Annotated in this window: 97 protein-coding genes and 2 tRNA genes (2 of these 99 only partly in view); 43 read left to right on the top strand and 56 right to left on the bottom strand. The window is 41.9% G+C overall.

What is annotated here, in order from left to right; all coding sequences use genetic code 11:
• Window positions 1–759: the 5' portion of an OmpP1/FadL family transporter gene (locus tag BUC20_RS16445; RefSeq protein WP_073232703.1), read on the bottom strand. Its footprint begins 456 nt before the window's first position; the window shows 759 of its 1,215 coding nt (coding positions 1–759); the start codon lies at window positions 757–759; its stop codon lies off the left edge, out of view.
• A 327-nt stretch (window positions 760–1,086) separates the two neighbouring features.
• On the opposite strand from BUC20_RS16445, the gene BUC20_RS16440 reads away from it, so the two are divergent.
• The 3 genes from BUC20_RS16440 (at window position 1,087) to BUC20_RS16430 (ending at window position 5,893) form a co-directional block, all read left to right on the top strand.
• Window positions 1,087–1,719, top strand: a complete 633-nt coding sequence (locus BUC20_RS16440) for an NAD(P)H-dependent oxidoreductase (protein WP_073232176.1) — start codon at window positions 1,087–1,089, stop codon at window positions 1,717–1,719.
• Window positions 1,720–1,904: 185 nt separating this feature from the next.
• A complete protein-coding gene (locus BUC20_RS16435; protein WP_073232175.1) occupies window positions 1,905–3,080 on the top strand; it encodes a lipoprotein N-acyltransferase Lnb domain-containing protein in 1,176 nt (391 codons plus the stop codon).
• A gap of 95 nt (window positions 3,081–3,175) precedes the next feature.
• Window positions 3,176–5,893, top strand: coding sequence for a carboxypeptidase-like regulatory domain-containing protein (locus BUC20_RS16430; RefSeq protein WP_073232174.1), 2,718 nt, complete (start codon window positions 3,176–3,178; stop codon window positions 5,891–5,893).
• On the opposite strand, the gene BUC20_RS16425 is transcribed toward BUC20_RS16430, so the two are convergent.
• Window positions 5,894–7,444: a PspC domain-containing protein gene (locus BUC20_RS16425; RefSeq protein ID WP_073232173.1), complete on the bottom strand. Its 1,551-nt coding sequence runs from the start codon at window positions 7,442–7,444 to the stop codon at window positions 5,894–5,896.
• A complete protein-coding gene (locus BUC20_RS16420) occupies window positions 7,444–7,809 on the bottom strand; it encodes a PadR family transcriptional regulator (RefSeq protein WP_073232172.1) in 366 nt (121 codons plus the stop codon). Before BUC20_RS16420 ends, BUC20_RS16425 begins: the two co-directional genes overlap by 1 nt.
• A 372-nt stretch (window positions 7,810–8,181) precedes the next feature.
• Here BUC20_RS16420 and BUC20_RS34090 point away from each other — a divergent pair, with 372 nt between their 5' ends.
• Window positions 8,182–8,340 (top strand): hypothetical protein, encoded by a 159-nt coding sequence (locus BUC20_RS34090; protein ID WP_200800968.1) that lies wholly within the window; start codon window positions 8,182–8,184, stop codon window positions 8,338–8,340.
• 108 nt (window positions 8,341–8,448) lie between these two features.
• On the opposite strand, the gene BUC20_RS16415 is transcribed toward BUC20_RS34090, so the two are convergent.
• Together BUC20_RS16415 and BUC20_RS16410 are read right to left on the bottom strand one after the other, a co-directional pair.
• A complete protein-coding gene (locus BUC20_RS16415) occupies window positions 8,449–9,591 on the bottom strand; it encodes a putative sensor domain DACNV-containing protein (RefSeq protein WP_073232171.1) in 1,143 nt (380 codons plus the stop codon).
• A gap of 24 nt (window positions 9,592–9,615) precedes the next feature.
• Window positions 9,616–11,862: a TonB-dependent receptor gene (locus BUC20_RS16410; RefSeq protein WP_073232170.1), complete on the bottom strand. Its 2,247-nt coding sequence runs from the start codon at window positions 11,860–11,862 to the stop codon at window positions 9,616–9,618.
• 148 nt (window positions 11,863–12,010) lie between these two features.
• Between BUC20_RS16410 and BUC20_RS16405 the strand changes: the two genes are divergently transcribed.
• From BUC20_RS16405 to BUC20_RS16395, 3 genes are read left to right on the top strand one after another with little or no spacing between them, the layout of a single operon-like run.
• The gene (locus BUC20_RS16405) at window positions 12,011–12,673 is read left to right on the top strand and encodes a metal-dependent transcriptional regulator (RefSeq protein WP_073232169.1); all 663 of its coding nucleotides are present in this window, start codon (window positions 12,011–12,013) and stop codon (window positions 12,671–12,673) included.
• 49 nt (window positions 12,674–12,722) lie between these two features.
• Entirely contained in the window at window positions 12,723–14,015 is a 1,293-nt protein-coding gene (locus BUC20_RS16400; RefSeq protein ID WP_073232168.1) for a DUF2130 domain-containing protein, read from the top strand.
• 12 nt (window positions 14,016–14,027) lie between these two features.
• The gene (locus BUC20_RS16395; RefSeq protein ID WP_073232167.1) at window positions 14,028–14,345 is read left to right on the top strand and encodes a hypothetical protein; all 318 of its coding nucleotides are present in this window, start codon (window positions 14,028–14,030) and stop codon (window positions 14,343–14,345) included.
• Between the two features lie 6 nt (window positions 14,346–14,351).
• Here the strand turns inward: BUC20_RS16395 and rlmF are convergent, their stop codons facing one another.
• The 7 genes from rlmF to BUC20_RS16360 all read right to left on the bottom strand — a co-directional run bounded on the left by rlmF (window position 14,352) and on the right by BUC20_RS16360 (window position 24,851).
• Complete coding sequence (rlmF, locus tag BUC20_RS16390) at window positions 14,352–15,293, bottom strand: 23S rRNA (adenine(1618)-N(6))-methyltransferase RlmF (RefSeq protein ID WP_073232166.1); 942 nt, start codon at window positions 15,291–15,293, stop codon at window positions 14,352–14,354.
• 43 nt (window positions 15,294–15,336) lie between these two features.
• On the bottom strand, window positions 15,337–16,740 hold the full coding sequence (locus BUC20_RS16385; RefSeq protein WP_073232165.1) for an alkaline phosphatase: 1,404 nt from the start codon (window positions 16,738–16,740) through the stop codon (window positions 15,337–15,339).
• Between the two features lie 85 nt (window positions 16,741–16,825).
• Window positions 16,826–17,866, bottom strand: coding sequence for an endonuclease/exonuclease/phosphatase family protein (locus BUC20_RS16380; protein ID WP_073232164.1), 1,041 nt, complete (start codon window positions 17,864–17,866; stop codon window positions 16,826–16,828).
• Window positions 17,867–17,955: 89 nt separating this feature from the next.
• A complete protein-coding gene (locus BUC20_RS16375; RefSeq protein WP_073232163.1) occupies window positions 17,956–19,485 on the bottom strand; it encodes a SusD/RagB family nutrient-binding outer membrane lipoprotein in 1,530 nt (509 codons plus the stop codon).
• An 11-nt stretch (window positions 19,486–19,496) separates the two neighbouring features.
• Window positions 19,497–22,826, bottom strand: a complete 3,330-nt coding sequence (locus BUC20_RS16370; protein ID WP_073232162.1) for a SusC/RagA family TonB-linked outer membrane protein — start codon at window positions 22,824–22,826, stop codon at window positions 19,497–19,499.
• Between the two features lie 236 nt (window positions 22,827–23,062).
• Window positions 23,063–24,196: a FecR family protein gene (locus BUC20_RS16365; protein WP_073232161.1), complete on the bottom strand. Its 1,134-nt coding sequence runs from the start codon at window positions 24,194–24,196 to the stop codon at window positions 23,063–23,065.
• Window positions 24,197–24,281: 85 nt separating this feature from the next.
• On the bottom strand, window positions 24,282–24,851 hold the full coding sequence (locus BUC20_RS16360) for an RNA polymerase sigma factor (protein ID WP_073232160.1): 570 nt from the start codon (window positions 24,849–24,851) through the stop codon (window positions 24,282–24,284).
• A gap of 251 nt (window positions 24,852–25,102) precedes the next feature.
• Between BUC20_RS16360 and BUC20_RS16355 the strand changes: the two genes are divergently transcribed.
• The 6 genes from BUC20_RS16355 (at window position 25,103) to BUC20_RS16330 (ending at window position 28,063) form a co-directional block, all read left to right on the top strand.
• The gene (locus tag BUC20_RS16355; protein ID WP_073232159.1) at window positions 25,103–25,459 is read left to right on the top strand and encodes a diacylglycerol kinase family protein; all 357 of its coding nucleotides are present in this window, start codon (window positions 25,103–25,105) and stop codon (window positions 25,457–25,459) included.
• Window positions 25,449–26,174 (top strand): DNA repair protein RecO, encoded by a 726-nt coding sequence (recO, locus tag BUC20_RS16350; RefSeq protein WP_073232158.1) that lies wholly within the window; start codon window positions 25,449–25,451, stop codon window positions 26,172–26,174. The genes BUC20_RS16355 and recO overlap by 11 nt, the downstream gene beginning before the upstream one ends.
• Before the next feature lie 126 nt (window positions 26,175–26,300).
• Window positions 26,301–26,375: transfer RNA gene (locus tag BUC20_RS16345), tRNA-Val, on the top strand.
• Window positions 26,376–26,451: 76 nt separating this feature from the next.
• Window positions 26,452–26,526, top strand: a tRNA-Val gene (locus BUC20_RS16340).
• Between the two features lie 222 nt (window positions 26,527–26,748).
• Entirely contained in the window at window positions 26,749–27,246 is a 498-nt protein-coding gene (locus tag BUC20_RS16335; RefSeq protein WP_073232157.1) for a hypothetical protein, read from the top strand.
• A 256-nt stretch (window positions 27,247–27,502) separates the two neighbouring features.
• The gene (locus tag BUC20_RS16330) at window positions 27,503–28,063 is read left to right on the top strand and encodes a hypothetical protein (RefSeq protein WP_073232156.1); all 561 of its coding nucleotides are present in this window, start codon (window positions 27,503–27,505) and stop codon (window positions 28,061–28,063) included.
• A gap of 121 nt (window positions 28,064–28,184) precedes the next feature.
• On the opposite strand, the gene BUC20_RS16325 is transcribed toward BUC20_RS16330, so the two are convergent.
• The gene (locus BUC20_RS16325) at window positions 28,185–28,658 is read right to left on the bottom strand and encodes a hypothetical protein (protein WP_073232155.1); all 474 of its coding nucleotides are present in this window, start codon (window positions 28,656–28,658) and stop codon (window positions 28,185–28,187) included.
• 148 nt (window positions 28,659–28,806) lie between these two features.
• On the opposite strand from BUC20_RS16325, the gene BUC20_RS33720 reads away from it, so the two are divergent.
• The 5 genes from BUC20_RS33720 to BUC20_RS16300 all read left to right on the top strand — a co-directional run bounded on the left by BUC20_RS33720 (window position 28,807) and on the right by BUC20_RS16300 (window position 35,408).
• Window positions 28,807–29,217 (top strand): HYC_CC_PP family protein, encoded by a 411-nt coding sequence (locus BUC20_RS33720; RefSeq protein ID WP_143166827.1) that lies wholly within the window; start codon window positions 28,807–28,809, stop codon window positions 29,215–29,217.
• A gap of 75 nt (window positions 29,218–29,292) precedes the next feature.
• On the top strand, window positions 29,293–30,678 hold the full coding sequence (locus tag BUC20_RS16315; protein WP_073232153.1) for a TolC family protein: 1,386 nt from the start codon (window positions 29,293–29,295) through the stop codon (window positions 30,676–30,678).
• Window positions 30,679–30,690: 12 nt separating this feature from the next.
• On the top strand, window positions 30,691–33,840 hold the full coding sequence (locus tag BUC20_RS16310; protein WP_073232152.1) for an efflux RND transporter permease subunit: 3,150 nt from the start codon (window positions 30,691–30,693) through the stop codon (window positions 33,838–33,840).
• Between the two features lie 5 nt (window positions 33,841–33,845).
• Complete coding sequence (locus tag BUC20_RS16305; RefSeq protein ID WP_073232151.1) at window positions 33,846–34,937, top strand: efflux RND transporter periplasmic adaptor subunit; 1,092 nt, start codon at window positions 33,846–33,848, stop codon at window positions 34,935–34,937.
• 6 nt (window positions 34,938–34,943) lie between these two features.
• Window positions 34,944–35,408, top strand: a complete 465-nt coding sequence (locus BUC20_RS16300) for a hypothetical protein (RefSeq protein WP_073232150.1) — start codon at window positions 34,944–34,946, stop codon at window positions 35,406–35,408.
• Between the two features lie 90 nt (window positions 35,409–35,498).
• Here the strand turns inward: BUC20_RS16300 and BUC20_RS16295 are convergent, their stop codons facing one another.
• Together BUC20_RS16295 and BUC20_RS16290 are read right to left on the bottom strand one after the other, a co-directional pair.
• Window positions 35,499–36,464, bottom strand: a complete 966-nt coding sequence (locus BUC20_RS16295; protein ID WP_073232149.1) for a helix-turn-helix domain-containing protein — start codon at window positions 36,462–36,464, stop codon at window positions 35,499–35,501.
• A 233-nt stretch (window positions 36,465–36,697) separates the two neighbouring features.
• Window positions 36,698–37,045, bottom strand: coding sequence for a nuclear transport factor 2 family protein (locus BUC20_RS16290; protein ID WP_073232148.1), 348 nt, complete (start codon window positions 37,043–37,045; stop codon window positions 36,698–36,700).
• Between the two features lie 164 nt (window positions 37,046–37,209).
• On the opposite strand from BUC20_RS16290, the gene BUC20_RS16285 reads away from it, so the two are divergent.
• Entirely contained in the window at window positions 37,210–43,530 is a 6,321-nt protein-coding gene (locus BUC20_RS16285; protein WP_159441117.1) for an alpha-2-macroglobulin family protein, read from the top strand.
• Window positions 43,531–43,642: 112 nt separating this feature from the next.
• On the opposite strand, the gene BUC20_RS16280 is transcribed toward BUC20_RS16285, so the two are convergent.
• Together BUC20_RS16280 and BUC20_RS16275 are read right to left on the bottom strand one after the other, a co-directional pair.
• A complete protein-coding gene (locus BUC20_RS16280; protein ID WP_073232146.1) occupies window positions 43,643–44,746 on the bottom strand; it encodes a DNA alkylation repair protein in 1,104 nt (367 codons plus the stop codon).
• 18 nt (window positions 44,747–44,764) lie between these two features.
• Complete coding sequence (locus tag BUC20_RS16275) at window positions 44,765–45,613, bottom strand: AraC family transcriptional regulator (protein ID WP_073232145.1); 849 nt, start codon at window positions 45,611–45,613, stop codon at window positions 44,765–44,767.
• 139 nt (window positions 45,614–45,752) lie between these two features.
• On the opposite strand from BUC20_RS16275, the gene BUC20_RS16270 reads away from it, so the two are divergent.
• Both BUC20_RS16270 and BUC20_RS16265 read left to right on the top strand, forming a co-directional pair.
• Window positions 45,753–46,754, top strand: a complete 1,002-nt coding sequence (locus BUC20_RS16270) for a zinc-binding dehydrogenase (protein WP_073232144.1) — start codon at window positions 45,753–45,755, stop codon at window positions 46,752–46,754.
• A gap of 85 nt (window positions 46,755–46,839) precedes the next feature.
• A complete protein-coding gene (locus tag BUC20_RS16265) occupies window positions 46,840–47,328 on the top strand; it encodes a cupin domain-containing protein (protein WP_234994532.1) in 489 nt (162 codons plus the stop codon).
• Window positions 47,329–47,393: 65 nt separating this feature from the next.
• Here the strand turns inward: BUC20_RS16265 and BUC20_RS16260 are convergent, their stop codons facing one another.
• The gene (locus tag BUC20_RS16260) at window positions 47,394–48,215 is read right to left on the bottom strand and encodes an SMP-30/gluconolactonase/LRE family protein (RefSeq protein WP_073232700.1); all 822 of its coding nucleotides are present in this window, start codon (window positions 48,213–48,215) and stop codon (window positions 47,394–47,396) included.
• A 247-nt stretch (window positions 48,216–48,462) separates the two neighbouring features.
• Here BUC20_RS16260 and BUC20_RS16255 point away from each other — a divergent pair, with 247 nt between their 5' ends.
• Genes BUC20_RS16255 through BUC20_RS16245 form a run of 3 tightly spaced genes read left to right on the top strand, consistent with a single transcriptional unit; the run spans window position 48,463 to window position 51,389 of the window.
• Window positions 48,463–49,608 (top strand): glycoside hydrolase family 88/105 protein, encoded by a 1,146-nt coding sequence (locus tag BUC20_RS16255; RefSeq protein WP_073232143.1) that lies wholly within the window; start codon window positions 48,463–48,465, stop codon window positions 49,606–49,608.
• A gap of 35 nt (window positions 49,609–49,643) precedes the next feature.
• Window positions 49,644–50,936, top strand: a complete 1,293-nt coding sequence (locus BUC20_RS16250) for a PQQ-dependent sugar dehydrogenase (protein WP_073232142.1) — start codon at window positions 49,644–49,646, stop codon at window positions 50,934–50,936.
• A 3-nt stretch (window positions 50,937–50,939) separates the two neighbouring features.
• Complete coding sequence (locus BUC20_RS16245) at window positions 50,940–51,389, top strand: c-type cytochrome (RefSeq protein ID WP_234994531.1); 450 nt, start codon at window positions 50,940–50,942, stop codon at window positions 51,387–51,389.
• A gap of 9 nt (window positions 51,390–51,398) precedes the next feature.
• Here BUC20_RS16245 and BUC20_RS16240 read toward each other — a convergent pair whose 3' ends face one another.
• The 3 genes from BUC20_RS16240 to BUC20_RS16230 form a co-directional block, all read right to left on the bottom strand.
• On the bottom strand, window positions 51,399–52,094 hold the full coding sequence (locus BUC20_RS16240; protein WP_073232141.1) for a type 1 glutamine amidotransferase: 696 nt from the start codon (window positions 52,092–52,094) through the stop codon (window positions 51,399–51,401).
• A 35-nt stretch (window positions 52,095–52,129) separates the two neighbouring features.
• Window positions 52,130–52,861 carry a YggS family pyridoxal phosphate-dependent enzyme gene (locus tag BUC20_RS16235; protein ID WP_073232140.1) on the bottom strand — a complete coding sequence of 244 codons (732 nt, stop codon included), beginning with the start codon at window positions 52,859–52,861 and terminating at the stop codon, window positions 52,130–52,132.
• Between the two features lie 95 nt (window positions 52,862–52,956).
• The gene (locus BUC20_RS16230; RefSeq protein ID WP_073232698.1) at window positions 52,957–53,190 is read right to left on the bottom strand and encodes a thioredoxin family protein; all 234 of its coding nucleotides are present in this window, start codon (window positions 53,188–53,190) and stop codon (window positions 52,957–52,959) included.
• A gap of 424 nt (window positions 53,191–53,614) precedes the next feature.
• Between BUC20_RS16230 and eboC the strand changes: the two genes are divergently transcribed.
• On the top strand, window positions 53,615–54,508 hold the full coding sequence (eboC, locus tag BUC20_RS16225) for a UbiA-like protein EboC (protein WP_234994530.1): 894 nt from the start codon (window positions 53,615–53,617) through the stop codon (window positions 54,506–54,508).
• Window positions 54,509–54,528: 20 nt separating this feature from the next.
• Here eboC and BUC20_RS16220 read toward each other — a convergent pair whose 3' ends face one another.
• Window positions 54,529–55,974 (bottom strand): PQQ-dependent sugar dehydrogenase, encoded by a 1,446-nt coding sequence (locus tag BUC20_RS16220; RefSeq protein ID WP_073232138.1) that lies wholly within the window; start codon window positions 55,972–55,974, stop codon window positions 54,529–54,531.
• A 224-nt stretch (window positions 55,975–56,198) separates the two neighbouring features.
• On the opposite strand from BUC20_RS16220, the gene BUC20_RS16215 reads away from it, so the two are divergent.
• Window positions 56,199–58,583: a phosphocholine-specific phospholipase C gene (locus tag BUC20_RS16215; RefSeq protein WP_073232137.1), complete on the top strand. Its 2,385-nt coding sequence runs from the start codon at window positions 56,199–56,201 to the stop codon at window positions 58,581–58,583.
• A gap of 77 nt (window positions 58,584–58,660) precedes the next feature.
• Here BUC20_RS16215 and BUC20_RS16210 read toward each other — a convergent pair whose 3' ends face one another.
• Window positions 58,661–58,909 carry an isoleucyl-tRNA synthetase gene (locus tag BUC20_RS16210; RefSeq protein ID WP_073232136.1) on the bottom strand — a complete coding sequence of 83 codons (249 nt, stop codon included), beginning with the start codon at window positions 58,907–58,909 and terminating at the stop codon, window positions 58,661–58,663.
• Between the two features lie 241 nt (window positions 58,910–59,150).
• Between BUC20_RS16210 and ileS the strand changes: the two genes are divergently transcribed.
• The 5 genes from ileS to BUC20_RS16185 all read left to right on the top strand — a co-directional run bounded on the left by ileS (window position 59,151) and on the right by BUC20_RS16185 (window position 64,967).
• On the top strand, window positions 59,151–62,546 hold the full coding sequence (gene ileS, locus BUC20_RS16205) for an isoleucine--tRNA ligase (protein WP_073232135.1): 3,396 nt from the start codon (window positions 59,151–59,153) through the stop codon (window positions 62,544–62,546).
• Between the two features lie 4 nt (window positions 62,547–62,550).
• A complete protein-coding gene (locus BUC20_RS16200) occupies window positions 62,551–62,934 on the top strand; it encodes a TraR/DksA family transcriptional regulator (protein WP_069379507.1) in 384 nt (127 codons plus the stop codon).
• Window positions 62,934–63,536 carry a lipoprotein signal peptidase gene (locus BUC20_RS16195; RefSeq protein ID WP_073232134.1) on the top strand — a complete coding sequence of 201 codons (603 nt, stop codon included), beginning with the start codon at window positions 62,934–62,936 and terminating at the stop codon, window positions 63,534–63,536. The genes BUC20_RS16200 and BUC20_RS16195 overlap by 1 nt, the downstream gene beginning before the upstream one ends.
• 206 nt (window positions 63,537–63,742) lie before the next feature.
• Window positions 63,743–64,444, top strand: coding sequence for an SIMPL domain-containing protein (locus BUC20_RS16190; RefSeq protein ID WP_073232133.1), 702 nt, complete (start codon window positions 63,743–63,745; stop codon window positions 64,442–64,444).
• 208 nt (window positions 64,445–64,652) lie between these two features.
• Complete coding sequence (locus tag BUC20_RS16185; RefSeq protein WP_073232697.1) at window positions 64,653–64,967, top strand: hypothetical protein; 315 nt, start codon at window positions 64,653–64,655, stop codon at window positions 64,965–64,967.
• A 113-nt stretch (window positions 64,968–65,080) separates the two neighbouring features.
• Here the strand turns inward: BUC20_RS16185 and serS are convergent, their stop codons facing one another.
• Window positions 65,081–66,352, bottom strand: coding sequence for a serine--tRNA ligase (gene serS / locus BUC20_RS16180; RefSeq protein WP_073232132.1), 1,272 nt, complete (start codon window positions 66,350–66,352; stop codon window positions 65,081–65,083).
• Window positions 66,353–66,432: 80 nt separating this feature from the next.
• On the opposite strand from serS, the gene rsmI reads away from it, so the two are divergent.
• From rsmI to BUC20_RS16155, 5 genes are all read left to right on the top strand, one after another.
• Entirely contained in the window at window positions 66,433–67,140 is a 708-nt protein-coding gene (gene rsmI, locus BUC20_RS16175; protein ID WP_073232131.1) for a 16S rRNA (cytidine(1402)-2'-O)-methyltransferase, read from the top strand.
• Between the two features lie 37 nt (window positions 67,141–67,177).
• Complete coding sequence (locus tag BUC20_RS16170) at window positions 67,178–67,828, top strand: PH domain-containing protein (protein ID WP_073232130.1); 651 nt, start codon at window positions 67,178–67,180, stop codon at window positions 67,826–67,828.
• A 28-nt stretch (window positions 67,829–67,856) separates the two neighbouring features.
• A complete protein-coding gene (gene lnt / locus BUC20_RS16165; protein ID WP_073232129.1) occupies window positions 67,857–69,479 on the top strand; it encodes an apolipoprotein N-acyltransferase in 1,623 nt (540 codons plus the stop codon).
• 33 nt (window positions 69,480–69,512) lie between these two features.
• The gene (locus BUC20_RS16160) at window positions 69,513–70,325 is read left to right on the top strand and encodes an AraC family transcriptional regulator (RefSeq protein WP_073232128.1); all 813 of its coding nucleotides are present in this window, start codon (window positions 69,513–69,515) and stop codon (window positions 70,323–70,325) included.
• 71 nt (window positions 70,326–70,396) lie between these two features.
• Window positions 70,397–70,777 carry a VOC family protein gene (locus BUC20_RS16155; RefSeq protein ID WP_073232127.1) on the top strand — a complete coding sequence of 127 codons (381 nt, stop codon included), beginning with the start codon at window positions 70,397–70,399 and terminating at the stop codon, window positions 70,775–70,777.
• On the opposite strand, the gene BUC20_RS16150 is transcribed toward BUC20_RS16155, so the two are convergent.
• Together BUC20_RS16150 and BUC20_RS16145 are read right to left on the bottom strand one after the other, a co-directional pair.
• Window positions 70,774–72,414, bottom strand: a complete 1,641-nt coding sequence (locus tag BUC20_RS16150) for an NAD+ synthase (protein ID WP_073232126.1) — start codon at window positions 72,412–72,414, stop codon at window positions 70,774–70,776. The two genes, BUC20_RS16155 and BUC20_RS16150, sit on opposite strands and share 4 nt — an antisense overlap.
• A gap of 29 nt (window positions 72,415–72,443) precedes the next feature.
• Window positions 72,444–73,109: a porin family protein gene (locus BUC20_RS16145; RefSeq protein WP_073232125.1), complete on the bottom strand. Its 666-nt coding sequence runs from the start codon at window positions 73,107–73,109 to the stop codon at window positions 72,444–72,446.
• A gap of 56 nt (window positions 73,110–73,165) precedes the next feature.
• Between BUC20_RS16145 and gldB the strand changes: the two genes are divergently transcribed.
• Together gldB and BUC20_RS16135 are read left to right on the top strand one after the other, a co-directional pair.
• Window positions 73,166–74,278, top strand: coding sequence for a gliding motility lipoprotein GldB (gene gldB, locus BUC20_RS16140; RefSeq protein ID WP_084528960.1), 1,113 nt, complete (start codon window positions 73,166–73,168; stop codon window positions 74,276–74,278).
• A 17-nt stretch (window positions 74,279–74,295) separates the two neighbouring features.
• Entirely contained in the window at window positions 74,296–75,087 is a 792-nt protein-coding gene (locus BUC20_RS16135; protein ID WP_073232123.1) for a patatin-like phospholipase family protein, read from the top strand.
• On the opposite strand, the gene BUC20_RS16130 is transcribed toward BUC20_RS16135, so the two are convergent.
• The 7 genes from BUC20_RS16130 to BUC20_RS16100 form a co-directional block, all read right to left on the bottom strand.
• Window positions 75,077–75,793, bottom strand: coding sequence for a 2-phosphosulfolactate phosphatase (locus BUC20_RS16130; protein WP_073232122.1), 717 nt, complete (start codon window positions 75,791–75,793; stop codon window positions 75,077–75,079). The genes BUC20_RS16135 and BUC20_RS16130 overlap by 11 nt on opposite strands.
• Before the next feature lie 35 nt (window positions 75,794–75,828).
• Complete coding sequence (gcvT, locus tag BUC20_RS16125) at window positions 75,829–76,908, bottom strand: glycine cleavage system aminomethyltransferase GcvT (protein WP_073232121.1); 1,080 nt, start codon at window positions 76,906–76,908, stop codon at window positions 75,829–75,831.
• A 123-nt stretch (window positions 76,909–77,031) separates the two neighbouring features.
• Complete coding sequence (locus BUC20_RS16120) at window positions 77,032–78,234, bottom strand: glycosyltransferase (RefSeq protein WP_073232120.1); 1,203 nt, start codon at window positions 78,232–78,234, stop codon at window positions 77,032–77,034.
• 18 nt (window positions 78,235–78,252) lie between these two features.
• Entirely contained in the window at window positions 78,253–78,864 is a 612-nt protein-coding gene (locus tag BUC20_RS16115) for a ribonuclease HII (protein ID WP_073232119.1), read from the bottom strand.
• Between the two features lie 24 nt (window positions 78,865–78,888).
• On the bottom strand, window positions 78,889–79,977 hold the full coding sequence (locus BUC20_RS16110) for an ABC transporter permease (protein ID WP_073232118.1): 1,089 nt from the start codon (window positions 79,975–79,977) through the stop codon (window positions 78,889–78,891).
• Entirely contained in the window at window positions 79,977–81,113 is a 1,137-nt protein-coding gene (locus tag BUC20_RS16105) for a glycosyltransferase family 2 protein (RefSeq protein ID WP_084528958.1), read from the bottom strand. Before BUC20_RS16105 ends, BUC20_RS16110 begins: the two co-directional genes overlap by 1 nt.
• Window positions 81,091–82,068 (bottom strand): hypothetical protein, encoded by a 978-nt coding sequence (locus BUC20_RS16100; RefSeq protein ID WP_073232696.1) that lies wholly within the window; start codon window positions 82,066–82,068, stop codon window positions 81,091–81,093. Before BUC20_RS16100 ends, BUC20_RS16105 begins: the two co-directional genes overlap by 23 nt.
• A gap of 43 nt (window positions 82,069–82,111) precedes the next feature.
• Here BUC20_RS16100 and ruvC point away from each other — a divergent pair, with 43 nt between their 5' ends.
• Window positions 82,112–82,675, top strand: a complete 564-nt coding sequence (ruvC, locus tag BUC20_RS16095) for a crossover junction endodeoxyribonuclease RuvC (protein WP_073232117.1) — start codon at window positions 82,112–82,114, stop codon at window positions 82,673–82,675.
• 110 nt (window positions 82,676–82,785) lie between these two features.
• On the opposite strand, the gene BUC20_RS16090 is transcribed toward ruvC, so the two are convergent.
• Both BUC20_RS16090 and BUC20_RS16085 read right to left on the bottom strand, forming a co-directional pair.
• Window positions 82,786–83,640: a DUF4349 domain-containing protein gene (locus BUC20_RS16090; protein ID WP_073232116.1), complete on the bottom strand. Its 855-nt coding sequence runs from the start codon at window positions 83,638–83,640 to the stop codon at window positions 82,786–82,788.
• A 145-nt stretch (window positions 83,641–83,785) separates the two neighbouring features.
• Window positions 83,786–84,001: a hypothetical protein gene (locus BUC20_RS16085; RefSeq protein ID WP_073232115.1), complete on the bottom strand. Its 216-nt coding sequence runs from the start codon at window positions 83,999–84,001 to the stop codon at window positions 83,786–83,788.
• A 131-nt stretch (window positions 84,002–84,132) separates the two neighbouring features.
• Between BUC20_RS16085 and BUC20_RS16080 the strand changes: the two genes are divergently transcribed.
• Window positions 84,133–85,767 (top strand): DUF4139 domain-containing protein, encoded by a 1,635-nt coding sequence (locus tag BUC20_RS16080; RefSeq protein WP_073232114.1) that lies wholly within the window; start codon window positions 84,133–84,135, stop codon window positions 85,765–85,767.
• A gap of 62 nt (window positions 85,768–85,829) precedes the next feature.
• On the opposite strand, the gene BUC20_RS16075 is transcribed toward BUC20_RS16080, so the two are convergent.
• The 9 genes from BUC20_RS16075 to BUC20_RS16035 all read right to left on the bottom strand — a co-directional run bounded on the left by BUC20_RS16075 (window position 85,830) and on the right by BUC20_RS16035 (window position 92,721).
• Window positions 85,830–86,789 carry a glycosyl transferase family 90 gene (locus tag BUC20_RS16075; RefSeq protein WP_073232113.1) on the bottom strand — a complete coding sequence of 320 codons (960 nt, stop codon included), beginning with the start codon at window positions 86,787–86,789 and terminating at the stop codon, window positions 85,830–85,832.
• Window positions 86,790–86,968: 179 nt separating this feature from the next.
• Window positions 86,969–87,853: an ATP synthase F1 subunit gamma gene (gene atpG, locus BUC20_RS16070; protein ID WP_073232112.1), complete on the bottom strand. Its 885-nt coding sequence runs from the start codon at window positions 87,851–87,853 to the stop codon at window positions 86,969–86,971.
• Between the two features lie 27 nt (window positions 87,854–87,880).
• On the bottom strand, window positions 87,881–89,455 hold the full coding sequence (atpA, locus tag BUC20_RS16065) for a F0F1 ATP synthase subunit alpha (RefSeq protein ID WP_073232111.1): 1,575 nt from the start codon (window positions 89,453–89,455) through the stop codon (window positions 87,881–87,883).
• A gap of 61 nt (window positions 89,456–89,516) precedes the next feature.
• Window positions 89,517–90,065: an ATP synthase F1 subunit delta gene (atpH, locus tag BUC20_RS16060; RefSeq protein ID WP_073232110.1), complete on the bottom strand. Its 549-nt coding sequence runs from the start codon at window positions 90,063–90,065 to the stop codon at window positions 89,517–89,519.
• A 31-nt stretch (window positions 90,066–90,096) separates the two neighbouring features.
• Window positions 90,097–90,591: a F0F1 ATP synthase subunit B gene (locus BUC20_RS16055; RefSeq protein ID WP_073232109.1), complete on the bottom strand. Its 495-nt coding sequence runs from the start codon at window positions 90,589–90,591 to the stop codon at window positions 90,097–90,099.
• Between the two features lie 75 nt (window positions 90,592–90,666).
• Window positions 90,667–90,876 carry an ATP synthase F0 subunit C gene (gene atpE, locus BUC20_RS16050; RefSeq protein WP_062551197.1) on the bottom strand — a complete coding sequence of 70 codons (210 nt, stop codon included), beginning with the start codon at window positions 90,874–90,876 and terminating at the stop codon, window positions 90,667–90,669.
• A gap of 41 nt (window positions 90,877–90,917) precedes the next feature.
• Entirely contained in the window at window positions 90,918–92,048 is a 1,131-nt protein-coding gene (gene atpB, locus BUC20_RS16045) for a F0F1 ATP synthase subunit A (RefSeq protein WP_073232108.1), read from the bottom strand.
• Between the two features lie 14 nt (window positions 92,049–92,062).
• Window positions 92,063–92,452, bottom strand: coding sequence for a hypothetical protein (locus BUC20_RS16040; protein ID WP_073232107.1), 390 nt, complete (start codon window positions 92,450–92,452; stop codon window positions 92,063–92,065).
• 47 nt (window positions 92,453–92,499) lie between these two features.
• The gene (locus tag BUC20_RS16035; RefSeq protein WP_073232106.1) at window positions 92,500–92,721 is read right to left on the bottom strand and encodes an AtpZ/AtpI family protein; all 222 of its coding nucleotides are present in this window, start codon (window positions 92,719–92,721) and stop codon (window positions 92,500–92,502) included.
• 111 nt (window positions 92,722–92,832) lie between these two features.
• On the opposite strand from BUC20_RS16035, the gene porW reads away from it, so the two are divergent.
• Genes porW through uvrC form a run of 3 tightly spaced genes read left to right on the top strand, consistent with a single transcriptional unit; the run spans window position 92,833 to window position 99,665 of the window.
• A complete protein-coding gene (porW, locus tag BUC20_RS16030; RefSeq protein WP_073232105.1) occupies window positions 92,833–95,622 on the top strand; it encodes a type IX secretion system periplasmic lipoprotein PorW/SprE in 2,790 nt (929 codons plus the stop codon).
• 2 nt (window positions 95,623–95,624) lie between these two features.
• Window positions 95,625–97,847: a transglycosylase domain-containing protein gene (locus BUC20_RS16025; RefSeq protein ID WP_073232104.1), complete on the top strand. Its 2,223-nt coding sequence runs from the start codon at window positions 95,625–95,627 to the stop codon at window positions 97,845–97,847.
• A gap of 18 nt (window positions 97,848–97,865) precedes the next feature.
• Complete coding sequence (gene uvrC, locus BUC20_RS16020) at window positions 97,866–99,665, top strand: excinuclease ABC subunit UvrC (protein ID WP_073232103.1); 1,800 nt, start codon at window positions 97,866–97,868, stop codon at window positions 99,663–99,665.
• Window positions 99,666–99,728: 63 nt separating this feature from the next.
• Here the strand turns inward: uvrC and porN are convergent, their stop codons facing one another.
• The 12 genes from porN to BUC20_RS15960 all read right to left on the bottom strand — a co-directional run.
• Window positions 99,729–100,607 (bottom strand): type IX secretion system ring subunit PorN/GldN, encoded by an 879-nt coding sequence (porN, locus tag BUC20_RS16015; protein WP_073232102.1) that lies wholly within the window; start codon window positions 100,605–100,607, stop codon window positions 99,729–99,731.
• A gap of 8 nt (window positions 100,608–100,615) precedes the next feature.
• A complete protein-coding gene (porM, locus tag BUC20_RS16010; protein ID WP_073232101.1) occupies window positions 100,616–102,154 on the bottom strand; it encodes a type IX secretion system motor protein PorM/GldM in 1,539 nt (512 codons plus the stop codon).
• A 44-nt stretch (window positions 102,155–102,198) separates the two neighbouring features.
• Window positions 102,199–103,011: a type IX secretion system motor protein PorL/GldL gene (gene porL / locus BUC20_RS16005; protein ID WP_073232100.1), complete on the bottom strand. Its 813-nt coding sequence runs from the start codon at window positions 103,009–103,011 to the stop codon at window positions 102,199–102,201.
• A 37-nt stretch (window positions 103,012–103,048) separates the two neighbouring features.
• Entirely contained in the window at window positions 103,049–104,404 is a 1,356-nt protein-coding gene (porK, locus tag BUC20_RS16000; RefSeq protein ID WP_084528956.1) for a T9SS ring complex lipoprotein PorK/GldK, read from the bottom strand.
• 223 nt (window positions 104,405–104,627) lie between these two features.
• Window positions 104,628–105,398 (bottom strand): uroporphyrinogen-III synthase, encoded by a 771-nt coding sequence (locus tag BUC20_RS15995; protein ID WP_073232098.1) that lies wholly within the window; start codon window positions 105,396–105,398, stop codon window positions 104,628–104,630.
• A 17-nt stretch (window positions 105,399–105,415) separates the two neighbouring features.
• Window positions 105,416–106,399 carry a DUF4271 domain-containing protein gene (locus BUC20_RS15990; RefSeq protein WP_073232097.1) on the bottom strand — a complete coding sequence of 328 codons (984 nt, stop codon included), beginning with the start codon at window positions 106,397–106,399 and terminating at the stop codon, window positions 105,416–105,418.
• A gap of 304 nt (window positions 106,400–106,703) precedes the next feature.
• Window positions 106,704–107,858: a thioredoxin family protein gene (locus BUC20_RS15985; protein WP_159441116.1), complete on the bottom strand. Its 1,155-nt coding sequence runs from the start codon at window positions 107,856–107,858 to the stop codon at window positions 106,704–106,706.
• A gap of 176 nt (window positions 107,859–108,034) precedes the next feature.
• A complete protein-coding gene (locus BUC20_RS15980; RefSeq protein ID WP_084529058.1) occupies window positions 108,035–109,417 on the bottom strand; it encodes a TlpA family protein disulfide reductase in 1,383 nt (460 codons plus the stop codon).
• A 38-nt stretch (window positions 109,418–109,455) separates the two neighbouring features.
• Complete coding sequence (locus BUC20_RS15975; RefSeq protein ID WP_073232095.1) at window positions 109,456–110,994, bottom strand: PKD-like family lipoprotein; 1,539 nt, start codon at window positions 110,992–110,994, stop codon at window positions 109,456–109,458.
• Window positions 110,995–111,013: 19 nt separating this feature from the next.
• On the bottom strand, window positions 111,014–111,805 hold the full coding sequence (locus BUC20_RS15970) for a DUF4843 domain-containing protein (protein WP_084528954.1): 792 nt from the start codon (window positions 111,803–111,805) through the stop codon (window positions 111,014–111,016).
• 24 nt (window positions 111,806–111,829) lie between these two features.
• Complete coding sequence (locus tag BUC20_RS15965; protein WP_073232093.1) at window positions 111,830–113,266, bottom strand: RagB/SusD family nutrient uptake outer membrane protein; 1,437 nt, start codon at window positions 113,264–113,266, stop codon at window positions 111,830–111,832.
• A gap of 8 nt (window positions 113,267–113,274) precedes the next feature.
• Window positions 113,275–115,343, bottom strand: partial view of a SusC/RagA family TonB-linked outer membrane protein gene (locus BUC20_RS15960; protein ID WP_159441115.1) — the 3' portion only. 1,234 nt of this gene lie beyond the right edge of the window; the window shows 2,069 of its 3,303 coding nt (coding positions 1,235–3,303); the start codon falls outside the window, past its right edge — the gene reads right to left on this strand; it ends in the stop codon at window positions 113,275–113,277.

Here is a 115,343-nt window from a genome sequence, read left to right as displayed (position 1 = left end):
TGTTGCCGGCAAAGGAAGCTCTGCATCAAATTTCGTTGGCATAGTTGCCCTCAACGCATCGGGTACATCAAAGATGGCATCACCACCTTTAACTTTTGCCGTGATTTGCGAACGGTGGGTAACTCCGATAGACACACCGGAAACCGTCTGCACATAAATACCTGCATTCCATCCGAAATCTTTTGCATCACCTTTTAGTTTTGCTGTTGAAATTTCTCCGTTAGGTTTAGTAATTGGAATGGCTCTTCGTAAATCAACTTTTCCCAAGGAATAAACCAGACCTCCACCGATACCGATATTATCTGTTATTTTTAAACTTAAGGTAGGCTGGATATAAATGGCCTGCAGGTCCAGGGAGGTCACCGTGAACTTACCTGTCCAGTCTTCTTTCCAGTGCATGGCACCACCAAATGGCGTATAGATACCAATACCAAACCTCAAACGGTTGGCTGGTGATCCGAATACCGCATAACCCATTACAGGTGTCGCGATTTTATCTTTGTTGTATTCCGTAATGTTGGAACCATTTTCACGGAAAGCGGTTTTTAGGTACAGCGGACTGATACCCGCCTGAACACCATTTTTCTTCAGGAAGGATACTGCTCCCGGATTAAAAAACACAGCGGCTTCATCCAGCGCAAGGCCTGTTCCGGCTCCACCCATGGCGGTTTGCTTTTGGCCCTGGAGGTTTACCTGGAAGGATTGGGAGTAGCCTAAAATAGGCAGACCCAGTAAGAAACTAAGGACGATTTTTTTCATATTTGGATAGTTATTAATTGATATTCGGTTAATCTTGGGGAAATAACTGATGTTGATCTTGCTCTTGATTAACAAATTTTATTTCATAGAGTTTTAGCAAAACAATTATGCTTGCATAACAATAAACGATTTTACGGAATAAAAAAAACTAATCCAAATGTTATTGCATACTTTTTGTCACAATCTAAATATCATCGAAAAGTAAAAAGCAAAAAACAATATGCAAGATATCAGTAACATACCTACATTTGCTAACAGTGTTATTTATTTAGTCGCTATATAACTTTCACGTAAAAAAAGAAAATCATTCGATAAAAAAATAAGAATATGAGCTTAATTGAAGCATTAAAATGGCGCTATGCCACAAAAAAAATGAACGGAGAGAAAGTTGCACAGGATAAGGTCGACCAGATCCTTGCAGCGGCACACCTTGCCCCTACCTCTTCAGGTTTACAACCTTTCAAAATCATCGTCGTTACCAACGCTGAATTAAAAGAAAAAATCAAAGCAGTTGCTTATGGACAGACTCAGATCACTGATTCTTCACATTTGTTGATTTTTGCAGCATGGGACAATTACACAGAAGAAAACATCAGAAATGTATTTGCGCATGGTAACAGAGAACGTGGTATGCCTGAGGATTCTCATTCGGACTATGTGAACAATCTGGTAGCCACTTATACGGCAAGAACTCCTGAAGAAAACTTCAATCATGCTGCTAAACAAGCCTATATCGGTTTTGGTGTTGCCCTGGCAGAAGCCGCTTTATTGAAAGTTGATGCGACACCAATGGAAGGTTTTGATCCTGCAAAACTGGATGAATTGCTTGGCTTAAAAGAAAAAGGCCTTCGCACCACGACTTTATTGCCTCTTGGATACAGAGACGAAAGCGGCGACTGGTTGGTGAACCTGAAAAAGGTCCGCACACCATTAGCAGATTTCATCATCGAATATAAATAAGCGATACAAGTGTTCCTCCTCTGTCAGGAGGGACTTGTCATATCCTTTAAAACAGCCGGCACCATTAATGGTGCCGGCTGTTTTTATTTTCCTTGCGATTCTCCAAAAATAACCCCTATTTTATATTCAATTAACAGGACAGAGGTATTTTTACGAAAGTTTTTTTCCGCTCCATAGCCCCCGCAATGAATCCATTACAAAAATTGCTAATCCTTACGACTATTTTTTTGTTCTGTCAAAAAACAAGTACAGCCGCTATCCCCACAGGCAGGGACAATTTATCTGTAAGTTTATTGACCTGCGAAAAATCTGAACATTACCTGTATGCTTTGTTTGGCCATAGTGCCATCAGGATCAGGGATGAGGCCAGACAGTTTGATATGGTTTATAATTATGGCACATTCGATACCAGCGATCCCGCATTTTATTTCAACTTTCTTCATGGCAGGATGACTTATTTTCTTTCTATGTCAGACTACAACACTTTCATCCAGTCCTACATCAGCGACGAACAATCTGTAATGGAACAAAAGCTGCAGCTCAGTGAGGCCGAGAAAGACAAACTGTTTTCTATCCTGCAAAGGCAGATCAAACCCGAGAACAAGTTTTACAATTATGATTTTGTAGCCCGCAACTGCGCCACAAAAATCATCGACCTCCTGTCTGAGTCTATAGGCCCGGATTTTGACCAGGCATTACTGGAAGTCAGCAGCGGAAAAGGAATTTCTATCCGGGAATTATTAAACCCATACCTGCAGCATAACGAGTTTGAAATGATCGGCATGAACCTCTTTCTTGGCCATGCATCAGATACCCTCAGCAACAAAACAACAGCCTTGTTTTTACCAGATACGCTACAGGGAAGGATTAAGGAAATGCAGCTCAGACAAGGCAAATTTGCCAGGCCCATCACTTACCTGCACAAAGTCGCCCGTAAAACCGTTAAGTCTCCATCCATACTGAGTGCGCTCTTCTACGGCTTAAACTTATTGATGTTGTTCCCCATCTTAGGAGGATTACTGATCGATATCCGTAAGTACCCTGTATTGAAACTGTCTGCTTCTTTACTGAGCATTTCGTTTTTTATGGTGCTGAGTCTGGCTGGCCTGCTCCTGCTTTACCTGTCTTTCTATTCGGAACTCAGGCTGATGCACCACAATTTCAATATACTCTGGTGTCATCCTTTTTATCCGGTGCTATTGTTCAGGAAAGCCTCGAAAACTGCAGCCATCATCTTTCTGGCCTCGATCCTGGCATTTATGAGTCTATACTTCAACTCTATGCCCTTTCCAGCTTTATTTCCCATCTTACTCCTGCTGATCCTTTGGCTGAGCTTCCATATTTTACCGGATAAGGGATAAAACGAATGTCAAAAAGTGTTAAACATGCGGGGAGATAAAGTTATTCAGCTCATAAATGAATATATTAGCCATATTAACCGTATTGAACTATTTTGATGAGATTTATAAACTTTTTTATTGCCCTTATACTGCTATCCACCACTGTGCAACTTTCTGCACATGCACAGCAAGACAGTATCGTTTTAGACAACATCATTGGTAAAGCCAAGAAACTTTCCGATGAGCATCCTGTAGAAAAGGTATATGTACATTTTGATAAACCCTACTATAGCGTTGGGGATACCATTTGGTTTAAGGCTTACCTGACAATGGAACAAAACCTTCCTTCGCAACTCAGTAAAGTGGTTTATGTGGATGTGGTGAATGCAAAAGACTCCCTGGTACAAACGGTAAAACTGCCGACAGTGAACAGTGTGGCTGCAGGAAATATTCCACTTACCCTGGGCACCTACCGCCAGGGAAGTTATTACATCAGGGCGTATACCGTCTGGATGCTCAACTCGAGTGATAAATTCTTTTTCAGTAAAACCATTCCTATCGGGGAAGCGATCGACAAGCAACTGATCACCCATTTCAGTTATAAAAACACGCAAAACGATAAAAACCAGAGCATTGAAGCACTCGTCCAGTTTAAAAACATGGACAAAGTGGCCCAGGTAGGTAAAACGGTCAACTGGAAAGTGATCTCCAATTATGAGGTTGTGAGTAAGGGAAAAGGAACAACCGATCAGAATGGGGTGCTAAAGATAAAAATCGAACCAAAGAAGAATGAGCTCATCACCAATGGAGAGCTGATCACAGAACTCAGTACCACAGACAAAGATTTCATCACTTCCAGCTTTAGCTTAAGACCGGTAGCAACAACACATGATGTTCAGTTCTTCCCTGAAGGCGGAGAAATCGTGAGTGGATTGGCCATGCGCATCAGTTTCAAAGCAATTACGGCCAAAGGACTGGGGATAGACCTGAAAGGGACGATCACAGACAACCAGGGAAATACCTTAAGTACATTTAATTCGACCCATCTGGGCATGGGTTCTTTTTACCTGAACGCAGAAACCGACAAAACGTATAAAGCAAACATCACCTTTAAAGATGGGAGTACGCGGACTTTTGATTTACCTAAAGCTCAGCCAGCAGGCATCATCAGTCAGATTACCAATACGGATCCTTTAGCTTTTAACCTTAAAATATTGGCCAACGATACCTATTTTCAGCAAAATAAGGGAAAAACATTCTTTATTGTGGCCACTCAGGGAGGAATCATCTATTATGCAGCAAAAACCCGTTTAGCCACACAGGTAAATTCAGCTAAGATCCCGAAAGATAAATTCCCTGCAGGAATCGTGCAGGTGACCCTGTTCTCTGAATCCGGAGAGCCAATCAATGAACGCCTGTCTTTCAATTATCCTGCACGCGAAAGCCTGTCTATGAAAACAGATCTTCCATCCTACAAACCAAGACAAAAAGTTAAACTAACGGTTACGCCTAAAAATGCAACTGAACCACTGGAAGGAAATTATTCTGTATCGGTTACCGATGAGTCTAAAGTTCCGGTTGATGAGGATACAGAAACGACCATTTTAAGCTCGCTGCTGCTCACTTCAGACCTACAGGGGTATATCGAAAAACCGAATTACTATTTTACAAAAACAGATGAGAAAAAGCTGGCAGACCTGGATGTTTTGTTGCTGACACAAGGTTACCGCCGCTTTGCTTTTAAAGACATCCTGGGCGGCAAATTCCCTCCTGTAACGTACTTACCGGAACAGGACATGCGCATTACAGGAACCTTAAGAGACCGTACCGGTATGCCGGTAAGAAAAGGAGCATTACGCTTAACGGTCCCGGGAACAAACATTTCGTCGGAAGCAGTGACCAGCCCTTCAGGTCTGTTTGCTTTCCCGAATTTATCTATTCCTGATTCTTCTGAGGTACTGATCAATGCGAAGTACAGCACCAATGGATCTAACCTGATGATCATGCTGGATGGATCGCCATTACCTGAAGTGGGTAAAAACCCTTATCCGGCAGAAGAAGTGACCAATATTGACAGTACTTTATCTGCTTATCTCAACAACAGTAAGCGCCAGTATAGTTTCCTGCGTACCTTAAAAGAAGTAAAGATTGAAGGTGCGAAAGTAAAAAGACCTAGTCATGCGGACCATTCGGCCCTGGCAGGATTAAGCTCCATCAATTCCACAGTGATTGAAGGAGACCGGCTGAAGGATTGTAACTCTATTGCACTCTGCCTGCAAACCATGGCCATGGGCCTTACCTATTTTGAGAACAATTTCTATGTGACCAGGGATTACCAGCAGGGAAGCAGGATTCCGGTAGCCATTTTCATAAATGGAATGGCATTGGATTATATGGCTTTAATGAATGTACTTCCTACGGATGTAGAGTCTGTAGAGATCTTTACCAAAGACGAACTTGGAACAGTGAACAGAATGTACAATACCAATGGGGTATTGGTGGTGAACACGAAGAAAATTAAGAAAAGTACGATGAGCCTGGCGGACTTAAAGAAGATGTTGCCTCAGCAAAACATGTTAAAATTCAATCCTAAAGGTTTTGCCAAACAGAGAGAGTTTTATATGCCTAAATACATCAACCCGGCAAATACTTATAATTTCAACGATTTAAGAAGTACCATTTACTGGAACCCTAAAGTGATCACTTCCGGAACAGCTCCTTTAAGTTTAGAGTATTTCAATGCAGATGGTAAAGGAACTTACAGAGCGGTAATTGAAGGGGTAGACAAATTCGGAAACATTACCCGATCTGTCTACCGCTACACTGTAAAATAATTATTCTTTGTCCGGATTGTTCAGTTCCTCTGAACATTTCAAACCTGTATCTGTCATGATCCATTCTGAAAATTCCATTTCGGAATAGTCATCACAGCCATGATAATTGTATCCATTTAAAAATCCTCTCAATTGACGATTGATTTTTAAATGGGTACCTACAGGTACATTCAGCACCAGATCAACTTCCTGATCACGCCAATTGGCTTTTTTTGTCAGCTGGAAGTGAGAACTGAAATTCAGAAGAGAATCCTTTTGCAAAAACTGATAACGGATGTTCTGTGCCTGTGCCAATGCAGCTTCAAAAGTCCTTCCCTTTGCGCTATAGCTCTTGATCAGTTCAGTTTTCCCATTCTCACTTTTTTCAATCCTAAGGCTCACATTTCTAAGTTCATCAAAACCATTGTCATCATCATTTAAGATTCTCCGGCCTTTGTAGTTATCAGGGTCTATCTGATAATTGACACTATCCTCCTTGGTAAAAAAGCGGGTTTTATCTACCGTTAGAAAAAGAGTTTTATAAGAAACCAATGGGCTTGCCTGGGCAACTTCCGCTTTCTGTCTGAATTCTGCGGTAATTTTAGCTACATAAAACATCCCCACTACCACTCCGCCAAGCCAGATGATCAACAATCCGAAGGAAAGGGTTTTATTGATCGCCTTGCCATTAAACGCCACCCTGATGGAAAATAAGACCAGGGCCAGCAAAGGAACCGCAAACACCACAAATGCGGCAAGGACAGTGGTACTCAGATATTCCTCATTGATCACATTGATTGGGAAATAGTTATACACATTGGAATCCCAGATGCCAAAGAAACCAGCAAGTGTTGCAATCAGGCACAAAAGAAAGAAGCAGCCAAAAACAATAATTCCTATGGCAATAATCTTAAATATGGTTTTCCCTGCGCCCTGGATAAAGTTCCCCAGAAATTCAAAGAACTCTGCAATAAAGCCCCGGGATTGTTGCATCAATGGGTTCAGGTGACTGTTTGCAAACCCTTTCAGGTTCGGCGCTTCCCCTCTCATCGTCATCTTTTCTGTCCGGCTCTCTGCCTTTGGAATAACGATCCACATGATCAGATAGGCAAGGACACCTGATCCTCCGATAAATATAGAAATCAAAGCCGCCAGACGGATCCATTTGGCTTCTATATTCAGGTAATGTGCCAGACCAATACATACCCCGGCAACCATTGCCTGATCGGTATCTCTATACAGTTTTTTGATACCATCATAAGGAGGGATATGAGCGAGAGGATCTACTGCCTCTTCAGACTCTTCCGAAGTTTCGAAATCTTTTACCGAGCCCATTTGTGCCGTTACCGATTTTACATCGTCTATATTGATGACCTGTTTTTGCTGAGCGCTCAGGATCTCGCCGAACATTTCGGCAATTCTGTTTTCTATGTCTGTAACGATCTCAAAGTCGTCTGCGTTTTTTGCGAAATGGTGCTTTACTTCATTCAGGTAAATGGTCAGCATTTCGTAAGCATCCTCTTCAATGTGAATGATGGAGTTGCCGATATTTATGTTCAGTGTCTTCTTCATTAGTTGGTTAAATTAGTTTGGTTCCCCGATTCCAGATCTACTCCTTTTTTCGAAGTGTTGATTGCGTAAGACAGTTCCTGCCAGGTATTGTCCAGCTGGCTGAGAATGGCCTTCCCATCTGCCGTTAACAGGTAATATTTCCGGGGAGGCCCTGATGTAGACTCGACCCAGTTATAACTCAATAAGCCATTGTTTTTTAAGCGGGTAAGCAAGGGGTATAATGTACCCTCTACCACCAACAGTTTGGCTGACTTTAATTCTGCGATAATATCGGAAGCATAGATCTCACCTCTGGATATGATCAGGAGCACACAATATTCCAGTATGCCCTTTCGCATTTGTGTTTGCGTATTTTCTGCTATCATAATACAAAGTTATATGTTTTATATAGTAATATGCAATACATAGTACTATAATAAATCTAAAACTACCCATAACTAACTTATTATCAATACAATAATTTCACCCTCTTATTTTCTAAACATCCGAAATTGAGGTGTAAATAGAAATTTCAGCTTGATTTACAGAGAAAATACAGGTCGAAAACCCTGACTCCTAAAATGGTCAAAAAAAGGACAATGTGGGGAAGGATTGACCATCAACTCATTATAAATGAGGTGAAAAGTCAGACAGATGTCCCAAAATAAAGATCAAAACGGGAATTATGAACATTTCCACCAGTTCATAGAATTCTGGCGCGCAGTTTGCATTATATGAATTACTAAAAACAGCTACCTATGTTAAGTAAATCTTACTCCATCCTTCAGATTTTTGCCAGGCAAAAAGAGGACAAAAAAGAAAGGGCACTCACCAAAAGTGAATGGATTAAGGTAGACCGCGTAGTGATCATTATATTGCTGGCAGCAGTAGTTATCGGGGCAATCCTCTTTTCCTGATCCAGCTAAGATACAGCCGTTAAATTAATTAATTTTTTAAGCGTACCCCAGGTACGCTTTTTTTATGCGCGGTATTTTGACAATGGTGTTTTAACTTAAGGTTGTTTTTTACAACAGCAACGTATCGATGCGATGTGCCTGTACCCTCCCCTGACTTTCAGACCAGGTATAAATGGTAAAATGGCCATCCTGAGAAGCCACTAAAGCAGTTGCATCTCTTTGGTCATGTACAAACTGAGCCGCTGACAGGTGCCTTGTTCCACCTACCTTGGTTGGATGAACAACGATGGCATCTCCTCCTTTGATCGGCTCGGAGAAAGAAAGCTCATCAATATTTTCTTTTCCTTTTGCCCGCCCAATCTTTGCTCCGAAAGAAAGCAGCTCATAATCACTACTGATTACCGTGGCGCCATCAACCGCTGTTAAGCCGGCAAGGTGCTCCACCTCACGCTTCAATGCCGTTTGCCAGAAAATCTGACTGGCCTCTTTACGGTCCTGCTGAAGTAGCTTGGACAAACCGGTAAATGCCGGCTGAACATAGTACTGAATAGGCTTGATGATAGACTGAAGCCAGTTGTTGCTTTCCTTTGGTACGATCAGCAATGTCCCTCCTCTTCCATGGCTGCGCATGGAAACGGCCAGCTGAATCATTACATTCACGGAATCGTTCCAGTAAGAAGGAGCAGTAAGGTCCAGCAGCGACAGCAGCATTGGCGGACAATCGGCCATGTTGGTGTTGTTCTCATCCACCATTTTCACCTGATCCCCTTTCAGCACCGCAATATTGGTGAACTTCCCAAAACCATAAATGCGACGATGTTTGATCACCAGTAAAGCAGGCTCTGAAACATCCAGCACAAAGCAGAAATTGGGAATACTTACTGTAGTTCCCCAGATAAACAGCTCATCGTCTTCCAGCCATACACCCAAATGGATCCCTGCCCGTTCTACTCCCGGGGCAATCTTCGTGAGAATCCCAGGGCTCAAAGGCAGTCGGTGCTTAAAAAGCAAAGGGTTGCCTGCTTGCTGAGGAGGCAAATAAGCCAGTGATATTTTCGGCGAATGTCCTTCCTCCTTACGCAGGCTTGCCCAAAATGTAGCATCAATGATTGCTTCTACTACATTTGCTGTTGGCAATGGTGCGAGATCATCTTCACCACTTTCTCTTGCCGCAGAAAGGTGTGCTGCAAAAATAGCTTCAACTTTTGGGGCAATAACCCGTGCTGCCTGATAGGTCGACTGGTAGATCATGCCATAAAGTTAAGCTATTCATGTTTATTTTATAGTATACCTGATGCCAAAAAATCCCCTGATATTCTGATTCGGTCCATAGACATAAGCCGGGTCAAAAGATAGCCCATAAGGAGTGCTCACGTCGGGTTTATCAAAGGGATTGTTCGCACCGGCAATGATAAATGGATTTCCTCTGTTTGGGGTCCAGTTAAGTAAATTTTTTATCCCTCCATAAAGCTCAAACCTCTTGAAGCCGCTGTAAGTGAATTGGATATTCTGAATACTCCATACCGGAGAAAACTCCCTTCTTGGGTCTGAAGGCCCCACTAATGGCAGACGCATCGGGCTGTAAATGTTTCCCGTATAGTCGATTCCAAGGTCCAGCTTTCTTATTTTATAGGATACGGCCCAGTTTCCCGAGAATTTTTCTGTCAGGATTTGTTGCTTTTTGACACCTTTCTCATAAGTCGCCACATCCTGATAGGTTGCACCCAATACGAATTTCAACCCGTTATTCAAGGCAATGTCCACATTGGCAGTCAAACCTTTACTTACCGCATAACCGTCCAGGTTGTTATAAATGATCTTGTTGGGATCAATATCATAGTTGCCATTAATTTTATTATTGAAATAAGTATAAAATGCCGAAGCCTCAATTCCAAAGAAAGTTCCATCAGCAGCATACATTTTCCTCAGGTAATTCAGGTTTACATTATAGGACTTCTCAGGCTTAAGCTGACTGACAATCACCACATCCCTTGCTCCTGTTAACGCAGCATGGTCTTCGGTAAAGATATTCACCACCCTGAAACCTGTACCTGCATTTAAACGGAGGATATTGTTATCGTTCAGGTTCCATTTATACGCAAATCTTGGAGTGAAGATATTTCCATGTAAAGAGTTATAATCATAACGGAAGCCTGCCAGGAATTTATGCTTTGGTGCAATTGTGATTTCATCCTGCACAAAGACACCAGGCAGCCAGATGTTTTTTGCGGGGTTATTCAGCTCTGTAGCCGGAGTATTGTCGTCATAATAGGTATAGCGCAATGCAGCGCCAACCAGCAAATCATGGTTCTTTAATTTCTTGTCCCAGGTCAGTTGTCCGAAGCCAACCTTCTGGGTGGCAATATAAGATTTGGTGCCATAACGGCTATCCTGATCATGGTTGTTGTAAGAAAAGGCAAGGAAGATCTTCTCCTTTACAGGAAGCTGATAATTTCCGAGAAACTCCCATCTTTTGGTATAAATACTTTCTCCGTAAACCTGGTCCCCACCGCGGTAGGACTTGTTCCAATTCGTTTCTCCTCCCCATCTGTCTTCATACAAATAACGTCCGGCTATGGTAAACAAGCGGTTATCTTTGCGTTGAAAATTCCATTTCTGAAAAACAGAGACCCTGTCCTGTAAAGTAACATCGGTAAAATTATCATGGTTATGGTCAACCACATTTCCGAATTTAAAATAATTGACCCCGGTTAATGCAGTAGCAGAACCTACTTTGGTTTTTAAGCCAAGGTCTGCATTGAACTCCTGATAGGTCGTCCCAAAGACATCCGCAGAGAACAAGGGTGCATTTTGAGGTTTTTTGGTGATGATATTGATCAGTCCCCCGACGGCTTCACTTCCATAAAGAGAAGAGGCCGGCCCTTTTACCACTTCAATTTGCTCTACCAGGGAATTGGGGATTCCTGAAAGGCCATACACCGTAGATAAACTACTCACAATGGGCATCCCATCAATCAGGATCATGGTATAGGGACCTTCTAATCCATTGATGTGGATATCTCCGGTATTGCAAATATTACAATTCAGCTGTGGCCTGACACCGTTTACGTTTTGTAGGGCCTCAAAAATACTGGGTGTGGGATTTTTTCTAAAAAAGGCAGGAGTATATACTTCTACCGGCACCGGGCTTTCCAGCCGGTTTACTTCCTTTAGCGTCCCGGTTACGACCACTTCATTCAGGTCGTTCTGAAAATTACTCAGGTCGAAGTCCAGTTTTAACTGTTCTCCTTTTTTCAGGATAATGGTCTTGCTCATTTTTCTGAAGCCAACTGCACTGGCCTGTACTTTATAGGTTCCCGCAGCAATTGCAACCATTTTATATACACCAGCACTATCGGTCATGATAATGGAGCTGGTTCCCTGCAGGCTGATGTTGACCTGAGGAAGCGGACTGCCCTCAGAAATGACTTTTCCTTCAATACTTCCTGTTTGTGCCCAAACGGACATTGCAAAAAATATAAATAAGATTGTGGTGGCGGCTCGAATAGAGATAGCTTTCATTAGTATGTTTTGTTTTTTAAAATGTGTGTTGTTATCCGAATATCAGAACTGGCCAGTTCATCTAACTTCCATAATTACATCACAAAACTATAAAAGTTAGATTAGTCTAACAAATATAATTTGACATTTATTGTTTTATATTTGCAGCATGCTATCTTACACGGAAGAAAACTATTTAAAGGCTTTATTAAAACTGAGCTTTCAGAATGAGGATAAACCTGAAGCCGGAACCAATGAAATGGCCGCTTATCTGGGGGTTAAACCTGCCACAGCCACAGACATGTTGAAAAAGCTGAAGGAAAAGGAACTGGTGACCTATAAGAAATACGGGAAGATATTGCTCACCGAAACCGGGAAGCAAAATGGAATAGCGATTTTAAGGAAACACCGTTTATGGGAAACTTTTTTATATGAAAAGCTGGATTTCAGCTGGGATGAGGTCCATGAAGTGGCAGAACAACTGGAACATATCCAGTCGGCCAAGCTGGTAGACAAGCTCGAAGAGTTTCTAAATTTCCCGGAGTTTGATCCGCATGGCGATCCCATTCCTAAGGCAAACGGAGAAATCCCCAGCATTGATAAGGTTTTACTTTCGGAACTGAAAGAAGATGAATTATGTAAAGTTGTTGCCGTGAAAGATACCTCCACTGTATTTCTTCAATACCTGGAAAAGCTTTCCATCACCATCGGTACTGCAATCAAAGTCCTGGAACGCATCGACTTTGACGGTTCTTTGAGCATACAGATCGCAGATGAAGAACCACGAAATGTATCTATGAAGTTTGCAGAAAGTTTGTTTGTAAAGAGATAGTCGTAAATTTGTATTCATTCAATTCATCCGTTCCCATTACATTCAAGATATGTCAACAGAAATAAAATGCCCTAATTGTGCGCACACTTTTCCAATAGAAGAGGTAATGGCTGAGGAATATAAAAAAGACCTCAGAGAGAAGATGGTCACTTTTACCAAGCAAAAGGACGAAGAATACAATAAAAAACTGAATGAGATCAGTCAGCAGCAGAAACAGCAGGAGCAGGTATTTGAGCAGCAGCACAAGCTCCAGGCCCAGGCATTTGAACAAAAGCTTGCGGAAGAAAAAAAAGTGCTCCAGACTGCCCTGGAAGAGACCTTAAGAAAAAGCATTGCCAGTGATTTTGAGAATAAGCTTCAAATGATGGACAATGCCAATAAAGAGAGTGAAGAGAAACTGAAGCTTGCCCGCGCCAAAGAGCTTGATTTCCTGATGAAGGAAAAAGCAATGAAGGAAAAAGAAGAAGAAATGGAAATCCAGCTTCAACGCAAACTTCAGGAGCAACGCGCAGAAATGGTGGAGCAGATCAGAAAGCAGGAAACAGAGAAAAATAACCTTAAAGATACAGAACACCAGCTCCGGGTAAAAGAACTGGAAAAACAACTCGACGATCAGAAAAAACTGGCCGAAGAGATGAAGCGTAAAGCCGAGCAAGGCTCTATGCAATTGCAAGGCGAGGTTCAGGAGCTGATCCTGGAAGAGCTCTTGCGCAATGCTTTTCCTTTTGACCTCATTACTGAAGTCGGCAAAGGGGTAAGAGGAGCAGATTGTGTACACCATGTCAGAAATCAATTCGGACAGGATTGCGGCAAGATCATCTATGAGAGCAAGCGTACCAAAGACTTCTCTATGGAATGGATTGAGAAGCTGAAAAAAGACATGCGCAGCATGGGTGTTGATGTGGCAGTAATTGTTACCCAGGCCTATCCTAAAGGCATGGATTGTTTCGGAGAAAAAGACGGCGTATGGATCTGTTCTTTTGATGAGGTAAAAGCAGTCTCCTACATCCTTAGAGACGGCATTGTGAAATTATTTGGCGCCGTTAAATCTCAGGAAAACCGTGGCGACAAAATGCACATGTTATACGATTACCTCACCAGCAATGAGTTTTCCGAACAATGGAAAGCCATCAGAGAGGGTTTCATGAGCATGAGACTTTCCATCCAAAAGGAAAGAGATGCCATGGAGAAACTTTGGAAAGCCCGTGAAAAACAATTGGAAAAGGTGATGCTGAATGCCGCACATATCCGTGGTTCTATAGAAGGAATTGCTGGTACAGATACCATTCAGCTCAGTCTCACTGATGATGAAGAGGATGATGATGCACTATTGCTGGAATAATATTTTCTATTGATGATCTACGCAAAGAAGAAAGTCCAAAATACGGCAAATCTGGCTGCTCAGACCGCTAAGATCATTGCCAATGTAAAAGAGCTGGAAGAGAAGAACCTGATCCGTCTGGAAGAAAAGGAGATATATTTATATCCTGATATCTGGAAGGATAAGGCGACCGCTTTAAACTGGATCAAATGCCTCCACCTCTACTATATGCTCAAAAGACGCTTTAAAGAAAGTGATTCCCTGCTTTTCAAACATATAGAGACTGGCGAACTCATTGGCTCTTTCAAAAATAAAAAAGCTGCGGTATCTGTTTTTAATCCGCTTCCTTAAACAGGCTTACCACCTGCTTTTTTTCCAGTTGTTCTGTTCTTCAGGTGTGAGAAAAGTCCAGGCCATAAAGCGGCTGATTTTCTGCCCCTGAGCCATTTCTATCGTCCGGATCTCTATCGGCCGCTGTCTTTCCAGTGAACCATAAATAAAAGGGACATTCATGCTTTTTGAAACGAGGGTAGTAAACCAGAAACACTGTTTTCCTAAAGCGGTGCTCTCTTCGATCATCTTCCGGATAAACCCCACTTCTCCACCTTCGCACCAAAGTTCTGCCTGCTGGCCTCCAAAGTTAAGCACAGTGGACTTTCCTTTCTGCTTACCCAGATTTCTCAGTTTACGCTGACTTCCCGCCTGAGCCTCCTCAGCAGAAGCATGGAAAGGAGGATTACACAAGGTAAAATCAAAACTCTCTCCCGGTTTTACCACACCCTTAAAAATATGGTTTTTATTGCTCTGCAACCTTGGAAATACTGCAGCAGCTAATGAGGGGTTGATGGAGGCAATGTTCTTTGCAGATTTAATTGCATAGGTGTCCACGTCAGATCCGGCAAAGGTCCATCCATATTCCTGATGGCCAATGATCGGATAGATACAGTTTGCACCCAGACCGATATCCAGTCCTTTAATGTTTTTCCCTGTGGGAATTACGCCTCCGTTTACCGAAGCCAGCAAATCCGCCAGGTAATGAATATAATCTGCTCTTCCCGGAATAGGCGGGCATAGATATCCCTCAGGAATATCCCAATGCTCAATCTGATAGAAATGTTTCAGCAATGCCTTATTCAACAGTTTCACCGCAACAGGATCTGAAAAATCTATCGATTCATCACCATAGGGATTGATGGCCACAAAAGGACGTAATTCCGGAAGACTTTTAATCAGTTCCGGAAAATCATACCGGGAACGATGCTTGTTTCTTGGGTGTAAGACTTGTTTTTCTATAGACATTACCTTCGGCTAAATAATCGCCAAAGGTAATGTTATTTTAATTTCAGGCCTTCACTAAAAAATGTTCGGCTACTTCTGCGGCCTGTAACATCATGTTATGCAGCTCTGTATTTTTGATGAGTGGCTTTAACTGCTCACTACCAGGGCCAAACATGGCGATCTCTACAAAATCCGCAGCATGGTCCATTCCTGCCCATCCTACAGAAGTATGCTTAAACTGCATCTTTGCCATTTCATAGAAAGGTAATTTTGCATCATTGTACAATTGTCCTTCCTGGATATCGGAGAAATGAACCAACAGGTCTTTGGCTTCTACATCTGTAATCAGCATCCCCTGACCGGTTTTAATCAGTTCAATCACCTGAGCAGGGCTCGAAGTCCGGTTCAATTGGTTCAATACCCACTGATTGCTATGTTTGAATAATTGAATGCTATCGAAGTTTTTATCCGCCTTACTGCCGGAGAATAAACCCGGATTGGCATTGGCGTGATCGGTAGTGATGATCACCAGGGTTTCTCCGTCTTTTTCTGCAAAATCGATTGCTACGGCAACGGCTTCATCAAAGGCAAGCTGGTCGAAGATCAGTCCGCCGATGTCATTTCCATGTGCGGCCCAGTCTACCCGTCCACCTTCCACCTGCAATACAAAACCATCTTTATGGCCTTTCATCAGGGAGATGGCTTTAGTGGTCATCTCTGCCAGAGAAGGTACATCTTTAAGCAGTTGGGGCGTATTTTTACGGTCGATTTCATAAGGTAATCCATCTTCCGCAAAGATCCCTAAAACAGGATTAGTACCAGTATAACCCATCATTTCTGATTTGTTTTCTACCACTTTAAAGCCCTGGGTTAAATATTTAGGAAGTAAACTTCCGTCTTTTCTTTTTGGTCCGAAATAATCGGCTCCACCACCCATCATCACATCAAACTTCAGGTTGAGGTACATCTCTGCAATCTCTTCCATTCCATTGCGGCTATTGATGTTTACACAAAAACCTGCAGGAGTAGCATGTGTGATCGGAACAGTAGTTACACAGCCTACTTTTTTACCGGATTCTTTAAATTTCTGAAGGATCGGTTGTGGCTTTTCGCCTTTAGGACCCACGTTCAGCGAGCCATTATTGACCCGCATCCCTCCTCCCCAGGAGGAACTTGCCGCAGCAGAATCAGTGACCATAGAGCTGGCAGATGCGGTATCCATCAAACCACGGGTTACTTTAGCATCCCGGTACAATTGCATCCAGGTGCTCGTTTTTCCAAAAGCACGCTGTGCATAAAGATCGGCCATATTCAATGTTCCCTGGCTCATTCCATCGCTCACCAGCATGATGATGTTCTTCGCTTTTTTCTTTAGTGATCCTGGTTTAGCCAGTACATCTCCTGCGGATAAAAATGGCAAACCCAATCCGGCCAGCAATCCTCCCTTTAATAATGATCTTCTATTCATTCTGTGTGTTTTGAGCAAAAATATAGTCTTAAGGAGAATCCAGGCTTAACTCCCCGTTAAGGTATTGTTAACAATAAAGTTCAGGTTATTTCTGTTGGAGTTTAAACACTGTCAGAAGCCCTTTATGGTCTGTTGGCCATACACCTTGCGGGGTAATGAAATGGTCTTTGGACTGCTCCTCTACCCTTTGATTTCTCAGGATGGAAGATTTAGGGCCAACCACCGAGCTACTTACCGGTTTAAGGGCTCTGTCCGGGTAATAGTAAATAAAGTCGATGCGTTCTCTTTCGTCTGCATCCGGTGCCCAGGTCATTTTCTTTACCTCCAGGTCTTTGTTGTCTGAGGGAAAAGTAAAACCAGGATAGTTTAAGGGATCAGGATGAATGACGCGATAGCTGTCTTTAAAGCCATTTTTGTACAAAGTTTTAGAGTTTTGCCATGGAATGATCATCCCATTGTGGTCAAAACTATCTTTTGTGGAGGCCACCCAGTCTAAATGGGAAGCTTCGTTAAAATCTCCTCCCAGAAAGACCAGTCTTCCTTTTTTAAGGTCTTGCCTGGCTTCGGTAAGAAAGCTTTGAATCGCTTCATCTCTTTTGGAAGCCAGGTTATCCGCCAGGACCGTATCCCTGTTCAATACCGGTGCGCTGAGTTTTTTCCAGGTCGTTCCGCTATACCCTCTTGGCAGATAAACGGCATAATTCTCATAATCCAGGTGTGCAGAATAGAGGGCAATCTCCCTGCCTCCAATCTGAGTGATCAATTTATAAATGCTTCCTTTTTCTTTAAATACCAGGCTACTATCCGTAATCGGGTACTTGCTCAATACGCCGGATCCACTGCTGAAAAAAGAATAATACTGCTGTCCTTTTTGGGCAAGGTCCTTCAGTATGCGCTCGTTAAACCTGGTATTCTTATAATTCCTCACCTCACTAAATGTTATCAGGTCAGGCTTTAAGGTTGCGATTTCGTTAACGATGCCCTCATATCCTCCAGGCACCTGTGTTCCTTCCTGCCAGATGTTTAACTGTAAAACTTTAAGCTCCAGCTCCTGGCCCGAGGCCGTCCGGATCAAACAAAACAGCAATGCGATTGCTGAACACAGCTTTCTAAATGATTTGATCATTGTAAATATATTTTGAAATAAACGATATAAAAAAACCGGCCGCCTTAAGAAAATAACAAAGGACGGCCGGTATGAATTGAGCGTTACAATTATTGTAAGATCCACATTAAACCATTACTCTTATCGTTGCCGGAGTATTGTCTGCTTAACGCAGCCTTAAGGTTCTCTACGTTGTACTGATACTCTTCTGAAGGATACAAATACCGCACAGGGATTTTCGTTTTATCATCAGGATTCGTATTTGTGGCTGGATCAACCGGAAGGTTAGGATAGCCTGTCCGTCTGTAATCATAATAGGCATCATAGGAATACTGCATAAAATACATCAGGTATTTCTGCATCCAGACTTGTTTAAGCTGGCTGGCAGAATTTGCAGAAAAGGCCACCGATGTTCCTTTCAAATAATCCGCGATATAAGCCGGGGTCATTTTTCTTCCACTATGGTATTTTGCTTCATCAGGCGTTGCCTTTACGATAAACTCCATCGACTGTGTAATTCCGTCTTCATAATAAGTTTTAGCATTACCAGAAACCCAGCCTCTGATCATCGCTTCCGCAATAATAAAATTCTGCTCTGTATAGCCGATGCGTATGTTTGGTTCTCCAGGGGCATATCCGGTATACCTCAGGTTGTACTGAGAGTACTTGTTGGCATTGTAAAGCTTCACTACATCAGAAAAATCAATGATCGGACTGGTGCCCTGATACGCATCCCAGCTATCTGCCGTTTTTGCCTCTGATTCCAGTTTAAACCTCGAAGGCGCCGCGTAATAGAACAAGCGATAATCGTTGTATTTCTTCAGCGTGTCTGTCAGCACACTTGAAATCATGCCATAAGTGGTAAACTTACTGACCGCATTGTTGTAAGGATAAATCTGTCCGGCTCTATCCGAATACACCAATTGAAGGTTATCGTTATTGCTGCGCAGTAAAGGTTCTGTTGCTAAAATTTTAGCAAAGCTTTCTTTGATTTTAAGATCCTGATCATTTTCTTTTTTTGACAAGCTGATCAGTACCTTAAGGCGGAAAGAGTTGACCACCCTACGCCAGTTGTCTGCATTCCCATTAAAAATAGGATCTCCGCTAAAATTTTTTGCCCCATTGAGGGAGTTTGATGCCGTTTCCAAATCACGTAACACCTGGATCATCACGTCTTTCTGGGTATCGTATTTTGGGCTTACAATCCCTTTTTCCGCCTGAAGTGCTTCAGAATATGGAATATCACCCACACTCAAAGAAAGATAATACAGTTTATATGCTTTTATAAATAAGCCAAGTCCGGTATATGCTTTTTTATCTGTCTCCGGAGCAAGATCAATCATCTTCTGCACATTGGTTAACACCTGCAATCCATCAAAGCTTGAACTTCCAAAGCTATTGTATTGTTCTCCCTGTGCGATTTCGCCCCAGACAATGTGTTTACTCGTCATTGCTGCAGAAAGGAAGTTCTTATCTGCCGATGAACGGGTGATGTTAAGGATCAGGTTGGTAGCCAATAAGCCCGGAGTCGTTACTGAAGGAGAATTCGGGTTGGTATTGATGGAGTCGAACTTTTTGCAGGACTGCAGGAAAATCATTCCTGTTGCCAGTAAAAGAACGCCTTTATTAAATATTTTCATGTTCGTAATTTTTAAAAGTTAACTTTTACATTGAATCCCATATACCTTACTGATGGGGAGTTTAGGTTATCCACTCCTTTATCAGGATCAGCATACTTCCACTCTTTAGTCCACAACAACATGTTTTGTCCGACAAAACCTACTGAAGCATTCCTCATTCCCAGATTTTTAACCAGCTCAGCAGGAATTGCATAAGTCAGGCTCAACTCTCTCAACTTAAAAAATGTTTGTAAAAAGTAATTCTGAGGTGCTGCGGTATAGGCATTAGAATGGTACCTTTTGGTGTATGCTTCATAGGATACCGCTGTTGTATTTGGTGCAAATACGCGGGTATCACTGATGATGTTTCCATATACATCCCTGGTAGCCGTACCGGATACCACAGATACCCCATTTGCAACGTAAGATTTTTTCCCGTTCACCACTTCATCATATCTCCAGTTGTTATCACTATCGATATGAGAGCCGGCATTCCATAACGCCTGAATGGTATTGGAATAGCTGCTTCCACCTACCCTGCCATCAAAAGAGAAGGCCAGCGAGAAATTCTTATACCTGAAATTATTGTTGATTCCCCAGATCCAGTCGGGATCTGTATAAGCCAATGCACTCGTTTGAGGGCTGCGTACCGGTAAACCATTTTGTAAGATCGGCTGACCATCCGGAGCGGTATCCCATTTGGTCCCTGACTTCCAATCCCAACGGCTTCCTTCTTTCACCCACTGCTCTTTAGAAGAATAAACCGGGTCTAACTTCGAATAGTAATGTCTGTTTGTTGACCAGTTCATCCCGACGGTCCAGGTAAAATCTGTTGTCTTCAGCGCTGTTCCCTCCAAGGAAAGCTCAACCCCTTTTCTCGACAATTCTTCTTTTGTATTGATCAGCACTTCTTTAAACCCTGAAGCACTACTGATTCTGGAAGAAATAATTCTGTTGTAGTAAAGGTTATTGAAATAAGTGGCATCAAAGCGGATCCTGTTTTTCAGGAAAGCGAAGGCTGCACCCAGTTCATACGTCCTGTTGGTTTGTGGCAGGATATCCACCCCTCTGATTTTGCTTGGAAAGCTACTGGAGCTGGCCCCATTCCAGACATTGGTAGAAATTCCGTAGCTGTTATTGACTTCATAAATTGAAGGATCTAATTTCGTCTGTGTCCAGGCTCCGCGTACTTTGGCCAGATCTACCCATTCCGGCAACTTGATGATTTCTGAGAACACTAAACTTCCGGAAACGGAAGGATAAAAATAAGAACGCTGATCTGCTGATAAAGTTGAAGACCAATCGTTACGGCCTGTCAGGTCAAGGTAAGCGAAGTTCTTATAAGACAAAGAGAGTTTTGAATACAATCCGTTCACCTGCTTCTTGCCGGTCAACAGGGAATCATCAAAAGGATTAATAAAGCTAGTCGTTACCGGATCAACCGATGCTGCCAGAGAGTAAAATCCAGGGACAGTGAGTCCATTCGCCGTGGTTACTTTTACACCGGCGTCCTGGGTATAATACAAACTTCCCCCTACAAGGCCATTGATTTCAAAATCACCGACTTTGGTATTCGCGGTTAAGATCACATCATTATTAAAACTTAAGCCATTGCTGTTGAGCAGGCTATAAGAGCCTTTTTTATTCCAGCCGCCTACTGCACTGATCGCATTCCGGTATTCGTCTTTATTGCTGTAACTGTCAACACCCGAGCGGATCATCGCCTTTAACCAGGGCTTGATCTCGTAACTTGCATTTACATAACCATTGATCAGGTTATAATCATTGCCATGAAGGATTTCATTGGCGATAAAATAAGGATTATCATACCAGTTATTTTCCATCCAGTTTTGCTGTATGTTCTCCTTACCATCTACCCAGTAATTTTTATAATCACGGACATCATATTCTGATCCGGTCCAAACAACCAGGTTGTACAGATAACCAGATCCCCCATATTTCGATCCTACATTGTTAGGGTAATATCTTTTGTTGAAGGTAAAACCACCATCGAGGCTAAATTTACCTACTTTCATATCACCAGACATACTGGCAATAATTTTATTCAGTTTCGTATTCGGGTATTGCCCTTTGTCGTAAACATGGGTAAATGAAGTCCGGAAGCTTCCATATTTTCCTTTTTGAGAAATGCTTAAGCTATTGTTCAGGATATACCCCTGCTGCATAAAATTCTTCAGGTTTTCTTTTCCTTTAGAAACCAATGGCATCTCTTCGAACTGATAGCTGGAAGGATTGTATTGTTTGGCTGTCCTTCCGATGTCCAGTTTATCTCCCCATACATAATCCCCGACACCATATTTACCACCACCACCAGAGCTATAGGACGTTTGAATTTCCGGAAAGGCAAGGAAGCCCGAAGAGAACATATTACTGCTGTTGAAAGCAATGTCTACCCCTCCTTCTTTATTTCCTCTTTTGGTGGTGATCATGATGGCACCATTTCCGCCACGGTTACCGTACAATGCAGAAGCGGTAGCACCTTTCAACACATCAATGCTCTCCACATCATCCGGAGCGATATCGCTTAGAGAAACATTGGCATAAGGTACCCCATCGATCACCAGTAATGCGTCAGCTCCTCTGAGCCTGATCGTCGGGCTCTCCCCAAATTCCGTACTGTTTTGAATATTCAGACCGGCAACCTTACCCGTTAAAGAGGTGGCCACATCTACCCCTTTTACAGAAGTCAGGGTATTTCCCTGTACTTTTTGCACCGCATAACCCAGGGACTTTTCTTCTCTTTTGATCCCTAATGCTGTTACCACCACACCTTCCAGGTTTACGGTAGATTCTTTTAAGGTAATATTGATACTGCTCTCTTTTCCTATGATAAATTCCTGGCTTTCATAGCCGATCATACTGATCAGGAGGACTTCATTTTCCGCAGCAACAATTTTAAAAGTTCCTTCCCCATCGGTCAGGGTTCTTTTTGTTGTTCCTTTAACGGCGATAGATGCGCCTGGTAATGGCCCGCCTTTCGCGTCTACCACCTTTCCGGTGATGTTCACAAATGAGAAGTAGGTGCTTACTTTTTCAAAAGAAGATTTTTCCTTTTTTCTGATGATGACACTCTTGTCTTCAATATTATATTTGAGTGGTTGTTCTGCAAAAATAGCGTTCAATACCTCAGTAATCATCATGTTTTTCACATCGATGTTTACCGGTTTTGCCTCCTTAAGGATAGAGGTGGTAAAGAGAAAATCATAACCGCTTTGAGTTCTTATTTTATCAAAAACCTTTTTCAAGGGGGCATTTTTTTCAGATAAAGTAATCCTTTGCGCATAAGAGCCGGCGCTTACCTGTAAGATGGCTGTGATCAAAAGCAGGGTAGTCAACTTCATAATCAGCAAAAATTTAGCTACAGGCCGCCTTGGCTCCCGTAGGGATTTAGGGTAAAAATTGTACATTTGATTAGTTTTTAGCGGTTTGCCCTTTCATTTTCCAAGATGCGTCAGGCGATCGCGGTTCATTAATATATTCCAGGATGTATTGATCAATCTGAACTACGGTCAGGATTCCGATTCGAGTCGGTTTCCTGGCTTTTTTGTTTAGCACAGATCATCTGCTGTTGTCATGGTTATGGCATCACGATGATCCTCCTTCCTTCGACTTTAAAATGAACAGCTCCGGTGGATGACAGCAGGCTCAACACCTGACTGATATTTTTATATCTTGATATCCCACCATTGAAGCGTTCAGCAGTGATTCTACCATTAAATTCAATGTCTACATTATACCAGCGCGATATCTTACGCATCACACTTTGAATCTCTTCGTCGTTGAAATCGAAATAACCATTCTTCCAGGCCAGTACTTCCTGAAGGTTAGCAGCAGCAACCGTTAAGCCTGCATTTTGTGCCGCTGATTGCTGTCCGGGTTTAAGGATTTTCTGATCTCCGGAATTGGACACCTTTACAGACCCTTCAAATAAAGTGGTCCTTACAGCCTGCTCATTGGCATAACTGTTGACATTAAAATGAGTGCCCAGTACTTCAACTTCCTGGCCCTTACTCATTACCCGAAATGGTTTGGTTTTATCTTTTGCAACCTCAAAATAGGCTTCTCCGTTTAACTCAACTTTACGCTGATTGGTGTTTGCGAAACTGACAGGGTATTTCAGGGAAGAAGCCGCATTTAACCATACAGTGGTTCCATCCGGCAAACTCACCTGGTATTGACCACCATTAGGTGTTTCGATGGTGTTGAATCCGGAAGGATTGCCCGATTTCTGTTCAGAAATGGTATAGATCAGTTGTCCATCGGCTTTTTTCGTGATGGTAATTCCAGATTGTTGAGCAAGAGTGCCATTTTTTGCATCTGTTAAAGCGATGCGCTTTCCATCCGCCAGCACCAGATAAGCTTTATTTCCTCCGGGGGCGATGTCGTTAGCCTGGCTGAGTTTCAGTTCCTGCGGAAACTCCTGATTATGGTTAGAGGTATAAAAATAGAATCCTGCCCCAACCACCATAAGAATGACCGCCGCCGCTGCGATGCGCCAATAAGCTATAGACATCCTTTTTGGAGCGGGTAACTGTTGCCCGATCATCTCCCACATCAGGTCTTTTGTTTCTGAAAGATCCTCCTGTATTGGGTTGATGTTGTTTTTTCTCGCCTGCTGATTGTACCATGATTCGATAATTGCCTCCTCTTCAGGGGTACAATTGCCTTCTTCATACTTTTTCAACAGCAATAAAATACCGTCTTTGTTCATATTTGATTTATAAAGGGATGATGCTTTATATTGGTAAGACACGCTGCCTGAGCGGAGGGTGTACGCGGTAAGAAAAAATATTTTCTTATAATTTCAGCAACACCAACAGCACCGTTACCGGCAGGTGTAACTTAAGCCTCAACAGACGCAAGGCTTTATTGATTTGTTTCTTCACTGTCCCCTCAGAGATGTCCAGGTGTCTTGCAATTTCTGCATGAGGAAGGTATTGCTTTCTGCTCAAATCAAAAACTTCCCTCATTTTAGGTGGCATCTGACTCAGCCCTTCTTCAATCAGCTTGTTGAGTTCATTGAAGCGTAATTGTTCTTCCGTACAGGGAATGCCTTCCTCATAAAACTGCCCTAAATCTGCCAGGTAGCCAAGTTCTACTTTCTCCCGGCGGATCATATTCAGAATGGTATTCCTTACACATTTATACAAATAAGCATTGAGGCTGATATTCAGTTCCAACTGGGCAGATTTGTTCCATATTCCTGTAAATACTTCCTGAACAACATCACGGGCAAGATCGGATTCCCCCAACATACGACGCGCATGGAGATAAAGCACCGACCAATACCGGTTATAAATCTCGGTAAAAGCCGCATGATCACCGCCTTTTAAACGGGCCAGTAATTGTTGATCGCTATGTTCCAATTCTCGTTTTCAATATTAAATGTTCAGGCCTTGTTTTCACACACGGTCCTTGCTCCCCCTGGAATCTCCTATATTTCTGAGTGCTAGATTTTACTGCGACAAAAGTAAAACAGATTCCCCCCGATAAGTTTAAGTCAATGTTAAGGTATTGTTAATAAACATCAAAAGCAAGAAGCAGATTTAAAAATTGGATATGTTCGAAAGCATGACGTACTTTGCATCAGGACAAATCCTAATTTGAGCAGTAAGGTATGGCTAAGTTTATAAAAAGTTTCGGTTATGCATTTTCGGGGATTGCTTATGCCTTTAAAAGCCAGTTTAATTTCAGGTTTCACCTGGCAGCGCTGACCATTGTTGGCCTCGCAGGATGGTATTTTCAATTATCTCAAACGGAATGGCTCTGGATCGTCGTTTCTTCAGGGTTGGTCTTGCTTTCGGAATTGTTTAACACGGCAATTGAAGTATTGGTAGACCTGGTTTCTCCTGCCATTCATCCACAGGCAAAGATCATTAAAGATGCTGCGGCCGGAGCGGTACTGCTGGCTGCCATCACCTCAGTCATCATCGGACTGATCATTTTCATCCCCAAAATAGCTCATGCTGCATAAAACCCGCGGAATTGTACTAAAAACGACCTTATACAGTGAGAATAGTGTCGTTGTGCAGATGTTTACCGAGAAATTCGGCATCCAGTCGTACATGATCAATGGGGTTAAAAAGCCAAAGGCGAAAATCCGGATGAACATGTTACAGCCCTTACACCTGGTAGAAATGGTGGTTTATCATAAGGCAAATACGAGTATACAGCGGATTTCAGAATTGAGGCCTACCCCTATTTTCCGCAGCATCCCTTACGACATCATCAAAAGTACGATCACCATTTTCTTAAATGAGGTTTTATACAAAAGCATCCGCCAGCAAATGGCTGATGAACATTTGTTCGATTTCATCTTCAGCGCCATCTGCTGGTTTGATGAATCTGAAGAAATGAACGTAAATTTCCACCTTGCATTTTTGCTTAAACTCAGCCGTTATCTGGGTTTTGCACCGAGTACAGAAACAAAGAGCGACCAAAGTTATTTCGATTTACAGGAAGGGGAGTTTAAATCTCTTCCTCCGATACACCCCTATTTTATAGATAAAACAGACGCAGCCCTGTTTATTTCCTTTTACATCTTGCCTTTTGAAAAAATAAATGAAATAAAATTAGAAAATAAAACACGCCGTCACATTCTTGATAAAATACTGACTTACTACACCTTACACACGGCTTCTTTCGGAGAAATCCGCTCACATCAGGTCCTCGAAGATGTGCTCTCTTAAAAAAGCTGAAAAAACTTTTGCAAAAATGATTTAAGGGTGTATATTTGCAATCCCAAAACGACGGGAACTTTGACAATCTGATACAGCTTACTCAGCTGGTTTAAATACAAAAAGAGTAGAATCAAGGGGAGATTAGCTCAGCTGGTTCAGAGCACCTGCCTTACAAGCAGGGGGTCACTGGTTCGAACCCAGTATCTCCCACTAAAAGCCTCAGAGAAATCTAAGGCTTTTTAAATAGCAACCTTACTCGGTTGGATATAAATAGAGTAGAACCAAGGGGAGATTAGCTCAGCTGGTTCAGAGCACCTGCCTTACAAGCAGGGGGTCACTGGTTCGAACCCAGTATCTCCCACTAAACCTTTCAGATATCCTGAAAGGTTTTTTTATGCTTTTAATTTTCCGAATACCTCCCCCCTCTTTAGTTTCTGTTCGGATATCCGATTTCAAAATTTTTATGATACATTTAAAACTCAGCAATCATTTAATGAACCCATCATGATCTTGCAGATCACACAACGAAATGAATAACAAGATCATGATCGCTTCATAACCGCTAAAAAACAAACATATTCTAATGAAAATAGCAATTAACGACCTCGAGCTTACTTTTAGAAAATGCGACGCAGAGCAATTCAAAACGAAGTGGACCGCTACTCTTTTATACGCTCCATATGAATTAGATTTTGAATTTGATGAATCGCTGTTTTTTGACAAGAAATCAAATGAAATTAAAATCGATTGGAAACTAATCGAGGAATTTGTTCTGCACATCATAAAAAATTTAGACCTTATTCAATCAAAAGGCATATCGGTTTTGGAAGAACTTCACAAACAGGTTTTTGGAAAAGAAGAACTCCTAAAAACAGAAGGGTATTTTCAAACCGGAGGAGTAGAATTGAAACGCTATCGAAAGGAGGAATACACCACAACATATTACCACTTTGCATATGATGTCCATTATTTTCTTGAGTCCCGGAAAAACTTTGAAATGGACAGTTACCACTCCTATCAGGCTCAATTTTCCAGTCATAATGGACTGACCATTTGTGGAGTTTCGAGATTCGGTAGTTAGGCTTCGGCCGCCCTATCAGACTTATCCTGACTCAAATATTTATCACAAAAGATTAACACCAGGCATTACCGACCCCATTATTATTAGTTTTTCAAAACACATCATCACTTAAAGGTTACTTTTCAGGTGAAAACTTTCAATTACCTCCTAAATCATTAATCTAATAGATTATTTTTTCAGAAACAGACACCCTTAAGAGATAATCCATCTATTTCCAGGCTTTTACTTTTGGAGTATCATTTAAAAAGGATAACATATGAAAAGTAAAATATTTTTAATCGGAATGATTTGCACCTCATTTGAAACCAGTGAGTCTATGGCACAAAGCAGTGAGAAGCCTGCTGAGCACAACAACCTTTATATGTCAGCTGAGTTTGGCAAAACCAACAAAAATGTTTCCGTAGCACAGGGAGGGATATCGTTCCAGTTCGAAAACACCTATTACAAAATTAAAGCCAGCACTACAATCGAACGCTACGAAGAGGACCGGCGGCATAAGGAAGACCCGGTTCCCGGCCTTTCGGTTTTGAATTTTATGATAGGGAAGAGCTATAATTTTTGGAACATACATCAGTTTCAAATGGGCACAGGCCTGGCTGTTGTCAACAAAGTGGTACAACAGCGAATGAATGAACCGGGATATTATGAATACCATAACAAATACAAAGAGTCTGTTACAGTAGGTTTGCCAGTGGAATTCAGGTACAACCTCTATGTTTCCAAACGTCTTGCCTTTAGCTGCGCTGCCAATGCCAATGCAAACCCTCTGCAGAGCTTCTCCAATGCTTCCGTCGGACTTATGCTAGGCGTGTATTGATCCATCAGACGCTCTTTAATCCCATCTGCATATTATCTGGTAAAAAGCAGATGGGATTTAGCTTCCCTAATTGAATATATTAAATATTGCTACAAATATTTACAGATGATACAAGGCAAAGTTATTCTCCCTGAGGCAGCACAATTACTCCGTTCCTGGTCAATAGGTACAGTGCTATTCCGCCAATAACAATAAACAGATGTGGTAGAAGTATGTTTCGCCAAAACATCACTGGAAACAACCTTTTTTTCTGATGGTTTTTATAGGATTTCCCAAAGGCATCATAAATCTGTAGTGGATGAATTGTTTGGCCTTTCGGATTAGCGAAATAAGTCTCAATAACCTTTATACGGGCATAATAAGACAATTGAAACAATTTCCAGGTCCCTTCGATTACCCAAAACAGCAAAGAAGCAAACGCAGCCACGAGGAATAATTCTTTAGTTCCTTTGTCTGTAAATCCAGCCCCGATAACAACCAGGCTGCCGGTAACACTCCAGGCTTTAATTGTTATGGTCTTACTATCGAAATCTTCAATAACCTTTTGAAGATGAAAGTATTCTTCTTTTAAAAGAACATCTAATGCTATAGCCATACCCGGTTAGTTTGGTAATTAAAAATAATCATTTCCAATTAAAATCCCTTAAAAAAATCATGAAAGCTGGCTCCTATCTAAATTATATAAATCATTTTCAGAATTCTATAAGCTCTTTTTTAAAGAGAACCGCATCTTTGTTTCTGTTATGAAAAGACTGTTCAGCCTGTTTCTTTGCACTTTGTTCCTGACCGTATCCACCGGATTTACGGCCAGTGCTCATTTTTGCAAGGGCATCAAGCAGGAAATACGTCTCTTCCCTGATGACCATCAAAACAAGGTGTGTCCGGTTTGTGTGATCAAGAGCAAACAGAAAACCAAAAAGGACAATTGCTGCAAACACGAGAAAGAACAAATCAAACTCACCGAAAAGGTAGAGAAGATTGCGCAGCAGCAAAGTCTGTTCAAGTTTTCCGGAGAAACGGCTCTTTATCATCCGCCCCTTCCTGCCTTCGATTGGACTGCCGCTGCAGTAGAACAGAACGTTCCTGCATTTGACTTCTCTTCCCCTAAGGAGCGACCCGCACTCTACATCTTACATTGCGTATACCGGATATAGACCATCATTTATTGAAATCTATAGTATGCTTTCATACTAAGTAATCAAGATGGTTTAATTTCTAATTATTATACAATGAATATCAGATTCATTGCATTAGCGCTGCTTTGTGGTTTCGCGACGGTGTCGTATGCCCAGACTTTGCAGCTGCCCGATGCATTACAACGTTCTATACAGAATTACGAAAAGATAAAAGCGAAGGAAGCGCTGGTCATGGCTTCCAGGGAGCATACTACTTTTCAAAAAAGTCAGTATTTACCTGATTTTACCTTATTGGCACAGCAGAGCTATGGGACCATCAACGCCCAGAACGGGCCGATGTACGCTTATGGTGGCCTTGGCAGTGCCGCCACCTCCATGCCTTTGGCAGAACAGAACTGGAATGCCGCTTTCGGTTCCCTTTATCTGGCTAACATCAACTGGAACCTCTTTACTTTCGGAAGGATTAAAAACCAGGTACAGATTGCCAGAACAGATGAAAAAGTAGCAAATGCGGATCTGGAGCAGGAAAAATTCCAGCATCAGGTAAAAGTTGGCGCAGCTTATTTTAACCTCCTGGCCAGTCAGCGGATCAAATATGTACAGGAAAAAAATCTGGACCGTGCTCAGGTGTTCATGACCACAACAGTGAGTCGTGCGGCCAGCGGACTAATTCCGGGAGTAGATGCCTCCCTGGCCAAGGCAGAAGTATCCAATGCACAATCTGCCAGGATTAAAGCCTACGACATGGAGCTGGAATATGCCAAAACGCTTGCCGTTCTCTTAGGAGAGCAATACCAAAGCTTTACGCTAGACTCCGTTTTCACCACGAAAACACCCATATTAAAAGAAAACGAAGCTTCAGGCTCCAGCAATCACCCCTTGTTATTATGGCAAAAAAGTAAAGTCGAAAGCAGCGAACAGACAGAAAAGCTTCACCGCTCCAACACCCTCCCCTCTTTATCTGCATTTGGCGTACTTCAGGGACGTGGATCAGGCTTTGAATGGAACTATGTTCAGGACAACAGTGCCTATTCCAGGTCCTACCAGAAAGGCGCGGGAATTGACCGCGGAAACTACCTTGCAGGATTAACCCTCAGCTGGAACCTGACCAACCTGTACCGCTTCTCCGCAAAGGCAAGGGAGCAAAAATACAAAACGCAATCCCTTCAAAACGAGTATCAGCTGATCAGCGAAGACCTGTCAGCACAAGGCCAGCTCGCCAATGCAAAATTAAAAAATGCAACAGAGAACTTTGAAGAGACAAAGATCCAGATCAAAGCAGCATCTGATGCTTACCGCCAGAACATGGCTTTGTACAGAAATGGCTTAACCACCATTGTGGATCTAACCCAATCCCTTTATGCCCTTAACCGGGCAGAGATCGATTTTGAGATCGCTCAGAACAACATCTGGCAGGCGCTGCTGATCAGATCTGCCGCTGTTGGGGAACTTTCTGTTTTATTAAATGCCATTCCGTAACCCCGAACAAACATGAATTTAATACGTTTAGCACTGCGCAAACCCATTTCCATTATGGTCATGGTGCTCGGGCTTTTGTTCTTCGGGATCAAAGCCTCCAAGGATATCAAGATTGATATTCTTCCGGAAATGAACCTTCCTGTGGTCTATATTGCCCATTCCTTCAATGGCTACACCCCACAGCAGATGGAAGGTTATTTCACCAAGATGTATGTAAACATGATGCTCTTTACCAATGGCATCAAAAGCATAGAGACTAAAAACACGCAGGGGCTTACCCTGATGAAGCTCAACTTTTACGAGGGGATAGATATGGGACAGGCCATTGCTGAAATCAGCGCCCTGTCTAACCGCTCCCAGGTATTTTTACCTCCGGGAGCGCCGCCACCCTTCATTATCCGTTTCGATGCTTCTTCGCAACCAGTAGGCCAGCTCGTTTTCCGCAGTGAAACCAAGACAAATAATGAGTTGCAGGACATTGCCAACTTTACGGCCCGTCCTTTCCTGATTGCCATTCCGGGACTAACTACGGCCCCTCCTTTTGGCGGAAGCCCGAGAACCGTAGAGATCAATATTGATCCGAATAAATTACGGACACATCAGCTTTCTCCGGATCAGATCGTGGAAGCCATCAGCCGCAACAACATCACCGCCCCTTCAGGAAATGTCTATATCAATGACATCAACTACCTGACCCCAACAAACAACACCATTAAAGCGGTTGATGATTTTGGCAATATCCCCATCTTTAAAGACAAGGTAGACAACGTCTATATCCGGGATGTGGCGACCGTAAAAGACGGAGCTGACATCACCACCGGTTATGCTTTAATCAACGGAAAGCGATCAGTTTACATCAATATTGCCAAGTCCGGAAATGCCTCGACCTGGGATGTGGTGAGTAATCTGAAAAAGGCCATTCCGAACATACAGAACAACTTACCCGGCGACATTAAGATCTCTTATGAATTTGACCAGTCGGTCTATGTGATCAATGCCGTAAAAAGCTTAATCGTAGAGGGCGCTTTAGGGGCAATACTTACCGGGTTAATGGTCTTGTTATTTTTGGGAGACCGCCGTTGCGCCATCATTGTGATCCTGACCATTCCGATTTCCATCATTTCGGGAGTACTGTTTCTCAAGCTTTTCGGACAAAGCATCAACATCATGTCTTTATCCGGACTGGCCCTTGCCATCGGTATCTTAGTGGATGAAAGTACGGTAACAATCGAGAACATCCACCAGCACCTGGCCATGGGGAAACCCAAATCTCTCGCCATCTGGGATGCCTGTAAGGAGATCGCCTTCCCGAAACTATTGATCCTGCTGTGTATCCTTGCGGTATTTGCCCCTGCATTTATCATGACAGGCATTCCGGGAGCTTTGTTTATGCCATTGGCACTGGCCATCGGCTTCTCCATGATCTTCTCCTTCCTGTTGTCGCAAACCTTAGTTCCGATCCTTTGTAACTGGTGGATAAAACCACTTTCAGCAGAAGAACATAGTAAAGAAGGTCGTTTTGAGCGCTTCCGTAACTGCTTTATTGCTTTCCTGGAAAGCCTGCTGCCGAAACGGAAACCTGTGATCATCATCAGCTTCCTCGGAATTGGAGTATTGATTTACCTGATGTTCAGCATTACAGGAACAGATGTACTGCCTGCGGTAAATTCCAGTCAGTTCCAGGTACGGGTTAAAGCACCCGAAGGAACGCGGATTGAGAAAACAGAACAAAAGATCAAACAAATGCTTCGTGAACTGGAAACCGTAATCGGGAAAGACCATATCGCGATCTCATCAGTATTTATCGGACAACACCCTTCTTCCTTTGCGGTAAGTCCGATCTACCTCTACAATGCCGGGCCCCATGAAGCCTTAATGCAGGTGGCATTGAAAGATTATTCAGGAAACACGAATGAACTGAAAGATCAGATCAGGGCACATATGAAGAAAAAAATGCCGGAACTCCACCTTTCGTTTGAGCCCATAGAACTGACAGAAAAAATCCTGAGTCAGGGAACAAACACGCCTATTGAGGTACGCTTCTCCGGCATGATGAAAAAGAGAAACGTCATGTATGCCAATAAACTCCTGGCAAAATTAAAGGAGATTGATTACATGAGAGATCAGCAAATCCCTCAATCTTTAAATTACCCGGCATTGGCGATCAATATCGACCGTGTCCGGGCGGCACAATTGGGTGTTGATGCACAGGACATCGCGCGTTCATTAATTGCCTCTACCGCTTCTTCAAGATACACGAGTAAAAACATGTGGGTGGAAGGAATGATGGGAATTGCCTATGACGTGCAGGTACAAACGCCTCAGAATGTATTGAACAGTAAAGACGAGCTGGCAAACATTCCATTGTCAAAAAACTCCGACCGTCCGGTATTGGGAGATGTAGCCACGATTACGCCAACCACCACCCTTGGTGAAAGTTATAACCTGGGGACCATGGCTTATACAACAGTTACGGCCAACCTGCACAATCAGGATCTTGGCAGGGCACAAAAGGATGTCAATGCAGCAATCGCTTCTTTAGGAGAGATTCCTAAAGGGCTGAACATATCTGTGGCAGGGATGTCGCCTGTACTGGACGAAACAATGGACAGCCTCATCAACGGGCTATTGGTTGCCGTTCTGGTGATTTTCCTGATGCTGACCGCTAATTTCCAATCCTTCAAAGTTTCTTTTGTGGTCTTAACCACGGTTCCTTTTGTGGTACTTGGTTCTTTGGTCCTGCTTAAACTAACGGGTTCTACACTTAACCTGCAATCTTATATGGGAATCATCATGTCTGTCGGGGTATCTATTGCCAATGCGGTGTTACTGATCAGCAACGCGGAAACCCTGCGTTTGCAGAACGGGGATGCATTTGCAGCGGCGATGAAGGCTGCCTCTCTGAGGATGCGTCCAATCATCATGACTTCTATGGCGATGATGGCAGGAATGCTGCCAATGGCGATCGGACATGGCGAAGGAGGTGATCAGGTATCGCCACTAGGCCGTGCAGTGATCGGAGGTCTGTTTGCATCGACCTTCTCGGTGCTGATTTTATTACCTCTGGTATTTGCCTGGGTACAAGGAAAAACAAGCACAGTATCCGCTTCTCTGGATCCCGAAGATGAAAACAGCATCCATTTTATTAAACCAAACCATTAAGAAAAATGAAAAGATTAACATATATCCTCGCAGGACTGGCATTAACGCTTAGTGCCTGTAACAATGAGAAAAAGGAAACCGCAAAAGCTCCGGCAATGCCGATGATGATGCAAAGTTTCGAAACGGTTGCCATTCAGAAAAGTAATCCCCGTGTGTCCTTAAAGCTCGCCGGGGAGCTACTGGCAGATCAGGAAACAGAGTTGTATGCAAAGGTCAACAGCTATGTACAAAAGATCAATGTAGACATTGGCGACAAAGTAAGCAGCGGACAGGTATTGATGGTATTGGATGCCCCGGAGGTTCAGGCACAACTGGCCACCGCAAAGTCAAAGCTGAATGCACAGGAGGCGATTTACATTGCCACTAAAGCAAATTACGACCGCATGTTTGATGCGGATAAAACAGAAGGAGCCATCTCTAAAGACGCACTGGATCAGATTACAGCTAAAAAACTGGCAGATGAAGCACAGGTAAATGCAGCAAGATCAGTTTATAATGAGCTGAAAGCGATGAACAATTACCTCGTGATCCGCGCCCCTTTTAGTGGCACGGTGACCGACAGGAATGTAGATTTAGGAGCTTATGTTGGCCCGATGGGCAAGGCTGCAGACAACCCCTTGCTGGTCATTCAGAACAACAACAAGTTACGCCTGTCGCTCTCTGTTCCTGAGGCAAGCACGCCTTACCTTAACATCGGCGATACCATCCGGTTCAGGGTCAAATCCATTCCTCAAAAGATGTACGCCGCAAAGATTTCGCGCAAATCCGGCGCATTGGATATGAAACTCCGTTCGGAAAAGATCGAGGCTGACCTCATGAATGTAACCCAGGAATTGAAACCATTGATGGTTGCAGAAACAAACATTCCGCTACAAGCCGGACAAGCCACTTTCTTTATTCCAAAAACCGCTTTAGTAGACGCTAATCTTGGCATTTATGTGATCCGGGTTGAAAATGGAAAAACAAAGAATGTCCCCGTAGCTAAAGGGCGCATGATGCCCGATAAAGTGGAAATATTCGGCGAACTCAGCGAAGGGGACAACATCCTCCTAAAAGCAAGTGAAGAAATTGAAGAAGGAACACAAATAAAAAAATAAAATACGATGAACACATTTAGAAAATTATACTGCCTGCTGGCCCTGTCCAGCATTATCCTTGTCGCCTGTAACTCCACAGCTCAACCGGTAAACACAACCGCAGATCCGACAAGCACAACAGTAGCTAAAGAAGGAATTCAGACCGCAGCGGCGGTTACTCCAGCAGTCAATACCAAAGGCCCTAAAAAAGGTAGCCGTGTACTCAATAGCGAGGTCTGTATGGTGAATGATGCCTATATGGGCAAGAAACAAATTGAAGTTCCTTTTAAAGGGGAAATGTATTATGGTTGCTGTGAGATGTGTGTAGAGCGCATCCCAAAAGACGAAACCGTAAGGATAGCCACAGACCCTCAAACCGGAGAAAAAGTAAACAAGGCAACAGCTTACATCGTATTACTTAATGAAGAAGGTAGTGTAGCCTACTTTGCCAACGAAAAAAACTACAAAGACTTTGTAGCCAGTCATCAATAAAAGCGGAATAGGTCCATTTTTTTATTCCCTACCCGACAGGTACAGCTGACACTGTACTTGTCGGGTTTTTATATTTTTGGGGGGTCTTTACTAATTTCCATTTCTCTCTCCGGAGATCTCTTTAATCAAAGCATCGCATTCCTGGAAAGCCTGATAAATGTATTTGTTCCGGTGTTTCTCGCCCTGGCCACTAAAAGAAACCGATTTCCGCATCAGGCTCTGCATCCAGGCTTTGGTTTGCAGGCAATATTCAGGGTCTTCTGTCTTCAAAAAATTAAAAGTATTGAACCTGTTGAAGCAGACTTTAGTGCCATTCATTTCTGCCAGATAGGCAATGGTGCCCAAAACATCACAATTGTACCAGTTAAAAGTGTGCGATACATCAATCGTCTTTTTGCTGCTCATGGCATACATATTCATATCTGTAAGGCAATAACGCAATTGTACCACCAGCTCCTCTGCCAATGAATGATCACCGATATACCCGGCCTCGAATGCATACCTGATCTGCTCTAAACTTCCATGAATGCTGTTCTTTGCCCATATTTCTGTACTGGGTATTTCCAGATAAATGCGGTTTAACTCCTGAGCCACAGTGGTGATGTTTTCCATGACAAATGACCTTTCGAACCTCTGCGGTGTACTGCTGAGGCTTTCGAACCAGAAAAACAATTTAAATGCAGTAAGTTCAGGATATTTAAAAAGATGAAACAACGGAATGTCATCGGTTACGATAGTGAGGTGCTTCTCTTTGGAGGCATGAATCAGCTTGAGGTTACTCAACAGATCAAGGAGATAATCCTCCATATTTGGTGCTCCTCCCTCTATTTTAGGATAACTGAAAGTAACGGTTGGTGTATCTTCAGGCTGATATACAATTGGTATTTTGAAGGTATCCGACAACTTTACGATCTGCTGAAGGGTCAGGGCGCTCTTATTTCTGATCTTTTTATAAGCCTCGTTTAAGCTGATATCCAAACAATCAGCAATACTTTGTGCGGGATTCTGATAAGCTGGCAAGGTCAGCTTCAGGCGGTCAATAAAATTCTGTTGCATATTGATCATCAAAGATTATCATTTACCATTATCGCTCCGGTTATCATTTGCTTTTTCATTCAAACATACACTTTAAGATGATCACTGACTGAAGCAGTTGCTTACCTAAGATAGGAATTAATCTTAAAGATGATTAATTGAAATCCCAGACTCTTTTGAGAATAATCTGATGATTTTTGGCTACTACATCTGAGTTCAAATCTAAAAAGAAATCAATGATCAGAGAAAAGCCCTCAGTGCCCTTTCTTTTTCTGGATAAAATAAACCCTGGTAATCAAGCCCTGTGCAAGTTCATAAATGGCCACCACTTCCATCAGCGCTTCCCCCTTACGGATGGTCACCCTTTCCTGGTCAATCACTTTATCATCAAAAACAATACGGTTCAGAATTTCCGCGTGAAGATCAGGGGAATGGTCGAAAACATTCTTATACAGTTTTTCTACTTCTTTAATCCCTTTAACCAGGGGTTCCTGCTCCGCAAAATTGAAGATTTGAATGTCCTCACTAAAAAAGGTCATCATTTTAATCAGGTTCCGTTCATTATAGGCATCTACCTGACGCTGAATTATTTCATCAATCATTATTTATTTTTTCGTTACTTTAATTCCATTAATGTCAATAACGAAATTAAACTATTATTTATTGAGGAATAACTGATGGATGAAATAAAATAATATTTCCTGATCACAGGAACATCCTTATGGAATCAGGTCAACAATTCCATCTTCTACTAAAATACCGACCTATGAAACTCACGTTACGTATCTCTTTTTTACTCATTAGCTTTGTTATGATTTCACAAAGTGTCTTTTCCCAGAAACACAATTACTATATGGAAGAATTCAAAAAAATAGATTCTTTAGCCAACATGGCTCAGGCAAAAAAAGCTTTACCCATCCTGGAAAAACTGAACAATCAGGCCAGAACGGAAGGCAATTCTGCCATGCTGGTAAAATCTGTTCTTTACCGCATGTTGTTCCAGAGCTATCTTGAAGAAGATGCTTTTGCCGGAATTTTAAAAGACCTCAAAAACGACATCAAGCGGGCAAATCAACCTGAAAAAAGTGTGCTGCAGTCTCTTCTTGCAGAAATGTACTGGAAGTACTATGAGCAGAACAGCTACCGTATTGCCGAACGAACCACATTGGAAGTAAACCCTGGTGATGACCTGACCACCTGGTCTATCCGGGCCATTACGAATGAAACGGCAAAAACTTTTCTCAGCTCGCTTTCCGAAGCCAGTCTGCTAAAAAACATAAAGGTTGGGGTTTTGAACGATATCCTCATCGGAGATAGCACCAACCGCTATCTGAGACCCAGCCTGTATGACCTGCTGGCCCATCGCGCAGTAGATGTTTTCATGAATCCACTGATCGACATCACGAACACAGATATGGATGGGATTAACTTTGATGACCCCATCTGGTTTGCTGATCACAAGGTTTTTGCTGCAACAAAAATCCCTCAGACAGACAGCAGTTATTTCTCTGCAGAGGCCTTAAAAGTGTTTCAGCATTTGCTCGGGCTTCATGATCCGCAGAAAAGCATTTCCGCATTTACCGATATAGAACTTAAGAGATTCAGGTTCATTTATGAAAGAAGTATAGATGAACATAAAGACAGCCTATATTTTTCAGCACTGGAATCTTTAGGGAAAATTGCAGAAAGCAGTCCATTATATGCAGATGTTTTATTTCAACAGGCTCAGATCTGCAAAAGTGAAGGAATTAAAGACAACAAGAATAAGGGCATGATCAAGGCGGTTGCTCTGGCCGAAAAAGCAATTAAAGCTTACCCGGAGAGTCCGGGTGCAAAAAATGCAACCGATCTGATCAACAGTATAAAGACAGAAAGCATCAGCATTGAGCTGAAGCAATTCAACCTCCCTGAACGTCCGATTCAATTTTTAATCAGCCATAAAAACTTTGATACCGCTTATTTCAATCTTTATAAAGTCCCTTCCGGCAAAATAGAACCTGATATAGATTTCAACAATATCGAAGAATATCAGGCTTTCCTTAAAAAACACAAACCCACTAAAACCTGGTCTGTTGCTTTACCCCAGATAAAGGATTACCAGATGCACAGTCTATCGGCCAGGATGGAGGCACTTCCTGCAGGCAGCTATTTACTGATCGCTCAAAATACTCCAGATGCTACAAAGGAAACCTATAACAGTAACCACATTCAGTTTAAAGTGACCAACCTTACGGTTAGCACCAGAACATTGGCACAGGATTCCGTAGAATATATTGTTTCCAACAGTTTAGATGGAAAACGCATCAGGGATGCAGTGCTGCGGGAGAAAAAAATCAGCTACAAAAACGGGAAATCCGTAACCACTGATGGCCTTTTGTTCAAAACAGACGACAAAGGCAGTCTCATTTATAAGATTGCCACTGATGTCCGAAAACTGATGATCAGCTATAAAGGAGATTCCCTCCTGCTGGATGTGCCCAACACCTACTATTACAATTACAACAAAGATAATGAAGAGCAAGTGGTTCTTTTCAGCGACCGCCCTATTTACCGGCCAGGACAAAGCCTGTTTTACAAAGGTCTTTTCCTCAGTAAAAAAGACACCAAAAGTAGCATTGTAGCAGGAAAGAAGCTTGAAGTGACCTTCAAAGATGCAAATGGCAAGGAGCTGGAGAAAGTTTCAGTACTCACAAATGATTACGGCACCTTCCAGGGTTCATTTAATATCCCAATGGGAAAAATGAATGGCAGAATGGAACTGAGTACCATTTACGGAAACCTTGAGATTCAGGTGGAAGAATATAAACGTCCTACATTCGAAGTCGAATTTGATAAATCTAAGGAGAAGTACAAACTCAATGACAGTATCCTGGTTAAAGGAAAGGCTACTACCTTTTCAGGTTATGCGGTAGGCAAGGCGAAAGTAAAGTATACTGTTTACAGAGCAAGTATAAGACCCGATTACTATTATGACAGAAGAGATCACGCACAGGAACAGATCGCGATTGGAAAGACGGAAACGAATGCAGATGGCAGTTTCCGGTTCAGCTTCTTTGCCAGTACTGGTCAGCAAGCCAGTGAACAATATAATTATCTGATCAAGGCTGAGGTGACAGACATTAATGGAGAAACCAGGACGGGGACTAAACAGATCAATGCAGGAAAGAAGGACCTGATGCTCAATGTGGAACTTCCGGAACAACTCTTTTTAACAGAAAAAATAGACAGCATCCCCTTTCAGATCACCAATCTGAACGGAGAGCCCATAAAAGCAAAGTTACAGACAGAATGGTTTGTACTTCAACCTCCGGGAAGATTGCCCAACAAGACTCCTTTCTCCGGTGTCCCGGAAAAATATACCCTCTCTAAAGCTGAATTTATCAAAGCCTTTCCGAATGAGGCGTATGCAGGTGATGATGATCCTTTAAACTGGGAAAAACAAAAGATCGGTTTCCAGCAAAACATCAGTACAGAACAAGGAACCGGAAACCTGACACTGAATGTCAAACAACTGCTTCCCGGCTATTACAAAGTAAAAATCAGTGCCGTTAATGAAGACAAGGAGCAGATTGATGTGGATAAAGTGATCCGCATTTACCACCCTGAAGGCAGCAAGATCCAGGCAGAGCGGGAATGGCTCGTCGTAGAAAAAAACAAGATCTTACCCAATGAAAGTGCTGTTTTCAGATTAGCAGGTACTAATGCTTCCGGAAAAGCATATTACGAGGTTTACTCCAAAAACAAAATTGTGGATAAAGTGTGGATAAACATTTCCGACCAGCAAAGCATAGTCAAAATCAGCCCTAAAGCAGGTTTTGAGGATAATTTTGCCGTTCAGTTTACCCTCATACAAAATGGATTTGTGTATAACGCCCTGCAGGAAGTCAGCATGATCGACCCTGCAAAAGAGCTGGACATTAAGTTCCTCACGTTTAGAGACAAGCTGCAGCCGGGTGAAAAGGAGAGCTGGAAACTACGGATCAGCAGCAAAACCGGGGAGAAACAAATGGCAGAACTGGCCGCCACGCTTTATGATGCTTCGCTTGAGGGTTTGAAAACAATGAATTGGGAAATCCCCTCTCTCAGCACTTACAGCTATAACCGCTATTCCTGGGCAACAGAACAAAACTACCTGAGACACGGAAATAACCTTTGGTTCTTAAACGGCAATAATGAACATTTTTCTGAGCAGTTCCGGCAATATGAAAGTCTCAATCTTTTTGGATATAACTTTTATGGCGGCGGATATAATCCTGGTTATAATGAGTATTTAGACAAGCTTAAAGCACGCGAAATCGTAGAACAAGCAACTAAAAAGCTCGCAACATTGAAAAAAGGAAGCCTTGTATATGGAATAGCTACCAACAGCAATGGTTTTGCACTACCAGGAGTAAGTGTGAGGGTAGGAAAAGTAACAACAGTTACTGACGTTTATGGCATTTACGCCATCAATGCAGCTGCAGGCCAGCAAATACAATTCAAATACATAGGGTACAAAACACTTAGTACAACAGTCGGTAAGCTAAAAAGACTGGATATCAGCTTAAAGGATGACGAAATACATTTAAATGAGAGGATTGTTGCCGCAGGTGCCAGCAGAGACAGAAAGATGATGACTGAGTCGATGAAGATGGCCCCAATGCCTATGGCAGCAGTAGTGGTGAAGGATGAGGAAATAAAGGCAGATGATGCCGCCATCGCTTATAATGTGGCATCGGGAAAAGAGAAACCAACTACCAGCCTTGAAAAAGTAGTACCAAGAACAAATTTCAAGGAGACTGCCTTCTTTTATCCACAATTACACACCGATAAAAATGGAGAGATTCAGATAGATTTTACCATTCCACAATCTTTAACCCGTTACAAAATGCTGGGCTTCGCACACACCAAAGATCTGAAAACAGCCAATACCAGTCGCGAGTTAATTACACAGAAACAACTGGCCATCAGCGCAAATGCTCCTCGTTTCTTCCGTGAGGGAGACACCCTGTTGTTTACCGCAAAGCTGAACAACCTCAGCGGAAAAACATTAAAAGGAGAAGCCATTCTGGAATTGAGGGATGCAGTTACTAACAATGTTATCCACATTTTATCCACAGACACCAAAGGAACACAAAACTTTGAAATCGCTGATAAAGGAAATGAGGTGTTCAAATGGTCATTGCAAATCCCTTCGGGCATTGCTGCAATCACATACAAAGTCCTGGCACAATCCGGCAGGTATAGTGATGGAGAAGAAATGACCGTTCCGGTACTTCCTAATGCCATGCTGGTCACAGAAACAATGCCATTGAATGTGCGTGGAAACTCCGGTAAGACTTTTAATATGGAGAAATTGTTGCAATCCGGAGCATCTTCAACACTAAAAAATCAACGTTTAACCTTGGAGTTTACCTCTAACCCGGTATGGTATGCCATACAGGCACTTCCATATTTAATAGAATACCCTTATGAGTGTGCGGAGCAAACTTTCAGCCGCTTTTATGCAAACAGCTTTGCTACCGGAGTCATCAACAGTTCTCCGAAAATAAAACAGATTTTCGCCCGCTGGCAGCAGGAAAAAGATGGAGCAGCCTTATTGTCCAATCTGGAGAAAAACCCGGAGTTGAAATCTATACTTCTGGAAGAAACGCCTTGGGTCAGAGAGGCGAACGGAGAAACAGAACGTAAAAAAAGACTGGCCATCCTGTTTGACCTGAACCGCATGTCTTACGAGCTGAAAAGTAACTTTGAGAAGCTGGAGAAAATGCAAAACCAGAATGGTTCATTCCCCTGGTTTAGCGGCATGTCGGAAGACCGTTACATTACCCAGCACATTGTCCTGGGTATGGGACAGTTGAAACATCTGAAAATGGTGGATGAAAAGGCTTTCCCAGGTTTCCAGAAAATGCTGAACAAAGCCATCGTGTACCTGGACAAGCAATTAAAAGATGATTTCAAGAAAGAACTCTCAGGAAAAGGCATTGGCCATCTCCCACTCCATTACCTTTACGCAAGGAGTTATACCGATCAAAAGAATACTGATCCGGATTTTAAAAAGGCAACAACCTATTACCTGGACAAAGTGAAAAACAGCTGGAAAACCATGGATGCCTACGAACGCGGACAGGCAGCATTGGTATTGGCCAGAAACGGAAATAAACCGGAAGCCCTTAACATCATCCGCTTCTTAAAAGAAAGTGCCAGACAAAATGAGGAAATGGGTATGTATTGGGACAACAACATCCATGGCTGGTGGTGGTACCAAAGTCCGATTGAAACGCAAGCCTTACTGATCGAGGTTTTTGATGAAGTAGCCAATGATGTCAGATCTGTTGAAGAAATGAAAGTATGGTTGCTGAAAAACAAACAGACCAACGACTGGAAGACGACAAAAGCGACCGCAGCAGCCTGCTATGCCTTACTCCTTCGTGGAACGAGTATATTGGAAGAGGCTGCAGCACCTGAACTCTCTATAGGAGGTCAGACACCAGCTCAGCTGGGATTAGCAGAAACAGAGAAAGAATCAGGAACAGGTTATCAGAAAATGAGCATTTCAGGAGCTGATGTTAAACCGGAAATGGGGAAAATTGAAGTTAAAAATAACAACAAAACCATTGCCTGGGGTGGGGTGTACTGGCAATATTTTGAACAGCTGGATAAGATTACTCCTGCAGAAACAGGAATTAAAATTAAAAAAGACCTGTTTTTGCAAAAGTCTTCTGCCAAGGGAGAAGTACTCACCCAACTTAGCCCATCTAATGTACTGACTCCGGGCGACCTGCTAAAGGTGAGGATAGAAATCCGTGCAGACAGAGATATGGAATATGTTCATTTAAAGGACATGCGCTCCTCAGGTTTTGAGCCGGTAAATGTCATTTCCACATATAAATACCAGGATGGATTAGGGTATTATGAAAGCACCAAAGATGCTTCCACCAATTTCTTTATCAGTTACCTTAGAAAAGGGGTGTACGTATTTGAATATGCTTTAAGGGTGAGTCATGCGGGGAACTTCTCCAATGGGATTACCACTTTACAATCCATGTATGCCCCGGAATTCAGTACCCATTCTGCAGGGGTACGGGTTACCGTGAAGCCTCAATAAACAATCACCCGGTGATGGTCTGAAATTCAGGCAATCACCGGGTGATATATCTATCCTGACCCCAATAGCTTAGTCAACGTTTTTATAGGTCGTTTTTACACTTTATACCGGCTTATACACTCAGCTCAAAGTCCAGAACCTCCTTTTCTTCTCCGTTCACAATCACCGATAATTGTTGTATTCCCGGATAAAATTTTCTGGTGGTAATGAGCTTAAAACTTTGCTTACGTGAAACCTTTACCTTCTCATTTGCCTGATAGATTTTCTCACTGATCTTAAATACCTTTTTAGATAAAGTTCCATTTTGTCTCCTGTAATACAACCCATACTCCAACCTGATGGTTTGCTCTTTTTGCTCCTGATTATGGAGGTAATAAGAAAAATGTAGTTCCCCGCCAATCGGAGTTACGGGGGTTGAAATCTCAAATCCGCTGATGTGAATGTCCTTACTTTCCAGACCATAATGTTTTAAGATCTCAGGATGCCCCTGTTTCAGCAAGGTTCTGCAACCATGTTTGATGATGGCGTCAGTTTCTTTATGTATGCCTTTCCAGCGTTTAGCAAGGTCAATAACCACCTCAGGGTTGTCCTTGGCAATGTCATTGATGTGGTTGGCCACACTCCTTCTCACCCATTCGGAAGGATCATTTTTAAGATTTTCCAAAAGTGGTAAAACCGGGGCAGGATTTTTTTTAAGCTCAGGCAACGCCATGGCCCAGGGCAATCTTGGCCTTGTTCCTTCGCTCGATAAGCGCCTCACTTTGTAATTGTCATGAAGGGACCATGCAGTCATCTGTTCCAGCATCCGATCTCCATATTTAAGGATAAAAGGCCTTACTGAAAATTCACAACTCACAAACTGGGTAACGAACTCAATTGCCCTCACAGAGTTTTCATAATCCTCCATTCCATAAGTTTCTATGTAATCCGGCAGAAACATAAATGCCAGTCCGTCTTCTCCGGTTTTATTTTTCCGGAGCCCGGTAATGATTTCAAACAACAGGTCTACTGTCTTGCCGTAGTCCTCAGGAAGAAATGGATGCAATACCTGTGCAGTATGTTTCATTCTTGCTTTTAGTTCTTTATGCTCAAAATCATGATCGAAGATCTGCGCGATAAATTTCTTTTTATCAAAAGAAGGAAGGGTTTGAAGGAGGGTATCAGACAGCCTGTCGTAAAAGGCTGGCGAATATATATCTTTAAGCAGGCTACTCATAATTGGTCTTTAAGGGGGTTAAGCTGCGGTTACTTTATTTCTGATTTCACGCATTCCGCGGTGGTAATACTTTTTCATCATCTTATTCAAATGACTGCTGTCTGTAAATCCCAGTTCATTTGCGATTTCTTTGAAGGAATTAGAGGTCAGTGACGCCCTGGCTTCTGCGATTTTCAGCTTCGACCTGAGGATATAATCCCGAAAACTTTCATTGGCATTTCTTTTAAAATACTCACTGAAATAGGTTTCAGAGATATGAAAGCGGGAAGAAATTCCTTCTACGCTCACCTTTTCCTGATCCAGCAGATTAAAATGTATAAAGTGGAGCATGTTTACAAACCGTTTATCGGAAAAGGATTGTCCATCAAGCAATTGTTTCTCAATATTTCTGGAAATGATCACCAAAATAGAAACCAACAGGTTTTGCACGAGAAATACGGAACAACTGTTGTCACTATAATGTTCTGAGACAATGAGATTCAATAAAGATTTCACATGTTCTTTATCCGTAGGATTGCCAATCAGGCCAGCCTCTCCCTGGTCATAATTCCCAATAATAAAATTAAGCCGGTTAAACCAATCACTATAATTCACAGAACTGGATTGATGATAGGTAGAAAAATAAGTACTCGTAAAACGAACGAAAAGAAAACGTGTTTTCTTTGTGATCCGGTAACCATTGCAGCTGGCAGAAGGCAACAAGAAAATTTCTCCGGTAGTATAGGGATGAACACTCCGATTTACATACTGCTCTCCTTCTCCATCCAATATATACACCAGTTCAAAGAAATTGCTTACCCTGTTCCGCTTTTCCCAGCTATCGTGCGATACAATACTCACAGAGAAGTTTTCGTGGTTAATTTCCATGCTGCAAGATAAGACACAAACCTGGTTAAAAAGCAAACATCCAATCTATTTACTGCTTTTTCCTGTTGCCATACCTATCGGTAGGGTAGAATAACCACAACTTTGCAACCAGCTACTCAACAACAACTTACACACAAAAATGAAAGCAGCAGTTTTAAATCAGCATACATTCACACAACACATTGAGGAAGTACAGATACCAGAAATTTTACCTCATCATGTTTTAATTAAAATTAAGGCGGCCAGTATCAACCACCATGAACTCTGGTCAATTAAAGAGCAGAGTAAACGAAGCCCCGCTTCGATCATTATGGGATCTGATGGTGCCGGAGAAGTGGTCGCACCTGGCCTCCACAGCAATCCGCATTTAATGGGACAGGAAGTCATCATTAACCCTTCTTTAGACTGGGGAAATGATCCCCGTACATTCGGAAAAACCTATCATATCCTGGGTTTCCCGCAACATGGCACTTTTGCAGAATACCTGGCTATTCACGAGCGGTATGTCGTTAAAAAACCTCCTCATCTCAGCTTGGAAGAAGCTGCTGCCATCCCTCTTGCAGGCCTTACTGCTTACCGTGCTTTATTTACAAAAGGGCAACTCAAAAAAGGCGACAAAGTGCTCATTACCGGAATTGGTGGTGGTGCAGCCCTCCTTGCTTTAGCTTTTGCTGTTCATGCCGGAGCGGAGGTCTATGTAAGCTCAGGAAATGAAGAAAAGTTAAATGAAGCCCTAAAGGCGGGTGCCAAAGGGGGTGCCAACTATAAAACCGAAGGATGGGCAGAAAAATTAATGAAAACATCAGGTGGCTTTGACCTGATTATAGACAGCGCTTCCGGTCCGGGCTTTTCCGAACTGATTTATCTGGCCAACCCTGGCGGAACAATTGTTCTGTATGGAAGAACAGCGGGTATGCTTCCGGTACTCGATCCGCAGCAGATATTTTTAAAACAGCTTTCTATCCTGGGAACCAGCATGGGAACTGAACAAGAATTTGAAGCCATGGTAAACTTTGTTTCTCTTCATCAGATTAAACCTGTTATTGACTCTTCTTATCCATTGGCAGAAATTCAGCATGCTTTTAAGAAGATGAAATCAGGAGATCAGTTTGGAAAGATCATCATCAATATGCCAGCGTAACATCAATTGAATATTAGGAACATTAAAACCTGATAAAACGATCGAAAAAAATCAATAAATAACACAAAAAAACAATTAAATACTCATGAAAATGACCGCAATTCCAAGGAGAATAGTAACAGGCTACAAAGACGGCATTTCTGTAATTGTGGAAGATAAAAAGGTAACCAACGTTTCAGAACATATTCCCGGATTAGTCATCTCAGACATCTGGGCAACGAACACCATGCCCGTAGACCTGAATCAGGACATCTATGTAGAAAACACCCTGATTCCGGATCCCCCAAAAAACGGCACTTATTTCAGATACGTGAGCATCCCTCCAGATAAAGAAATGGGTATTCCAGAAATCACAAAGGAGAATGGTCCGCATCCGTTTATGCATAAAACAGAGACCCTAGACTATATCATTATCCTATCCGGTGAGGTTTATTTAATCCTCGAAGGGGAAGAAACCCTGCTAAAAACCGGGGACATTGTGATTCAAAAGGCAACGAACCATGCCTGGAGCAACAGATCTGAGCAACCTTGTATCCAGCTGGCCATTTTAATCGACGCCAGACAAAATTATTGATGCCACACAAAGTTAAAGCACAATGAAATACGGCTTAAAATAAATCTTTAGCTGATGCTGAAGGTTTATTTTAACTGATAAGCCATTACTGTCTTTTTATAAAAAGTAGGGATATAAACGATCTTTTTCACCGGATCATAGCCGATATCAGCTGTATTCTTCTTTTCCAAATGGGTATCCAGCAACAAGTCGATTTTCCCGTCAGCATGCACGTAATATACATATCCTCCCCAGCTGGAGCAGAGAAAATCGCCATTTCCGATTGGTTCCAACCCGTCTCCCCCATTGGGCAATTCGGCTATTTTGGTGATCTTTTTCCCGGCATCAGCTTTCAAAAAACTCTTGCCGCCAAGGATATATAAGTCTTCGCCAATTGCTTTTAAACCATTAACCCCGTTGATGCTGTCCAGGTATAAGCTGGGTACATCATTTTCAATTTTATAAATTCTTTTTGTTCTGGAATCAGAGACATAAACGATGCCTTTGTCGCTCGCTGTGATGTCATTCAGGAATTTGGTGTTTTCTATGGGAATCTTACGAAGCACCTTCCCTTTGGCAATGTCAATCACCACCACATCAGTCAGGTCGGCAGCATACATCAGGTTACCGGATATGGCCAATCCCTTTGGAGAATTTAATCCTGAAATCCAGTTGAGGTCAATCACTTTCCCATTCGGTTTGATCTTTCCGATTCCCCCGATCCCGTCTTTATCGTTTGGATTATTTCCCATTACAGACACATACAGCACTTTCGCTTTTAAATCTGGTAAAACAGATTCCGGAAGGTTTATTACACTATCCGTTTCCCAAAGTTTCAGCAAGCTATGCTGTGCTTTCAATTGTAAGGACAAGGTGATGATGAACATCAGAGAGAGACATTTTTTCATGAGCATACTGTTATTGATTTATCCTGAATACCAGCGCAATTGAATAAATATTGAATTCAAATTACTGTTCCAATTTAGCCAATTAGTAAACCAAATTAACAAGAATAGCTGATAATCCTGTTAAACCAGCAAATTAAGGAAGTTCCATGCCTTTCGTGATTTTCCAAAAATCAAATAAAAGTTACCTTTAAATACCTGAACAGGTAAACATCCCCATAGATGTTGATCACCAGACAGCCAAATTCTCATGAATAAAAATCTTTTTTTAGGCATCACCAGTCTCCTGTCTTTTTCCCTTTTTTGTGGAACAAGCCTTTCATATGGACAATCCCCATCTGCAGATTTAAAAACCTGGCCAAAAGGCACTTCTCCGAAAGAGATCGGGACCAGGGTAGCTGATCATTTTGTGGTGACCCCACATACTAACTTTGGAAAGCCCACTCCGCCAAAAGTCATCACCTATCCTGAATCATGTGCCTGGTATGGGGCATTGACTTTTGCCAAAGCCAGTGGCAATAAAAAATTAACACAACGTCTTGCAGAACGGTTTGAACCTTTATTTGGAGAAGAATCAAAGATGATCCCCATTCCTGATCACGTGGATTACTGTGTTTTTGGCTCAGTTCCCTTAGAACTATACTTGCAGACAAAAGATAAAAAATACCTGGAACTGGGAATTTCCATCGCAGATAAGCAATGGGGACCGCCAGAAGGACCACGCGTAAAAGAAGAATCACACGAATTCTATAAACAAGGATATACCTGGCAAACCAGGTTATGGATTGACGACATGTATATGATCACCGCATTACAGGCACAGGCATTCCGTGCTACCGGAAATCAGAAATACATCGACCAGGCGGCAAAAGAAATGGTTTTCTATTTAGATCAGCTTCAAAAACCCAATGGCTTGTTTTATCATGCTCCTGATGTACCTTTCTACTGGGGAAGAGGAGATGGATGGATGGCAGCAGGAATGGCAGAATTGCTGAGTTCCATGCCAAAAAGCAATCCAAACAGAGAAAGGATCATGAAAGGCTATACCGATATGATGGCCTCCTTACTGAAATACCAGGGAAAGAATGGCATGTGGAACCAATTGATCGATGATCCTGAGGCATGGCCGGAAACCTCAGCAACAGGAATGTTCACCTTCGCCATGATTACCGGAGTTAAAAACGGATGGCTGGATAAAGAGACTTATGGAAAAGCAGCCAGAAACGGATGGCTTGGGCTGGTATCTTATATCAACGAAAACGCAGAGGTTACCAATGTTTGTGAAGGTACAAACAAGAAAAATGACCGCCAGTATTACCTGGACAGGAAACAAAACACAGGTGACCTCCATGGACAAGCGCCAATATTATGGTGCGCAACGGCTTTACTGCGTTAACAGCAGACAGAATTTATAAAATGACACGTATCATTATGAAAACAAGATTGATCATTCCGCTACTTATAGCCGGAGTTTTCTGCTCCTTATATGCCTTTAAAAACAATCCTTCGGCCAGATGGATGAACTTACCCACAACCGATGCGAATAACGCGGGTTTAAAACTTCCTTCAGGATTTGGCGCTTTGGTGGTAGCAGACAGCATCGGAAAAGCCAGGCACATCGTCGTAACGAAGGAAGGAAATCTGTATGTAAAACTGGCAAAACCGGTTAAAGAAAAAGGCATCATTTACCTGAAAGATAAAGATGGTAATGGCCGTATGGATGAGCAGACTGGCTTCGGCAATTACGGTGGAACAGGCCTGTATTTAAAAGATAATGTACTATACGCCTCTTCTAATGATGAGGTGTTTAGCTATAAACTCAACGAAAGTAATGAGGTCCTCGATCAGAATAACCCATCAAAACTGATCACCAAGCTAAAAAAAGGGAGACAGCATGACACCAAATCCATCGTTTTAGACAATTCAGGAAACATTTATGTGAACATCGGGGCCTATTCCAACTCTTGTCAGGAGAAAGACCGTACACCTGGTTCACCGGGAATGAAGGGCTGTCCGATATTAGATTCTGCCGGAGGAATATGGCAGTTCAAAGCCGACAAGCTTAACCAAAGCTACGGTGATGGTATTCGTTATGCCACAGGTATAAGAAATGTAGTTGGACTGGACTGGAATCAACAAAGTAATAGCTTGTTTGTGATGCAGCATGGCCGTGATCAGCTAAATGGGTTGTGGCCGGATCTGTATGATGAAAAGCAATCTGCCCTGCTTCCAGCCGAATGCTTGTACATGCTAAAAAAAGGAGACAATGCGGGCTGGCCTTATGTCTATTATGACCAGTATCAAAAGAAAAATATTCAGGCACCGGAATATGGAGGTGATGGTAAAAAAGAGGGTAGCAAGGAGTATATTAATCCTGCGCTCGCTTTCCCGGGCCACCTTGCTCCCAACGGATTGTTATTTTACACGGGGAATCAGTTTCCGGAAAAATACAGGAATGGTGCTTTTATAGCCTTCCATGGTTCATGGAACAGAACTCCGGAAAAACAAGAAGGTTTTTATGTGGTCTTTGCCCCATTTAAAGATGGCCAGCCTACCGGAGAATGGGAGATCTTTGCAGACGGCTTTGCCGGAACAGACAACGTAATGTCGCCCAGAGATGCAAAACATCGCCCTTGCGGATTGGCACAAGGACCTGATGGCTCTCTTTATGTAACTGATGATGTGAAAGGTACCGTATACCGGATTTTATATACGGGAAAATAAAAAATGATGAAGAAGCTCCTGTTTACCGCCTTATTGGCCGTTCCTTTAACCTTACTTGTACAAACTGCCGCTCAGGCTCAAATTCAAAAGAAAACCGCAGCCAAGGCAACGGCTCAAAGAGATCAGTTGCTGGAGGGAAAAAAGGTTTATTCGAAATTCTGCGCCTCCTGTCATCAATTAGATGGCGGAGGCGTACCTAACTTAAATCCTCCTTTAAGCAAAACCATATACGTACTTGGCGATAAAAGCAGGTTAATAAAAATTATCCTCAACGGCTCTAATGAAAGTCTGGAAATTGATGGAGAGACCTATTCAAATCCTATGCCTCAGCTCGATATCCTTAAAGATGAGGAAATTGCAGATGTACTGACCTATGTGAGAAATAGTTTCGGCAATAAAGCAGGGGCCATTACTGCCTCAGAGGTAAAAGCGCAACGTACAAAGAAAAAATAAGCGTTTGCTTTAAAGCATAAACTTATTCAATATCGATTCCAGAAGCTCATGGTTATGCCGGAAATGGGATTGTTCTGCCAGCATCAGGGCTTCCTCCTGAATAAAGGCTTTCGGAATAAGTTCCGGACGACCTTCTCCGACCATGTTTTTTAGCGTATCCGGGGTAACTTCCAAATGAAACTGTAAAGCCAGTACATGGTCCTGGTATAAAAAAGCCTGGTTACAATTGGCTGCTGAAGTCAATAAATCGGCTGCTCCGTAGGGGATTTCAAATTGATCACCATGCCAGTGAAATACCGTTGGCTCATTCTTAAACAGGGATTCAAACCAGGGGATTCTTTTTGCAGAAGAGGTAGGGTAAACCGGATACCAGCCAATTTCCTTATTTCTTGCTGTATTTACAAATGCGCCAAGGCAAAGGGCGATCAGCTGCGCCCCAAGACAAATTCCCATCACTTTTTTCCCTGCAGTTATCGCATCTTCAATAAAGACCTTTTCTGCATGGAGCCAGGGATAACGGTGGTCATCGTATACTCCCATTGGCCCTCCCATCACCACCAGCACATCAATATCATCAAGATTTGGAATGGATGGGTTTTCTTCATAAAAATGGGTTGCTGTAACCTGGAATCCCCTTGCCTGTAACCAGGTTTCAATATATCCCAGTCCTTCAAAAGGTACATGCTGAAAATAATGTACGTTCATATTAGTTTTGCGTTCTTATTAATTTTTAGTGCTCATTAGTTTTTAGTTTCGTTCCAATAATAACTATCGGGATATATTCTCGGACCAAATATAGCCGTGCCTATACGAATAATGGTTGCCCCTTCTTCAATTGCAGTTTCCAGATCTCCGCTCATTCCCATAGACAATTCTTTCATTTCTACTCCCGGGATTCCTTCCTGTCTGATCTGATCGCTCAGTTTTTTTAACAGCTGAAAGGAAGGTCTTACTTTTTCTGCATCTGCATCGAACAGTCCAATCGTCATGAGCCCTTTAATTCTTAAGGTATCAAATTTCGCAGCCTCCCCGACAAAGGCTACAGCATTTTCCGGGGCCAGTCCAAATTTACTGTCTTCATAAGATGTATTAACCTGTATCAATATATCTAGACATCTGCCTTCCGCTTGTAAACGTTTATCCAATTGTTGTACAAGCTCCATTCTATCAACGGATTGGATGCAACTTACATATTTAAGCACCTCTTTGATTTTGTTACTTTGCAGGTGTCCGATAAAATGAGCCTGATGAGGGACATCAAGCAGACCGGTATGTTTTTCTTTCAGTTCCTGTACTTTGTTTTCTGCAATGAGTGTCTCTCCCAGGAGCAAGGCTTGTTTGATCTTTTCTGCGGGAACTGTTTTTGTAGCCAGTAAAAGTTGTACTTCTGCAAGATCTCTTCCGGCTTTCAGACATGCATGAGCGATTCGCTGATGAATAATACTGAGGTTGTTTTTGATGATTTCATTCATATCTGGTCCTCCTTTTTCTTTTGATAATTTAATAAAAAAAGCTCAGGTGACAGAAGCTGAACTTCTCCACCTGAAGCCTTTCCTAAGGGAGGGAATTATCCTTTTACATCTGCCATAGATGCACCAAAGTTAAGGTGCAACACATTACCGCTTGCAGTAAGTAGTGCCGGTACAGATTTTACACCTGCTTTTTCTGCTTCTTCAATCCGGTTTCTGGTTTCACCAAGGTGAACAACTTCTACTTTGTCTTCGCCAATAAGGGCTATAATTTCCTGCTCCGCACTTAAACATACAGGGCATCCCGCGTGATAAAAAATTGATTTTGCCATTTTAATAAGTTTTAAATTGTTCATTTAAATAATTAACGCAAAGTTTGTAAATCCTGATCCGGTATAAATCATCCAGTTTTGAACAAAACTGATGGTCCAGATGTAAACGTATTTTGTCCGATATGTGTTCGAACTGAGTCCACCCTGAGTCCACAGTGAGTCCACGGTGAGTCCACGTTTTACCGGGATAACCTAGACTCATGATGTACGGAATCTTTAGCTGATATGAATTCAGTGCGAACGAAGCCCGGAGGATGGTCCAGTTCAACACAAATAATACGCAAAAAAAGGCTGGCTAAAGCTTTAAATAGTATTTTTTATATGTTTATTTGCAATTAAATACCAACCTAAACCTATTTTGAATTGTTATACTGCGAGACCTGCATTTTTTCATCAACGAAATCTGCTTTAAACTTGTAATTATTTGAAGAACCAACTCGCCTATATTAAGATCATGCGCCCGGCAAATCTGGTGACATCGGTTGCCGATGTTCTTGCCGGTGTGGCCATTTCAGGCTATTTTTTAATTGCAGAATTTAAACCCGAACATTTATTACCAATTCTGTTGCTGTGTATCTCAACCATGGGCTTGTATAGCGGAGGAGTCATCTTTAACGATGTATTTGATGCAGAAAGAGACAAGAAAGATCGTCCTGACCGTCCCATTCCAAGCGGAAGTATTACCAAAAAAGATGCGGCGGTATTTGGAGGAATTTGCTTTACTGTAGGAATTATGGCCGCAGCCATGGTAAACCTAACCTCTTTAGCAATTGCCTGCCTGATCATGATTGCCGCTTTAACCTACGACAAATATTCCAAACACATGACCATCACCGGTCCGATCAATATGGGACTCTGCAGAGGAATGAATCTGCTGTTGGGAGTAAGCATTTTTTCCTGGTATCCGGAAATCTGGTGGCTGGTGATTGCCATCATCCCTATTCTATACATCGCCTCCCTCACCATCATCAACAAAAGAAAAGGAAATGAAAAAAGTAAAGCGACACTATATCTTGCCGCCTTCCTTTATGCCTTTGTCATTGCCTGCATCCTCTTTATTGCACATAGCAAAGGTTTTTTCCTGCTGACCATCCTGTTTGTGATTCCTTTCTACCTGATGATCTTCAATCCTTTATTTAAAACGCTTGATGATCCTATAGGAAAGAACATCAGCAAATCGGTAAAAGCAGGTGTCATCGCATTGATCTTATTGAATGCCGCATGGGCCAGTGCCTTTGGGGTCTGGTACATTGCACTGATCATTGTATCCTTGCTCCCATTATCGCTGTGGCTCAACAAAACCTTCACTGTTAATTAACAGACACTGACTTATAGTGGTTAATTAACGGGCACCAGCTTATAAACGATTCCCGGAGATTCTACAGCAATGTAGATATAACCATCAGGTGCCATCCTCACATCCCTTAACCTGCCGATATTTTTGAAAAGAATTTCTTCTTTAACCACTTTATTTCCTTGCAGCACACTTCTGTTCAGGTATTCAAAACGCAGGGAACCGGTAAGCAGGTTTCCTTCCCATCCTTTATAACGGCTTCCGGAAACAAAAGCCATTCCACTTGGCCCTATAGAAGGAATCCAGTAATGTAAAGGCGCGGTTATCCCTTCTTTTTCAGAAATATTGCTGATGATCTTTCCGTTATAATTGATGCCATAAGTGGCCACCGGCCAACCGTAATTTTTACCAGGCTGGACAATATTGATTTCATCCCCACCCCTTGGTCCATGTTCATTCTCCCAGATGACTCCAGTCTGAGGATGAATGGTCATCCCTTGAGGATTGCGGTTACCATAGGTAAAAATGGAAGCTTCTGCACCTTCGGTTTTCACAAATGGGTTGTCAGCAGGAATACTGCCATCACTTTTTATCCTGTGGATCTTTCCAAGGTCATTCCCTTTGATCTCCTGTGGGTTCTGTTTTTCATTTCCTCTTTCCCCCACAGCGATGTATAAATAGCCATCCTTTCCAAACTGCATCCTGGAACCGTAATGGTGTTGTGTTCTGGACCATGGTTTGGCCACAAAAATATCCCGCTGATCCAGCAGCTCATTTCCTTCCAGCCTTGCTTTCACAACTGCAGTAGTGGCCAATACCTTTCCATCTTCGGTTTTAAATTTAGAATACGAGAGGTAAAGAGTCTTATTCGTTGCAAAAGCGGGATCAAGGACTACATCCATTAAACCACCCTGTCCTTTTGCCAATACCTCGGGAGCCCCATTGATGACTTCTAAAGACCTGTCTTTTTTCACCTTGTAAAATTTGCCATTGCGATCGGTAACCAACAACTCCTCATTTGGCAAGAAAGCCATTCCCCATGGAATGTCCAGTCCTTTCGCCACGGTATCCAGCCTTATCGTCAGTTCGGCTGTTTTGAAAATATTGCTAACCGGTTTCTTTGTCGCAGCATAGCGGTCTACATTTTTTATTCCTTTTAAAATATAATCTGATAGTTCTTTGATTTCCTTGTCGGTAAAGGTGGAATCAAAGGCAGGCATTCCTTCATTCGCATACCCGTTTTTTATCGCCTTGAAGAGGTCTTCTTTTGTATTTCCGTGTTTCCACTGGCGGTCTACAAAGGCATCCATCTTTTCTCCATGACAACCACCGCAATAATTCCGGTAATTCAGTTCTGCTTTTTCCTGCAAACGATAACCGGCGTTGGAAGTGCTTCGTTTTGGCGGATGAACAATTGCTTTATCTTCTGTACTCAAAATTGAAGTCAATACTCCGCCAATGACCAGCGCGCCGCCAAGATACTTTATCATAAGAAAATTAGTTTAGGTGTTTAAAGCTGTAAAATAGCATAAAAATGTGAATAAATAACACCCGGATCTGAAGCGGGGTTAAGCAATCTTGTCCAAAATGTTAAGCCAGGATGATCAATGCCCGTATCGTAACATCTTAAGCGTCATTGCCTTCATTTTCATCTCAAAAAATTATTTTTAATCCTCAATCTTGTTACATTTGAACATACACACAAACCAATACAATGGATTCAAGAAGATCATTTTTAAAAAAGGCAGCCTTGCTATCCGGGGCCGCCGGACTCCCTAATGTTATCCCAATGTCTATCCAAAAGGCCATGGCCATCAGTGCCAATCCCGGATCGACATTTTATGATGCGGAACATGTTGTTTTTCTGATGCAGGAAAACAGGTCTTTCGACCATATGTTTGGCAAGCTAAAAGGAGTCCGTGGTTTTAACGACCCAAGAACCTTTACCCTTCCTGACCAGAATAAGGTATGGCTTCAAAAAGATGCAGAAGGGAAAACATTTGCCCCTTTTCATGTCGACATCAACAAAACAAAGATCACCTGGCAAGGTGGACTGCCCCATTCCTGGACCGATCAGCTTGCTGCGCGCAACAATGGAAAGTACGACAAGTGGGTGCCCGTAAAATCACATATGTGTTTAGGTTATTATGACCGTACCGATGTGCCATTTTATTATGCTATGGCTGATGCTTTCACGATATGTGACCATAACTTTTGTTCTTCCCTAACGGGAACTACCCCCAACCGTTTGTTTTTCTGGAGCGGGACCATCCGTCCGGAACAAAACGGAACTTCTGTTGCTGCAGTCAACAATTCCCAGGCAGAATCACGTGAAAATGCTTATGTAGACTGGGAAACCTTTCCTGAACTGCTGGAGGACAACGACATCAGCTGGAAAATCTACCAGAACGAAATCTGGACTGCCGATTTAAAGGGCGACAGCGTAGACGACTGGTTGGGCAATTATGGCGATAATGCCATTGAATATGTAAAACGATATAACGTCAAGCTCTCTGCTTATTTCAGAAAAAACGGAGATCGAACGAGTAAGCCTGCCTTAACTGCGGCAGAAGTAACTGAAAAATACAACAAGCTAACCAACCGGGAGAAAAACCTGATCGACAAAGCTTTTGCAACCAATATCAACGCACCACAAAACTACCTGGAACTTGCTCCATTTACATTTACCGATGATCAGGGGAAACAGCAAACACTGAATATTCCTAAAAACGACATCTTCCATCAGTTCCGTTCTGATGTAGACAATGGCAAATTGCCCACAGTATCCTGGCTGGTTGCTCCCCAAAGATTCTCTGACCATACCAGTTCCCCACTATATGGCACCTGGTATGTTTCTGAAGCCATAGACATCCTGACCAAAAATCCGGAAGTATGGAAGAAAACGATTTTCATTCTTACCTACGATGAGAATGACGGATATTTTGACCATATACCGCCTTATGTGGTTCCGAAACCCGGAGATGCTGCTACCGGAAAAGTTTCCGCAAACATCGACATCGCTGCAGATTACGAATCGAAAAAAGACAGTCCGATTGGATTGGGATACCGTGTGCCTATGCTTGTGGCTTCTCCATGGAGCAAAGGCGGATATGTAAACTCACAAGTATTCGACCATACTTCCTGTCTGATGTTCCTCGAAAATTTCCTGGGTAAAAAGACAGGTAAAAAAATCAAAAGCAGTACCATCAGCAGCTGGAGAAGAGCAATCTGTGGCGACCTGACCTCGGTATTCAGGCCTGCAAAAGCAGATCAGTCGAACCCGGTCAGCCCTTTGAAAAGAGAGGCCGTGATCACAGGAATCCAGAACGCAAAAAATAAACCCGCTCAGGTAAAACCTGATGCATTGACAGCGGAGCAGATCAAACAGATCAACGCCCTTCCATCTTTCTCTGCCGGATCCCCTTCCGCAATGCCGCAGCAGGAAAAAGGAACTCGCCCTTCCTGTGCATTGCCTTATCAGCCCTTCGCAGAAAGTAGTCTGGATGCAGAACAACTTCACATTCGTATTGATTTTGAATCCGGCAAAGGGAATTTTGGACAGAAACTCGTGCCCGTAGGCACGCCATTCCTGATGTATACCCCTGTTCTTTACAAAGGAGCAGCAGGAAAAACATGGTCTTATGCCCTTAGTGCCGGCGACAAGATCAGTGATCAGTTCAAACTGGCTGACTTCGAAAAAGAACACTATCATTTGTGTATCAGCGGTCCCAATGGCTTCTTCCGTCAGTTTAAAGGAAACAAAAATGATCCGTCATTGAAAATCCGCTGCGAATACGAAGCTTCAGGAATGCTGACAAAAAAATTAACCGGAAATGTTCAGCTGATTCTTGAAAATGAAGGAACCAAAGAATTGAAGCTGACCATCAAAGACAATACCTACGAAAAGAATAAAACAAAAGAAATTACTTTATCCGCTAAAGGAAAAGCAAAGATCATTGTTGACCTGCAAAAAAGTTCTTCCTGGTACGACTTCAGTATCGGGATCAAAGGCCATGAGGCGTTCAGTAAACAATATGCCGGACATGTAGAGACAGGTGAAGAAGGAATCACCGACCCTTATATGGCCGGGATCCTGTAAAAAAGAAAAGAAAGATTAAAGAGAGGGGGCGGAAATGCTCAGGTGTGATGCTTCCTTTCTTTAATTTATTCAAAGCATTATTGTTCTGCTGTTCCTTCCTCCTGTTGCTCCGGATCCAGCTCTACATTCCCTTCTTTATCTTTTTTAGCAAAGAATATAGGATAGAGAAACAGCAGGGCTCCCAGCACAAATAAGAGTCCTGACAATTCCAGCATATAAATGCTTGATTCCATATCATTCACACTCATCACCTTATACGCAATAAGTGCAATGATGCCCAATACAATGGCCATCACAGCTTTCTGAAGTTTCAATACTTTTATCATCACGGGAGGCCATTAAATTATTAACCATGACGCAACAAAAATCAATCCAATCTTAAAAAAGAAAAACCTCCTGTACTTGCACAAGAGCAGGATTAATCTATTTTTTTTCCTATTTTACGATCCTGATTTATAATAACATTTGGATTGTAAGGATCATCGCTTATAAGATGATGATAACACTACATTTTTTAATTCTAAAAATGTAACTTTGCATCCTTAATTTTTTGGAGATACTTGATTGATGTATAGGGAATTTAAACAACTGGAACTAGCTAAAATAGGAAAAGAGATACTTGATTTTTGGAAAGCGGAAAACATCTTTGAGAAGAGCATTTCTACACGTTCAAAATCGAACCCATTTACTTTTTATGAGGGCCCGCCTTCCGCAAACGGAATGCCCGGGATTCACCACGTAATGGCACGTGCCATTAAAGATATTTTTTGCCGGTATAAAACTTTAAAAGGTTTTCAGGTAAAACGCAAAGGCGGATGGGATACTCATGGTTTGCCTATTGAGCTTGCAGTAGAGAAAAAGTTAGGCATTACAAAAGAAGATATCGGAAAGAAGATTTCCGTTGAAGAATACAATACGGCCTGTCGTGAGGAAGTCATGAAATACACTGATGTATGGGATGACCTGACGGAGAAAATGGGATACTGGGTAGATCTGGAAAACCCTTACGTAACTTATGAGAACGAGTATATCGAATCCCTTTGGTCGATCTTAAAATCATTTTACGACAAAGGGCTTTTATACAAAGGCTACACGGTACAACCTTACTCTCCTGCCGCAGGAACAGGTTTAAGCTCACATGAGCTAAACCAGCCAGGCACGTATAAAATGTTGAAGGACACTTCGATCACTGCACAGTTTTTCCTTAAAAAAGACCAGGAACATCCTTTGATGAGCCAGCTTTTTGAAAATGAAACGGAAGAAACAGCGATCATTGCCTGGACGACTACCCCATGGACTTTACCTTCCAACTGTGCTTTAGCCGTTGGGGATAAAATCACTTATGTGAAGGTCAAAACTTTCAACCCATATACCTTCCTGCCTGTCAGCGTGGTATTGGCGAAAGACCTGGTATCGAAACATTTCAAAGCGGATGCAAAAGACCTTTCTTTTGAAGATTTCAAAGGAGGCGACAAACTGATCCCATGGACGATTGCAGCCGAATTTAAAGGAAAAGAACTGGTAGACTTACACTACCATCAGCTGATGCCTTATGTGACCAATGAAGACCTGGAGCAAAATGCTTTCCGCGTGATTCCTGGTGACTTTGTAACTACAGAAGACGGAACTGGTATTGTACATACCGCTTCGATCTTTGGTGCAGACGATTTTCGTGTTGCCAGAGAAAATGGCGTTCCTTCGGTATTGGTAAAAGACGAAAATGGCAATGAAGCTCCTCTTGTTAATAAACAAGGAAAGTTTGTGAATGAAGTAACTGACTTTGCCGGTCGTTATGTAAAAGAAGAATACTATTCAGATGAAGAACGTGCTGCTGCTGATTTTAAACCTACAGATGTGCTCATTGCCATCAAATTAAAAGAAGACAACAAAGCATTCGACGTTAAGAAATATGAACACAGTTATCCCCATTGCTGGAGAACTGATAAGCCGATCCTTTATTATCCTTTAGACAGCTGGTTCATCAGAACCACTGCTGTAAAAGAGAAAATGGTGGCTTTAAACAAAACCATCAACTGGAAACCGGAAGCAACCGGAACAGGACGCTTCGGCAACTGGCTGGAAAACCTGGTAGACTGGAACTTATCCCGTTCCCGTTATTGGGGTACTCCGCTTCCGATCTGGCGTACTGCCGATGGTCAGGAAGAGAAATGTATCGGATCTATTGAAGAGCTGAATGCAGAGATCCAAAAATCTGTTGAGGCTGGTTTCATGGAGGCTGGTTTTGAGTTGAAAGACATGCACCGTCCTTATGTGGATGATGTGATCCTGACCTCTTCTACAGGAGAAAGAATGGTTCGTGAGTTAGACCTGATTGACGTTTGGTTTGACAGTGGTGCCATGCCTTATGCACAATGGCACTTCCCTTTTGAAAACAAAGAAGAGTTTGAAAATGCATACCCTGCGGATTTCATTGCAGAGGGTGTAGATCAGACCCGTGGCTGGTTCTTTACTTTACATGCCATTGCGGTGATGTTAAGTGAATCCAGTGAGGAAATCAAAGCCATCAACGAAAGAGTGGGCAATCCGGGAGTTGCATTTAAAAATGTAGTTTCCAATGGATTGGTACTGGATAAGAACGGCAACAAAATGTCTAAGCGTTTAGGCAATGGTGTGGATCCTTTTTCTACGATAGATACGTATAGCGCTGATGCCACCCGTTGGTATATGATCAGCAATGCCTCTCCATGGGACAACCTTAAGTTTAACCTGGATGGTATTGATGAAGTGCGCCGTAAGTTTTTCGGAACGCTTTACAATACGTATTCCTTCTTTGCCTTATATGCGAATATCGACAAGTTTGTGATCGATGAGCACAACGAAACGCCGGTAGCTGAGCGCAGTGAACTGGACAGATGGATCTTGTCTTTATTACAAACACTGATCGCGGAAGTGGATGAGAATTACCAGGCTTATGAGCCGACTAAAGCTTCCAGAGCGATTCAGACTTTCGTAGACGAACACCTGAGCAACTGGTATATCCGTTTGTCCCGCCGCCGTTTCTGGAAGGGAGAAATGACTGCTGATAAAAAAGCTGCTTATGAAACGTTATATACCTGTCTGACAAGCATCGCACAGATCATGTCGCCGGTAGCACCTTTCTTTGCAGATTGGTTGTTCCAGAATTTATCTGTTGCAGACCATAATAACACCGTGGAATCTGTACATTTAACGTTATGGAAAGAAGCGGATGCTTCCCTGATAGATAAAGAGCTGAATGAGCGCATGGAACTGGCACAGAACATTTCTTCGATGGTCCTTTCTTTACGTAAGAAAAGCAGCATCAATGTTCGTCAGCCACTGGCAAAAATATTGGTTCCGGTATTGGATCAGAAATTTGCAACACAGGTAGAGCTGGTAAAAGAACTGATTCTTTCGGAAACGAACATCAAGGATATTGAATACATTACCGATGCTGCAGGTTTCATTAAGAAAAAAATCAAACCAAACTTTAAGGCCCTTGGCCCTAAAGTAGGTAAGGACATGAAACTGGTGGCCGAAGTGATCAATAACCTGAATCAGGAAGAACTTGCTGCATTTGAAGCGGCAGGCGAATACCCGATTCCGGGCACGGAATATGTAGTGCAGCTGAGTGATGTAGAGATCATCGCGGAAGACATTCCGGGATGGCAGGTGACCAATTTAGGAAAACTGACTGTTGCATTGGATGTGACCATTACAGACGAGCTGAAACAGGAAGGTTTATCACGTGAACTGATCAACAGAATCCAGAACCTGAGAAAGGAACTGAACTTTGAGGTTACCGATAGGATTACCGTGTCTTTACAAAACGATAATTTGATTGCAAATGCAGTAGCACAAAATAAAACATACATTTGCTCGGAAATCTTAGCGGATAAAATTAATTTAATAGATAATTTAGATAATGGAAACAAAATCGTAATCGACGATGTTGAACTACATATTTCGATTGCAAAACAATAATATTATGGAAAAAGCTACAAAAACAAGGTATTCTGATAGTGAACTTCAAGAGTTTAAAGAATTAATTCAGGAAAAATTACGTATGGCCAGAGAAGAATTTCTTTCTCTAACCAGCTCATTAAGTAGCCCCAACTCTAACGGAACTGAAGACACCTCAGGAACATATAAAACATTGGAAGACGGGTCTGCTACTTTAGAAAAAGAACAATTGAACCAACTGGCTGCACGTCAGAAAAAATTCATTGAGAATCTTGAAGCTGCATTGGTACGTATCGAGAACAAAACTTATGGCATCTGCCGTGAAACAGGTAAACTTATCCAGAAAGAGCGTCTTCGTGCAGTTCCGCATGCGACGTTAAGCATGGAAGCTAAAATGAAGCAAAGCTAATGAAGGGATATACAAAACCTTTACTGATTATCTTTTTTGTTTTGCTGGCAGACCAGGTGTTAAAAACCTGGATCAAAACCAATATGTACCTTGGTCAGGAGTTTAAGATCATTGGCAACTGGTTTATCATTCACTTCACAGAGAACAATGGAATGGCTTTCGGCCTTGAGTTTGGCGGAGAGTTCGGTAAACTGTCCCTTTCTTTATTCAGAATTGCGGCAGTAGCAGGAATTGGATATGCATTACATTACCTGATTCAGAGAAAATACCATAGGGGATTAATTCTGAATGTAGCGCTGATCTTTTCCGGCGCAGTAGGTAACATCATTGACTCTGTACTTTATGGAAAGATCTATGGCTACGAAAGCTGGTTTCATGGACGTGTGGTAGATATGTTCTACTTCCCTATTCTGCAGGGCAATTTCCCATCATGGGTGCCGATCTGGGGTGGGGAAGATTTCATCTTCTTCAGACCTGTTTTTAACATCGCTGATGCAGCCATCTCGGTAGGGGTAGTCATTATCCTTATTTACCAGAAAACTTATTTTAAAGAAGAGGTCAAAGAAGAAATCGGCCCAAACAATGAGATCGTAGAAGACTAAAGATCCAATCAAAAAATACCAGTCCGTAAAGCGCTTGCTTTGCGGACTTTTTTATTTACAGTCAAAATTCCATAAATATTTTTCGCAGAAAATCACCTTAATAATGAAGCAGTTAAGAAATAATCTGTAAATTGTTAATGCCGTAATATGGAATTGACCTGATATTTACATCTTGTTATCAAATACACAAAAGAAAAATCAACATTATGAAAAAGTTATTTGCCCTTGCCTTCGTTGCCTTATTTAGTTTAAGTGCCATGGCTCAACAAGTAGATCTGAGAAAAAAAATAAGTGTGAGCGGATCTGCAGAAACTGAGGTTACCCCTGATATCATTTACATCAGCATCTCCTTAAAAGAATATCTTAAAGATAACAATAGCAAGAAAAAAGTAGAAATCACTACCCTGGAAAGTCAGTTGTTTAAAGCTGTTCAGGATGCAGGTATTGCCAAAGAAAACCTAACGATCAATAATCTGTCAGGTTACAGCGTTGCTGAGAAAAAGAAAAATCCTGACTTCTTAGTAAGCAAACAATACCGCTTAAAAGTAACTGACCTGAACAAATGGAATGAACTGATTGGTTCAGTAGATCCTAAAGGTATCGCTTATACCAATATTGACAGCTATGACTACTCTAAAATTGAAAGCTTAAAGAAAGAGCTTAAAATCAAAGCACTTCAGGCAGCAAAAGCCAAAGCCGCTTATCTGGTAGAAGCATTAGGTAATCAATTGGGAAGCATCATCGACATTCAGGAAGTAAACAATGAATCTTATCCTCAGCCAATGTACCGTGCTAATGTGATGATGATGAAAGGCGAAAGTGCAGATGCCATGGGTGGAGCTCCGGAAATTGATTTCAAGAAAATCAAATTGAACTACACCATGAATACCGTGTTTGAGATCAAGTAATAATGACTGTAAGAGTATACAGTTTAAAGCCTAGGTACTCTCTAAAGGGGCTTCAAAGCGCTAAACATTAAAAATATATTCTTCAGCTATACGGCTTATACATAGCAAAAAAGCGATGATCTCTGCTTTGAGATCTCCTCAAAAAGACCTACCAATCATTTTTGGTAGGTTTTTTGTTATTTATACAGAAATCACAAAACCTAATCACATGAAAAAATTCATTTACTCACTGGCCTTAATTTTTATGTTGGGCGTTAGCGCAAACACCGTTATGGCATCAGACAAATCCGAAAAGAACAAAACGGAGATGACTGTTGAACAACAAGCACAGTTAAAAAGAATCACAGAACGGGTAGAGGAAATCAAATCAATGGACAAATCGAATTTGTCCAGAGCAGAGAAAAAAGAACTGCGTAAAGAATTAAGAGAGCTTAAAAAGCAATCTAAAGCTTTAGGCGGTGGAGTCTATCTTTCTGTAGGAGCAATCATCATCATCATCCTGTTGCTGATCTTAATACTATAATATTCTCATCTACCGATGAATAAAAAAACCTTCCCCGTAATGGAGAAGGTTTTTTTTATTTATTCGCTAAGCAGCTTTACAACTAAACGGGACTTGGTCTCTATTCAAAGGACTTAGTCAATATATTCAAATCCGGTATATTTTACCAGAACCTCAGGAATCTTAATTCCTTTATCGGTCTGGTTATTCTCCAGGATAGAAGCCACAATACGTGGTAAAGCCAATGCACTTCCGTTTAAGGTGTGTGCCAGTTGTGTTTTCCCTGTAGCTCCTTTGAACCTTAATTTTAAACGGTTACTCTGGTAAGTTTCGAAGTTGGAAACTGAGGAAACCTCTAACCAGCGTTGCTGCGCAGCACTCCAAACCTCCATATCGTAAGTTTTAGCGGCAACAAATCCCATATCCCCACCACATAGGTTCAAGACCCTGTAATGAAGGCCAAGGTCCTTTAATAAGGATTGTACATAGCTGCTCATTTGTTCCAGTACATCGTATGATGTTTCCGGATGAACTACCTGTACCAATTCCACTTTATCAAACTGGTGTAAACGGTTCAGACCCCTTACATGCGCTCCATAAGAACCAGCCTCGCGACGGAAACATGGGGTATATGCCGTGTTTTTAACCGGAAGTTCTTCTTCTTTCAGGATCACATCACGGTATAAATTCGTTACCGGAACTTCAGCTGTAGGAATCAGGTATAAATTGTCTATTCCGGCATGATACATTTGCCCTTCTTTATCCGGCAGCTGACCTGTACCAAATCCTGAAGCTTCATTAACCAACAAAGGAACCTGCATCTCTCTGTAACCTGCATCTACTGCACGGTCCAGAAAGAAATTGATCAATGCCCTTTGCAAACGTGCTCCTTTTCCTTTATACACAGGAAAACCAGCACCGGCAATTTTTGTACCCAGTTCAAAATCTATAATATCATATCTGGCAGTCAGTTCCCAATGTGGCAAGGCGTTTTCGCCCAATACTGCAGGCTCACCATGTACCAATACCACTTCGTTTTCCTCTGGTGTAGCTCCGGTAGGTACGGATTCATGAGGCAGGTTGGGCAATTGCACAATCAGGCTGTGTAATTTAGCTTCTGCATCAGTCAGTACATCAGAAAGGTTTTTGATCTGCTCTTTGTTTGCTGTAGTTTCCGATTTCAATACATCCGCTTCCTCTTTTTTACCATTACGCATCAGCTCACCAATTTGTTTAGCACTGGAATTTGCGATAGCGGAAAGGGAGTCCAAGGAGGTTTGAGCTTGTCTACGCTCTTCATCAATTTTAATAATTTCATCCACCAATTCAGGCTGTTTGAAATTACGGACAGACAGTCGTTCTAAAACTTTCTCTCTATTTTCGCGGATATAGTTAACTTGCAACATTATTTTATTTTTTAAACAAAGATAATAACTTAACTCGTCTTTGCGAGCCCCTTTGGTACCGCATCACGAAAAAAATAACTATGGAAGGCAAACTATTTCTTGTTCCCACGCCAATAGGCAACCTTGAGGATATGACCTTCAGGGCGATAAGAATCTTAAAAGAGGCCGATGTGATTCTGGCTGAAGATACCCGGACCAGCGCTCCCATGCTGAAGCATTTCGGCATCGATAAAAAGGCATATTCACACCATCAACACAATGAGCATCAGGCGACTTCGGAAATCATTAAGTTTCTAAAGGAAGGAAAAAATGTAGCCCTGATCTCTGATGCAGGTACCCCTGCGATTTCTGATCCTGGATTTTTCCTGGTAAGGGAAGCCATCAAGCATGACCTGGCTGTAGAATGTTTACCAGGGGCAACGGCTTTTGTTCCCGCATTGGTCAACTCCGGACTTCCATCTGATTCTTTTATATTTGAAGGCTTTCTGCCTGTAAAAAAAGGCAGACAAACCCGCTTCAAGAAACTGGCAGAGGAAGACCGTACCATCATCCTGTACGAAAGTCCGCACCGCTTATTGAAAACCCTGGAAGAGTTTGCCGAATATTGCGGGGAAGACCGTCAGGCATCTGTAAGCAGGGAGCTGACAAAAATGTACGAGGAGACTGTAAGAGGTACTTTACTGGAAATAAAAACACATTTTGAAAACAACATATTAAAAGGAGAATTTGTGATTTGTATTGCGGGCAAAACGGAGGTAAAGAAGTCCAGATATGAAAAAGATAAATAGGTTCAATTTTTGATAGTATTATAAAAAACGCATTAACATGATATTAATTGATAGATTTTTAAGTGACGAACAAGATCCTAAGGCTGTTGAAAAAGTATTGGGAAAATTAAATGATATGCTCAGTGCAAATGAAGAACTGATTTATATGGCGGTACAAAAAAGACCAGCAGTAAATTTGCTTCCTACCTGCATTGCAGTAAGTAACAAACGTATTTTCTATTGCGAGCCGGGTAATTTCGGAATCACCATGAACTTCAAAGACATCTCCTGGAAAACGATCAAAGAGATCTCTTTTAAAGAAGAAATATTCGGTTCTAAATTCATCTGTGTGCCTACACATGGAGAAAACATCATTACAGAATACATTCCTAAAGTACAGGCCCGTAAACTATACCAGGCTGCGCATGAACAACTGGCAGAGTTTAAAGAACAACAACGTCAGATAGAGCTGGAAGAAAGGCGTTCTTCGACTTCTCCGGTGACTGTAAATACCATTCCTGAGCCTAAAGTGGTAGAAGAACCGGTAGCGTTCATCCCTCCTGCGCCTGTTGTACCCCCTGCTCCTGTTGAAGAACCTGAGGATGAAACTACGATCAAATTAAGGAAACTGAAAACGCTGTATGATAAACAACTGATTACCCTTGAAGAATACGAGGCGAAAAAAGCAGACGTACTAGACAATTTCTAATCCAACAGGCAGAACGACAATATCCCCGATGAATTCAAAAAACACGACGCTCCTTGCACTGTCAAGCGCTTTTTTAATGTGGCTGGCATGGCCGCCGATTCCTTATACTGCCCCTTTGTTACTGATTGGTATGGTCCCTTTACTGATCGCCATCAAACAAATCAGCGGCAGCGAAAAAGAGAAAAAAGGAAAACGTGTTTTTCTAACGGCTGGCTTAACGTTCCTGCTTTGGAATACGGCTTGTATTTATTGGGTATATAATGCCATCAGTGCCTATAACAATGCCTTTGTAGCTTTTTTAATTTCCCTGATCCCTTATGGATTAGGGGCATTGCTGATGACCTTCGCCTTCTGGCTGTATTATCGCTTAAACCGGTATACCTCTAAATGGCTTGCTTATACCGGGCTCATCAGCTTCTGGATCAGCATGGAATACCTGCACCAGACCTGGGACCTGGCCTTTCCATGGATGACCCTTGGAAATGGCTTTGCAGCGAGCCATCAGCTCATCCAGTGGTATGAATATACGGGGATCTACGGTGGTTCCCTATGGATTCTGATCAGCAACATCCTGGCTTTTGAAGCTTATCAGGCTTTCAGAACCCAGACAGGATACCTGAAATTCAGGCCGCTGATCGTACTGGTCCTGGTGATCCTGATCCCTGTTACCTGCTCATTGGTCAGGTACGCCAATTACGAAGAAAAAACACTTCCTGTAAACGTGGTTACGGTACAGCCAAATATTGATCCTTATCAGAAGCTGGGCGGGATTTCTCCGCAGGAACAAATGCGAACCCTGAGCAGCCTTTCTGATTCTGTCGGACAAGTCAATACAGAGTATTTCATCTGGCCGGAAACGGCCATCCCGAACTACAGTGATGAGGAACGGATCAGAAGCAATCCGGATTATGTACAACTTCAGGATTTCCTCTCCAAATACAAAAACGGAACCCTGATTACCGGAATTGAGAGCATCAAAAGATACAATGAGGCCAAGACCATCAGCGCCAAGTTTGATGAAAACAGTGGCATTTATTACGACAACTACAATACGGCCATGCAGGTAGAGAACTCTGCCAATGTACAGTTCTACCATAAATCAAAGCTGGTTCCTGGGGTGGAGAAAATGCCTTTCCCAACAGCATTGGCATTTTTAAAACCTGTATTTGCCCAGCTGGGCGGCACGGTGAGCGGATGGGGCTGGCAGGACAACCCTGCGGTGATGTATGCGCAAAGTGGCATTGGCGTAGCCCCGGTCATCTGTTATGAATCTTTATGGGGCGACTGGATCGGCAGATCTGTTAAGGAAGGTGCTCAGTTCATCGCTATCATCACCAATGATGGCTGGTGGGGAAATACGTCAGGAAAAGATCAACACCTCTTATACGCCAAATTAAGAGCCATAGAAACCAGAAGATGGGTAGTCCGTTCGGCCAACACCGGAATCTCCGCTTTTATCGACCAGAAGGGAAATATCGTGAAGCAAAGCAAATGGTGGACACGCACTGCTTTAAAAGCAGACATCAACCTGAACAGTGACCTTACTTTTTATGTACAAAACGGCGATCTGATTGCAAAACTGTTCTCCCTTACTGCGGTGTTATTAGCCTTGATTATTCCCTACAAAAAATGGGTTAAAAAGGCTCCTTAAAAATTATTAACTTTAGGCTGAGGCTTATCTTTTATGAAATACTTCAGCATTGCTCCTTCAGAAAAACTCGCCGGACTGGTCCGCTGTTTCTGGGTATTGGAAATGGAAAGTTTTTCCGGAGCACCTTACATCCACCGTACCATGGCAGATGGATGTATAGAAATGGTTTTTCATTATCAGGGTATTTTTGATGAACTCCTGAACAATGAGCAGCAGGCAACCTCCTTCTCTTCCGGAATATCAGGGCCTTCACAACAATTCAAAAGATTTTCAATTGATCAGCACTTTGGGATATTCGGGGTATACCTCTATCCTTTTGCCCTTGCCGAACTCTTTGGAATCCCTGCCCTTGCCCTGACCAACGAAATGATCGATACCGGAACCATTCTCGGCACTGCAGGGAAAGAACTGGAAGAGAAAATGATGCTGGCCCGGGACAACCAGCACAGGATAGCCATCATTACTCAGTTTCTGGAATCGAGACTCACCCGGCGCAAAATAAAGTACCATGCAATTTCTGAAACCATCCGGCAAATCATCAGTACCGATGGGATGAGCAATGTACAACGTCTGGCAGATGACAGTTTTCTGTCCATGCGACAATTTCAACGCAATTTCAAGGAACATACGGGATTTAGTCCTAAACTCTTTACCAGAATCGCCAGGTTCCAGGCTGCACTGCAGAAATACCCGGAAAAAGAATCCCTTTCCCTAACAGACATTGCTTACGATTGTGGTTATTACGACCAGTCTCATTTTATCCACGATTTTAAAGAATTTTCCGGGCATCATCCGGGTGCTTATTTTTCCGGCAAAGCCGAAGGAACAAAATGGATCACGGTTTAAGAATGTCGTGTTTTTCCAATTTAAACCCACGACCTGACCTTAGATTTGTGTTATAAACAAAAAAAAGCATCATGAATATTCCAAAACAACATCAGGCGGTAATGCCATACCTTATGCTGGAAGGCGCCCAAAAATTCACAGACTTTATTAAAGCGGTATTTAATGCAGAGATTACCCTTCAGCACCCACGTGCAGATCAGACCGGCTTACTCATGCATGGAGAAGCGCAGATCTCAGGTAGTACAATTATGTATTGCGATGCAGTGGAACCCTGGGGAACGGCAGTATCAAATCTGTTTGTCTATGTAGACAATGCAGACGAGAGTTTCCATAAAGCCATTGATGCAGGAGCTGCCATCGTGATGGAGTTATCCGATCAGGATTATGGACGTACCTGTGGCATTAAAGACACCACAGGTAACGTTTGGTGGATCACCTCAGTAAAATCTTAGGAAAGGTACTTTCCAACAATCGGCATCCTTCTGCCCATTCCAAATGCTTTGGGCGAAACCCTTAAGATCGGCGGAGTTTGATAACGTTTAAATTCCGCCGTATTTACCATCTTTATGATTCTTCGAACCAATGCCTCCTCATAGCCCTGTGCAATAATTGCAGAAGAACTTTGTTTCAGTTCAATGTATTGGAACAGGATTTTATCGAGAATATCGTAATCCGGAAGGGAATCGGAATCTTTTTGTCCTGGTCTTAACTCTGCAGAAGGTGGTTTGACAATGGAGTTTTCAGGAATCACAATTCCATCTTTATTGATATAGGCTGCCAGCTGATAAACCTGGGTTTTATACACATCCCCGATCACCCCTATTGCGCCACACATGTCTCCATATAAAGTCCCATAACCTACCGCACATTCACTTTTGTTGGAAGTATTCAATAAGATATAGCCGAATTTATTGGACATCGCCATCACAATGACCCCTCTGCACCTGGCCTGGATATTTTCTTCGGTCAGGTTAAAAGGCAATCCATTAAAAGCAGGGGCCATCATCTGATCAAAGGCATCTGCTGCCTCTTTGATCGGAATGATCTCATGTTTACAGCCAATGTTTTTGACCAGGTCCAGCGCGTCCTGTATAGAGTGATCTGAAGAGTATTTTGAAGGCATCAGTACCGCCATTACATTCTCCGGCCCTAAAGCACGACAAGCCAATGCGCATACAATGGCAGAATCTATTCCTCCGGAAAGACCTAATACCGCTTTGCTGAAACCCGATTTGGTAAAATAATCTTTGATGCCCAGAATCAGTGCTTCGTGGATCACTTCAATATCCGGAGCAGCCTGGTGTTCAACAGGCACATATCCTTTGAACTGATTGCCCTCCATTTCATAAACACGGAGTTCCTCCTTAAAGTAAGGCATTTCATCCAGCAGATTTCCATGTTTATCAAACACCATCGAGCCACCATCGAAGATGATCTCTGTCTGTGCACCAACCTGGTTCACATACAATAATGGCATTTTGTATTTCTTTGCATTGTCTGACAGCACCACTACCCTTTCGTCATCATGACAATAAGAAAAAGGCGAGGCTGCAATATTGATCATGATATCCGGCTTCTGACGGATCAGTTCATCCATTGGAGAGGAAGCGTATAAAGGATTGTTATTGATGTTCCAAAGGTCTTCACAAATGGTCAGAGCAATCTTCTGTCCTTTAAAGCTGATGCATTCAAAATGACTGGCAGGTTCAAAGTAACGGTATTCGTCAAACACATCATAGGTAGGCAATAAAGCCTTTTTTATGAGGTTTTTGATCTGTCCATCTTCAATAAAATAAGCCGCATTGTATAAATCTTTACCAGCAAGCACATCATTTTTTACAGGAAGGCCAATGATACATGCAATCCCCTGACAACTACAGGCAATTTCCTGTGCTGCAGTTTCGCACAATTCAATAAACTCATCAAACTCCAGAAAATCACGGGCCGGATAGCCGCAAACTGCAAGTTCTGCAAAGACCACCAGGTCTGCTCCCTTTGCTTTCGCCAGGTTGATGTTGTCGATTATTTTTTTGGTATTGTATTCAAAGTTCCCAATGTGATAATTGAGCTGGGCCAGTGCGATATTCATGTTTGTTTGCTTAGCTGATTCTAAATTTCTTAAAAGAAAAGACCAATATTCAGGCCAATAAAGTGGTTCTTGGCTTTTCTGTTGCCATCTTTCACAATATTGGTAAAGCCATTGTTAAAGGTCAGGCCGATGGCCAGGCTGGTGCGGTTGTCCAAATCATATTCGGCACCTCCGCCCACAATTAGTCCGGCACGGTAGAAGCGGGTATAATCGGAGATATTTTTTCCATCTTCGATCTTCTTTCCTGCCTGTTCTGCGTTCTGCTTAGCCCCGATATTGAAATCATTGGAAAGACCAAACTGTCCGTACCACCTTAAATCACCGATTTTATTGGTTTTTAGTTTTAGGGTTAAGGGAACTTCAACGTATTGAAGTCTGTATCTCAGTTCATAGTCTAAATTGCCCGCTCCTGCAGGATGAAAAGCTGAAGGATTGATTTCCGTGCTTTTTCCATTGATCGTCGTGATCGTTAATCCTGTGGCAAACGAATAGTTTTCCGCAAAATTAAAGTCGGCAAGCAGGCCATACGCAAAGCCCAATGCAACACCGTCATTCTTTCCTACATCAGGTTTTACCCATCCAAAAGTCGGATGTGCGGTTAAACCTAATCTAAAACCATAATATGGGGAACCTGCTTCTTGTGCAAAGAGCTGTCCGGTTAAAAGTAATAAGAGTAAAGTAAGGTATCTTTTCATTTTCGGGCAATAAGTTTATGCTAATTTCCTTTTGGATCTGTTTATATTTGCTATAAATGATATATAACGTAAAATACAGCCAAATCTATCTATTTTTTCTTTCTATACCTTCTTTTTTTTCATCAGGAGGCGGTAGCCAGCCTACAGTTAAAAGTATATCAAGGGGCTTTTTTCTCTTTCTGGTAGCTCCAGTGATGTTATTTTCCTGTAAGCAGGGCAGTAAACCAGATGTCAGCGATATCCAGCTGGAAATAAAGATCGCCCGCTTTGATCAGGATCTTTACAATGGAAAAACAAAAGACCTTGCTCAAACAGATCAAATGCTTCAGGGAAAATACGGTGCATTTTACAATGACTTTGTACACCGCATGGTCGGTGATCCGAGCTACAGCAATACGGAAATCCTTTCTACCTTATATAAAGATCAGGCTTATACTGATCTGAACCGCGAGACCGACAGCGTGTTTAAAGATATGGGAGGCATTGAAAAAGACCTGACACAAACCTTCAAATACGTAAAACATTACTATCCGAATGTAAAGGTTCCAAAGATGATTTCTTTTATCTCGGGGTTTGCTGTACAGACCCCTATTGGCGATGATTATATGGGCATCGGACTGGACATGTTCCTGGGGAAAAACAGCAAGTTCTATGGGGCCATTGTGCAGAGTGTACCGGCTTACCTTTCCCGTCGTTTCAGTCCGGAATATGTGGTTCCCAGGATTACCGAAACCTATGCCAGGGAAGAACTGCTCCCGGAGCGGGATGAAGACCGCACCTTACTATCCAAAATGATTCAGAACGGAAAAATCCTTTACTTTATGGATCAGGTGCTGGCAGATGAAGTACCGGACTCGGTTAAAATCGGCTATACAAAACCCCAGTTAGACTGGTGCAAAACCTATGAGAAAGACATCTGGGCATATTTACTTCAAAATAAGCTCTTGTTTGAAACCGATTATCAAAGAATCCAGGTATTCCTCGGCGAAGGCCCTTTTACCCCGGGGCTGGGAGAGAAAAACGAATCTGCACCTAAATTAGGGGTTTGGATGGGCTGGCAGATGGTGAGAAAATACATGCAGGAGAATAAGAACATCAGCCTTCAACAGCTGATGGCTGAAAAAGATCCTCAAAAAATCTTGAACATGTCAAAATATAAGCCTAAATAGCAAAAGAATATAACCTTATGACTAAAGTAGGAATCGTATTATCAGGTGGTGGCATTCGGGGAATCGCGCATTTGGGCGTTTTAAAAGCGTTCAAGAATGCAGGAATCACCTTTAGCCACATCAGTGGAACAAGTGCAGGCTCTATTGCAGGGGCTTTTTATGCTTCAGGAATTGATCCTGAAAAAGGGTTAGACATCTTTATCAAAGCGAAATTATTGCGCTTCATCAGACCTGCATTGGGTTCTTTAGGCCTGATCAACATTGAGCATGTAGAGGAGCTGTTGAAAGAACACCTTCCCGAAGACCGGATAGAAAATCTGAAAATACCGCTTACCATTGCAGCAACGAATTTCAGTGAAGGAAGAATCGTTTATTTTACGGAGGGGCCACTCATCAGGGCGGTACTTGCCTCCAGCTGTATTCCCGGAATATTCAAGCCCATTATGATCGAAAACCAGATGTTTGTAGATGGCGGGATTTTAAACAATTTCCCGATTGAACCCCTGTTAACCGATTGCGATTATATCATTGGCTCTTCCTGTAACCATTTAAATACGGTCGATAAGATCACCAATATTTCCTCATTGATGAAAAGAGCAGGGGTCATGTCGATCAACAAAGATATGGAACAGAAAGTGTCTTTCTGTAACGCTTTAGTCGAACCTAAAGGAATGGGTGACATCAGTACTTTCGATATGAAAAAGGCAGAAACCATTTACTGGCTGGCTTATGAGCAAACCTTAAAGACAATCAAATCCAACGAAAGTCTGCAGGAACTGATTACTGAGTTCGGAAAATCTAAGCTTTAATTGCAACGAGGGCATCTCCCGACAATACAGGGATGGCCTTGCAGATGTTGAGCTGAAGACAGAATTTCACATCTTCTTCGATGTTGAGTTCTGCCAGACGGTGGCTATGGGAAGATTTATGGAGGTAAGTCCGCAGGTCATCCTTAGCCAACAGGTATAAATCTTCTGCCGCAACACAGGAATCGTCAAAATGAGCAAAATCCTGACGTAGTTCATTAACCACTGCTCCTGCAAATAAAGTATCTTCCAGATTGAATTTATCCTTCCAGCCAGCGCATAACAACAAGACATTTTTGTTCTGGATGCGAAGCCAGTTACATAACGATTCCAGGTTCAGAAAAGAGCCGATCACGACCTGATGTGCCCTTGTTCTTGCCAGATGAAGGGCTTTGGTACCATTGGTAGTGGTTAGCACCACCGTTTTCCCGGCTACTTTTTCCGGAGTATAAGAAAATGGAGAATTGCCGAAGTCATAGCCTTCAACCACTTCTCCATTTCGTTCTGCTGCCAATAAAAAACCTTTATCTGCATAGCTCAGACAATCTTCTATCTGTGCGACAGGGATGATTGCACTGGCCCCGTTATCAATACCATAAACAATAGATGATGTTGCTCTTAAAATATCAATCACCACCACAATACTTTCTTCTATAGCATACAGATCAAGCAGTGCGGGCGTTAAACAAACTTCTATACTTTTTGGCATTGGCAATTTATGGGATGATAAAGGTGTTTTTTAGCTTATTTTGTAAAAGGGAATTTAACCACTTTCGCTTTAATTTTACTGTTACGGATATTGATGTAAATCTCAGTACCTTCTTTGGCTAAAGCTTTGTCAATGTATCCCATTCCGATTGCTTTTTGTAAGGATGGAGCCTGAGTACCTGAAGTTACCCTTCCGGTTACGTTGCCATCGATGTCTACGATTTCATAATCATGACGTGGAATACCTCTGTCGATCATTTCAAATCCAATCAGCTTACGTGCCACACCAGCTTCTTTCTGTGCAAGCAATGCTTCTGAATTGGTAAATTTCTTGCTGAACTTCGTGATCCATCCCAAACCGGCTTCGATTGGAGAAGTCGCATCATCAATGTCATTTCCGTATAAGCAGAAACCCATCTCTAAACGCAGGGTATCACGTGCACCCAGGCCGATTGGCTTAATGTTAAAAGGTTTACCCGCTTCAAAGATGGCATCCCAGATCACATCTGCATGTTCATTGTCAAAATAGATTTCAAAACCACCTGCACCGGTATAACCTGTAGCAGAAATCACTACATTTTCTATCCCTGCAAAAGTTCCTTTAACGAAGTTGTAATATTCCATAGAAGCCAGGTCAACTTCAGTTAAACTCTGAAGTGCTTCAGCAGCTTTAGGACCCTGGATTGCTAAAAGGGAAGTTTTATCAGAGATGTTGTGCATCTCTACATCTTTATCATTATATTTTTGGATCCAGTTCCAGTCTTTTTCAATGTTGGAAGCATTCACAACCAGCATGTAAGTTTTTTCGTCGATTCTGTACACCAATAAATCGTCTACGATACCACCATCTTCATTCGGCAGACAAGAATACTGAACTTTACCATCGTAAAGTTTCGAGGCATCATTACTGGTTACACGTTGAATTAAATCTAAAGCATTTTCGCCTTTCAGGATGAATTCACCCATATGGCTTACATCAAAAACGCCGACACCACCTCTTACGACCGCATGTTCTGCATTGATTCCTTCATACTGAACCGGCATGTTATATCCTGCGAAAGGCACCATTTTGGCACCTAATGAAATGTGTTTATCTGTTAATGCGGTATTCTTCATCAGTATATATTTGTTTTTTTATGGTTCAACTTGTTTTTTCGTAGTCCGTCTGTTTTAAAAACCATGATGCAGGAAATCATCCCGGATGCAGGCCTGTAAAACGTGGGCAAAAGTACATAAAAATTATACAGTAAGTAATTTTTGGTAGATATTCAACATTCTTTCTGCGATGAACCGGACATCATGATCACGTTCCACTGTTTTTCTTGCATTTTCTCCAATCTCGCGCCATTTTTTAGGATTGGTGATGCATTGCAGGATGGCTCTGTAGAACTCATCGGCAGTATCTGCAATCAGAATATCTTTTCCGTTTTCGCACTTGATCCCCTCGGCAGCCATGCTCGTGGCAATGATGCATTTTCTCATCGCCATGCCCTCAATGATCTTTACTCTCATTCCGCTTCCGGACAATAAAGGGACAATCATGATCGCTTTGGAATTGATAAACTCCACGGCATCAAAAACCTCTCCCTCTACCACCAGATTTTCGGAATCATACTCAAAAAACTGCTTCTGCATGTTTTTTCCCGCAATATAGAAACGCAGTTCACTATTGAGCTTCTCGATATCCGGCCAGATCTCATCCAGAAACCATTCCAGGCCTTCTTTATTTGGCCGCCAGTCCATTGCGCCCAAATGGAACAAAGTCGGGAAACTCGTCTTGGAGGGGTCAGTGATGTATTTCTCAAAATCGAGTGCTACCGGAAAAACTTCAAGTGGTGTTTTACAGCCAAACCTTAAAATACTTTGCCTGTCCTGCTCACTAATGGCAAAGACCTGATGAAAACGGTTGATCTGCTCTGTTTCATAGACCTTTAAACGACGTGCCAGGAATTGAAGGTAACTTCTTCTGGGGGTGAATTTCTCTGTGAGCGCAATCCGCTCCCAAACATCAAATTCAATATTATGTGCCCTGTAGATCACTTTTGCCTTGCTGTTCTCTTTCACCACATCCAGATAAGGCACTACAAAGAGTCCTTCAAACTGAATGATGTCGAAGTCATTTTCTTTTAAAATATCACCAAGTAATTTGGCCGCATCTTCATCAAAATAACGTGATACATTATAAGATTGATTAGAGAAAATGTTCAGCAGGGCTCCATAAACATTCACCTCAGTATCGAGGTTAAAAGAATGAAATTTGATCTGTTCAAACAAAGGATCATAGATGTCCTCTACATCTACCCGGTATTTATTGGGGTTAATACTGAACAAAGTAATCTCTACACCCAGTTTCAACAATCCTTTTATGGTATTATATACCACAATCGGATAGCCACTATTGGGCGGAAAAGGTATTCTGTTCGTGAGTATTAATGTTTTCAAATCACGTGAAAATACAAATTATCCTTCTATTTCGGAAAACAGGGCCAATTGAGGTTGTGTAATTGTGAAAGTTTTACGGTGATATGGCGATAATCCATGCTTTAAAGCTGCGTTTCTATGGTCTATAGTTGGATATCCTTTATTTTTCTTCCATTGGTAAACAGGATACTCCTCCGCAATGCCCGTCATGTACTCATCACGATGGGTTTTTGCCAGGATAGAGGCAGCAGCAATGTTCAGGTATTTTCCGTCTCCTTTAACGATGCAGGAATGAGGGATCTCCGGATAGGCCTTGAAGCGGTTCCCGTCAATGCTCAGGAACTGGGGTTTCACACTCAGTTTTTCTATCGCTCTATGCATCGCTAAAAAAGAAGCATTTAAGATATTGATCTTATCAATTTCAAGATGGTCAACTTCGGCTACTGCCCAGGCGATGGCTTCTTTCTCGATGATCAGTCTTAAGGCATCACGCTGTTTATGGTTCAGTTTCTTTGAATCTGTCAGCACTCCGGCAATAAAATCCGGGGGAAGGATCACAGCGGCAGCAAATACAGGTCCGGCCAGGCATCCCCTGCCGGCTTCATCGCAGCCCGCCTCAATTAATTCACTCTGGTAACTATTTAACAGCATATTGCAATTTAAAAAAATTCAAAATTAAACGGATATATTTTGTGATTTCACATCAAAAGCATCCCTAAGTCCGATGGCCAGTAAGTTGAAAGCGTATACCGTGATCATAATGGCCAGTCCCGGTAAAATGGCCAGGTATGCGGCATCCATAATGATATAGCCATAATGCTCCTTGATCATACCGCCCCAGCTTGGCATCGGTGGCTGTGCTCCAAAACCTAAAAAGCTCAGTCCTGTTTCCAGAAGAATGGCAGAAGCAAAGTTGGCAGAAGCGACAACCAGGATCGGGCCGGCAATATTAGGCAAAATATGTTTAATGATCGTTCTGGACGTAGAGAAGCCCAATGCCTTGGAAGCCTCCACAAATTCTACTTGTTTTAAAGCCATAACCTGTCCCCTCACCAATCTGGAAACATCTACCCAGGTAGATAAACCAACGGCAATAAAGATTTGCCAGAATCCTTTCCCCAGGGCAAATGAGATGGCAATCACCAGTAAAAGAGAGGGCAGAGACCAAATGACATTCATAAACCAGCTGATCGCTGCGTCAATTTGCCCCCCAAAATAACCCGCAACGGCACCTAAACTAAGGCCTATAAAAAGAGAAATGAGTACCGCCATCAGGCCAACGGATAAAGATACCCGAATCCCCAGGATTAACCTGCTCAGCAAGTCTCTTCCATAAATATCGGTTCCCAGCCAGAAAGTTTGCTGAAACCTGTTTTCTTTAAGTAATGGATATACCGATTCTTCCGACTGCTCGTCATCCCCAAGATATTCCCTTGCATAGACCTTGTTTCCTTCCTCACGATAACTGGTAACCGGAATACTTTTGATATCTGAGGCTTGCCCGAACAACATCAGTTCCAGTAAATTTACCTTTTTAATGTGCTGATGCCTGTGGATCACCAGAAAGTCGAACGTCCTTCCAGGCTTCTTATTGCTCAGCTGTAAATGCATGGTATTCGCATGAGGTGTCTGGTCCGGAGTGATCAGGTAGCCCAGGATCCCAAGTACAACCATCAGCAGAATAAACAACAGCCCAGCGAAAGCCATCTTATTTTTCCTGAATCGCTTCCATACTTTTCTTGAAGGGCTATTATTGATTTCCATTATTTCACCATTCTGTCTTTCCAGTTGTATTTCCCTGAGTTTCCGGCAATGCCGATATATACGATATAAACAATGTGCATCAGGTTGAGCAGCGGCAATAAAACAAGTAATTTCCTTCTTTTTGCAAAACCTGTGACATCGTATAAAAATAACAATTCTACGATGATTTTGACCAGCAATTGCCCTAAAGCCAGCTGCAGAAAAAATCCATTAAATAAGCCGATAGCAATGTTCAACAGGATACTCACATTAAAGAGCCAGATGCCAACACCCAATACGATAATCGACTTGTTCTTATATCGTGTACTTTTCGAAGCCCAGCGTTTCCGTTGCTGGATAAATTCGCCCAGCGTAGGTTTTGCATGGGTAAACACAACTGCATCATGGTGTTTTAAAAACCCTATATTATTGTCAAAACGTGCCGCGATCTTATGCAACAGCAATTCGTCATCTCCGGAAGCCAAATCATCAATCCCCTTAAAGCCACCAACCTCATAAAAAGCAGCTTTTTCATAGGCAAGATTAGCCCCGTTACAGGTGGATGGTTTCTTATTTCCTATCGTGGAGGCCCCAAGACCAATCAGATATAAAAATTCCAATGCCTGTGCCCGTTCAAAAAAGCTCTTTTCTTCAAAATAAGCCACAGGCGATGAGATCATTTTATATTGTTTCTCTTCATAAAAACCAACAATTGTTTTAAGCCAGTCTTTTCCCATCCGGCAATCTGCATCGGTTGTGATGATCAGGTCTCCTGTAGATTCCCCTATTGCTGTCTGTATGGCTTTTTTCTTATAAGAATTGAGTGCCCGATCTTCATTAAGCTGGATCAGCTTCACTCCTTTTGAGGCATAGGAAGCAATGATTTTTGCCGTATCATCCGTAGAGTGATCGTCAATAAAAATGATTTCCGTTAATGCAGGATCGTAGCTCTGCGCGCACAGGTCGTCCAGTGTTTTTGAAATATTGGCCGCTTCATTGCGTGCAGCAACCAGAATAGAAACCTTAGTTTTAAAGGCAGGTTGTGTGGGCTGATAATAGGTTAGTTTGTGCCAGCCTCTGATAAAAGCCACCACCACCAGGACGTACAAGACCGTTAAAAAAGAGGTGATATAGCTAGCTACGCTGATGATTTCCAAAAAAGTTAAGTTTAAATACGAAATAAGTGCCTAATATAGCAGGAATAATAATATTTATCAGCCAGATGCTGGCAGTACAAGCAATCACCGCGACTTCCTGATCGGTGATCGAGCTGAAAAAATAGGAAGCAGTAGCCGTTCTCACCCCGATGTCAAACAGATCCAGGGAAGGGAGGGTCGATTGTACAAAGAAGAGGATACTCACCATCATCAGAATTTCCAGATAATGCAGGTTAGGGATCAGCCAGAAGAATAAAATAAAATACTGGGTACTGAAAACGAGGTATCTGGAGAAACAAAGTAACAATATTTTTAGCAGTTCTTTCTTTTGGTACCTGGCCAGGATATTATAGAATTTCTTATACTTTCTGGTAAAGCGCATAGAAAGCAGCAGCCCGTTTAACCATTTGATATTAAAATAAAATATGATAAAGAACAGACAGAAGATCAGGGCCAGAAATACCAATCCATAAAAAAGCAAGGGATCAATGTTTACGAAACGATAGATAAAAACACAAAAAGCAATGGCACCAAAAACATTGGTCAGTACCATCTGACCGATATTTCCAACCGCCATAGCCACTACCCCTATGATCCTTCTTTTTGGAGAAAGGAAGAATACCCTTCCGCCGTACTCTCCGATCCTGTTGGGGGTGAATACCGCCCATGTGAGCCCACAGAACACAGAAGCGACAGACTTCCACAAACTGATCCGCTCTACACTTGCTATTAATCTTTTCCACTTGACCGCTTCCAGGCCCCAGTTGACCAGCATCAGGAACAAGACGAAGCCCAATACACAAAAAATCTCCCATTGAGGGATCTGTGTCAACAGGTTTTTGAAGTCCTTTAAGTTTTTATTCGCAGTCAGTTTACTATAAACAAACCAAAATGCGAAAAAAACAATTCCGGCTTTAAGAAGATATGAAATTACTTTTTTGTACTGTGAAGTCAACTTTTTTGCTTTTACTATCTGCAAATATGCTTAATATTGTTTTATGTTGGTGGAAAAAAAGGAAAGGGTGATCATGGGAATTGATCCGGGCACTTCGATTATGGGTTATGGTGTGATATTGGAAAAGGGCAGTAAAATCGAAATGATTACCATGGGGATTGTCCGTATGGATCATTTAGACGATCATTTTTTAAAGCTACAGCGGATTTTTGAAAAGACAGTGGTGCTGATAGACCAATATAAACCGGATACGATGGCACTCGAGGCCCCCTTTTATGGGAAAAATATCCAGGTGATGTTAAAGTTAGGCCGTGCACAGGGTGTAGCCATGGCAGCCGCATTATCCAGAAATATTCCGATCACGGAATATGCTCCCCGCAAGATCAAACAATCCATTACCGGAAACGGAAGCTCAGGAAAGGAACAAGTGGCAGCAATGTTGCAAAGGTTGTTGAACTTTAAAGAGACTCCGGAGTTTCTCGATGCGACGGATGGTTTAGCCGTTGCAGTTTGTCATTCTTTTCAGCGGGTCAGCACCTCAGGTTCCGGGAAGTCTTATTCCGGATGGGAGGCTTTTGCCAAAGACAATAAAAAACGTTTAAAATAAAAAAAGCCCTCAAAAAGTGTCTTACTTTTTGGGGGCTGTGCAGTCTAACATTTTGGGCAATCAATTTGGAGGCTTTCCAAATCAGGAACGGATGATTTTCCGCTCAGCGCTTATTGTCCCAGGGTTAACTTCCTTCTTTTGCGGTAGTACCTGAATGTAAAATACCCTGCCAGCGCGACTAAAATCAGCATCCACAAGTTGGCCAGCACCAATACAAACTCTTTAAAGATGACCCATCCATTCTGAATGTTCAGCCCTAATCTTCTGAAAAATCCAGGGCGGTAATCGGATAAGTTATCATTCCCAACCACCAATTTAGACACCGTATTGTCCTGATAAAAATTCAGTGTAATGTCACTATACTTTACCCTGGAATCTATACTCATGTTTTCAATCTTCTTATCGATATAATCATCTTTTACATTCAATGCCGTCTCCACATTATTGCTTTTCTTATTGGCATGTTTGTTTAGTTGTGCAACTGCTTCAACGCGGTTTTGGTTTTTCAACTTATTAGACAGGTAGGAAATGCTTTGGTCGTCCAGTTTCATCGACTGCTGGTCAACAAACACGGCCATTCCGGCTACTTTATTGGTAAAGGCATCCAGTTTCTCGGATGGAACTTTAGCCACGACCGAACCTTCCACGCGATAAGAAGTCAGCTCCAGTAAAGAATCCGCAGAATAGCCAACTTTTTCTGAACGTTCTACGCTACTCTGGATAGAAAACTCCCAAAGCGTCCCTCCTTCAGATTTGATCAGTTCTCCCAGTTTCTCCTTGGTACGCTGTACATCTTTGACCCTGAAACGCATATCAGCGGTCTTGATGATCTTCTCTACCATGGCAGAATCAGTTACTTCCAAAGAAGCCGCTGTCTGGTCCGCACTTTCGTTATGAGATTTATTTTGTTGATTGCAGGCGGAAACAGCTATTGCAAAGATACAATAGATTAAATATTTTTTCATAATATTAATCAGTTAGGTTTTTCTCTTAATACCAGATCTTGAATAAGGTAACCTATGAAAAAGAAATTAACGAAAATATGGCTCAATAAAAAGTCCCCATGCGCTTTTGCACATGAGGACTTTTTAAGAAGATACTGCCTGAGAACTAAGCAGCTAATATTTTGAATACGCCTTTACAAGCGATAAAAGATCCGATAAATAAAATTGCCCAGGATACGATCGATAAAGTCATAGAATCTCCAGCAAAACGCAAATAAACGCCTACAATGCTAATAATAATTCCTACAGTCATCAATTTATAGATGGATACCTCATTAGCTCTTTTCATGCTATCTGTATTGTGCTTTGGTGTCTGTTCCATAGTGTTTTTAATTTATGGCACAAAAATAATATTAATTAAACAAAAAGCGCTATAACAGCGGTATAAATTTCAGTCAAATTCCAACTTATGGATTATCTTTAATTATTGCATCCTAATAAAAACATCATCAAATGAAAAGAATCTATTTAATTCTCCTGACAACATTCAGCATTACTTATAGCTATGCACAATCTCCCCGCTCCTTTAACAGTCAGCTGGAATCCGTTACGGTTTACAGTTTGGGTGCAGAACTCAACCATAAAGCAAGAGTAAGTCTGCCTGCCGGCACCAGTGAAATCATCCTGAACAATATGGCCAATGCCATTGACGAGAGCAGCATTCAGGTTGGTGTGCCATCGAGTGTCACTATTTTATCTACCAGTTTTTCCAGAGATTTCTTAAAAAACGAAAACAAAAGTCCGGCTTACATCAAAGTGGAAGACAGTTTACAAATCGTAAAAAGAGAATTAAACAAAGTGCAAAACAAGCGGATTGTAGAAGAGAATCTACTCGTTTTGCTGGACAAAAACCAGGCAATTGGCGGTGTGAATACTGGCGTAAACGTGACAGAGCTGATGAAAGTTGCTGACTACTATAAAAGCAAACAACTGGAATTAAGGAACAACATTTTCAGTTTAAAAGAAGCTGAGGACATTCAGCAAAAGAAAATTGCCAGAATGCAACAGCAATTACAGGAATTGAGTCATGACAAAACCGGCACCACTGGTCAGATCGTGTTGCAGGTAATGGCTACAGAAGCCAGCACTGCAGACTTTAACATCAGTTATCTGAGTCCTAATGCCGCCTGGATCGCTTTCTATGACCTGCGCGCTGAAAACACTTCATCTCCGTTGAAAATTGTTTACAAAGCCAATGTAACGCAATCTACCGGGCTGGACTGGAAGAAAGTAAAACTTAGTCTTTCGACCGGAAATCCATCTCAAAACGGAACGGCTCCTTTATTGTCGGCATGGTTCCTTCAATTTGGAGATCCGCAATATGCTTACATCAATAAGAAACAGGCTTATCAGAACAGAATTCAGACCATGGAAACCCGTGCGCCAATGAACGACGAAAAGGTGCTGGCTGAAGCAGTCATAGCCAGACCGCTTCAGGGGCAGATTGCAGGAGTTGCAATGACCCAGAATGAGAATATGTTAAACGCCTCTTTTGACATTGAAATTCCTTATGATATCGCTTCTAACAGCAAACCGCATAGCGTGACGCTGAAAGAATTCAGTCAGCCTGCGAATTTCAAATACTATAGCGTCCCTAAGGTGGACGGTGACGCATTTTTAATGGCGGAGATCACGAATTACGACAAATTGAACCTCTTACCAGGCGAAGCCAATATCATCTTTGAGAACAGCTATGTGGGCAAATCTTTCATTAACCCGAATGCCACAACAGATACGTTGAACTTAAGTATGGGAAGAGATAAAAAAATCACCATTAAAAGAGAAAAAATAGCAGAGCAAACAGGCGTTAAATTTATCGGAAGCAGCAAGAAGCAAACCTTTACTTATGAGATCAGATTGCGTAACGGAAAGAAAGAAGCGGTCAACCTGTTACTTAAAGATCAATATCCGGTATCTACTGATAAAGATATGGAAGTCGAACTCCTCGCTGCAGATGGCGCTGCCATTAACAAAGAAACAGGAGTGCTGACCTGGAAACTAAGCCTGAAAGCAGGGGCAACAGAAACCATCAGGATCAGTTATTCTGTGAAATATCCTAAGGACAAGAACATTCTGAACTTACAGTAACAGGTACTTACAAAAGATCAGGCAGCAGAATGGAGCACCTTCTGCTGCCCTGATTTAACCAGTTAATACTGGGAAGTCAGACGGAAATACTTATCCAGAACCAATAAAGAGATCAGGTCTTCCTTCTCTTTATTTTGAAATTTCCGAACAAATGCGTTTGCATTGGCAGCGATTTCCTTTGCCTTTTCCGGATGGGTAATGTAGTAGTCCAGCACCTCCATCAGGTTAGAATAATCATCGGCAATCTGTATGTAATGAACGTTAGGTTCCAAAGTACCTTCCATAAACCAGGTTTCGTACTTTGGCTTCGGCATTACGGCAACTGAGTTCGAAGACATAATCCATTTTAGATTGGTAGCCACATCATAACCTTCCAGACTCAGAATAAATTTGTATTTGAGGTGGTCATACATGGAGATTTTGGGCTTGATCCAGTCCGGGTTTCCCCCTGATACATTTGTTTGTCCCAAATCCAGCCCTGCTCCACCAAAGTATTTATTCATAAAGTCGATCCTATGGGCTTGCACGATGGCACCACGACCAATTAACATGTCTTTCTTATTTTCAAAAGAGATGGGATCATCTACAAAGAAGAAATGTCTTTTTCTGTCCAGATTTAATAAAATCCCATTCGCGTTATCTGAAGCAATAGGTCTTGATTTCTGGAATGACGGCTCGGATGCCACATGAACCACATCACCAAATATAAAATCGGCTTTAAAATGTTTCGGAAAATACCTCGCATATGCCAGCGTATCGATTTTATAGGCATTGGCAGATTTAATAAGTTTTACTTCATCCAGTCTGGTGCTGCCGGGAGCGAATTGCAAAGACTCATCCAGTTGATTATAATACCTAACCCGCTCTAATATTTCATCCGTACTGAACTTCTCAATTGACTTAAGCTTTACTGCCAATCTCTCTTCAAAGACCTTTTTCGGGACTGCCTGCTTAAGCAGATTTTTAATATAATAGGGTAATTTGTTTCTTTTTAATTCAATTTTAAGCGACGCTAAATTCATATAATTGGCATTTTCAATTTAAATCAATGAAAACAATTTACTGGACAAAATTAGTGATATTTTCTCTCTTGAAGGGGGGAATCTGTGAAGCTCAGGTTCAACAGCCACCAGAATAAGTAAAACAAAAAGGCCGATCATAAATATATGATTCGGCCTTTTCAAATTAGATATCAGGTAAATTAACCGTTCAATGCTGCTGCACCACTTACAATCTCTGTAAGCTCTGTGGTAATTGCGGCCTGACGTGCCTGGTTGTAAGAAAGCTTTAAGGCTTTCAATAAATCACCGGCATTTTCAGTTGCTTTATCCATTGAAGTCATACGGGCACCATGCTCAGAAGCATGAGAATCCAGTACTGCTTTATACAATTGAATTTTGATAGATTTAGGAATCAACTGCTCCACGATCTGCTCCTGAGAAGGCTCTAAAATATAATCCACTACGTGAGCAGATTTTACTTCTTCAGCATCTTCAGTTTTAGGCAGAGGTAACAACTGCTCGGTAGTAATGATCTGAACAGCGGCATTTTTGAACCTGTTGTACACCAACTCTACTTTATCAAACGTTCCTTTTTCGAAGCCGGCCATGATCGAATCAGTGATCTTGGTTACATTTTCGAAAGTAAGCGCTGTATATACTTCGTTGTTGTTTCCGATGACGTTATAGTTACGTTTCTCGTAGAAATCCTGAGATTTCTTACCGATAGCCACGATACTTACGTTACCTTTTTTGTATTGTTCGCTATATTTTTCCGCGATTAAGTTATTGGTTGCTTTAATCACGTTCATGTTAAAGGCACCAGCTAAACCACGGTTAGAAGAAACCACTACAATCAATACCTTATTAGGTTCACGTTCCTGAATAAACGGTGACGATGATCCTTCTAAGCTTGCGGAAAGATTTCCTAAGATCTCTTTAAGCTTTGTAGCATACGGACGTAGCTGAACAATCGCATTGGTCGCACGCTTCAACTTCGCAGCCGAAACCATTTTCATGGCTTTGGTGATCTGCTGTGTAGATTGCACCGATGATATACGTATTCTTACTTCTTTTAAATTAGCCATTCTTTTTTATTCTTCAGTCGAGAGTAATTAGTATTTACTTGAAAGCTCTTTTGCAACAGTTTCCAACACTCCGGTAATTTGATCATCAAATTTTCCAGCTTTTAACGCTTTCAAAGTATCAGGATGACGTAATTCCAGTTGTTGTAAATACTCAGCTTCAAATTCTTTTACTTTATTTACAGGAACTGAACGCATTAAGTTTTTAGTACCGATATAGATAATTGCTACTTGTTTCTCAACAGTCATTGGAGAGAACTGTCCTTGTTTAAGGATTTCCACGTTACGTGAACCTTTATCAAGAACTGATTTCGTAGCTGCATCAAGGTCAGAACCGAATTTAGAGAAAGCCTCTAGCTCACGGTATTGTGCCTGATCCAGTTTCAATGTACCAGCAACTTTTTTCATTGATTTGATCTGCGCGTTACCACCCACACGTGATACCGAGATACCTACGTTAATTGCCGGACGGATACCTGCGTTGAACAAGTTGGTTTCTAAGAAGATCTGTCCGTCAGTAATTGAAATTACGTTCGTAGGGATATATGCAGAAACGTCACCAGCCTGAGTTTCGATAATCGGAAGAGCAGTTAATGAACCACCACCTTTAACGATACCTTTTAATGATTCAGGAAGATCATTCATTGCCTGTGCGATCTCATCGTTAGAGTTGATCTTAGCCGCACGCTCTAATAAACGACTGTGAAGATAGAACACGTCACCTGGATAAGCCTCACGACCCGGTGGACGACGTAACAATAGAGAAACCTCACGGTAAGCTACAGCCTGTTTAGACAAATCATCATAAACAATTAGTGCCGGTCTACCCGTATCACGGAAGAACTCACCGATCGCTGCACCAGAGAAAGGAGCATAGAACTGTAATGGAGCAGGTTCAGCAGCAGAAGCAGCAACAACAACCGTATATGGCATTGCACCGTTTTCCTCTAATGTACGAACGATGTTCGCTACAGTACTTGCTTTTTGTCCGCAAGCAACATATATACAGAATACAGGGTTACCTGCTTCGTAAAATTCTTTTTGGTTGATGATCGTATCGATACATACCGCAGTTTTACCAATCTGACGGTCACCAATAACCAACTCACGTTGACCACGACCGATTGGAATCATCCCATCGATAGCTTTGATACCAGTTTGCAAAGGCTCAGTAACCGGCTGACGATAGATTACCCCAGGAGCTTTACGCTCGATCGGCATTTCATAAGTCTGGCCAATGATTGGTCCTTTACCGTCGATTGGCTCACCCATAGTGTTCACCACGCGACCTAACATACCTTCACCAACTTTGATAGAGGCGATTTTCTTAGTACGTTTAATCGTATCACCTTCTTTGATCGTGTCAGATGGGCCTAATAAAACCACACCAACATTATCTTCTTCAAGGTTCAAAACAATACCTTGCAAGCCGTTTTCAAATTCAACTAACTCGCCGGATTGAACTTTAGTTAAACCATAAACACGGGCAATACCATCACCCACCTGCAATACGGTACCAACTTCTTCAAGTTCTGCTTCTGATTTAAAGCCCGCCAATTGTTGCCTGATAATTGCCGATACTTCGTCTGGTCTTACCTCTACCATAATTTTATATTATTTCTTTTGTAAATCAGTATATGTTATCTTCTATTATTAAATACTCAAGTTAAACAATTCCCTGAGCAAATTCTTTTTTAAGTTTATTCAAACCATTGGCGATACTTGCATCAAACTGCTTATCCCCAACCTTTAAAATAAAACCGCCAATCAGCTTGTCATTAACTTTTTCTTTAATCACCACTTCATTAGCGCCTACTTCCTTTTTCACTATCGCTACGATCTCTGCCCTGTTTGCTTCAGTCAGTTCGGTAGCTGAAGTTACCTCAGCAGTTACAATTCCTTTAATCACATTGTATTGCTGAATAAAGGCTTTTGCTGTTCCGAATAAGATTTCAGAACGTCCTTTGTTTACCACCAGTTTTAAGAAGGCTTTGGTTACCGCATTTACTTTGGCTCCAAAGATGTTTTCCAAAATCCCTGACTTCTTATCTAAAGGAACGATAGGGTTTTTAAGAATGGCTTCTAATTCCGGATTCTGATCAATTACCTGATCTAAAAGAACCATATCGTTTTTGATTTCTTCCAAAGCATTCTGCTCAGTAGAAAGATCTATTAACGATTTGGCGTATCTCGATGCTGCTTTATTTTCTAACATTTTTATCTAATTTGGCTAAACAAACTATCAACTAGTTTAATTCAACATCTTTTAAAAGATTAGCAACTAAATCCTGTTGGGTAGCTTTGTCCTGTAATTGATTACGCAACACACGTTCTGCGATATCCAGTGATAGCGTAGAAACCTGGTTTTTCAATTCTGCCAAAGCAGCTTTCTTTTGGTTTTCAATTTCAATCTTAGCCTTTTCAATTAATTTAGCGCCTTCAGTTTGTGCTGAAAGTTTAGCTTCATTAACGATATTATCTTTAAGCGTTTTTGCTTCTTTCAAGATCAAATCACGTTCAGCACGGGCAGACTTCATCAACTCCTCATTCTGAGCAGTTAAACGGGTCATTTCTTGTTTCGCCAGTTCAGCTTTATTTAAAGCCTCATCGATCGATTGCTCACGTTCTTTAATTGCTGCTAAAACAGGTTTCCAGGCAAATTTTGCCAATAGGAACATTAGCAATAAGAAAGCAATGGATTGAAAGATAACTAGGCCAAATTCAGGTAATAATAATTCCATCTGATGTATATATTAATATTTTTTTCTTTTTTAACAATAAATGGTACCAGGCTTACACCTGGCACCTTTTAATTTTTAGCCATTACCCATTAGGGCAACTACTACTGCGAAAAGCGCAACAGCCTCAACGAAGGCAGCAGCGATTAACATTGCAGTTTGAATTTTAGAGGCAGCTTCTGGTTGACGAGCAATACCGTCCATAGCTGAACCACCAATGCGTCCGATACCCAGACCAGCGCCAATCGCAGCTAATCCTGCACCAATTGCAGCAATACTTCCTGTAATCATGATTTTATATATTAATTGTTGTTAAAAAATAATTCTAATTAATGGTGTTCTTCAATTGCCATTCCGATAAACAGGGCAGACAAAATGGTAAAGATAAAGGCCTGGATAAAAGCAACCAATAACTCTATGGCGCCAATAAACACCGCAAATGCGATCGATACCGGGGCAATGTATAAGCTGTTGAATACAAACACAAGGCAGATTAATGACAACACTAAAATGTGTCCTGCAGTGATGTTCGCAAACAAACGAATCATTAAGGCAATAGGTTTGGTAAAGATACCGAACAACTCTACCGGAACCATTACAATGTACATCCACCATGGTACATCAGGCATAAAGATGTGTTTCCAGTAGTATTTGTTACCATTGAATACCGTAAGGCAGAATGTAGCGATTGCTAAGATCATCGTTACTGCGATGTTACCTGTTAAGTTCGCTCCACCTGGTAAGAAAGGAATTAATCCCAGCATATTGTTGAACCAGATGAAAAAGAATACGGTTAATAAATAAGGCATGAAGCGCTCATATTTATGTCCAAGATTCGGTTTCGCAATATCATCACGTACAAACAGGATGATCGGCTCCATCCAGGATTGTAATCCTTTAGGCGATTTTCCTACACGTTTTTTGTAACCGTTGGCTACATTGATAAATACAACAAGGAGAATGATGATCGATAAGATCAGGGTACAAACGTTCTTGGTAATGGATAAATCCAAAGGACGTGCGTTTGATGCATGATGTTTCTCATCCAGGCTCAGGAACTGCCCGTGCTCGTTAGCTGCATCAGATGCATAATAGATCTTTTCGTGCATCTTCACAAAACGTTGTCCGTTTCTTTCTACTACTACTTTACCCTCATCATCGTGGTTAAAGTCAGCAGAACTGAAGTTTACAAATCCAGCTTTGGTGTACAATATCACCGGAAGATCGATATAGGTATGTCCGATTACATGCCAGCTATGCGAATCCGCAATGTGGTGTAGTGCAAACTTACCAATGTCAAACTTTTCCTTTGCCTCTGGTTGGGCATGGGAATCTTCTGTTACTTGTGCTGTGTCAACCTGAGCAAAAGCTGCGGGTGTAACAGAAAAAAACGCTAAAAACAGCGTAAAAACAACAATTAACCTTTTCACTTTAAACTCAAAAACGTGGCTACAATCCATTTACTCGCAGATTTTTACTTTTTATTTTGGTGGCGCAAGTTACGTAACAAACAGTATATTTCAAAGAAGCTGAACAATAAATATAAAGAAAAAAAATTCAGGACAAAAACAAAGCCGTTTTCCTTGCTCTTCAGGCTGTAAATCAGCACAAAAGCCATAGAAAAAATCATCTTCAATGCAATTGAGCCCATAATTGCCATAATTCCGGTCTCAGGGTTCTTTTTTATGCCTAAATCAGCAAGAATATATGCGATGAAGGTAATGCTGGCTAAAAAGCCAAAGACTAACCAGAATTTCTTAACCAGGATCAGTTCGTCGGGAAAAACAGAAGGAAGGAAATAAGCAATCACAGCCAGAACAAAGCTGTATAATAAATAGTAAAGGGTAAACCGCGTTAAACTCAAATCAGTAATTTTTTACAAAAGTAGGGATTTACAGCGATTTTAAATCATCAGTCGTTATTTTTATTCAGTTGTTTTACAACCTGATACAAAGAAATAACAACCCCGATAATGCTCAAAATTGCAGTAAAGATCGGCGTCTTACTCTGCCTGTATTCATCGATTTTATACCCTGCAAAGGCAAACAGGCCTATTGTGGCCAGCATTTGAAAACTGATAGAAGAATATTTGGCGAAATTATTTATGTTCTTTTTATTTTCGTTTGGTTCCATCTTAATTAAATCTCCTACAAATAAAACCCATTTTGTTAAGAAGTTATTGCTGAATAAAATACTTTTGCATATATTTTGTTGTTATAAGCTTTTAACTCAATCAGCATTTTTTTGGAAAATTACGCAATCAACTCTCTAAAGATAACGCTATTTATCTTTTGTTCCAGTATCCTCTACGCCTGCAGTTCACACAAAGATACTGCCGGAAGCAGGGCTATGCAGAACCTCACCTCCCGTTACAATTATATTTACAATGCCAATGTCATTCTCGGTGAACACCAGCAGGAACTGACAGAAAGCTATGCAGATAACTACGATGAGATCCTTCCCGTATATATCAGCCCTGAAAAGTATGACATTTTTAGCACCAATCAGGCAGCGAGCCTGCCTGCAATGGATGAGATCATAAAAAAAGCAAGGGTCATCCTTTTAGAGAAAAGCTACGGAAACTATGTGGATGAATCGTACCTCCTGCTGGGAAAAGCAAACTTCTACAAACAGAGCTACTTTAATGCCACTGAATATTTTGACTATACTGCCAAAACATTCCCCACAAATACAAAGAGCTATATCCAGGCATTAGACTGGAAAGCAAGGAGCCTGATGCAGCTCAGCAAATACAGTGAGGCGGCCCTGGTCCTGGACACCTTATCCATCGCCATTGCCGATACAAAAATCAACAAAGCAGACCCACTGGCAACAATTGCTCAGATCTATATTCATCAGCGAATGGCAACAGAAGCCATTGGTGCTTTAAAGGAAGCGATTTCCGCCCACCCTACCGGAGCAGAAAAGATCCGCTGGACCTATATCCTGGCACAGCTTTCCGAGCAACAGGAAAACTATCCGGAAGCCCTGGCCTATTATAGAAAGGTGGAGAAAAGTAATGCGCCTTTCGAAATGTATTTTAATGCCAATCTGAACCGCATTAAACTCAATGCCTTTATGAGTGGGGTAAAATTAAACAAACAGGATCAGTTGCTTGCCCTGCTCAAGGATGATAAGAATGAGGATTATCACGATCAGGTGTATTATCAGGTGGCCGAAACCTATGCCAGAGACGGTGATTTCGATCAGGCAAAAAAATATTATAACTTATCTGTACGCAACAGCACCAAGAATGCCTACCAGAAAGGGCTTTCATATTTAAGGATCGCAGACCTGAACTTTAAACACTTCCGGGATTACCGGGGGGCTAAGCTGTATTATGACAGTACAGCGAATACCTTACCCAGAACCTATCCTGGTTATGAGCTGATTCTTAAAAAGAACCAGAACCTGCAATACCTGACGGACCGCTATCAGGTGATTTCATGGGAAGACACCCTCCAATCTATTGCCAAACTTCCGGAACCCGAACGCCTTGCAAAAATCAATTTGCTGGCCAATCCGGTAATAGAACCCGTCAAAGCAACAGAAAGTTATACCGCGAACCCCTTAAATCCTTTTCCAACGGGAAATGATGGCCGCTCTAAAAACACCAATACCAGCAGTGGTTTCTATTTTGCGAATGCCAATGCAATTGGAACCGGGTTTAATGATTTCAAGAAAAAATGGGGCAACAGAAAACTGGAAAATAACTGGCGCCAGAGCATCCGTTCATCAGCCCAGGAAACCATTCAGGACATCAATAAAAATTACAGCAACAACGGAAAAATCGCCGGAAATACCGACAGCGTAGTTGCGGTAGCACCCGATTCCGCTTCAAAAGTAAAAGCCCTTACGGCTTCCGTGCCCCTTACACCGGAACTATTGGCAAAATCAGATCAAAAGATCATTGATGCCTACCATGAGATTGCCAATTTCTACCTTCAGGAGCTGAATGATCCTAAAGAGGCAGCAGAGGTTTATCAAATCCTGCTGGACCGTTATCCAAACAACAACCGCCTGGCCTCCATCTATTATGGAATGTTCCTGGTGAACAAAACGCTTGATCCGGCAAAAGCCGAAGTGTATAAAAATAAAGTATTAACGGAATTTGCTTCTTCTACTTATGCCAAAACCATTCTGGATCCTTCTTTCTCTCTGAGACAATCGGAAATGGAAACAGTGGTCAACAAACAGTATAATGACCTCTTTGAATGGTATGAGAAAAAAGATTTTGCTGCAGTGATCCAACAGGCAGACGAGGTACTGAAAACAAATCCGGCAAATTACCTGGCGCCACAGTTCGCCTATCTGAAAGCCATTGCGATCGGAAGGACCAGTCATGTGGACCTGCTGATCACTGAATTTGAGAAGATCAATACCAGCTTCCCGGAAGATAAGCTCATTGTACCATTGGTAAAGGAACACCTGGCTTACATCAACGAACACCTGGAGGGTTTTAAAAAGAGACCAATTGCGCTGATTGATTTTGATCCGAATGAACCTAAATTCTTCGGACAACAATTCCCTGTAGTAGCGAGCACAAAGAATCCGGCTACCGAAACCAAACCTGGTCAGCCCGCTAAAGAAACAGAACAGCCGAAAGCAGTTGTACCCACAACAGTAAAAGAAGTAATTCCGGAAAAACCAGTTGCTCCGGTAAAAGTAGTGGGTATTTTTAGCACTGCCGTTTCCAGAATTTATTATTATGTAGTTCATGTGTCTGATGCCTCTCTAACCCTTAGTTCTTCGCGATTTGGCATCGGTCAATTCAACCGTGGAAACTATGCTGAAAACAATCTGCGACATCAATTGACGGAATTTGACAATGATCAGCTTATATTTGTAGGAAACTTTGGTACTTTCGACGACGCAAAAACGTATGCAGAGGAGATCAATCCACAGTTAAAACAAATCATGAAGGTCCCTGCTAACCTTTATAAGAGCTTTATCATTAGCAAAGAAAACTTTGAAAAGCTGAGCAGCAAGGACATTCTGGATAAATACCTGGAATTTTATAAAAACAATTATTAAAAATGAATAAACCACTTTCGAAAGAAGACATCAGAAAGTACAACTATAGACTTTGGAAAATATTAATTGCCGGAATCGTTTTATTCGCACTTTTCATTATTGCAGTAGGTTTTGGCTTGTTCGGTGAACTTCCTTCCTTCAGAGATATCGAACATCCGAAAAGCAATCAGGCTTCCGAAGTCATTACTGAAGAAGGAAAAGTTCTGGGCACCTATTTCGTTCAGAACCGATCAAATGTGACCTATCCTCAGATCTCCCAGAATGTCATCAATGCTTTGATTGCAACAGAAGACATCCGTTTCAAAGAGCACTCAGGAATAGATTTCAAGCGTACTTTTACCATCTTTCTATATGCGGTGATCGGAAAAAAACAAGGTGGTTCCACCATCACCCAACAGCTGGCACTGAACCTTTTCTCTGAAGAAGGCAGACAAAAGAATTTCGCCAAACGCCTTTTACAAAAATTCCAGGAATGGGTAATTGCGGTAAAATTAGAGCGTAACTATACCAAGGAAGAAATCATTGTGATGTATTTAAACACGGTTGATTTCGGAAATCAGGCCTATGGCATCAAATCTGCGGCAAGGGTTTATTTTAACACTACTCCCGATAAACTGACTGTTGGCCAGGCGGCAACCCTGGTAGGGATCCTGAAAGGAATTTCCAGATATTCCCCTACCCGTAACCCGGACCGCTCTTTAGCGCGTAGAAATACCATTATGGGACTAATGGTAAAAGCCGATTTCCTTACAGATCCTGATTTTGAAAAAGAAAAAGAAAAACCATTGGGCTTGCGCTTCAGTGCAGCCACAGTAAATGATGGAATTGCTCCTTATTTCAGAGCCGTATTAAAAAACGACATCAAGAAAATCTTCCAGGACAGGTCCATTCTTAAGTCAGATGGCACACCTTATGACCTGGACAGAGATGGCTTGAGAATAACAACGACCATTAACTACGACATGCAGGTGTTTGCTGAAGAAGCGCAAAAAGAATACATGAAAACCTTACAGGTTTCTTTCAATAACAGCTGGAAAGGGAGAAATCCTTTTAAAGGCAAAGAGATGCAGATTGAGCAGGGGATCAGGAGGTCTGACCGCTATAAGGCATTACAACTGGAAGGAAAGTCAAACGAAGAGATCAAAGCTGATTTCAACACCCCTACCCGATTGAGCATCTTTACCTGGAGGGGCAATGTGGATACCCTGATGAAGCCTATTGATTCAGTAAAATATTATAAGTTATTATTGAGAAATGCAATGATGGCGATGGATCCGCAATCCGGTCAGGTTAAAGCCTGGGTAGGCGGGATTAATTACGAGCATTTCAAGTATGACCAGGTAAAAATGGGAACCAGACAGGTAGGCTCCACAGCCAAGCCTTTTACCTATACGGTGGCCATCGAAAACGGATATTCTCCTTGTTTCAGTGTTCTCAATGAGCCGGTAACGATTGAAGTTCCGGGAAGCCCGGCCTGGACACCAAGATCTTCAGGAACAGTACCCGGATACCTGACTTTGCAAAAAGCACTGGCCTTGTCACAAAATTATATAGCGGCATTCCTGATGAAACAGGTAGGCCCGACAGCAGTGGCGACTTTAGCCAAAAAAATGGGGATTACCTCAGAAGTACCGGCCTATCCATCCATTGCGCTGGGCTCTTTTGACGCCTCAGTTTATGATATGGTAGGTGCCTATAGTGTATTTGCCAATAAAGGCGTATGGAATAAACCAACTTATATCTTAAAGATAGAAGATAAAAACGGAGTTGTATTGTACAGTGAAAAACCGATTCCGGTTCCTGCAATATCTGAAGAAGTCGCTTATGTGATGACCAGAATGCTTCGTGGTGTAGTTACCAATGGAACTGGATGGAGACTGGCAGGAAGATTCGGCGTAACAGGCCCTATCGGTGGTAAAACCGGTACGACCAATGCCAACTCAGATGGTTGGTTTATGGCGATTACCCCTCAATTGGTAGCAGGGGTATGGACCGGCTGTGAAGACCGCGCCTTCCATTTTACCAGTACCGCACAGGGTGATGGGGCAACAACAGCCCTGCCGATCTATGCAGGTTTTATGAAACGGGTATATGCCAGTTCCAAGCTGAAAATGAGTAAAGCTGATTTCGAACCCCCTAAAAATGGCGTGGGCATTACGTTCGACTGTAACCAGTATCAACAACAGGAACAGAAAACTGAACTGGACGAGAAATTAGGCTTCTAATTATTTTAAGAAATTCCCATGAGTGCTTTTGATTATAAAAAGGTATTGGCCGATATTCCGCATAAACCTGGTGTTTACCAGTATTGGGATGTGGAAGATACCCTGATATATATCGGTAAAGCCAAAGACCTGAGAAACCGGGTAGGTTCTTATTTCAACCAGGATAAACAGCTGAACGGGAAGACCAAAGTACTGGTATCCAAGATCCGGAAAATCACCTTTACCATTGTAGATACAGAGATTGATGCCTGGTTGCTGGAAAACAGCCTGATCAAGAAGCATCAGCCCCGCTACAACATCATGCTGAAGGATGATAAGACCTATCCATGGATCATTATCAAGAAGGAACCTTTTCCAAGGGTATTCTGGACCAGGAACAGGGTAAAGGATGGTTCTACTTATTTTGGGCCCTATGCCTCTGTAGGCATGATGCACACCATCCTGGATGTCATTAAAGAAACCTATACCCTGCGTACCTGTAACCTGCCCCTTACGGAAAAGAACATCAGTGCCGGCAAATTTAAAGTTTGTCTGGAATATCAGATCGGGAACTGCAAAGGACCTTGTCAGGCTTACCAGAGTTCAGAAGAGTACGACAGAAATATTGAAGAAATCAAGGACATTCTGAACGGAAAAATCGGAAATGTCATCAAAGATGTGAAGCAGGTGATCAAAGACGCCGCTGCAGAACTTAACTTTGAATACGCACATCAATACCAGCGGAAACTGGTGGTATTGGAAAAATACCAGAGTAAATCCACAGTAGTGAGCAGTGCGATCACCAATATTGATGTGGTGAGTATTGCTTCTGATGAGCGTTATGCTTTTGTGAATTACCTGAAAATCATGAATGGTAGTATTATTCAAACCCAGACCATTGAGATCAAAAAACGACTGGATGAGACGGATGAGGAACTGCTGACTATCGCCATCACCGAATTCAGAACCAAATTTAACAGCACCTCTAAAGAGATCGTTGTTCCTTTTGAAATCATCCTGGAAGATAAAAACCTGAAGTTTACCGTTCCAAAACTCGGGGAAAAGAAAAGCCTGCTGGAACTCTCTCAGAAAAATGTTTTGTTTTTCAAGAAAGAGAAGCTGAACCAGTATGAGAAACTGAACCCTGATTTAAGAACCGACCGGATTTTAACGCAAATGCAGAAGGACCTGAGCTTAACACAGCTGCCTCAGCATATTGAATGTTTTGATAACTCCAACTTCCAGGGCAAGTATCCCGTTTCGGCGATCGTAGTGTTCAAAGATGCCAAACCTTCAAAAAAGGACTACCGGCATTTTAATGTGAAAACCGTAGAAGGTCCCAACGATTTTGCGACAATGGAAGAAGCCGTTTACAGGCGATATAAGCGCATGTTGGAAGAAGAGGGCACATTGCCTCAACTCATCATCATTGACGGTGGTAAAGGACAGCTATCCTCTGCTATGATCAGTTTAAAAAAGCTGGGAATAGATAAGAAGGTCGCAGTGATCGGAATCGCAAAGCGTCTGGAAGAACTGTTCTTCCCCGGAGATCCTTATCCGCTGTACCTCGATAAAAAATCTGAAACGCTCAAAGTCATCCAGCAGCTGAGGGATGAAGCCCACCGTTTTGGGATTACCTTCCACCGGAAGAAAAGGGATCAGGGGACACTTAAGACCGAACTGGAACAGATAGAAGGCATTGGCAAGACCACTGCAGACAAGCTCCTGCGCCATTTCAAATCCGTGAAAAAGATCCGGGAGGCCGAAGAATCAGAGCTGCAGAAAGTCCTCAACAAAGCACAGGTCCTGGCCCTATTGGATTATTTCAGTAAAGTATAACCCATAAAAAAATCCGGTTCCTTTAACAGGAGACCGGATTTGTTATGAAATGATCTTTCGGAATTAATATTCCCAAAGGCTTTGTTCGAAATCAGCTATAGATTTTTTGATCTTTTCCGATTCGTATAGTTTTCTTGGGTCTTTAGGATCTGTAAGTCCCAGCATATCCGTGATATTTTTATTGCCCGGATTGGTTTCTTTTACAATGTAACTGGCAAACAAACGTCTGACAAAAAAATCATCAAAGGTCAGCACCGAGGCATCATTCCCAGGATTCATCAATTTCTTTTTAGTCAGCAATTCTCTTGCATCATCATAATAGATCCAAAATACCGGCTGCCAGTTTCCTTCTACCATTTTCATCGGTGCCAGACCCACGATTCTAGGTTCAAAAATAGAACGTTTGGTATCCAGAATCCAATCCTCTTTGATTCTGAACTTTTGATATTCATCAGGTCTGAATTTTTTTAAGCTTGGTTCAGCGATTTTTCCTGTAGTGGCATCCGGAGTTCCTTCAGTAGTTCCACGCATGTTCTGAAGCGCCTGTTGCGCGGTTAAAGCGATCTTAAAAGAATCATTATCTTCCAGAATCTTTCCGGCAACCGTATCCTTTGAGGAATAGGCTGTCAGCTCTTCATTGGTGATCGCCTCCATCAATACATCAATCAGTCGTGCATTTTCTGCTCTCAACACCGAGTTGATGGTATCTCTAAGGTCAATTTCACGCCAGATCCGCTTAGAATAGAATACGTCTTCTTCCCTTACATCTGCAAATGGAACCATTACGGCACTATCCACATCTTTTCTGGCAGAGAAGCCGTCTTTAGGCGGTGTTTTGATCTTTGTTTTTTTCAGCGGTTTGATGACCGGAGGAATGCTATCCTGTGCGGAAGCTCCAAAACCCAGTAACAGTAACAACGCAATCGTTAAAATATTTTTCATGTTCCCTCCTATTTTGCACTAAATGTAATGCCATCCAACACTTTCTGACGGCCATCAGGTCCTTCGCAAACAATGTCTTTAAAGATCACCGTTGCTCCAGGCTTTATCGAGTTCAAAGCACCTTTTACCTGTCCACTGAATCCAGCGCCACTATTCTGTATCGTTACCGCATCAGATCTTGGATTGATAAATGTTGCCGAGAACCTGATCACTCTGTATTTTACATCAAAAACGAAATCATCCAGCTGGGTATCCATCAGACCGGCACTTTCCAGCCATTCCAGATCAACACTTCCACCTGGCCTGCCTTTCACCAATGCTTTCGGCGTTGGCAAAGCTTTCACCCTGAATTTTTGTGAGCCCAGGTTTAAGGTTTTTCCACCACTTGAGGCGGAAACATTGATGCTCAACTCTTTTCCTACCTGGCTACCCGGTACGTTCACTGTATACTTACCACCTCCACCGGAGATCGTTCCACCAGCCATACTTGCATGTACGCTCTCGAGAGGAAAACCTGCAGCAGATACGGAGAAAGGATTCGGGATACCAGCATAAATCACGTTCATTTTATCCGGTGATACCGTTGCAGAAGGTTTAGCAACCTGATAGGTTTGTTCAGGAGTTTTATACTCCATGATCTTACCATCAGTTTGTTTTACGCGGATCGTTCCTACCCATTTAAAGACCCCTACACTTCCTGTACTTCCGGTATACACCCCTTTGCCGTCTTTTACTGACAATGGGTTGGAGTTGACAGAGATGTCGGGATTAGAGCGGGAATCGCTGGCGGTTAAAAACACCTGAGCTGTATAGGGTTGTCCCTGGATTACATAAGAACTTGGGGCCACCGCTACTGCATCAAACTGATCCAGGTTAACCAATGCCTTGTCCATGTTTCCAAATAATTTTTTCACCACTTCTGCCTCTGCATTTTTCACATCGGACTGAAGTTTTGTTAGAATCGTGTTTGCAGCGGTTAAGGGTGTTCCCTCACCGAAATTAATGTCTGCCCAGTTTTTCTTGCCATTGACTGATTTTTCAGCATCCTTAGCTTCCAGGGAGAACGAAATCCCTTTGCGGTCTTCCGGTTTAAGAAGTGCAATTAGTTTTTCACGGGTTTCATTGATTTTTGCCTGTAATTTATCTCCTTCTTTCTGGTTGATCATGATTCCCTGAGCAATGTCCATATTAGAACGCTCAGTTAAATCTCCTGTTTCCGGATCTATTCCTTTTCCGGCAGTTGAAAACTGATCTTTCAGCTTTTGAATGTAATTGGTAAGCTCATCGGCATAGGCTTTTGCCTTATTTGCACTTTCCCAGATTGGCTGGGCTCTGGCAGGCTCATCCTTAAGTTTAGTGTTCTGAAATGCAGAAAACAATTGGTCAATACTGAGATTGACATTTGTTTTTGAAGTCACCAAACTATCGTTGATGTTCTTAAAAGCATTTAGAATAGTATCTGATACGTTTAAAGCAAGCATAGCTAACAATACCAAATACATGATATTGATCATCTTCTGCCTTGTCGTTTGTTTTCCTGCGGCCATTATTAATTAGGTCTGATGATTAAGTGATAACTAATTAAGTACGCTTATATACGTGGTTGGTTCATGGCAGACAACATATTGCCATAAATTGCATTTAATGAAGATAAGTTTTTAGCCAGTTTTCCAACCTCATCTTTAAACTGTTTCGAATCTTCCATAGACTCATTGAAGTTATTCATCGTCAGGGAAAGGTTCTGATAGAACTTATTCATTGATTTAAGATGTGCACTTGAATCCTGCAATTCCAATTCGTAAACCGCATTTAAGGCGGAAAGATTTTTTGCCAGGGCATTTACCTGTGAGTGGTAAGCCTGAGAAGCACCTGTACTTTCACCAATTTCTACCAATTGAGCTGTTGCTTTAGAAAAGGCTCCGTTTAAGGAATCAAAGCTGGTAGAAGCTGTCTTTAACTTTGTTGTAAATTCGTTTGTTGCTGTTGAAGCATCTGCTACATTAGAAATTGCAGCTACTTTATCTCCGAAAGTGCGCAATCCTGTACCCAGGCTTTCGATCAGTTCCGGTCCTACTTTCGCATCTGATAACATTTTATCAAGGGCAGCCGTAGAAGAGAATGAAGCCGCTGGCTGTACCGCAGGCCTGGAGGAGGATTTAGGCAATTCGCCATCAAAATCGTCTCTTAATTCCGGATACACCCTTTCCCATTCCGGCTCTGGCTCAGGTTGGATAAAACCAGTTAAAGCAAATAAAATCGCTTCAACACCTAATCCGGCTCCAATCATGTAATTGCCCCAAACGCCTCCTAAGTGAAGGATTTTGAAAAGCGCTCCTAGAATTACTACGCTGGCACCAAGCGATATTGCCAGGTGCATCTTATCGAATTTACGTTTTGCTGCCATTTTCTTAAGGATGAAGAGGTGTGGTATGTTGTTTTTTTTAGTTTCTATTCTTGATGTCAGATCCCGGATAGGCGGAAATACACCTGAAACCGATATATGATCTGGCCTGATCCTGATACTCATAAGTACCTACAGAGTTTTGAAGGAAAAATCCGATGTCTTTCCATGAACCTCCCCTAACCACTTTACGTTTCAGGTATTTGCTGTCTGTAGATTTAGCTACATAGGTAAAGTTCGGGTTAAAATCAAGCAACAGAGGCGCTGCAGATTGATTATAAGCAGTAACTGTCCATTCTGCCACGTTACCGGCCATATTGTATAAGCCGTAATCATTCGGGAAATAAGATTTTACGTTAACCGTATATAACCCTCCATCATCAGAATAGTTTCCACGTCCGACTTTGAAATTGGCTTGCATACATCCTTTGGTATTGCGCACATAAGGGCCGCCCCATGGATATTTGGTTTTCACATTACCTCCCCTTGCGGCATATTCAAATTGCGCATCACTTGGCAACTGGTATTCTGGTCTTGAATTTAAAGGTTGTTTTCTGGATACTGCTACAGATTCATAGAAACGGGTGCGCCATACACAAAAGGCAGTGGCTTGTTCCCAGTTCACTCCCACAACCGGATAGTCGTCGTAAGAAGGGTGATTAAAATATGTTTTGACCATCGGATCATTCTGTGAGTAAGAATAATCAACTTTCCAAACCAGGGTATCAGGATAAACGTTTACCGAAGGGAACTGATTTGGTTTAGCAGGGTCAGGAAGGTCAGTATAAGTGATAATGAAATCCTGTCTTTTTTTAGTCGGGTCTTTCCTGCCTTCTGCAGCGAGATCTAAACTGTTGATGCTGTACGCATATTTCAGTTTTCTGATGTCAATCTCATTTCTGCCTGGTAATGCATCAGCTCCACTGTAATACATATCGGTAAGCTTCGGACCAAGACCACCTGATTTAGTGCTCCAGAGGTTAGAACCATTCCCTACTTTCTTCCAGTCGATATAACGCTCAGAAACTGAAGTCGGGGCTCCTGTAGGAACTGGTTTATAAAAGGCAGCAGCACCGCTGGGGCCTAAAGTAGTGATGGCTACAGAATCTCTTACCCAATTTACAAATTGTCGGTATTCTGCATTTGAGATCTCCGTCTGATCCATAAAGAACGCACTGAATGAAGTCATTCTGCTTGGAGAGCTTTGAGAATTATTGATGTCTTCGTCAGACATTCCTATCAATGTCCTTCCGGGAGGTACGTATACCATTCCTAAGGGAACCCGGTTGTTTTTGAACTTTTTATTGTATACTCCAACCAATTCTCCCTGTCCGCCCTTTCCGCAGCTGGCCAATAGTATTGTAGCAATAAATCCAAAAAAGTAGATGTTTCTCATCATAAGGTCAGGCAATTTTATAGCAATTTTATAGATTAAGATTCATATAAACAACTATTAAGCCATAAAAATGCGACTAAAAACAATAATGAACAAAGTTCTTCGTTCATTACCACCTACCAACCCATTGTCTGAAAGTACTTTCTACTAAAAATTAAAAAGTGCTAACTTTCAAAAAAGTGAGCAGAAAGCAATAACCATAAGCTACAAAAATAACCTAATACTATTTATTAGATTTCTTGATATAGTTCTCAATTGCCATGATCATAGATGGTGCTTCCGGCGAAGGCGCAGCGATATCTACAATTAAACCGGCATCTTGTACTGCTTTATGGGTATTCAATCCAAAAGCAGCAATACGGGTATTGTTTTGCTTGAAATCCGGGAAATTTGTAAATAAAGACTGGATGCTGGAAGGGCTAAAGAATCCAATCACATCATAGAACACTTCTGCCAGATCCGAAAGGTCAGAAACTACTGTTCTGAACAATACAGCCGGGGTAAAGTCGTATCCATTTTTCTGAAGGAAATTCATTGTATCTTCCGTTGCCATATCAGAGCATGGGTATAGGAATTTCTCGTTGGCATGTTTTTTCAGTACTTCAGCCAGGTCGGCTGCCGTCTGTTTACCAAAGAAGATTTTACGTTTTCTGTACTGGATGTATTTTTGCAAATACAGGGCGGTAGATTCTGAAATACAGAAATATTTCAGGTCGGCAGGAACGTCATATCTCATTTCTTCGCAAATTCTGAAGAAATGGTCTACCGCATTTCTGCTGGTGAACACTACTGCAGTAAAATCACCTAATGTGATTTTGTCCTTTCTGAAGTCTCTGGCTGGAACTCCTTCAACATGAATGAATGATCTAAAATCAATTTTCAGGTTGTACTTCTTTGCCAAATCAAAATAAGGAGACTTCTCTGTTTCTGGTTTTGGTAAGGTGATTAATATACTTTTAACCTTACGCAACCTATCTTCTGTCTTTTCTTGCATTTTACCTAATTACCGCTTTAAAATCCTATTGCCTTGATTAATATTAATATAGGGCAAATTTCGAGGGCACAAAAGTACAAAAATAAATAGACTTTACTAAATCTATAATGAGATAAAATGTTAATTCCTGCGCGGATAAACTGGAAAGTGAAAATAATTGCCAGAAGTACAAAAGAAGCTGCCACATAGTAAGGTCCATACCTTAAAGGAGATAAGGCAAATGCAATTACCAATGGAATGAATACCAGAGCAAGATTAAAGTAACTTAAATATAATATAGAAACATATTCATTTACGGCTTTCTGCACATCAAAAAGGTAGCCTAACATCCGTAAAATGATAATTTTAAGAACATATAAGACCACAATAAGTATCGAAATACTTACATAAAACTGGAACCCGCTACTGGAGAAAGTGACGTGATAATACTGGGAAACCAGGTAAAAGAACATGCCCAGAGTAAAGCCAAACTGCACAAATAACAGTAGAAATGGCCATGAGGTAAAGAGGTTATCTTCCTTATTGAGGTTGTTCAGAACACGGTTGCTAAAGAACGATTGAATGATGCTTTGCAACTGCTTGGAGAAGGAGATTTTGAGCGCAGAAAAGATCGCCAGCAAAATGGCCAGTACCCCAAGAACCCAGATCTCCCCTTTCGGGTTTGGTTTTCCGGTTCTGAAAGGACTGATCTTTTTTGTCGAACCCATTTCAGTATAGCGGTTATAAAGGCCTGTGTTCTTAGAAATATTTGCTTTCAGGATACTGTCGATAATGATATTTTTATCGATCAGGGAATCCGGCAGAATCCAGGTATGTGTAATAATGGAATCCGTTACATACTTCATTCTGGCATAATACGCTGCATCCTTCACAATTTTTTGTGGGAAAATACGCTTTGCCGGCAAGGTATCTGTGGGAACAGTTGCGATTTGGGCATACCCCTCATGAAGGCCCGCAGCAAAAAAAATCAGAAGCAGCAGGATGATGCGGTTTAAATTCATTGCTGCAAATTTAGTTTATTATTGTATTAATTCTGAAAAGGTTTTTACTTCCAAAACCGCAAGCGTTAAAAACAGAAAAAAGGAACGTTAAGGATTTCGCTTATCAACGATATACCAGATTCAGGCCTGCCTGAAGAATCCCTCATTCCCCCCCAATTCTTACTCGATGCTTACCCGCCTTTAATACGCTTATGACCGAGTCTGCACCGAGTATAGACCGAGGTTAGGGCTTGTATAGGTAAAACCAGGTATTTGCCTTTTTTCCAAATAACTCAGACGATGTCAATACAGCCCCTTCTTCATCTCAGGAGCCTTTTGCCAGTATTTCCTCAAAATAACTGGTGCTCTTTTTTAACAGTCGGGACTTTATCAATCCCCATTCTGCATATTTTTTCGCTGCCTGCTGATCATTTTGATCTAACATCAATCTTGCAGCAGTAGCAAGAACCGAGGAAGAAGTATCTTTGTTCACTACTTTTTTCATCCATTGAACAAACAGTTTTTTCTCCTCTGCATCAACATTGGGTCCATACAGGTACATCGATAAGTAACGGATTTTATTGTCATCATCATTATAGTTTTGAGCAGCATATCTGAAAAATGACTTATGGTCTTTATGCCTGTTGTAATAATAGGCTTCAGCCATATCCAACCTTGCATAGCCCCAATCTTTTTCAGAAAAAAGCGGTTTAACCTCAACAAGAAAAGCATTAAAAATGGCCTCATCAGGGGTACCGCCCAGAGCTTTCAGGCGCAGGTTCATAATGGCAATACGCTTCCCCCAGATCAGCTCTTTACCATATTTTTCCTCAAGCAATTCATAGTTTTTCAAGAAATAGTCATCCCATTTTTTATTGATGCTTTTACTGATCACAAAAGGGATTGCATCAGATTCAAGCAGAACATCCTTGCTTTGATCCAAATGGGCAACAACGGCTTCTGTTTTCATTGGATGACGCGCTTTGAACATGGCAGGATAAAAATCAGGGTAAGAAACCTGCATTGAAGTGCTAAATCCACTTAAGAGCTCTTTCTTATTAGATTTCAAGACTGCTTCGCTTAACAGTTCCTGAAACTTATCCGCTTCCTGATACCCTGAAAACCTGGAAATCAGATACCCCTCCCCGTTTAAAATCAGGAAAGTCGGAAAACCCGTGACTGCATATTTCACCTGCAGCTCCTTCCCAAGCTCTTCTACCATAAAATCGATTTTAACGTTCAGGAAATTCTCCTTCATAAAGGTCATGACTGATGGAAGCGGGAATACTTCATCGTCCATTTGTTTACAGGGATGACAGCCCACAAAATAGCTATCCACAAATACCAGTTTATTCTCTTTTTTTGCCTTTGCAAGCAACTCTTTCCAGGAGTTGACTTTAACAAACTGGCTCTCCTGAGCATTAACCTGCAGGCATACGACCATTAGCAACAGCAGCACATATAATTTTGATATTTTCATTGTTTTGAGATCTGTCTTATTTAAAATCATTTATTTTTCATTAAAATCCGCATCTGGGGGGGGGAATGCCATGGGGATGCAGGAAGGATCTTGCCACTCCTACATCCCATTCAGGCCAGCCACTAATAGAACGGCCAATCACAAAACAGAGCGTCGATGTAATGTCTGAATAGCAATTATTTTGCTAATGTTTTTTCCAGCAAAGCCTTGAGTTCCGGACTTGAAGGCCTTGGAGAATCTACCGTAACGATTTTACCTTGCCTGTCGAAGACCATAAAACGTGGAATCCCGGTGATCTTGTAATACTGAGCAAGGTCACCCCAGCCTGAAGCAAATAACTGAGTACCTCCCAAATGATCATCAGCTATCATTTTAAGCCATTTATCTTTGTCTTTAGCTTCATCTACCGAGATGCTGACAATAGAAATATCCCTGCCTTTCATCTCCTCCTCCAGTTTTTTCAAATGAGGAATTTCTGCTTTGCATGGTCCACACCAGGTTGCCCATACATCTACCAAAACAACTTTCCCTTTTAAATGATCCATGGTAACGATGTTCCCTTCTTTATCCGGATAGGAGAATTTAAAAGCAGCATCGCCCGCCTTTAGTAAAGCCAAAGGAGCCAGAATATCCATACTTCTTTTTTTCTGGCTATTGGTAACCACATACTGACCATAGGTATCTATCAGCTCTTTATAGGTTTCATGGCTTTTAGCTCTTTCTGCATGGTCCAGTACCACATCTCCCTTTAAAGTATCGTTAGGCAAAAAAGCCAGCGTATTCTTCAGCCCTTCCAAACCCAGTGCGTATTTCGTGTTTTGTTGTCGCTGATTAACCATGATCATCCCGGTAAGCATCCGTAATCCCCAGGGTTGCTGGTAAACTAAAGCGGCGTTTCCCGCAAAATCCGTCGCTTTAATTGTGGCATAAAACGGACTCCATTCTTCTACAGATGGATGTGCCGAACGTGGCGTATTTATGAAATTGGTCGCATATCCAGCCATATCCCAGGCCATGTATTGTTTGATCCGCTGATCAAACTTCCCATTTCCGGTACTCTTTTCTTTCAGGAATACTTTTGATTTTGCTGCAATTTCTTCCAGCTGAGGAAAAAAATCTTTATAAATACTTTGAACCTTCATAAAGTTAACCGACTTATGTTCCAAAGGGAAAACGAGGTCATGCCATTGGGTCATTATTACATTTTCTTTAGAGTTCAACTTACCGGTAAGCACATAACTGGAATCCTGGATAGAGAAAGATAGTTTTTCACCCCCCTTAAAATAAAACTTATAATTGTCGTTCGGACTTACAGCCTGACCGGTACCAATTACATACAACCCTTCATATTCAGGGTAAAAAATGAATCCAAACTTTCCCTTTTCCCCTGGGGTGGAACTTGCAATTTCTACGGCCTTTCCCTCTTTTACTTTAAAGAGTTTAACCGGAAGCATCTTCTTTTTCATCAACAATCCGGTAACCTCTACCGGTAATTGTGCACTTGCCGCAAAAGTGCTGACGGACAATGCCACTATGGCAAATATTTTTCTAAAATTCATGGTTTTATCGGTATGGTTATTTTTTTCAGAATTAAACATTATTCTCTGTAGCTCACTTCAACAATTTTCCCTAATCCGTCAAAGGAGCCGAATAAGGTAAGTGCCCCATTTAAGTTTGGCACATTGTATAACTCCATTTTACCTGAAGTAGCAGGATTGGCCTCATCATAGCTGCAAATAATTAACTTCTTAGCATATTCTGCGTAGCGAACATTTGAGCGGTTGTACAACATTTTGTGATACTTGATCAGGCTCACTTTTCTTGATCCCAGGTCGACTACCATCGTATTGCTACGGTCAAATGGATTGTACCTGTAGATTTTAGATCCCGCCAGATACATCACATAACCCTCCACCGGGTCAATCGCAAACTGAGTCGCATTTGCCATCTCCGGAGCTGTGCTGACCTCATCGAAAGCAACAGGATCAAATGCCGTATTGTTACACACGATCCTGGCTAAAAACACTTTCCCTTTGCTATCCTTAAACACGGCGTAAGTCTGCCCCGACAAGGCTGGTGTAGAATCCATATACATCAGGTCCATCCCTACATTCCCCGGATCAAGCAAAGTAGAGGAAGTAGCAGGAACAGAAGAAGAAGTGTTGATGTCTTTATGTTCAATGAATCTTTTGTTGTCGACATCATACATCAGGGCATAAGAGCTGAGGGTACCACCGTAATACTCCGCAAAATAAGGAGAGATATTAATCAGTTGTCCATTGCTCAATCTGTTGACCCTGTTTCCGAATGCGGTGGCCTGTGTGGAATTCTCAAAGAACAATTGTCCCTTACTATCCAGCAGATAGGCCAGCCAGGTAGCCTGAGAACGTACCTTTTGTGCATAATATGGAGGTGGAGCATATCCATTAATGATAGATAGCATGCTCACATAACTACTAAAAGTATTATTCTGGGTATTGATGATATAAGTATCCTTATCCGTCCCTACAAAGATTGCACGGCCACTTACATTGGAGAAAGGATCTCTCCTGTTATAGAAATAAAGTAATTTAGGTTTACCACTTAATTTGATGGTCGTTTGAGAGCTTAAAATATCATTGTAATACAGGAAATTCTGACTGGAAGAAAGGTAATTATAGAAATCCAGTCTGGCCTCGTTATTTACCTCGTTCAAGATCAGCCATCCATCAGCGATATTGGTGTTCACCTTTAAGGAGAAAGTGGTCCTCCAGGTAATGCCCGTACTTTTTTCAGTCACAACATAATAGCCCAGGTATCGCTTAGGAATTGAGGGCAGGTTTACCACCCAGTTTAAATCATGGGTTTTGGCTATTGGTTTCTTCACCACAGGTGCTGAACTGTCGTCCACCGCAAACCACTCATAGCTATATTTGCTGGTATCATTACCGGAATCCTTTGTAAACTGCAGGGTTGGCCGGATTTCAATTTTCTGACCGCTTATCGCTTCGTAAGATTCCTTTATATCTGTAATTCCGACTTCGTTTATCTCTTTATATTCATAATTCCCCAGGTCTTTTCTACAGGAGGAGCTGATCATAATGGCGGTTACCATCAACCAAAAAACTATTGATATTTTATTTTTAATCATGGTCATATCTTATATAAATTCATATTTATTTAGCACTCAGCCCCATCTTCATCAACGATCCATCTGTTTCATACACAGGTGTTCCCATTGCAGTCATCTGATCCAGATAGGCCTTCATTCCGTTAGCCCACCCAATGATCTGGGTAGTTGGCGGAATGTACTTTTCCGCTGTAATTTTACTCACATCAAGCCCGTACCGGGAGATCATCGTCTGAAACTTATTGGTTCCAAAAGTCCCGAGGTATGCAATCACAAATGATGCAGCAGGGCTTTTCCCTGTTGTCCAGAACCAGGGTATCCCGGCGATGTCATCGACTTTCACTTTTAACCTGGTGAAGTACTTGGTTACCTTTTTTCCTCCGCTGACTTCCTCACGGCTCAACAGGCTGTTCACAAAATTTTCGTTGGGTTTTAAATCCAGGTACATAAACAGACTGTCCTTCTTCATTCCTGCGTTACGCTTCATTTTTATTCTCAGCGTATCAGCCACCGCGCCTGCTTTAATCACAAACTTTTCATTCATGAACTGATAATCCAATCCAGCTTTCATCGTGCTGCTATCAGCAATAGAAAGATGGTAAGCTCTGTCATGATCTGCAACACTACCAATCGCCCTGACCACAATTTTAAGTGTAGTATCCGGCACATCAGGTTTGATATAACCAAAGGAAAAATCGAACCTCGTAGCTGTTTCTGCCAAAGGGAAATAAATGCTGTTTTGGCTACTCTGATCATCAAAAAGGGCGAGGCCTTGTTTTTTGCATGCCATTGTTATCGTCATGAACAACAGGCTTAAATAAACTAATCTCTTTTTCATAATTTTATTTAATTGGGTTCAGGTTTATCTTGGTGTGGTTTCGGATAAGGGTACAGGAAACACGTAGCTGGAGGCATTGATATTCATTGAAGTATTTGTCGCACCGGCAATCAGTGATGCCGCTTTTGTACGCTTATAATAATAGAACAACTGCCCCTCCCCATAAAACTCCCTACGGTACTCCTTCATGATGTTCGTATTTAACTCTGTCGCCGATAGCGTTAAAGGCAAAGCAGCTATATTTCTTTTGGTTCTCAAAGTGTTTAAATAACCAATACCTGCGGCGTTATCCGGATCGGATTCTGCGGCAATCAGGTACATTTCAGACATCTTGATCAGAGGTACAGTGTTATTGAAATTATAGGATATATTTCCTCCCACCTGATATTTAAAAAACGTTGGATAGGGCTTGCCCGCTACTTTCCATATAAACTGACTACGATAGTCGTTGGGCAGATTTTCAAACACTGTGTTGTTGATAAATGTGCCGGTGGAATTTGGAGCAAGGATTTTATCATCAAAAAGTGTAGGGCTAAACACGTTCAGGAACTGATCCTGCATCCGCGGACTTTCTGCTCCAAAGATCATTTCTGTGGCGAAAACCTTGTTGCTTACCGCAGGGACATTGAGGTCTGCAAGTGTGGTCCAGGGAAATTTATCCTGCTGTACGATTAAACTTTTAGCGATCGTCAATGCCGTTGTTTTATCCCCTTTCCACAAATTCACACGTGCCTGCAATGCTTTAACCGCATAATAATTCATTCTGTAGGTGCGTCCATCCCTGCCATAGCTAAGGGAAGGCTTGCTTACTCTGGCCTGCGTAAGAACAGGATCGGAGTTCAGAAGCAAAGACTCCGCATTACTCAGATCACTCAATACCTTTTGCATTACAAAATTTGCAGGTTTAAATTCTGAAATGTCATACCCCACTTTATCGTAATAAGGAAGGACCACGGTTAAAGAATCAGCAGTAGTATACGGTTTGCTGAACATCCGCATCAGGTCGAAATAATAAAAAGCCCTCAGGCCGATCGCCTCCCCCTTATACTGATCCAGTGTTTTAGCATCCAATACCTGCCCATAGGTATTCAGGCTCTCCAGAAACTTATTGACATTTGCGATGTTCGCGTATAAATTGGTCCAGATCTCATCAATCTTTGACTTTGAAGTCTTCTCTTCATAATTGTAGACCGACATGGTGTACTCTTTATGTGTAGAACCGACATTGTAGAGCTGTGCAAGCACGTCTATGGTGGTCATCGTTAAAGTACCACCATACAGCGAGGCACTTCCATTATTGATGTAAAATCCATTTAAGGCATCCGCAAAACCCTGAGGCGAAGAATACAATTGATCTTCTACGAATTTATCTTCGGGTTTCACATCCAGCCATTTGCTGCAACTGCCCAGCGAAAACAGGACGATCGCCAATAATATGTATTTATAAAATTCCTTTTTCATCGTTATAATTATTTAAATGTTGCCCGGATACTCATAGACACCGAACGCGCGAATGGATAATTGATACCACGTTCTCTTCTGATGGTCGAAGTATAAAACAGGTCGTTTGAATACGCCGTGATGTTCAATGCAGAGAGGTAGGCATGGTCAAGCCATCTCCTTCCTTTAATCTCATAGCCAAGATTTAAAGATTCTCCACTAAAAGAGTTTTCCTTTTGGACGAACCTGGACGACTTTGGTGTGGTGGCCGAGATGGAGATTCCTTTAAACTGGGATACGTCTCCAGGCTGTTGCCATCTGTCGTACAAAGCACGTTTATCCTGATTGGTCCTTATAGATTCATAAGAAATGTTTTCAACTTTAGCATACAAAGCCTCATTAAACTGATCCCTTCCAAATATGTATCGGATAAATATGCCCGCAGTAAAACCTTTGTAATAAAAGGTACTGCTAAATACCCCTTCTGCCTTTGGGCGGGAATTTCCAACCACCACCTGATCATCTGTACTGTAGACAAAAGTCTGCTGCCCATCTTTCTTTAAAAAAACTTCTCTGCCGGTTCCGGGATCTATACCAAGAGAAGGCACGGCCCAAATGTCGTTCACACTATATCCATCACGATACCTCACAAGGGCATTACTTTCGCTAAGCTCTGTATTCAGAGAAGTCAGCTTATTGTTAAACTCGCTGTACTTTTGGGTGGCCATTGCTCCGGTTGCCCCAAGGGTCCAAACCATGTGACCAGGTTTTCTGATAGGTGAGAAGGAAATCGTAGATTCAATTCCTTTAACAGTAGATACTCCCGCATTAAATGGGAAATTATACAATCCTGTAGAAGATGGGAGGGTCACTGCAACCACTAATGGATCGGTATATTTACGGTAAGCATTGAATTGCAGGTTTAACTTACTATTGAACAATACCGCGTCTAGGCCCAGGCTCGTTTGCAACGTTTTCTGCCATTTCAGGCCCGGAGCCCCCAATGCAGCCAGGGAAACCCCTTGTCCAGAACTATTTATACTGGAATAGTACTTATATACAGACTGACTGACATTCCCAAAATTCTGATTTCCGGTAAGCCCGATATTCCCCCTCAGACGTAACCCGTTCAGCCAGGTTAAATGTTTCATAAAGCGTTCTCTGTTGATGTTCCAGCTCAGTCCTCCCGAATAATAGGGCGCATAACGGTTTTCTGATCCAAAGGCTGTAGAACCATCTACATTCAGGTTTAAATCGACATTATAGCGCTGATCATAAGAATAATTGACTGAAGCTACAATGCTGTTTCTTCTGGACAGAGAATTAGCGGCATTAGGGTTTGAACCTAAATCATACCCGTAAGCAAATGCCGGATTTCCGTTACTTGCATTAGGAAAGCCCAACGCATCGTATCCATTCAGGTTTTTGTTATTCTGCGCAACTTCAGTCCGCAGGTAGGCCGTAAGCGAATGGAGCTGTCTGAATACCTTTGCATAGGTTAAACTTGCGTTGATGGTATAGTTCAGTTCCCCCTTTTTTTGGTACTTGTATGATCCTCTTAAAGTAGGATCTGTTTCATTTTCGTATTCCGAATTTAATGGAGATACAAAAACCGTACTATCCGAAGTATTCTTTACGATCTGTGCATTTAATTGCAACCTTAATGATTTAGTAAAATCAGCTGTTAACTGAAAGTTATTCTGAACATTAAAGCTGGATGATTTATTGAAACTGTTTAGCCCTGCATTATATGCCGGGTTTACAATCCGCTCATTTTTATGGCTATCCACACCTTCGGCATTATAACTGGCAGAAGGCACAACTTCCAGATAACGCTGGCTGCTTCCCATATACCGGTAATATGGATTTGTTCCTACCCATTCTGAAAACTTACCATAGGGAGAATCTGCTCCTTCAGATCCATTGACATATACCCTGTTTGAGATATTGAATATTCCGGAACGGTAGCTGAGGTTTACGTTTGCCCCCCAATCGTCCCGTTTCGAACCGATCATGGTGGCATTATTTTTTCGGATATTTGCCCCAATATCATAGCGTAAGGCCTGATCTCCACCCGATGCATTAACAGAATGTCTCT

Origin of the sequence: Pedobacter caeni (assembly GCF_900129215.1) — a bacterium.
Taxonomy (GTDB): Bacteria; Bacteroidota; Bacteroidia; order Sphingobacteriales; family Sphingobacteriaceae; genus Pedobacter; species Pedobacter caeni.
This window is presented reverse-complemented; position numbering and strand designations above follow the sequence as displayed.

Excerpts from the sequence above, each read along its gene's own strand:
- BUC20_RS16440 (WP_073232176.1), top strand. The coding sequence starts at position 1,087 with ATGAGCTTAATTGAAGCATTAAAATGGCGCTATGCCACAAAAAAAATG.
- BUC20_RS16435 (WP_073232175.1), top strand. The coding sequence starts at position 1,905 with ATGAATCCATTACAAAAATTGCTAATCCTTACGACTATTTTTTTGTTC.
- BUC20_RS16430 (WP_073232174.1), top strand. The coding sequence starts at position 3,176 with ATGAGATTTATAAACTTTTTTATTGCCCTTATACTGCTATCCACCACT.
- BUC20_RS16425 (WP_073232173.1), bottom strand. The coding sequence starts at position 7,444 with ATGAAGAAGACACTGAACATAAATATCGGCAACTCCATCATTCACATT.
- BUC20_RS16420 (WP_073232172.1), bottom strand. The coding sequence starts at position 7,809 with ATGATAGCAGAAAATACGCAAACACAAATGCGAAAGGGCATACTGGAA.
- BUC20_RS34090 (WP_200800968.1), top strand. The coding sequence starts at position 8,182 with ATGTTAAGTAAATCTTACTCCATCCTTCAGATTTTTGCCAGGCAAAAA.
- BUC20_RS16415 (WP_073232171.1), bottom strand. The coding sequence starts at position 9,591 with ATGATCTACCAGTCGACCTATCAGGCAGCACGGGTTATTGCCCCAAAA.
- BUC20_RS16410 (WP_073232170.1), bottom strand. The coding sequence starts at position 11,862 with ATGAAAGCTATCTCTATTCGAGCCGCCACCACAATCTTATTTATATTT.
- BUC20_RS16405 (WP_073232169.1), top strand. The coding sequence starts at position 12,011 with ATGCTATCTTACACGGAAGAAAACTATTTAAAGGCTTTATTAAAACTG.
- BUC20_RS16400 (WP_073232168.1), top strand. The coding sequence starts at position 12,723 with ATGTCAACAGAAATAAAATGCCCTAATTGTGCGCACACTTTTCCAATA.
- BUC20_RS16395 (WP_073232167.1), top strand. The coding sequence starts at position 14,028 with ATGATCTACGCAAAGAAGAAAGTCCAAAATACGGCAAATCTGGCTGCT.
- rlmF (WP_073232166.1), bottom strand. The coding sequence starts at position 15,293 with ATGTCTATAGAAAAACAAGTCTTACACCCAAGAAACAAGCATCGTTCC.
- BUC20_RS16385 (WP_073232165.1), bottom strand. The coding sequence starts at position 16,740 with ATGAATAGAAGATCATTATTAAAGGGAGGATTGCTGGCCGGATTGGGT.
- BUC20_RS16380 (WP_073232164.1), bottom strand. The coding sequence starts at position 17,866 with ATGATCAAATCATTTAGAAAGCTGTGTTCAGCAATCGCATTGCTGTTT.
- BUC20_RS16375 (WP_073232163.1), bottom strand. The coding sequence starts at position 19,485 with ATGAAAATATTTAATAAAGGCGTTCTTTTACTGGCAACAGGAATGATT.
- BUC20_RS16370 (WP_073232162.1), bottom strand. The coding sequence starts at position 22,826 with ATGAAGTTGACTACCCTGCTTTTGATCACAGCCATCTTACAGGTAAGC.
- BUC20_RS16365 (WP_073232161.1), bottom strand. The coding sequence starts at position 24,196 with ATGAACAAAGACGGTATTTTATTGCTGTTGAAAAAGTATGAAGAAGGC.
- BUC20_RS16355 (WP_073232159.1), top strand. The coding sequence starts at position 25,103 with ATGGCTAAGTTTATAAAAAGTTTCGGTTATGCATTTTCGGGGATTGCT.
- recO (WP_073232158.1), top strand. The coding sequence starts at position 25,449 with ATGCTGCATAAAACCCGCGGAATTGTACTAAAAACGACCTTATACAGT.
- BUC20_RS16335 (WP_073232157.1), top strand. The coding sequence starts at position 26,749 with ATGAAAATAGCAATTAACGACCTCGAGCTTACTTTTAGAAAATGCGAC.
- BUC20_RS16330 (WP_073232156.1), top strand. The coding sequence starts at position 27,503 with ATGAAAAGTAAAATATTTTTAATCGGAATGATTTGCACCTCATTTGAA.
- BUC20_RS16325 (WP_073232155.1), bottom strand. The coding sequence starts at position 28,658 with ATGGCTATAGCATTAGATGTTCTTTTAAAAGAAGAATACTTTCATCTT.
- BUC20_RS33720 (WP_143166827.1), top strand. The coding sequence starts at position 28,807 with ATGAAAAGACTGTTCAGCCTGTTTCTTTGCACTTTGTTCCTGACCGTA.
- BUC20_RS16315 (WP_073232153.1), top strand. The coding sequence starts at position 29,293 with ATGAATATCAGATTCATTGCATTAGCGCTGCTTTGTGGTTTCGCGACG.
- BUC20_RS16310 (WP_073232152.1), top strand. The coding sequence starts at position 30,691 with ATGAATTTAATACGTTTAGCACTGCGCAAACCCATTTCCATTATGGTC.
- BUC20_RS16305 (WP_073232151.1), top strand. The coding sequence starts at position 33,846 with ATGAAAAGATTAACATATATCCTCGCAGGACTGGCATTAACGCTTAGT.
- BUC20_RS16300 (WP_073232150.1), top strand. The coding sequence starts at position 34,944 with ATGAACACATTTAGAAAATTATACTGCCTGCTGGCCCTGTCCAGCATT.
- BUC20_RS16295 (WP_073232149.1), bottom strand. The coding sequence starts at position 36,464 with ATGCAACAGAATTTTATTGACCGCCTGAAGCTGACCTTGCCAGCTTAT.
- BUC20_RS16290 (WP_073232148.1), bottom strand. The coding sequence starts at position 37,045 with ATGATTGATGAAATAATTCAGCGTCAGGTAGATGCCTATAATGAACGG.
- BUC20_RS16285 (WP_159441117.1), top strand. The coding sequence starts at position 37,210 with ATGAAACTCACGTTACGTATCTCTTTTTTACTCATTAGCTTTGTTATG.
- BUC20_RS16280 (WP_073232146.1), bottom strand. The coding sequence starts at position 44,746 with ATGAGTAGCCTGCTTAAAGATATATATTCGCCAGCCTTTTACGACAGG.
- BUC20_RS16275 (WP_073232145.1), bottom strand. The coding sequence starts at position 45,613 with ATGGAAATTAACCACGAAAACTTCTCTGTGAGTATTGTATCGCACGAT.
- BUC20_RS16270 (WP_073232144.1), top strand. The coding sequence starts at position 45,753 with ATGAAAGCAGCAGTTTTAAATCAGCATACATTCACACAACACATTGAG.
- BUC20_RS16265 (WP_234994532.1), top strand. The coding sequence starts at position 46,840 with ATGAAAATGACCGCAATTCCAAGGAGAATAGTAACAGGCTACAAAGAC.
- BUC20_RS16260 (WP_073232700.1), bottom strand. The coding sequence starts at position 48,215 with ATGAAAAAATGTCTCTCTCTGATGTTCATCATCACCTTGTCCTTACAA.
- BUC20_RS16255 (WP_073232143.1), top strand. The coding sequence starts at position 48,463 with ATGAATAAAAATCTTTTTTTAGGCATCACCAGTCTCCTGTCTTTTTCC.
- BUC20_RS16250 (WP_073232142.1), top strand. The coding sequence starts at position 49,644 with ATGAAAACAAGATTGATCATTCCGCTACTTATAGCCGGAGTTTTCTGC.
- BUC20_RS16245 (WP_234994531.1), top strand. The coding sequence starts at position 50,940 with ATGATGAAGAAGCTCCTGTTTACCGCCTTATTGGCCGTTCCTTTAACC.
- BUC20_RS16240 (WP_073232141.1), bottom strand. The coding sequence starts at position 52,094 with ATGAACGTACATTATTTTCAGCATGTACCTTTTGAAGGACTGGGATAT.
- BUC20_RS16235 (WP_073232140.1), bottom strand. The coding sequence starts at position 52,861 with ATGAATGAAATCATCAAAAACAACCTCAGTATTATTCATCAGCGAATC.
- BUC20_RS16230 (WP_073232698.1), bottom strand. The coding sequence starts at position 53,190 with ATGGCAAAATCAATTTTTTATCACGCGGGATGCCCTGTATGTTTAAGT.
- BUC20_RS16220 (WP_073232138.1), bottom strand. The coding sequence starts at position 55,974 with ATGATAAAGTATCTTGGCGGCGCGCTGGTCATTGGCGGAGTATTGACT.
- BUC20_RS16215 (WP_073232137.1), top strand. The coding sequence starts at position 56,199 with ATGGATTCAAGAAGATCATTTTTAAAAAAGGCAGCCTTGCTATCCGGG.
- BUC20_RS16210 (WP_073232136.1), bottom strand. The coding sequence starts at position 58,909 with ATGATAAAAGTATTGAAACTTCAGAAAGCTGTGATGGCCATTGTATTG.
- ileS (WP_073232135.1), top strand. The coding sequence starts at position 59,151 with ATGTATAGGGAATTTAAACAACTGGAACTAGCTAAAATAGGAAAAGAG.
- BUC20_RS16200 (WP_069379507.1), top strand. The coding sequence starts at position 62,551 with ATGGAAAAAGCTACAAAAACAAGGTATTCTGATAGTGAACTTCAAGAG.
- BUC20_RS16195 (WP_073232134.1), top strand. The coding sequence starts at position 62,934 with ATGAAGGGATATACAAAACCTTTACTGATTATCTTTTTTGTTTTGCTG.
- BUC20_RS16190 (WP_073232133.1), top strand. The coding sequence starts at position 63,743 with ATGAAAAAGTTATTTGCCCTTGCCTTCGTTGCCTTATTTAGTTTAAGT.
- BUC20_RS16185 (WP_073232697.1), top strand. The coding sequence starts at position 64,653 with ATGAAAAAATTCATTTACTCACTGGCCTTAATTTTTATGTTGGGCGTT.
- serS (WP_073232132.1), bottom strand. The coding sequence starts at position 66,352 with ATGTTGCAAGTTAACTATATCCGCGAAAATAGAGAGAAAGTTTTAGAA.
- rsmI (WP_073232131.1), top strand. The coding sequence starts at position 66,433 with ATGGAAGGCAAACTATTTCTTGTTCCCACGCCAATAGGCAACCTTGAG.
- BUC20_RS16170 (WP_073232130.1), top strand. The coding sequence starts at position 67,178 with ATGATATTAATTGATAGATTTTTAAGTGACGAACAAGATCCTAAGGCT.
- lnt (WP_073232129.1), top strand. The coding sequence starts at position 67,857 with ATGAATTCAAAAAACACGACGCTCCTTGCACTGTCAAGCGCTTTTTTA.
- BUC20_RS16160 (WP_073232128.1), top strand. The coding sequence starts at position 69,513 with ATGAAATACTTCAGCATTGCTCCTTCAGAAAAACTCGCCGGACTGGTC.
- BUC20_RS16155 (WP_073232127.1), top strand. The coding sequence starts at position 70,397 with ATGAATATTCCAAAACAACATCAGGCGGTAATGCCATACCTTATGCTG.
- BUC20_RS16150 (WP_073232126.1), bottom strand. The coding sequence starts at position 72,414 with ATGAATATCGCACTGGCCCAGCTCAATTATCACATTGGGAACTTTGAA.
- BUC20_RS16145 (WP_073232125.1), bottom strand. The coding sequence starts at position 73,109 with ATGAAAAGATACCTTACTTTACTCTTATTACTTTTAACCGGACAGCTC.
- gldB (WP_084528960.1), top strand. The coding sequence starts at position 73,166 with ATGATATATAACGTAAAATACAGCCAAATCTATCTATTTTTTCTTTCT.
- BUC20_RS16135 (WP_073232123.1), top strand. The coding sequence starts at position 74,296 with ATGACTAAAGTAGGAATCGTATTATCAGGTGGTGGCATTCGGGGAATC.
- BUC20_RS16130 (WP_073232122.1), bottom strand. The coding sequence starts at position 75,793 with ATGCCAAAAAGTATAGAAGTTTGTTTAACGCCCGCACTGCTTGATCTG.
- gcvT (WP_073232121.1), bottom strand. The coding sequence starts at position 76,908 with ATGAAGAATACCGCATTAACAGATAAACACATTTCATTAGGTGCCAAA.
- BUC20_RS16115 (WP_073232119.1), bottom strand. The coding sequence starts at position 78,864 with ATGCTGTTAAATAGTTACCAGAGTGAATTAATTGAGGCGGGCTGCGAT.
- BUC20_RS16110 (WP_073232118.1), bottom strand. The coding sequence starts at position 79,977 with ATGGAAATCAATAATAGCCCTTCAAGAAAAGTATGGAAGCGATTCAGG.
- ruvC (WP_073232117.1), top strand. The coding sequence starts at position 82,112 with ATGTTGGTGGAAAAAAAGGAAAGGGTGATCATGGGAATTGATCCGGGC.
- BUC20_RS16090 (WP_073232116.1), bottom strand. The coding sequence starts at position 83,640 with ATGAAAAAATATTTAATCTATTGTATCTTTGCAATAGCTGTTTCCGCC.
- BUC20_RS16085 (WP_073232115.1), bottom strand. The coding sequence starts at position 84,001 with ATGGAACAGACACCAAAGCACAATACAGATAGCATGAAAAGAGCTAAT.
- BUC20_RS16080 (WP_073232114.1), top strand. The coding sequence starts at position 84,133 with ATGAAAAGAATCTATTTAATTCTCCTGACAACATTCAGCATTACTTAT.
- BUC20_RS16075 (WP_073232113.1), bottom strand. The coding sequence starts at position 86,789 with ATGAATTTAGCGTCGCTTAAAATTGAATTAAAAAGAAACAAATTACCC.
- atpG (WP_073232112.1), bottom strand. The coding sequence starts at position 87,853 with ATGGCTAATTTAAAAGAAGTAAGAATACGTATATCATCGGTGCAATCT.
- atpA (WP_073232111.1), bottom strand. The coding sequence starts at position 89,455 with ATGGTAGAGGTAAGACCAGACGAAGTATCGGCAATTATCAGGCAACAA.
- atpH (WP_073232110.1), bottom strand. The coding sequence starts at position 90,065 with ATGTTAGAAAATAAAGCAGCATCGAGATACGCCAAATCGTTAATAGAT.
- BUC20_RS16055 (WP_073232109.1), bottom strand. The coding sequence starts at position 90,591 with ATGGAATTATTATTACCTGAATTTGGCCTAGTTATCTTTCAATCCATT.
- atpB (WP_073232108.1), bottom strand. The coding sequence starts at position 92,048 with ATGGATTGTAGCCACGTTTTTGAGTTTAAAGTGAAAAGGTTAATTGTT.
- BUC20_RS16035 (WP_073232106.1), bottom strand. The coding sequence starts at position 92,721 with ATGGAACCAAACGAAAATAAAAAGAACATAAATAATTTCGCCAAATAT.
- BUC20_RS16025 (WP_073232104.1), top strand. The coding sequence starts at position 95,625 with ATGAATAAACCACTTTCGAAAGAAGACATCAGAAAGTACAACTATAGA.
- uvrC (WP_073232103.1), top strand. The coding sequence starts at position 97,866 with ATGAGTGCTTTTGATTATAAAAAGGTATTGGCCGATATTCCGCATAAA.
- porN (WP_073232102.1), bottom strand. The coding sequence starts at position 100,607 with ATGAAAAATATTTTAACGATTGCGTTGTTACTGTTACTGGGTTTTGGA.
- porM (WP_073232101.1), bottom strand. The coding sequence starts at position 102,154 with ATGGCCGCAGGAAAACAAACGACAAGGCAGAAGATGATCAATATCATG.
- porL (WP_073232100.1), bottom strand. The coding sequence starts at position 103,011 with ATGGCAGCAAAACGTAAATTCGATAAGATGCACCTGGCAATATCGCTT.
- porK (WP_084528956.1), bottom strand. The coding sequence starts at position 104,404 with ATGAGAAACATCTACTTTTTTGGATTTATTGCTACAATACTATTGGCC.
- BUC20_RS15995 (WP_073232098.1), bottom strand. The coding sequence starts at position 105,398 with ATGCAAGAAAAGACAGAAGATAGGTTGCGTAAGGTTAAAAGTATATTA.
- BUC20_RS15990 (WP_073232097.1), bottom strand. The coding sequence starts at position 106,399 with ATGAATTTAAACCGCATCATCCTGCTGCTTCTGATTTTTTTTGCTGCG.
- BUC20_RS15985 (WP_159441116.1), bottom strand. The coding sequence starts at position 107,858 with ATGAAAATATCAAAATTATATGTGCTGCTGTTGCTAATGGTCGTATGC.
- BUC20_RS15980 (WP_084529058.1), bottom strand. The coding sequence starts at position 109,417 with ATGAATTTTAGAAAAATATTTGCCATAGTGGCATTGTCCGTCAGCACT.
- BUC20_RS15975 (WP_073232095.1), bottom strand. The coding sequence starts at position 110,994 with ATGACCATGATTAAAAATAAAATATCAATAGTTTTTTGGTTGATGGTA.
- BUC20_RS15970 (WP_084528954.1), bottom strand. The coding sequence starts at position 111,805 with ATGAAAAAGAGATTAGTTTATTTAAGCCTGTTGTTCATGACGATAACA.
- BUC20_RS15965 (WP_073232093.1), bottom strand. The coding sequence starts at position 113,266 with ATGAAAAAGGAATTTTATAAATACATATTATTGGCGATCGTCCTGTTT.